100 protein-coding genes (1 of these 100 only partly in view) are annotated in these 107,812 nt (G+C 55.9%); 35 read left to right on the top strand and 65 right to left on the bottom strand.

Annotated features, from left to right (window positions below):
- From CDH48_RS10035 to CDH48_RS10025, 3 genes are all read right to left on the bottom strand, one after another.
- Positions 1-581 (bottom strand): type VI secretion system Vgr family protein (locus CDH48_RS10035; protein WP_157807816.1); only part of this gene is annotated, 581 nt, incomplete at its 3' end.
- An 87-nt stretch (positions 582-668) separates the two neighbouring features.
- Positions 669-971 (bottom strand): YkgJ family cysteine cluster protein, encoded by a 303-nt coding sequence (locus tag CDH48_RS10030; protein ID WP_100688586.1) that lies wholly within the window; start codon positions 969-971, stop codon positions 669-671.
- A 34-nt stretch (positions 972-1,005) separates the two neighbouring features.
- Positions 1,006-1,992, bottom strand: a complete 987-nt coding sequence (locus CDH48_RS10025) for a diaminopimelate dehydrogenase (RefSeq protein WP_100688585.1) — start codon at positions 1,990-1,992, stop codon at positions 1,006-1,008.
- A gap of 198 nt (positions 1,993-2,190) precedes the next feature.
- Between CDH48_RS10025 and CDH48_RS10020 the strand changes: the two genes are divergently transcribed.
- The 4 genes from CDH48_RS10020 to CDH48_RS10005 all read left to right on the top strand — a co-directional run bounded on the left by CDH48_RS10020 (position 2,191) and on the right by CDH48_RS10005 (position 6,789).
- Positions 2,191-2,646, top strand: a complete 456-nt coding sequence (locus CDH48_RS10020; protein WP_100688584.1) for a CopD family protein — start codon at positions 2,191-2,193, stop codon at positions 2,644-2,646.
- A 346-nt stretch (positions 2,647-2,992) separates the two neighbouring features.
- Positions 2,993-4,354, top strand: a complete 1,362-nt coding sequence (locus CDH48_RS10015; RefSeq protein ID WP_188437716.1) for an ethanolamine ammonia-lyase subunit EutB — start codon at positions 2,993-2,995, stop codon at positions 4,352-4,354.
- An 18-nt stretch (positions 4,355-4,372) separates the two neighbouring features.
- Positions 4,373-5,260 (top strand): ethanolamine ammonia-lyase subunit EutC, encoded by an 888-nt coding sequence (gene eutC / locus CDH48_RS10010; RefSeq protein WP_100688582.1) that lies wholly within the window; start codon positions 4,373-4,375, stop codon positions 5,258-5,260.
- Between the two features lie 62 nt (positions 5,261-5,322).
- The gene (locus CDH48_RS10005) at positions 5,323-6,789 is read left to right on the top strand and encodes an ethanolamine ammonia-lyase reactivating factor EutA (protein ID WP_157807815.1); all 1,467 of its coding nucleotides are present in this window, start codon (positions 5,323-5,325) and stop codon (positions 6,787-6,789) included.
- On the opposite strand, the gene CDH48_RS10000 is transcribed toward CDH48_RS10005, so the two are convergent.
- The 7 genes from CDH48_RS10000 to CDH48_RS09970 form a co-directional block, all read right to left on the bottom strand.
- Positions 6,749-8,974, bottom strand: a complete 2,226-nt coding sequence (locus tag CDH48_RS10000) for an OsmC domain/YcaO domain-containing protein (RefSeq protein WP_100688580.1) — start codon at positions 8,972-8,974, stop codon at positions 6,749-6,751. The two genes, CDH48_RS10005 and CDH48_RS10000, sit on opposite strands and share 41 nt — an antisense overlap.
- Before the next feature lie 113 nt (positions 8,975-9,087).
- Positions 9,088-10,020, bottom strand: coding sequence for a DMT family transporter (locus tag CDH48_RS09995; protein ID WP_100688579.1), 933 nt, complete (start codon positions 10,018-10,020; stop codon positions 9,088-9,090).
- Positions 10,021-10,217: 197 nt separating this feature from the next.
- Positions 10,218-11,105 (bottom strand): 3-hydroxyisobutyrate dehydrogenase, encoded by an 888-nt coding sequence (gene mmsB / locus CDH48_RS09990; RefSeq protein WP_100688578.1) that lies wholly within the window; start codon positions 11,103-11,105, stop codon positions 10,218-10,220.
- A 63-nt stretch (positions 11,106-11,168) separates the two neighbouring features.
- The gene (locus CDH48_RS09985; RefSeq protein WP_100688577.1) at positions 11,169-12,269 is read right to left on the bottom strand and encodes an enoyl-CoA hydratase/isomerase family protein; all 1,101 of its coding nucleotides are present in this window, start codon (positions 12,267-12,269) and stop codon (positions 11,169-11,171) included.
- A 42-nt stretch (positions 12,270-12,311) separates the two neighbouring features.
- Positions 12,312-13,091 carry an enoyl-CoA hydratase gene (locus CDH48_RS09980; RefSeq protein ID WP_100688576.1) on the bottom strand — a complete coding sequence of 260 codons (780 nt, stop codon included), beginning with the start codon at positions 13,089-13,091 and terminating at the stop codon, positions 12,312-12,314.
- Between the two features lie 28 nt (positions 13,092-13,119).
- Positions 13,120-14,286, bottom strand: a complete 1,167-nt coding sequence (locus tag CDH48_RS09975; RefSeq protein WP_100688575.1) for an acyl-CoA dehydrogenase family protein — start codon at positions 14,284-14,286, stop codon at positions 13,120-13,122.
- A gap of 131 nt (positions 14,287-14,417) precedes the next feature.
- Positions 14,418-15,908: a CoA-acylating methylmalonate-semialdehyde dehydrogenase gene (locus tag CDH48_RS09970; RefSeq protein ID WP_100688574.1), complete on the bottom strand. Its 1,491-nt coding sequence runs from the start codon at positions 15,906-15,908 to the stop codon at positions 14,418-14,420.
- A gap of 164 nt (positions 15,909-16,072) precedes the next feature.
- Between CDH48_RS09970 and CDH48_RS09965 the strand changes: the two genes are divergently transcribed.
- The 7 genes from CDH48_RS09965 (at position 16,073) to CDH48_RS09935 (ending at position 22,925) form a co-directional block, all read left to right on the top strand.
- The gene (locus tag CDH48_RS09965; RefSeq protein WP_100688573.1) at positions 16,073-16,948 is read left to right on the top strand and encodes an AraC family transcriptional regulator; all 876 of its coding nucleotides are present in this window, start codon (positions 16,073-16,075) and stop codon (positions 16,946-16,948) included.
- Between the two features lie 123 nt (positions 16,949-17,071).
- Entirely contained in the window at positions 17,072-17,500 is a 429-nt protein-coding gene (locus CDH48_RS09960; RefSeq protein WP_100688572.1) for an SRPBCC family protein, read from the top strand.
- A gap of 146 nt (positions 17,501-17,646) precedes the next feature.
- The gene (locus CDH48_RS09955) at positions 17,647-18,447 is read left to right on the top strand and encodes an oxygen-binding di-iron domain-containing protein (RefSeq protein WP_100688571.1); all 801 of its coding nucleotides are present in this window, start codon (positions 17,647-17,649) and stop codon (positions 18,445-18,447) included.
- Between the two features lie 97 nt (positions 18,448-18,544).
- Positions 18,545-19,270 (top strand): YebC/PmpR family DNA-binding transcriptional regulator, encoded by a 726-nt coding sequence (locus CDH48_RS09950; protein WP_100688570.1) that lies wholly within the window; start codon positions 18,545-18,547, stop codon positions 19,268-19,270.
- Positions 19,267-20,001, top strand: coding sequence for a glutamine amidotransferase (locus CDH48_RS09945; protein WP_100688569.1), 735 nt, complete (start codon positions 19,267-19,269; stop codon positions 19,999-20,001). The genes CDH48_RS09950 and CDH48_RS09945 overlap by 4 nt, the downstream gene beginning before the upstream one ends.
- 18 nt (positions 20,002-20,019) lie before the next feature.
- Entirely contained in the window at positions 20,020-21,465 is a 1,446-nt protein-coding gene (locus tag CDH48_RS09940) for a phospholipase D family protein (protein ID WP_100688568.1), read from the top strand.
- 152 nt (positions 21,466-21,617) lie between these two features.
- On the top strand, positions 21,618-22,925 hold the full coding sequence (locus tag CDH48_RS09935) for a short-chain fatty acid transporter (protein ID WP_100688567.1): 1,308 nt from the start codon (positions 21,618-21,620) through the stop codon (positions 22,923-22,925).
- A 46-nt stretch (positions 22,926-22,971) separates the two neighbouring features.
- On the opposite strand, the gene CDH48_RS09930 is transcribed toward CDH48_RS09935, so the two are convergent.
- Positions 22,972-23,664 (bottom strand): class I SAM-dependent methyltransferase, encoded by a 693-nt coding sequence (locus tag CDH48_RS09930; RefSeq protein WP_227521038.1) that lies wholly within the window; start codon positions 23,662-23,664, stop codon positions 22,972-22,974.
- 65 nt (positions 23,665-23,729) lie between these two features.
- On the opposite strand from CDH48_RS09930, the gene rluF reads away from it, so the two are divergent.
- Positions 23,730-24,647 carry a 23S rRNA pseudouridine(2604) synthase RluF gene (rluF, locus tag CDH48_RS09925; protein ID WP_100688566.1) on the top strand — a complete coding sequence of 306 codons (918 nt, stop codon included), beginning with the start codon at positions 23,730-23,732 and terminating at the stop codon, positions 24,645-24,647.
- 31 nt (positions 24,648-24,678) lie between these two features.
- On the opposite strand, the gene CDH48_RS09920 is transcribed toward rluF, so the two are convergent.
- On the bottom strand, positions 24,679-25,404 hold the full coding sequence (locus CDH48_RS09920; protein WP_227521032.1) for an SDR family oxidoreductase: 726 nt from the start codon (positions 25,402-25,404) through the stop codon (positions 24,679-24,681).
- Between the two features lie 41 nt (positions 25,405-25,445).
- A complete protein-coding gene (locus tag CDH48_RS09915) occupies positions 25,446-25,760 on the bottom strand; it encodes a putative signal transducing protein (protein ID WP_100688564.1) in 315 nt (104 codons plus the stop codon).
- Between the two features lie 116 nt (positions 25,761-25,876).
- On the opposite strand from CDH48_RS09915, the gene CDH48_RS09910 reads away from it, so the two are divergent.
- Positions 25,877-26,953, top strand: a complete 1,077-nt coding sequence (locus CDH48_RS09910) for an alpha/beta hydrolase (RefSeq protein ID WP_100688563.1) — start codon at positions 25,877-25,879, stop codon at positions 26,951-26,953.
- Here CDH48_RS09910 and arfB read toward each other — a convergent pair.
- Positions 26,944-27,357, bottom strand: coding sequence for an alternative ribosome rescue aminoacyl-tRNA hydrolase ArfB (arfB, locus tag CDH48_RS09905; RefSeq protein WP_100688562.1), 414 nt, complete (start codon positions 27,355-27,357; stop codon positions 26,944-26,946). The genes CDH48_RS09910 and arfB overlap by 10 nt on opposite strands.
- 93 nt (positions 27,358-27,450) lie before the next feature.
- Between arfB and CDH48_RS09900 the strand changes: the two genes are divergently transcribed.
- Positions 27,451-27,951, top strand: a complete 501-nt coding sequence (locus CDH48_RS09900) for a C40 family peptidase (protein ID WP_227521031.1) — start codon at positions 27,451-27,453, stop codon at positions 27,949-27,951.
- Positions 27,952-27,966: 15 nt separating this feature from the next.
- Here CDH48_RS09900 and CDH48_RS09895 read toward each other — a convergent pair whose 3' ends face one another.
- Complete coding sequence (locus tag CDH48_RS09895; RefSeq protein WP_264754767.1) at positions 27,967-28,599, bottom strand: LysE/ArgO family amino acid transporter; 633 nt, start codon at positions 28,597-28,599, stop codon at positions 27,967-27,969.
- An 89-nt stretch (positions 28,600-28,688) separates the two neighbouring features.
- Between CDH48_RS09895 and CDH48_RS09890 the strand changes: the two genes are divergently transcribed.
- On the top strand, positions 28,689-29,555 hold the full coding sequence (locus CDH48_RS09890; RefSeq protein ID WP_100688560.1) for a LysR family transcriptional regulator ArgP: 867 nt from the start codon (positions 28,689-28,691) through the stop codon (positions 29,553-29,555).
- Here CDH48_RS09890 and CDH48_RS09885 read toward each other — a convergent pair.
- Both CDH48_RS09885 and CDH48_RS09880 read right to left on the bottom strand, forming a co-directional pair.
- Positions 29,552-30,160: a CPBP family intramembrane glutamic endopeptidase gene (locus CDH48_RS09885; RefSeq protein ID WP_100688559.1), complete on the bottom strand. Its 609-nt coding sequence runs from the start codon at positions 30,158-30,160 to the stop codon at positions 29,552-29,554. The two genes, CDH48_RS09890 and CDH48_RS09885, sit on opposite strands and share 4 nt — an antisense overlap.
- Complete coding sequence (locus CDH48_RS09880) at positions 30,161-31,015, bottom strand: crotonase/enoyl-CoA hydratase family protein (protein ID WP_100688558.1); 855 nt, start codon at positions 31,013-31,015, stop codon at positions 30,161-30,163.
- A gap of 294 nt (positions 31,016-31,309) precedes the next feature.
- Here CDH48_RS09880 and CDH48_RS09875 point away from each other — a divergent pair, with 294 nt between their 5' ends.
- Positions 31,310-31,516, top strand: coding sequence for a cold-shock protein (locus CDH48_RS09875; protein ID WP_071266268.1), 207 nt, complete (start codon positions 31,310-31,312; stop codon positions 31,514-31,516).
- Between the two features lie 66 nt (positions 31,517-31,582).
- On the opposite strand, the gene CDH48_RS09870 is transcribed toward CDH48_RS09875, so the two are convergent.
- Positions 31,583-32,650, bottom strand: a complete 1,068-nt coding sequence (locus tag CDH48_RS09870) for a GGDEF domain-containing protein (RefSeq protein WP_100688557.1) — start codon at positions 32,648-32,650, stop codon at positions 31,583-31,585.
- A gap of 257 nt (positions 32,651-32,907) precedes the next feature.
- Here CDH48_RS09870 and CDH48_RS09865 point away from each other — a divergent pair, with 257 nt between their 5' ends.
- Positions 32,908-33,087, top strand: a complete 180-nt coding sequence (locus tag CDH48_RS09865) for a CCGSCS motif protein (protein ID WP_100688556.1) — start codon at positions 32,908-32,910, stop codon at positions 33,085-33,087.
- 84 nt (positions 33,088-33,171) lie between these two features.
- Here the strand turns inward: CDH48_RS09865 and CDH48_RS09860 are convergent, their stop codons facing one another.
- Both CDH48_RS09860 and CDH48_RS09855 read right to left on the bottom strand, forming a co-directional pair.
- Positions 33,172-33,672: a copper chaperone PCu(A)C gene (locus CDH48_RS09860; protein WP_100688555.1), complete on the bottom strand. Its 501-nt coding sequence runs from the start codon at positions 33,670-33,672 to the stop codon at positions 33,172-33,174.
- 142 nt (positions 33,673-33,814) lie between these two features.
- On the bottom strand, positions 33,815-34,153 hold the full coding sequence (locus CDH48_RS09855; RefSeq protein WP_100688554.1) for a zinc ribbon domain-containing protein YjdM: 339 nt from the start codon (positions 34,151-34,153) through the stop codon (positions 33,815-33,817).
- 228 nt (positions 34,154-34,381) lie between these two features.
- On the opposite strand from CDH48_RS09855, the gene CDH48_RS09850 reads away from it, so the two are divergent.
- Together CDH48_RS09850 and CDH48_RS09845 are read left to right on the top strand one after the other, a co-directional pair.
- Positions 34,382-34,855 (top strand): YaiI/YqxD family protein, encoded by a 474-nt coding sequence (locus tag CDH48_RS09850; RefSeq protein ID WP_100688553.1) that lies wholly within the window; start codon positions 34,382-34,384, stop codon positions 34,853-34,855.
- A gap of 177 nt (positions 34,856-35,032) precedes the next feature.
- Positions 35,033-36,157, top strand: a complete 1,125-nt coding sequence (locus CDH48_RS09845; protein ID WP_100688552.1) for a PQQ-dependent sugar dehydrogenase — start codon at positions 35,033-35,035, stop codon at positions 36,155-36,157.
- On the opposite strand, the gene CDH48_RS09840 is transcribed toward CDH48_RS09845, so the two are convergent.
- Together CDH48_RS09840 and CDH48_RS09835 are read right to left on the bottom strand one after the other, a co-directional pair.
- Positions 36,151-36,564, bottom strand: coding sequence for a GFA family protein (locus CDH48_RS09840; RefSeq protein ID WP_100688551.1), 414 nt, complete (start codon positions 36,562-36,564; stop codon positions 36,151-36,153). The genes CDH48_RS09845 and CDH48_RS09840 overlap by 7 nt on opposite strands.
- A 101-nt stretch (positions 36,565-36,665) precedes the next feature.
- Entirely contained in the window at positions 36,666-37,433 is a 768-nt protein-coding gene (locus CDH48_RS09835) for a glutathione S-transferase N-terminal domain-containing protein (protein WP_100688550.1), read from the bottom strand.
- A 305-nt stretch (positions 37,434-37,738) separates the two neighbouring features.
- On the opposite strand from CDH48_RS09835, the gene dacB reads away from it, so the two are divergent.
- Entirely contained in the window at positions 37,739-39,307 is a 1,569-nt protein-coding gene (dacB, locus tag CDH48_RS09830; RefSeq protein ID WP_100688549.1) for a D-alanyl-D-alanine carboxypeptidase/D-alanyl-D-alanine endopeptidase, read from the top strand.
- A gap of 54 nt (positions 39,308-39,361) precedes the next feature.
- On the opposite strand, the gene CDH48_RS09825 is transcribed toward dacB, so the two are convergent.
- Positions 39,362-39,772: a DUF4397 domain-containing protein gene (locus CDH48_RS09825; protein WP_157807814.1), complete on the bottom strand. Its 411-nt coding sequence runs from the start codon at positions 39,770-39,772 to the stop codon at positions 39,362-39,364.
- Positions 39,773-40,141: 369 nt separating this feature from the next.
- Between CDH48_RS09825 and CDH48_RS09820 the strand changes: the two genes are divergently transcribed.
- Positions 40,142-41,014: a DUF6279 family lipoprotein gene (locus CDH48_RS09820; protein WP_100688547.1), complete on the top strand. Its 873-nt coding sequence runs from the start codon at positions 40,142-40,144 to the stop codon at positions 41,012-41,014.
- Here the strand turns inward: CDH48_RS09820 and CDH48_RS09815 are convergent, their stop codons facing one another.
- The 5 genes from CDH48_RS09815 to CDH48_RS09795 form a co-directional block, all read right to left on the bottom strand.
- Complete coding sequence (locus CDH48_RS09815; RefSeq protein ID WP_100688546.1) at positions 41,015-41,785, bottom strand: SDR family oxidoreductase; 771 nt, start codon at positions 41,783-41,785, stop codon at positions 41,015-41,017.
- Between the two features lie 17 nt (positions 41,786-41,802).
- Positions 41,803-42,492: a histidine phosphatase family protein gene (locus tag CDH48_RS09810; RefSeq protein ID WP_100688545.1), complete on the bottom strand. Its 690-nt coding sequence runs from the start codon at positions 42,490-42,492 to the stop codon at positions 41,803-41,805.
- Positions 42,492-43,556 (bottom strand): phosphotransferase family protein, encoded by a 1,065-nt coding sequence (locus CDH48_RS09805; RefSeq protein WP_100688544.1) that lies wholly within the window; start codon positions 43,554-43,556, stop codon positions 42,492-42,494. Before CDH48_RS09805 ends, CDH48_RS09810 begins: the two co-directional genes overlap by 1 nt.
- Before the next feature lie 31 nt (positions 43,557-43,587).
- Positions 43,588-44,409: an SDR family oxidoreductase gene (locus tag CDH48_RS09800; RefSeq protein ID WP_100688543.1), complete on the bottom strand. Its 822-nt coding sequence runs from the start codon at positions 44,407-44,409 to the stop codon at positions 43,588-43,590.
- A 183-nt stretch (positions 44,410-44,592) separates the two neighbouring features.
- Positions 44,593-45,804, bottom strand: coding sequence for an acyl-CoA dehydrogenase family protein (locus CDH48_RS09795; protein ID WP_100688542.1), 1,212 nt, complete (start codon positions 45,802-45,804; stop codon positions 44,593-44,595).
- A 149-nt stretch (positions 45,805-45,953) separates the two neighbouring features.
- Between CDH48_RS09795 and CDH48_RS09790 the strand changes: the two genes are divergently transcribed.
- Positions 45,954-46,847 (top strand): LysR family transcriptional regulator, encoded by an 894-nt coding sequence (locus CDH48_RS09790; protein ID WP_100688541.1) that lies wholly within the window; start codon positions 45,954-45,956, stop codon positions 46,845-46,847.
- Here the strand turns inward: CDH48_RS09790 and CDH48_RS09785 are convergent.
- Both CDH48_RS09785 and CDH48_RS09780 read right to left on the bottom strand, forming a co-directional pair.
- Complete coding sequence (locus CDH48_RS09785; RefSeq protein ID WP_100688540.1) at positions 46,841-47,197, bottom strand: hypothetical protein; 357 nt, start codon at positions 47,195-47,197, stop codon at positions 46,841-46,843. The two genes, CDH48_RS09790 and CDH48_RS09785, sit on opposite strands and share 7 nt — an antisense overlap.
- Before the next feature lie 31 nt (positions 47,198-47,228).
- Positions 47,229-47,990, bottom strand: coding sequence for an EAL domain-containing protein (locus tag CDH48_RS09780; RefSeq protein ID WP_100688608.1), 762 nt, complete (start codon positions 47,988-47,990; stop codon positions 47,229-47,231).
- Between the two features lie 196 nt (positions 47,991-48,186).
- Here CDH48_RS09780 and CDH48_RS09775 point away from each other — a divergent pair, with 196 nt between their 5' ends.
- A complete protein-coding gene (locus tag CDH48_RS09775) occupies positions 48,187-49,341 on the top strand; it encodes an isocitrate/isopropylmalate dehydrogenase family protein (protein WP_100688539.1) in 1,155 nt (384 codons plus the stop codon).
- Between the two features lie 57 nt (positions 49,342-49,398).
- Here the strand turns inward: CDH48_RS09775 and CDH48_RS09770 are convergent, their stop codons facing one another.
- From CDH48_RS09770 to CDH48_RS09760, 3 genes are all read right to left on the bottom strand, one after another.
- A complete protein-coding gene (locus CDH48_RS09770; RefSeq protein ID WP_100688607.1) occupies positions 49,399-49,971 on the bottom strand; it encodes a DUF1439 domain-containing protein in 573 nt (190 codons plus the stop codon).
- A gap of 93 nt (positions 49,972-50,064) precedes the next feature.
- On the bottom strand, positions 50,065-50,256 hold the full coding sequence (locus CDH48_RS09765; RefSeq protein ID WP_100688538.1) for a CPXCG motif-containing cysteine-rich protein: 192 nt from the start codon (positions 50,254-50,256) through the stop codon (positions 50,065-50,067).
- A 9-nt stretch (positions 50,257-50,265) separates the two neighbouring features.
- Positions 50,266-51,492, bottom strand: coding sequence for a pyridoxal phosphate-dependent aminotransferase (locus CDH48_RS09760; protein ID WP_100688537.1), 1,227 nt, complete (start codon positions 51,490-51,492; stop codon positions 50,266-50,268).
- A gap of 278 nt (positions 51,493-51,770) precedes the next feature.
- On the opposite strand from CDH48_RS09760, the gene CDH48_RS09755 reads away from it, so the two are divergent.
- Entirely contained in the window at positions 51,771-52,754 is a 984-nt protein-coding gene (locus CDH48_RS09755; protein ID WP_100688536.1) for a D-2-hydroxyacid dehydrogenase, read from the top strand.
- A gap of 31 nt (positions 52,755-52,785) precedes the next feature.
- Here CDH48_RS09755 and CDH48_RS09750 read toward each other — a convergent pair whose 3' ends face one another.
- From CDH48_RS09750 to CDH48_RS09735, 4 genes are all read right to left on the bottom strand, one after another.
- Positions 52,786-53,451: a LuxR C-terminal-related transcriptional regulator gene (locus CDH48_RS09750; RefSeq protein ID WP_100688535.1), complete on the bottom strand. Its 666-nt coding sequence runs from the start codon at positions 53,449-53,451 to the stop codon at positions 52,786-52,788.
- Positions 53,452-53,491: 40 nt separating this feature from the next.
- On the bottom strand, positions 53,492-55,441 hold the full coding sequence (gene acs, locus CDH48_RS09745; RefSeq protein WP_100688534.1) for an acetate--CoA ligase: 1,950 nt from the start codon (positions 55,439-55,441) through the stop codon (positions 53,492-53,494).
- 273 nt (positions 55,442-55,714) lie between these two features.
- Positions 55,715-57,253 (bottom strand): fatty acyl-CoA reductase, encoded by a 1,539-nt coding sequence (locus CDH48_RS09740; protein WP_188437701.1) that lies wholly within the window; start codon positions 57,251-57,253, stop codon positions 55,715-55,717.
- 111 nt (positions 57,254-57,364) lie between these two features.
- On the bottom strand, positions 57,365-58,669 hold the full coding sequence (locus CDH48_RS09735) for a MinD/ParA family ATP-binding protein (protein ID WP_227521029.1): 1,305 nt from the start codon (positions 58,667-58,669) through the stop codon (positions 57,365-57,367).
- Between the two features lie 232 nt (positions 58,670-58,901).
- On the opposite strand from CDH48_RS09735, the gene CDH48_RS09730 reads away from it, so the two are divergent.
- From CDH48_RS09730 to CDH48_RS09715, 4 genes are all read left to right on the top strand, one after another.
- Positions 58,902-60,884, top strand: coding sequence for an HDOD domain-containing protein (locus CDH48_RS09730; RefSeq protein ID WP_100688532.1), 1,983 nt, complete (start codon positions 58,902-58,904; stop codon positions 60,882-60,884).
- Positions 60,885-60,905: 21 nt separating this feature from the next.
- On the top strand, positions 60,906-63,122 hold the full coding sequence (locus tag CDH48_RS09725; protein WP_100688531.1) for a putative bifunctional diguanylate cyclase/phosphodiesterase: 2,217 nt from the start codon (positions 60,906-60,908) through the stop codon (positions 63,120-63,122).
- Positions 63,123-63,329: 207 nt separating this feature from the next.
- Positions 63,330-63,983, top strand: a complete 654-nt coding sequence (locus CDH48_RS09720; RefSeq protein ID WP_100688605.1) for a class I SAM-dependent methyltransferase — start codon at positions 63,330-63,332, stop codon at positions 63,981-63,983.
- Between the two features lie 40 nt (positions 63,984-64,023).
- Positions 64,024-65,031 (top strand): DUF2156 domain-containing protein, encoded by a 1,008-nt coding sequence (locus CDH48_RS09715; protein ID WP_100688530.1) that lies wholly within the window; start codon positions 64,024-64,026, stop codon positions 65,029-65,031.
- On the opposite strand, the gene murI is transcribed toward CDH48_RS09715, so the two are convergent.
- Both murI and nudC read right to left on the bottom strand, forming a co-directional pair.
- The gene (murI, locus tag CDH48_RS09710; protein ID WP_100688529.1) at positions 65,026-65,904 is read right to left on the bottom strand and encodes a glutamate racemase; all 879 of its coding nucleotides are present in this window, start codon (positions 65,902-65,904) and stop codon (positions 65,026-65,028) included. The two genes, CDH48_RS09715 and murI, sit on opposite strands and share 6 nt — an antisense overlap.
- On the bottom strand, positions 65,901-66,728 hold the full coding sequence (gene nudC / locus CDH48_RS09705; protein ID WP_100688528.1) for an NAD(+) diphosphatase: 828 nt from the start codon (positions 66,726-66,728) through the stop codon (positions 65,901-65,903). Before nudC ends, murI begins: the two co-directional genes overlap by 4 nt.
- A 150-nt stretch (positions 66,729-66,878) precedes the next feature.
- On the opposite strand from nudC, the gene plsB reads away from it, so the two are divergent.
- Positions 66,879-69,347 carry a glycerol-3-phosphate 1-O-acyltransferase PlsB gene (plsB, locus tag CDH48_RS09700; protein WP_100688527.1) on the top strand — a complete coding sequence of 823 codons (2,469 nt, stop codon included), beginning with the start codon at positions 66,879-66,881 and terminating at the stop codon, positions 69,345-69,347.
- A 64-nt stretch (positions 69,348-69,411) separates the two neighbouring features.
- Here plsB and CDH48_RS09695 read toward each other — a convergent pair whose 3' ends face one another.
- The 9 genes from CDH48_RS09695 to cysM all read right to left on the bottom strand — a co-directional run bounded on the left by CDH48_RS09695 (position 69,412) and on the right by cysM (position 81,433).
- Positions 69,412-70,251, bottom strand: a complete 840-nt coding sequence (locus CDH48_RS09695) for a class I SAM-dependent methyltransferase (RefSeq protein WP_100688526.1) — start codon at positions 70,249-70,251, stop codon at positions 69,412-69,414.
- 12 nt (positions 70,252-70,263) lie between these two features.
- A complete protein-coding gene (tsaB, locus tag CDH48_RS09690) occupies positions 70,264-70,962 on the bottom strand; it encodes a tRNA (adenosine(37)-N6)-threonylcarbamoyltransferase complex dimerization subunit type 1 TsaB (RefSeq protein WP_100688525.1) in 699 nt (232 codons plus the stop codon).
- Positions 70,963-70,995: 33 nt separating this feature from the next.
- Positions 70,996-71,649: an adenylate kinase gene (gene adk, locus CDH48_RS09685; RefSeq protein WP_100688524.1), complete on the bottom strand. Its 654-nt coding sequence runs from the start codon at positions 71,647-71,649 to the stop codon at positions 70,996-70,998.
- A gap of 191 nt (positions 71,650-71,840) precedes the next feature.
- Complete coding sequence (locus CDH48_RS09680; RefSeq protein ID WP_100688523.1) at positions 71,841-73,214, bottom strand: HDOD domain-containing protein; 1,374 nt, start codon at positions 73,212-73,214, stop codon at positions 71,841-71,843.
- A gap of 61 nt (positions 73,215-73,275) precedes the next feature.
- Positions 73,276-75,921 carry a phosphoenolpyruvate carboxylase gene (ppc, locus tag CDH48_RS09675; RefSeq protein ID WP_100688522.1) on the bottom strand — a complete coding sequence of 882 codons (2,646 nt, stop codon included), beginning with the start codon at positions 75,919-75,921 and terminating at the stop codon, positions 73,276-73,278.
- Positions 75,922-76,015: 94 nt separating this feature from the next.
- A complete protein-coding gene (gene mazG, locus CDH48_RS09670) occupies positions 76,016-76,870 on the bottom strand; it encodes a nucleoside triphosphate pyrophosphohydrolase (RefSeq protein WP_100688521.1) in 855 nt (284 codons plus the stop codon).
- Positions 76,867-79,107, bottom strand: a complete 2,241-nt coding sequence (gene relA, locus CDH48_RS09665) for a GTP diphosphokinase (RefSeq protein ID WP_100688520.1) — start codon at positions 79,105-79,107, stop codon at positions 76,867-76,869. Before relA ends, mazG begins: the two co-directional genes overlap by 4 nt.
- Positions 79,108-79,162: 55 nt before the next feature.
- Complete coding sequence (gene rlmD / locus CDH48_RS09660; protein WP_100688519.1) at positions 79,163-80,512, bottom strand: 23S rRNA (uracil(1939)-C(5))-methyltransferase RlmD; 1,350 nt, start codon at positions 80,510-80,512, stop codon at positions 79,163-79,165.
- Positions 80,513-80,539: 27 nt separating this feature from the next.
- On the bottom strand, positions 80,540-81,433 hold the full coding sequence (cysM, locus tag CDH48_RS09655; RefSeq protein WP_100688518.1) for a cysteine synthase CysM: 894 nt from the start codon (positions 81,431-81,433) through the stop codon (positions 80,540-80,542).
- A gap of 222 nt (positions 81,434-81,655) precedes the next feature.
- Between cysM and CDH48_RS09650 the strand changes: the two genes are divergently transcribed.
- Positions 81,656-84,532 carry an ATP-binding protein gene (locus tag CDH48_RS09650; protein WP_100688517.1) on the top strand — a complete coding sequence of 959 codons (2,877 nt, stop codon included), beginning with the start codon at positions 81,656-81,658 and terminating at the stop codon, positions 84,530-84,532.
- Positions 84,533-84,562: 30 nt separating this feature from the next.
- On the opposite strand, the gene pdxJ is transcribed toward CDH48_RS09650, so the two are convergent.
- The 13 genes from pdxJ to rpoE form a co-directional block, all read right to left on the bottom strand.
- Positions 84,563-85,303, bottom strand: a complete 741-nt coding sequence (gene pdxJ / locus CDH48_RS09645; RefSeq protein ID WP_100688516.1) for a pyridoxine 5'-phosphate synthase — start codon at positions 85,301-85,303, stop codon at positions 84,563-84,565.
- On the bottom strand, positions 85,300-86,034 hold the full coding sequence (gene recO, locus CDH48_RS09640) for a DNA repair protein RecO (protein ID WP_100688604.1): 735 nt from the start codon (positions 86,032-86,034) through the stop codon (positions 85,300-85,302). Before recO ends, pdxJ begins: the two co-directional genes overlap by 4 nt.
- Before the next feature lie 25 nt (positions 86,035-86,059).
- A complete protein-coding gene (gene era, locus CDH48_RS09635) occupies positions 86,060-86,977 on the bottom strand; it encodes a GTPase Era (RefSeq protein ID WP_100688515.1) in 918 nt (305 codons plus the stop codon).
- Complete coding sequence (rnc, locus tag CDH48_RS09630; RefSeq protein ID WP_100688514.1) at positions 86,977-87,666, bottom strand: ribonuclease III; 690 nt, start codon at positions 87,664-87,666, stop codon at positions 86,977-86,979. The genes era and rnc overlap by 1 nt, the downstream gene beginning before the upstream one ends.
- Positions 87,663-88,052, bottom strand: coding sequence for a DUF4845 domain-containing protein (locus CDH48_RS09625; protein ID WP_100688513.1), 390 nt, complete (start codon positions 88,050-88,052; stop codon positions 87,663-87,665). The genes rnc and CDH48_RS09625 overlap by 4 nt, the downstream gene beginning before the upstream one ends.
- A 27-nt stretch (positions 88,053-88,079) precedes the next feature.
- Positions 88,080-88,859: a signal peptidase I gene (gene lepB, locus CDH48_RS09620; RefSeq protein WP_100688512.1), complete on the bottom strand. Its 780-nt coding sequence runs from the start codon at positions 88,857-88,859 to the stop codon at positions 88,080-88,082.
- An 11-nt stretch (positions 88,860-88,870) separates the two neighbouring features.
- Positions 88,871-90,673 (bottom strand): translation elongation factor 4, encoded by a 1,803-nt coding sequence (lepA, locus tag CDH48_RS09615; RefSeq protein ID WP_100688603.1) that lies wholly within the window; start codon positions 90,671-90,673, stop codon positions 88,871-88,873.
- Between the two features lie 105 nt (positions 90,674-90,778).
- The gene (locus tag CDH48_RS09610; RefSeq protein WP_227521027.1) at positions 90,779-93,502 is read right to left on the bottom strand and encodes a bifunctional diguanylate cyclase/phosphodiesterase; all 2,724 of its coding nucleotides are present in this window, start codon (positions 93,500-93,502) and stop codon (positions 90,779-90,781) included.
- 137 nt (positions 93,503-93,639) lie between these two features.
- Positions 93,640-95,037: a DegQ family serine endoprotease gene (locus CDH48_RS09605; protein ID WP_188437714.1), complete on the bottom strand. Its 1,398-nt coding sequence runs from the start codon at positions 95,035-95,037 to the stop codon at positions 93,640-93,642.
- A 96-nt stretch (positions 95,038-95,133) separates the two neighbouring features.
- On the bottom strand, positions 95,134-95,601 hold the full coding sequence (locus CDH48_RS09600) for a SoxR reducing system RseC family protein (protein WP_100688510.1): 468 nt from the start codon (positions 95,599-95,601) through the stop codon (positions 95,134-95,136).
- Positions 95,598-96,641, bottom strand: a complete 1,044-nt coding sequence (locus tag CDH48_RS09595; RefSeq protein WP_100688601.1) for a MucB/RseB C-terminal domain-containing protein — start codon at positions 96,639-96,641, stop codon at positions 95,598-95,600. The genes CDH48_RS09600 and CDH48_RS09595 overlap by 4 nt, the downstream gene beginning before the upstream one ends.
- Before the next feature lie 21 nt (positions 96,642-96,662).
- Positions 96,663-97,232: a sigma-E factor negative regulatory protein gene (locus CDH48_RS09590; RefSeq protein ID WP_100688509.1), complete on the bottom strand. Its 570-nt coding sequence runs from the start codon at positions 97,230-97,232 to the stop codon at positions 96,663-96,665.
- A 15-nt stretch (positions 97,233-97,247) separates the two neighbouring features.
- Positions 97,248-97,934: an RNA polymerase sigma factor RpoE gene (gene rpoE / locus CDH48_RS09585; RefSeq protein WP_318276818.1), complete on the bottom strand. Its 687-nt coding sequence runs from the start codon at positions 97,932-97,934 to the stop codon at positions 97,248-97,250.
- A 131-nt stretch (positions 97,935-98,065) separates the two neighbouring features.
- On the opposite strand from rpoE, the gene nadB reads away from it, so the two are divergent.
- The 5 genes from nadB to CDH48_RS09560 all read left to right on the top strand — a co-directional run bounded on the left by nadB (position 98,066) and on the right by CDH48_RS09560 (position 102,402).
- Entirely contained in the window at positions 98,066-99,670 is a 1,605-nt protein-coding gene (gene nadB, locus CDH48_RS09580; protein ID WP_188437699.1) for an L-aspartate oxidase, read from the top strand.
- A gap of 24 nt (positions 99,671-99,694) precedes the next feature.
- Positions 99,695-99,961, top strand: a complete 267-nt coding sequence (locus tag CDH48_RS09575) for an FAD assembly factor SdhE (protein WP_100688507.1) — start codon at positions 99,695-99,697, stop codon at positions 99,959-99,961.
- Positions 99,945-100,406 carry a hypothetical protein gene (locus CDH48_RS09570; RefSeq protein ID WP_100688506.1) on the top strand — a complete coding sequence of 154 codons (462 nt, stop codon included), beginning with the start codon at positions 99,945-99,947 and terminating at the stop codon, positions 100,404-100,406. The genes CDH48_RS09575 and CDH48_RS09570 overlap by 17 nt, the downstream gene beginning before the upstream one ends.
- Positions 100,407-100,427: 21 nt before the next feature.
- A complete protein-coding gene (ygfZ, locus tag CDH48_RS09565; protein ID WP_100688505.1) occupies positions 100,428-101,450 on the top strand; it encodes a CAF17-like 4Fe-4S cluster assembly/insertion protein YgfZ in 1,023 nt (340 codons plus the stop codon).
- A 118-nt stretch (positions 101,451-101,568) separates the two neighbouring features.
- Positions 101,569-102,402, top strand: coding sequence for an HDOD domain-containing protein (locus CDH48_RS09560; protein WP_100688504.1), 834 nt, complete (start codon positions 101,569-101,571; stop codon positions 102,400-102,402).
- 65 nt (positions 102,403-102,467) lie between these two features.
- Here the strand turns inward: CDH48_RS09560 and ung are convergent, their stop codons facing one another.
- The 4 genes from ung to recJ all read right to left on the bottom strand — a co-directional run.
- Positions 102,468-103,202: a uracil-DNA glycosylase gene (gene ung, locus CDH48_RS09555; protein WP_100688503.1), complete on the bottom strand. Its 735-nt coding sequence runs from the start codon at positions 103,200-103,202 to the stop codon at positions 102,468-102,470.
- 2 nt (positions 103,203-103,204) lie between these two features.
- Positions 103,205-104,752 (bottom strand): lysine--tRNA ligase, encoded by a 1,548-nt coding sequence (gene lysS, locus CDH48_RS09550; protein ID WP_100688502.1) that lies wholly within the window; start codon positions 104,750-104,752, stop codon positions 103,205-103,207.
- Positions 104,753-104,803: 51 nt separating this feature from the next.
- A protein-coding gene (gene prfB / locus CDH48_RS09545; RefSeq protein WP_100688501.1) for a peptide chain release factor 2 occupies positions 104,804-105,899 on the bottom strand; the annotation gives its coding sequence in 2 pieces (ribosomal slippage) (positions 104,804-105,826 and positions 105,828-105,899; 1,095 coding nt in all).
- 255 nt (positions 105,900-106,154) lie between these two features.
- Positions 106,155-107,812 carry the 3' portion of a single-stranded-DNA-specific exonuclease RecJ gene (gene recJ, locus CDH48_RS09540; protein WP_100688500.1) on the bottom strand. 76 nt of this gene lie beyond the right edge of the window, so the window shows 1,658 of its 1,734 coding nt (coding positions 77-1,734); its start codon lies off the right edge, out of view; it ends in the stop codon at positions 106,155-106,157.

The raw sequence follows: 107,812 nt of genomic DNA, 5'->3' as shown, positions 1-107,812 counted from the left end.
GGCGCGTCACCGTGGTGGTCGGCAATCATCAGGCCGGGCTGTTCGCTGCCATCCACGCTGCCGTGCTGGTAGCGGTAGTGCCAGCCTTCCTCTGCCGCCAGCCGTTCAATAAACGCCAGGTCGCTTTCCCGGTGTTGTACGCAGTATTCCCGTTCCTGGGGGGCACGCTTGAGATCAAACACGGAATCCACAATGCCCCGCTCTTCCAGCAGGGTGCGCAGGATGCTGTCTGTGGTTTGGGTCTGGAAGATGCGGCTGTTGTGCATCAACCCCAAACGCCACAGGGGCGGTTGAATCACAATCTCGTAGCGGGTGCGACGGTGGCCGGAATCGCCCCGGGCAAATTCGTTGACCACGCCGGTGAAGCGGCGAAGGGGCATGCCATCCTGCCACACAACCAGATCGACTTGCTGCTCCAGAACTTCGGATGCATCTATGTCCGGGTCGGTGCTGGCCAGTTCAAGGCAACCATGGAAAAGCCCGGATAAACGTTCGGTCAGCGTGAAGCCAACAACGGCGAATAGATCAGAGGGGAGTTCGCCAACACGGGCGGTAAACTGCAGTCCGCTTGCCTGGGGCATATCTTCAGTCCTTGAAGGTATGGTTATGTGTAAATTCGGGCAAAGATTCTGTCGCAAAATTGGTGGTAAATCAAACTCACGGGGATATCAGGGTCCTGTCTGGCTACTCCCTTGATCTGCAGGCTCATAGGCGGCACGTTCTTCCAGGCACTCATAGCCGCCCATCTCAAACTCCCGGCAAATAAACGGTCGTTTCCCGTAGATCGAACACGACATGGTGTTGCGATCCAGAGCTGCACACCAGCCATCGTCCAGTCGCGCCATGGTTCTGCCACCCCACTGATCCGTTGCAATAAAGCGCTCAGGCACGCCTGTCTCGGTGATCAGCATCACTTCCAGGCGGCAACAGCAGGCCTGGCAGTTTGTGCAGCTAATACCGGGATCAGGCATGGCAGTTATTCCCTCAGGCGTTGGCGCCACGCTGCTAAAGCAGGTCTTTGCGCAACTGGGACGGACTTTTGGGTGACAGCAAACCCGGCGCCACATCAAATACAGATTTGGCACCCACCTCGCCTGCAGCCGCCATTTTATATACAGCACGGGTATAGGCCACAAGCACACTGGCGGTGAACTCCGGGTTGCTGCCCAGAGCAAGTGAATATTCGATGGTTTGCTTGCTTTGGGTTCCGGTATCACCACTGCGAATCACGAAACCGCCATGGGGCATGGCACTGTGCTCTGCGGCAAAGGTGGCTTCATCAATGAAGTTAACCGTGGTATCGAAGGGCTCGAAATAGTCCGGCATGGTCACAATGCTGTTACGCACGGTTTCTGCATCGGCACCCTCTTCCAGAACAACAAAGCACTCACGAACATGTTTTTCCCGGGTGCTTAGCTCCGGCTGCTCGCCGTTGCGTACCCGCGCAATGGCGTCCTCTGATGGCAAGGTGTATTGCACGCCTTTCTTCACGCCCGGCACACGGCGCACAGCATCCGAATGCCCCTGGCTCAAGCCTTTGCCCCAGAAAGTGTATGTTTCACCTTCCGGCAAAATGGTTTCACCGAACAAGCGGTTCAGTGAAAACAGGCCGGGATCCCAACCCACGGACATCAGCGCGACCTTGCCGGCTTTGCGCGCCGGCTCATCCAGTGCCGCGTGGTATTCATTCACTTTGGCATGGGTATCAAAGCTGTCGACGGTGTTGAAGAACCGGGCCAGATAAGGCCCCTGTTCCGGCAGGTCGGTTTTTGAGCCGCCACAAAGAATCATTACGTCTACGTCGTTCTTGTAATGTTCGATGTCCGCCATCGCATAAACCGGCACTGTGCTGTCCAGCAGAGATACACTGGAAGGATCACGGCGGCTGAAAACGCCCACCAAACGCATGTCGGGATTCTGCGCCAGCGCCGATTCAACACCGCGCCCCAAATTACCGTAACCGGCAATGGCCACTCTTATCCGATCTGGCATGTCTTCCTACCCTGTTTCGTTTTATCAAATGTTTGTGGGACACTCTTGAAGCAACCAAGAGTACACGTCCGTTTTTTCGCAAGCGGCCAGATTCTGGCATGTGTTATCAGTCAATGCCATTGCCGGGGGGTTGTGCAGCTGGCTAAAGCAGGAAATTTGACACGATTTACCACACAATAAATAGCAAAGGAGTTTTTTATGTGGCTGGCTATTGCGCTACACGTATTATCCGCCGTTATCTGGGTTGGCGGTATGTTTTTCGCTTATATGGCGATGCGTCCTGCGGTGATCCAGGTTATCGAGGCGGGGCTGCGCGGATCGCTTTGGTATCAGACACTCACGCGGTTTTTCCGCTGGGTGTGGCTCGCCATCGCACTATTGCTGATCACCGGCTACTGGATGATTTTCAAAGGATTTGGCGGCATGGCGGGGGCCGGCTGGCACATTCACCTCATGCAGATGGTGGGTCTGATCATGATGCTGATATTTTTCCACCTGTACTTTGCCCCTTTTCGACGCCTTAAGCAGGCCGTTGCGGCAGGTGACCCGAAAGAAGGCGGTCGTCAGGTCGGAAAAATTCGCCGCCTCGTTGGCATCAACCTGATCCTGGGGCTGATAGTGGTCGTTATTGGCTCTGCCGGACGTTATTTGTAAAGACCTTGAAGCTGCCCAAATGTTTAGCGACAGCACCATCAGCATTATCAATTTCAAAGTTGACATCAAGTCAAGAACGTACAACTGACCCGAGTCGTGGGAAAATTAATTTTCCCCGGTTTTATGGGAGTGTGTCTATACTGAGATAGTGGAACATTGGTGCCGGACGAACTGATATTCGGGCCGAGGCAGTGGGTATTGCGTGATAGCGGGTGTTGCGCGATGGATGAAAGTGCAAACAATCCATTTATCGCGAGTTCAAAACCCTGGAGTCTTCTGGTACCTCCCATTATTCGGCAAGCCAATCGATCAGTATTCTTTCAACTATATTGAGGGGGCTAATCCGGTGAATTTGCGAAGCCAAATAAAGGATCAAATATTCACCTTCAAGTCACTGCGCGACCTCCTCGCCAAGGCCAATGAAGAGAAGTCCGGTGATGCACTGGTGGGTCTTGCTGCCGAAACGGCCACCGAACGTGTGGCTGCCAAGTTGTGCCTTGCCAATCTTCAGTTAAAGGATATTTACGAAAACCCGGTGATCCCGTACGAAAATGATGAAGTCACCAGGCTCATTTATGACGACATTAATACCACAATCTACAACAGCATCAGCCATTGGACCGTGTCTGAACTGAGAGAGTACATCCTTGGAAGTAAAAGCCGCCAAAACGATTTGCTGCATATTTCCCGGGGACTTACCAGTGAGATGATTGCAGCAGTTGCAAAACTGATGTCCAGTATGGATCTTGTTTACGCCTGTAAAAAAATCAAAGTCGCCGCTCACTGCAACACCACCATTGGCCTGCCCGGCACCCTGTCCTTCCGTAACCAGTCAAACCACCCCACCGACAATATAGACGGCATAATCGCAGCAACCAAGGACGGACTGTCCTTTGGCTGCGGAGATGCAGTGCTGGGTATTAATCCGGTGGAAGACAACGTTGAGAACTACGAAAGAATCATGAGAGCGCTGATCGATCTTAAGGAGCGCTATGAAATTCCGACCCAGTGCACGGTGCTGGCCCATGTGAGCACGCAGATGCAGGCACTGAAAAAGGGCATACCTGTGGATCTGGTTTTTCAGAGCGTTGCCGGTACAGAGAGCGCCCACAAAGGCTTCGGTATAGACAAGGCAATGCTCACGGAAGCGCACGAAATGGCCTTGAAGCTCGGTGCTGCGACCGGTCCCAACGTTATGTATTTTGAAACCGGACAGGGCTCCGAAGTCAGTGTTGACTGCCACCATGGCGTTGATATGGTGACGCTGGAGGCAAGAACCTACGGTGTGGCCCGCCACTTTAATCCGTTCATGGTTAACAATGTGTCGGGGTTTATCGGCCCTGAAACCATATTTACAGGAAAAGAGGTTATTCGAGCAGACCTTGAAGACCTGTTTATGGGCAAGCTGCATGGTCTTCCCATGGGTATTGCACCTTGTCACACCAACCACATGAAAGCAGATCGGGACGATCAGGAGATTGGCACCATGCTCGCTGCCATGGCGGGAGCAAACTTTTTTATGGGAATTGGGGGTGGCGACGATTGCATGCTCAGCTACCAGGACACAAGCTTCCACGACGACGCAAGCATACGGGAAATTCTGGGGCTCAGGCCTGCTCCTGAATTTGAAAAATGGCTAGAGAAGTGGGGCATCATGGAAGATGGCAAGCTGACCGATCGTGGCGGCGACGCTTCAATCTTTGATTGACAGGCAGGTTAAACGGACATGGACAAGAAAACCGAAGACCTCATTATAGAAAGCGTCATCCGACAGCTCATGGAAACACAGGCTCAGAGCGCTGAAAATAATTTCAGGGCCGGTCCGGAAAGTAACTCCCGGGATTCAGGTTCGAGTAGTGAGCCGAACACCCTGGAACCTATGGACGTTATTGGTGTTGAAAACCCACACAATCTTGAAGCATTAAAAGTGATGAGAAAAACATCGCCCGCAAGGATTTTCATGGGGCGCTGTGGTGCCAGGCAAAAGACGGCATCTTATCTCAACTACATGGCAGATCATGCCGCAGCCATTGACGCGGTTTTGATGGACGTGTCTGAGCAATTTATCGCAGATAATGATTTGTTCAAAGTCAAAACCGTCGTCAAAGACAAGGATGAATACCTGATGCGACCGGATCTTGGCAGAAAACTCAGCCAGGAGTCCAAAGATGAAATTCTGCAGAAAGGTGAAAAGGGTAAACAAGTACAGATCATTGTTGTGGATGGCTTAAGCTCCACTTCTATCGAGGCCAATGTCGCTGATGCAATGCCTGCGCTGATACAAGGGCTTGGAACTTACGGGATCACCGTCGGGCGCCCTTTTTTCATCAAGTATGGCCGCGTAGCCATTATGGATGAAGTCGCCCCATTGCTGGATTGTGACGTTGTTGTTGAGTTCATTGGCGAGCGTCCGGGCCTGATTACGGCAGAAAGTATGAGTGCTTATATGGCCTACCGCCCCGACCACAACACGAACGAGTCCAATAGAACGGTGGTCTCCAATATTCATCGGAACGGCACCCCACCGACCGAAGCAGGCGCCCACCTGGCAACACTGGTCAAAAAAATGATCGACAATAAGGCTAGCGGTATCAAGTTAGCCGCGCTGCCATAAAAGATACATCATTTGAGCAGGTAGTCAGAATCAGTGGCCTGTCAGCATAGGTATATGGAATCTTGGCAACCCAAAGCCCACAGATCTTGCAGAGCGTCGGTATCGACATTGGCACATCTACAACGCAGTTGGTGTTTAGCCGGCTGACGTTAAAGAACATAGCGCCGGGAAGCCTGGTGCCCAGATTCGCCATCACCGATAAAGATGTGTATTACAAAAGCGAAATTCACACCACTCCCATAGACACCCGAAACCGGCTGGATATCGATAAGATCTTCGATCTGATTCAGGCGGAGTTTGATGGTGCTGGCATAAGCCCGAATGACGTTGACACCGGCGCCGTGATCATCACCGGGGAGACCGCCAGAAAAGAAAATGCCAGAAGTATCTCAGCCAGAGTCGCGAAATTCTCCGGTAAATTTGTGGTGGCAACAGCCGGGGGCAAGCTGGAAGCCATTATCGCGGGCAAGGGCTCCGGAGCCGCAGACCTGTCCCGACGCGAGTTTTCCATCGTGGCCAATGCCGACATAGGCGGAGGCACGTCCAATATTGGTGTTTTTAAAAACGGCAAGGCCATTGACTCGTGCTGCGTCAATGTTGGGGGCCGCATGCTTCAGATCGACAAGGCAAGCAGTCGAATCACGGACATCAGTGAACCCATGCGCCTGGTTCTTTCTGATCTGAATCTTGAGCTTCGCAAGGGTGACAGAATCAGCCTCGACGTTTTGCGGCGCATCTGTCAGCGCATGTCCGCGGTGATTCTTGAGTGCCTGGGAATGATTGACCCCAGCGCCCTGGCAACACAACTGCTTGTTACGGCCCCTCTACGACTGAATTATAAAACGGACAGTTTCATGATGTCCGGCGGAGTTGCTGATCACGTATATTCGCCACGCCCGAACATGACATTAGAGGAGGCCACGCAATACAACGATATGGGTCCATTATTAGGTAACGAACTGGCAAATCTTTGCCGGACAGAAAAGATCCCTTTGGTTAAGCCGCTGGAAACCATCCGCGCGACGGTTATCGGCGCCGGCGCCCAGACTGTTGATGTCAGTGGTAGCACGATTCTGGTCGACGAAAAATTACTACCCTTCAAGGATATTCCGGTTGCCATCCCATTTGTCGACGGCATTCCCATGGATGAAGCAACCATTGCCCGACAGGTTGCACAGAGCATCACCAGCTTCTATGAGAGTGATGCCCTGGAAAAGATTGCTATCGGCCTGCTTGGCGAGCAACACTTTTCATTCACGGATATTCAAGTGCTTGCACGGGGGCTGCTGAAAGGCCTGGAGCCCCTTGTTCGCAAAACGCTCCCCCTGATCATTGTCCTTGAATCCGATGTCGGCAAAGTGCTGGGCCAGACTATGCGAGCGCTCGACAGCCAGCTAAATATCGTTTGCCTCGACCAGCTGGTGGTTGCGGAGGGCGATTATATCGACATCGGCAAGCCCTTAGCCGGTGGAACGGTAGTGCCGGTGGTCATAAAGTCTCTGGTGTTTGAGACGAAGCAGGTCGAGTAAATGGTGAATGCCTGGCAGCTCGCGCAGCGTGCAGCTTCTTATAGCTTTCAATGAGGCGAAGATGTTTATCCAGACCCTCCAGCTGCATATTGGTCGGGGTGAGGCCGTAAAAACGCACGCTGCCATCCACTGAGCCCACAACGGCGTCCATGGTTTCTTCCCCGAACATGCGCCTCAGGTTAAACAGGTAATCGCCCAGTTCCAGTTCATCATCCAGCGTGATTTCCAGCACTGCGCTCATTGCCTGATAGAACAGACCGCGTTCCACTGTGTTGTCGTTGAACTGCAGGAACATTTCCACCCGTTCGAGCGCGTCTTCGTATTGCTGCAACGCCAGATTGATCAGCAGCTTTAACTCCAGGATGGTGAGCTGGCCCCACACCGTGTTCTCATCAAACTCGATACCGATCAGGGTAATGATGTCTGTGTAGTCGTCAATCTGGCTTTCTTCCAGGCGCTCTACCAAAGCGGCCAGCTGTTCATCGTTCAGGGTATGCAGATTGAGTATATCCTCCCGGTAATCCAGTGCCCGGTTGGTGTTATCCCATATCAGATCTTCCACCTGGTATACCTCGGAGTAGCCGGGTACCAGCATGCGGCAAACCGGGGCGCCCAGCTCGTCATAAACCGCGGTATACACTTCGTGGCCCATGTCTTCGATCATGCTGAACAGGCAAGCCGCCTCTTCTTCATTGGTGCCCGAGAAGTCCCATTCGTGAAACTCCACATCGGCTTTGGCACTGAAAAAGCGCCAGGAAACCACGCCACTGGAATCGATAAAGTGCTCTACGTAGTTATTGGGCTCGGTAATGGCGAGACTATTGAAGGTGGGCGGAAGAAAATCGTTCAAGCCCTCAAAGCTGCGGCCCTGCATCAACTCGGTAAGGCTTCGTTCCAGCGCAACTTTCATGGTTGGATGGGCCCCAAAGGAGGCGAAGACCCCACCGGTTTTCGGGTTCATCAGTGTAACGCAGGCCACCGGGAACTGGCCGCCGAGGGAGGCATCTTTCACCAGTATGGGGAAGCCCTGGGCTTCCAGAGCCTGCACACCCTCCAGAATATCCGGGTACTTTTCCAGAATATGCATGGGTACATCCGGCAAGGCAATCTCTTCCTGGATGATCTGCTTTTTCACCGCCCGCTCAAGGATTTCCGACAAACACTGAACCTGTGCCTCCGGCAGGGTATTCCCGGCGCTCATGCCGTTGCTCAGAAACAGGTTTTCAATCAGGTTGGTCGGGAAATAGACTAACTCGCCATCGGAGTGGCGCTCGAACGGCAGAGCGCATATACCGCGCTTCACGTTACCGGAGTTTGTATCAATCAGGTTGGAGCCCTGTAATTCGCCATCCGGGTTGTAAATGGCCAGGCAGTGGGCGTCCAGAATGCCTTCCGGCAATTCATCATTTGGTCCGGGTTTGAACCAGCGCTCCCTTGGGTAGTGCACAAACTCGCTGTTGGCGATTTCCTCGCCAAAGAACTGATCATTATAGAAAAAGTTGCAGTTCAGGCGCTCGATAAACTCGCCCAGCGCCGAACAGAGGGCGCTTTCTTTGGTGGAACCTTTACCATTGGTGAAACACATGGGCGAGGCTGCGTCGCGCATGTGCAGTGACCAGACGTGGGGCACGATATTGCGCCAGGAGGCAATTTCAATCTTCATGCCCAGGTCCGCCAGTATAGCGGTCATGTTGGCAATGGTTTGTTCCAGCGGCAGGTCTTTACCCTCAATGTAGGTGTTGGCCTCGCCTTCCGGCTTGGTCATCAGCAGCGCCTGGGCATCGCCATCCAGGTTATCAACGATCTCAATCTGGAAGTCCGGCCCGGTTTGCACCACTTTCTTGACCGTACAGCGATCGATGGAACGCACAATGCCCTTGCGGTGTTTCTCGGGCAGGTCATCCGGTAACTCAACCTGGATCCTGAAAATCTGTTTGTAGCGGTTTTCCGGATCAACAATGTTGTTCTGGGACAGGCGGATGTTATCGGTTGGAATATCCCGGGCCAGGCAGTACACCTTCACAAAATAAGCAGCGCACAGGGCCGATGAAGCCAGAAAATAGTCAAAAGGACCGGGTGCCGAGCCGTCGCCTTTGTAGCGAATGGGCTGATCGGCAATCACCGAGAAGTCATCAAATTTGGCTTCAACCCGGAGATTGTCGAGATAATTGACGTTGATTTCCATTGCGAGGGTACCCGGTTCGTAGAATTCGGCGCGCTTCGGCCATGCAGGGCGGCCATTATAGACGCAACACCGCGCCACTCATACCTCGCGCCGTTCATTGCCTGGTGCCGCGTTTACTCGGCGGGGCGACTGTAAGCAGGCCGGAACATCCGCCACACCCGTTGCATTTTTTCTTTGGGCACAATCACCAGCAGGTTACCGGCAAGCACCAGCGAGACACCGGCAACCGCTTCGGCCGTCCAGTGGTAATCTTCAAACACCGTAGAAAGCGCAAGCGCCACAATCGGGAAAAGTACCATGCAGTAGGCTGCACGCTCCGGCCCTATTCGCCCGAGCAGCGTGAGGAAGCTTCCGAAACCCAGCACCGACCCTACCAGAGCCAGATAGGCCAGAGAGCCCGTATAAGTCCAGGTAGCCTCGAACGAAAACATTTCCCCCCTGCCCCAGGCAATCAGCGCCAGCGCAAGGGCACCGTAGGCCATGCCATAGGCATTGGTTTGCATAACGGGCAGCTTTGATAACTGATTGCGGGCGGAGAGCATGTTCCCGAAAGAAGTGATGAAGGTTCCTAACAGGCTCAGGATGATGGCGCGCAAGGTAGTGCCATCTGCGTCCAGAGCGCGAACTTCGGGCAGAAACACCAGGCAGATACCCACAAGTCCGAGAGCGGCTCCCCCGATAACCGCGCGCGGCACGCGATTGCCAAAAAACAGGGCGCCGTTGATGATGTTCATCACAATAATTGTGGAGAACACCACCGCAATCAATCCACTGGTGATATCGGCGGAAGCCTGATAAACCAGCATATAATTAAACCCGAACAGCATCAGGCCCTGCCCTGCCATCCAGAGATGCTGACGAAAGCCGAATCTCAAATTCCGGCGTGTGAAGCTGCACCAAAGCATCAGCACCAGCGCAGACAGGCCAAACCGGTAGGCAATGGAGACATCGCCGGGCACTTCACCCAACTGCAGAGGGATCGCAATAAATGTCGATCCCCAGATCAGCACTGTCGATAAATAAAGCACAAAGGTGTTCGTCAGCATAGGTAAAGTAGCCCGCAACCGTGACCAGAAACCGGCTACGTTATATTCGTGACCGATCCACTAATAAGGAAATTAATTGTCCTACTTATAGTTACCTTGCTCAACGGATTTTTACGCTGACGCTCAGAAATAAAAAGCCGGAAAAGGCTCTTTTCGGTAGGAATTACGGGGCACAGAAGGCTGTGCCCCGGCAGGTATCACTCAGGCTTGTAAAGACGCTGGATACTGGAGAAATCCAGAGTCCCATTGCCCTGCCCGGCGTGCAGCTCAAACAGGTTGCGGGCGAGAGAACCCATGGGAATGGCAGCATGATTCTTTACGGCATTATCGAAAGCCAGGCCAAGATCCTTGTTCATCAGGTTGACCAGAAAACCGCCTTCGTACCCCCGGGATGCGGGTACCCCTTCCATCACGCCAGGCCAGGGGTTGTATACGTTCAACGCCCAGTTGCCACCGGAACTCTGCTTCATGACTTCCGAGAGAACTGCAGGATCCAGCCCGTTTTTCACACCCAGCGCCAAGGCTTCACTGGTGCCTGCCATCAGAATGGCCAACAGCATGTTGTTGCAGATTTTGGCAACCTGGCCGGCACCGTGATCGCCGGCATGGAAGATATTCTTGCCCATGCTTTCCAGAATTGGTTTTGCTTTGTTGTAGGTGTCCTCATCACCGCCACAGATAAAGGTCAATGTGCCCGCTTTGGCACCACCCACACCACCGGAAACCGGGGCATCCAGGAATGGAATGCGCCTGGCTTCGGCCTGTTCTGCTACACCACGAGCGGTTTCCGGCGAGATGGTAGACGAATCAATCACCAGAGTGCCATCCGGCAGAGCCGCCAGCAAACCATCTTCCCCCAGATACACAGCTTCAACGTGCTTGCCTGCCGGCAGCATGGTAATCACACACTCAGCACCTTTCGCCGCTTCGTGGGCGGTGTCTGCGGTTTTTGCCCCTTCAGAAACCAGTGCTGCCACTGCGTCTTTTGACAGGTCAAACACAGTTACGTCGTGACCGGCTTTTACAAGGTTGCTGGCCATGGGGCCACCCATGTTGCCCAGGCCAATAAAGGTAATCGTTGCCATAATCATCCCCTTGTTTTTGTATTCGGTTGAGTGGGCCGCGTTCTGCTCCGGCGGCCTGTTTGGCTAGTTCTCGAAAAAACTGTCAATCCAGTCGCTGTCCATTTCTTCCAGCGAGGCGTAGCGCCAGCGTGGCTGCTTGTCCTTGTCAATCAGGAGCGCACGCACACCCTCGGCAAACTCCCCTTTGCTGAGGCAGTTTTTGGAAAGCGTAAGCTCTTTATCAAGGACTTCCCGAAGACTGTCCAGGCGGCAATTGCGCAAGTGTTGCCAGCACAATGCCAGCGACGTGGGCGATGCCGTTTCCAGAGGTGTGGTTGCCTTGGCAAGCCAGCCTTCACCAGCCGAGAGTTCTTTCATCTGGGCGACCATATCGGCCAGGGTGTCGGCGTCAGTGACACGGTTGATTTCGTCGAAATGAGCCCGTACCCGGGAGTCGGGCAAAACATCATTACTCTGGTCTTCGTGCTGCCGGAGCACACTACCTACTACAGCAAAGGCGTCCTCGCCCTGCCAGTTGTGTGCGGTCAGATCCGCAACCACGGCGGCTTTCAGTTCATGTTTGATAAACCGGTCGGCGAGGCCGACAAACATTGCGTCTGCCGCGTTCATGCGGGCGCCGGTCAAACCCAGAAACAGCCCTGTGCGCCCGGGGGTGCGGTTCAGAAACCAGCCGGCTGCCACATCCGGATAGAGGCCGATACTGCTTTCCGGCATGGCCAGCATGGATGCTTCGGTAACCACCCTGTGGGAAGCACCGGCCATAATGCCAATGCCACCACCCATAACTATGCCATGCCCCCAGCAAACAACCGGCTTCGGATACGAGTGGATCAGATAATCCAGTTCGTATTCTTCGGTAAAGAAGAGCTCGCCCAAACTGGCACCACCGCCACTTTGTGGTTCGGTCATGCTCCTGTATAGCGCCACAATATCGCCGCCGGCGCAAAAGGCTTTGTCGCCCTCAGCTTCGATCCAGACGGCACGAACGCGATCATCCTCAGCCCAGTTTCTGAGCTGTGGCGTCAGCATCCGGATCATCTCAAGCGAAAGTGAGTTGAGGGTCTTGGGCGTATTCAGCCGGGCCACGGCAATCAGCGCGCCGTCTGCGGTTTTCCATTCTTCAAAAACAATTGGCTGATTGTTTTTTGCAGATTGATTACTCATAAAAATTCCTTGAACCGGTGAGCCTCAGTGATTGAAGGGCTTTCAGCGGTTTTTCCATTCCGGCTTACGTTTTTCCAGGAAGGCGTTCACACCTTCTTTCTGGTCTTCCGTTGAGAACAGTTCAACAAACAGCTCACGCTCCATGCGCCAGCTGTCCGAGTGGCTGCGGCCATCCCGGGAACTCATCACCAGCGTCTTGCAGCGGGCGACGGAGGACGGGCTCTGTTTGCACGCCATTTCAGCCAGCTCCAGAGCCTTATCCAGGCTCTTGCCGCTTTCAACAACCTCTTCAACCAGGCCAATCTGCAGTGCTTTCTCGGCCTTGACCCGCTCGCCACACAGGATCATGCGCTTGGCCCAGCCCTCTCCCACGAGCCAGGGCAGGTTCTGGGTGCCACCAGCACAGGGCAGCAAGCCAACGGTTGCTTCCGGCAATGCCATCTGGGCATGCTCTTCGGCGATGCGGATATCACAGGCCAGCGCACACTCAAGGCCTCCACCCATGGCGTAGCCGTTCACAGCCGCAATGGATACTCCCCGGAACGCCGTCAATGCCGCGAAGGCCTCACCAAAGAGCTGAGCCATTTCATTCGCCCGGGCCTTGTCGCCATCGGCAAAGGTTTTAAGATCAGCCCCGGCGGAGAAGAATTTCTCGCCCTGCCCGGTCAGAACCAGCGCAAAAATGTTCCTGTCTTCGTTGAGTTCGCGAACGATTTTGGTCAGTGCAGGCAGGGACTCCGCCGTCCAGGTATTGGCCGGCGGGTTATTGATGGTCAGTATCGCAATGTGTCCGCGTTTTTCGAGCTGAATCAGATCGCTCATCTTCCTTCTCCTGTTATTTTTTTGCGAGTTATTGAATGGCCTCGGCCACACCGTCATCCAGCAGGCGACGGGCAACAATTAACCGCATGATTTCATTGGTACCTTCCAGAATCTGGTGCACACGCAAATCGCGCAAATAACGCTCCAGAGGGTATTCCCGGATATAACCGTAACCACCGTGCAGTTGCAGTGCATCATTCACCACATCAAAGCAGACGTCGGTTGCGAACCGTTTGGCCATGGCGCAGTGCAAAGTGGCTTCGGTATCTCCCCTGTCCAGCTTGAAGGCACCGAGGCGCACCATCTGCCGGGCCGCCACCAGATTGGTCGCCATATCTGCCAGCTTGAATTGCAGGGCCTGAAAGGCGGCCAGGGGTTTGCCGAACTGCTGCCGTTCGTGCATGTAGTTGCGGGCTCTGAGTAACGCGGCCTGCGCCCCGCCCAGTGAGCAGGTGGCAATATTGAGGCGACCGCCATCAAGCCCCTTCATGGCAATGGCGAATCCGTCGCCCTCTTCGCCCACCCGATTGGTTGCGGGAATACGGACGTTCTCGAGATTGATCATCCGGGTAGGCTGGCTGTGCCAGCCCATTTTTTCTTCGTTCTTGCCGTAGGAAATGCCTTCCGCATCTGCAGGGATTACAAAGGTGGAAATTCCCCTGGAGCCTGAATCCGGCGCGCCGGTCCGAGCCATCAACACAAGAATATCGGTATCGCCGGCGCCGGATATGAACACCTTGCTGCCATTGATCACATAACTGTCGCCGTCCCGAACCGCTTTGGTTCGCAGGCTGGCCGCATCGGAACCGGCACCGGGCTCCGTAAGACAGTAAGACGCAAGCCATTGGCCACTGGCCAGCTTGGGAACGATTTCCTGCCTGAGGTCATCGGCCGCAAAGCTCGCCACCATCCAGGTCGCCATATTATGAATGGTAATGAACGCCGCCGTTGAGGGGCAGGCAGCGGCCAGTTCTTCCACAATTACGGAAGTGTCCAGCCGGGAAAGTCCCATGCCGCCAAGCGCTTCCGGGGTGTAAATCCCCATAAAGCCCATTTCGCCGGCTTCTTTCAGTACATCAACCGGGAAGATGTGTTCGTCATCCCATTTGGCCGCATGGGGCGCCATGGTTTTTTCAGCAAAGGCACGTGCCGCTTCGCGGAACGCCAGCTGATCTTCAGTCAGGTTAAAGTCCATCGTTTCTCTCCAGTTTCAAGAGCCTCAGCCAGATTCAAGGGCCCCAGCCAGATTCAAGAGTCCCTGGTCACGCGGGATGAAAAAGGGGCCGGAAACAGGTTCCGGCCCAGGCAATCCCACCGTCAACGCAATTAACGCAACTGGATAGAGAAGTTTGCTTCCGTCGACGCCTCACTGGAGAACCAGCGTGATGTAACCGTTTTGGTCTCAGTATAGAAGCGCACCGCCTGTTTGCCGTACGCATGCTGATCACCGTAGAAGGATCCTTTCCAGCCGGTGAAGGAGAAAAACGGCAGAGGCACAGGAATGGGGATGTTAACGCCCACCTGGCCCACTTCGATTTCATGCTGGAACTTGCGGGCAGCACCGCCGGAACTGGTGAAGATGGATACACCGTTGCCATAGGGGCTCTTGTTGATCAGCGCAATGGCATCGGCCAGGCTGTCTTCTTCCATACACGCGAGCACCGGGCCGAAGATTTCTTCATTGTAGATGTCCATCTCGGTGGTTACGCCCGAGAACAGGGTGGGGCCAACCCAGTTGCCATCGGGCAAACCATCCACCGTGCAGCCACGGCCATCCAGAAGCAGGTTTGCGCCCTGGGCTTCGCCGCTGGCAATGAGTGCTTCAACACGATCCTTGGCTTTGGGCGAGATCACCGGGCCATAGCTGGCGCCGGAGTCGTTCCAGGCACCCGGGCGAACTTTTGCCATGGCTTCTTTCAGTTCCGGAATCCAGGCCTGGGCCTCACCCACAAATACGGCTACGGAAATAGCCATGCAACGCTGGCCAGCCGCACCCACAGACGCACCGACGAGGGCATTAATAACCTGCTGCTTGTCTGCATCCGGCATGATAACCATGTGGTTCTTGGCGCCGGCAAAGCTCTGAACGCGCTTCATGTGGCGGGTACCGGTTTCGTAGATATAACGGCCAACCGGCACAGACCCCACGAAAGACACAGCTTTAATCGCGGGATCGGTGAGCAGCACATCCACCTGTTCCTTACCCCCGTGCACAACCTGCAGAACACCCTTGGGCGCACCGGCTTCTTCAAACAGCTCGGCAAGGCGCATAGGAGTGAGCGGATCCTGCTCGGAGGGTTTGAGAATGAAGGTGTTACCGCAGGCAATGGCCATGGGGAACATCCACAGGGGAATCATCGCCGGGAAATTAAACGGTGTAATGCCGGCACACACGCCCAAAGGCTGAATCCAGGAGTGGGTGTCCACCTCCCGCGCAACGTTTTCGACAGTTTCACCCATCATCAGGGAGGGAATGTTGGCCGCATGTTCAACCACTTCAATGCCGCGCCAAACGTCGCCCTTGGCATCGTCAAAGGTTTTGCCGGTTTCCTGGGACAGGATTTCAGCAATTTCATCGTGGTGTTCTTTCAGCAGTGCCTGGTAACGCAGCATGACCCGCGCACGTTCGGAAACCGGAACCTCTTTCCAGGTTTTGAACATCTCACCCGCAGCCTCAATCGCTTTGCGCATCTCGGCATCGGTGGTGCACGGAGCCTTGGCAATCACTTCGTTGGTGGCCGGGTTGGTCACGTCAATCCATTCGCTGGTCTGGCTCTGAACAAATTCGCCGGCCAGGTACAGTGGAACGTTTTTCATATCAAAACCCCTGTTTGTTGTTTTGCGGGAAACGAACTAAAGCTTTGCTGCTCTAGCAAGGTATGGATAGACCTTAGCACGCCCACCCAGCCTTGATGATTGACTAAATTTCGCTCATGATGGACTATCTTTCGATTGCCGCACTCTAAACGGTAGCAACAAACATGGCACAAACCTCCCAATGGCCTGTTCCCAAAGACAGCATTCGCTACGTAGTACCAACCCCCATTGTGAGCCTTTTGTCTGAGCACCCCCTTACCCGGGATCTCTACCCACTGGCGTTTGGCCATTATCGGCGCGCGTCAGGCCACCACATGCACAGGGAACACCATCGCGACAATCTTTTGATTTACTGCACTGAAGGACGGGCATTTTTGAGCGTAAAGGGCGAGCCTCATACCATGGAAGCAGGGGATCTTCTGCTGTTGCCCGCCGGCGCCAACCATCGTTACACCGCAGACCCGGACAACCCCTGGACCATTCACTGGGTGCACTACACAGGGCCACTGGCAGAGGAGTTTCGCAAGTACATGGGGTTCGAAGATGCAGTACCCATCCGGCACCTGGGGCGACAGCCACGGTTAATTGTGGATTTTAACGGCCTGCTTTCCGTTCGCCAGACCGGTTTCCGCGCCCGCGGCCTGATTCACGCCGCCAACCGCCTGCGACAGCTGCTTGCGGCCGTTCCCATCAGTGTTGATGAAACCAGCCAGCAGCATCAGGCAGAGCTGGACACCATCAACAACTATATGCACGAACATCTCGACAAGCGCCTTTCTCTGGAACAGCTTGCCGACCTTGCAGGTCTTTCCCCCGCTCACTTTGCTACCCGCTACCGGCAGCAGACAGGCACCTCTCCCATTCAGCACTTTCTTCACCTGAAAGTAGAAAGAGCGTGCCAAATGCTGGACGCAACTAAACTGAGCTTCACAGAAATCAGCCACCGCCTGGGCTACGACGACGCCTATTATTTTTCCCGGCTTTTCAAGAAGGTTATGGGACAGTCACCGAGGGATTACCGGCACACTCCACGGCACTAGCGGACAATCCTCTGGCGGGTTTACGGCTTAACAGGCCAGTCCTCAACCTGCCGCCAACTGCGACTTTTGTTGCAGAGCCTGAACCGTTAGTCTTTGGAGAAACAACATAAAACGGGCATTCCAATGGCTACCCATACCTTTGAGATTGATGAAACCATCGAAGTACCCCGCAGCAGGGTTTTCGAGCTATTTGCCGACCATAAAACCTTCGGGAAACTTTTGGGCGCGCCAGTCAAACGAATCAAGAACAGTAACCAGGCAGACCCTAACGGCCTGGGCTCTGTGCGTAAGCTTGGCATTGGCCCTATTGGTCTGGAAGAAACGGTCACCAGTTTCGAGCCGGATGTGCTGATTGAGTACACCATCACCAGCCTCAGCCCGATCCGTAATCATCTGGGCCGGATTCGTTTTGAGGATACTCCGGAGGGCCACACACGCGTGCGCTATCGCATTACCTTTGACGATATTGTGCCCTACACGGGCAAACTGCTGAGCGCTGGCCTGGAGCACGCCATACGCCGTGGCATCCGGCAGATTCCGGAACTGGCCTGACCCACTTTATCAAACGCAACAATTCGTTACCTGATTGATATCAGAGAATTGACCTGAGGCAATTGTTGTCATTCGTCAATTTTGTACTCTCCGCGCACTTGCAATAACGGACCACGCCGGCCGGCCTTCATTCTGCGGAGATCAAAATGGCAAACGAGCCAATTGTCCTGTTTGATAATGGACACCACAAATGCCTTATGTTCGATTCCCTGGTTACCGGCGAAGGTGTCCAGTCCAACCAGTTTCTTATCGTTGACGGTAAACACGAAGCGCTGATTGATCCGGGTGGTGACCTTACCTACACGCCGCTGGCCATGGCCGCATCAAAGTACATGAGCATCAAGGATATGGACTTTGTGTTTGCATCCCATCAGGATCCCGACATTATTGGCGCCATAGACCGCTGGATTGTTCATACCGGTGCAAAAATTGTCACCTCCAGGCTGTGGGCCCGCTTCCTGCCACACCTTGTTTCAGGCTTTGTCAGCAATCAGCTGAGCGGCAGCGTTTACGACCGGATCATCAGCATTCCGGATGCAGGTGCCAATGTCAGATTCGGCGACTCTTATCTTCAGTGTCTACCGGCCCACTTCATGCACTCGGTGGGCAATCTTCAATTCTACGATCCGGTCTCGAAAATCCTGTTTTCCGGCGACCTGGGTGCATCCATGGGAGGTGGAGACGATCACCTGCCGGTACAGGATTTTGACCGTCACATCCCTCACATGACGGGGTTCCACCGGCGCTACATAGCCTCAAACAAGGTCTGCCGGCTGTGGGCCAACATGGTTCGGGAAATGGATGTTGAAATGATTGTGCCCCAGCACGGAAAACGCTTTGAGGGGGCCACAATGGTTGACCGGTTCCTTAGCTGGGTCAGCAATGTGGAGTGTGGTATCGATCTGATGGGTCAGGACAGCTATCGCGCCCCCGTTGACTATATCTGAGCAGCCACGGGGCAGGCCAACCAAATAGGCCTGTCCCAAACTGCTATTCTTGCGTAAAATCCTGCCTTTTCTACAGCAAGTATGAGGCAGCGCAAAAATGGGCAGAGCCTACCAGAACCGCAAAGAATCCATGGCCAAAACAGCGGCGGCCAAAACCAAGGTGTACAGCAAGTACGGGCGCGAAATTTATATGTCGGCCAAGTCCGGCGGCATTGACCCCCAGGCTAACCTGTCTCTGCGCGGGCTGATTGAGCGCGCGAAGAAAGACCAGGTACCTTCTCACGTTATCGAAAAAGCCATAGAGAAAGCCAAAGGTGGTGCCGGAGAAGATTATTCACCGGCTCGTTACGAAGGCTACGGCCCCGGCAACTGTATGGTGATCGTGGACTGCCTGACTGACAACCCAAACCGTACCTTTGGCGATGTTCGCCTGGCCTTCACCAAAACCAAATGCAAAATCGGCACGCCGGGCACCGTAGCGCATATGTTCGACCACTGCGCCATTTTTGTATTTAAAGGCCAGGACGAAGACGCCGTTCTTGAAGCCCTGATGGAAGCTGATGTTGACGTTACCGATATCGAAAACGAAGATGGCCAGATCACGGTATTCACACCAAATACGGAATACGCCAAAGCCCGCCAGGCGTTGACAGACGCTTTTGCGGACATTGATTTCGAGGTAGACGAGATCCAGTTCCTGCCAAAAACCACAACTGTTGTGGAAGGCGATGACATTCCCATGTTCGAAAAATTTTGCGACATGCTGAATGAACTGGACGACGTGCAGAACATCTTCCACAACGCGGAATTGCCAGAGCAGTGAGCCAGTCAAACCCAAGAGTAGTGATCCTTAAAACAGGCAGCACCTACCCAAGCATTAAAGAGCAGTTCGGCGACTTCGACGAATGGTTTGTGCAGGGGCTATCCCCCGGGCTCGACATAACCGTATTCGATGCGGAAGCCGGAGACTTGCCCCAGGACCCGGCTGACTGGGACGGCATTGTAGTAACAGGCTCCCCTGCCATGGTCAGTGATCGTGAGCCCTGGAGTGAACAGGCCGCAGCATGGCTGGCGCAGGCTGTACAAAAAGCCATCCCCCTGCTCGGCGTCTGTTACGGACACCAACTGTTGGCGCACGCCCTGGGCGGCGAGGTGGGATATCACCCGGAGGGGCGCGAGAGTGGAACAAGGTGTGTCGAGCTGCTGCATGAGGCTCAGGATGACCCGCTGTTTACCGGCATGCCTGCCAGTTTCCGCGCCCAGCTCACCCACAAGCAGTCTGTATTACGCCTGCCTGCGAATGCCATTCTGCTTGGCCGTAACGAATTCGAGCCGCATCAGGCATTCCGGGTGGGCCGGCTTGCGTGGGGCGTGCAGTTCCACCCGGAATTTTCAGAGGCTGTCATGAAAGCCTATCTGGGTGTGCAGGCGCCAGACCTGGAGCGCGAAGGCTTTGACCCACAAGCCATGCGCGATTCAGTTACCGAAGCTCCGGAAGCCGCTGGTCTTCTTGAACGTTTTTCTGCCCTGGTCAAAAAGAACACGGCAGACTGAACCGGAACCGGGCCCTCTATGACCGTGAAGGTACTGCTCGCACTCATCGCCCTGACACTGGTTGGCGTGGGCCTTTATCATACGTACAAGCCTCTGCCAGAGGGCATCAGCTATAACGGCGGGGCGCGCCCGCTCAGCGACGCGACCTTGCTGGTGGATGCGACCTATCATCACAGCGATGGCTCAGAAACCCTCGACCATGAAATATTCGATGAAATCCTGCGCCTGATCGGCCAGGCAAAATCCTTCGTGCTGGTCGATATGTTCCTGTTCAACAGCAGCAGCCCTGAAGGTGTCGTGCACCGCCCTCTGGCTGAGCAACTTAACAGGGCACTGATAAACAGGAAGGCTGAGCAACCGGAACTGGAGATTGTTGTTATCTCTGATCCGCTGAATACGCTTTACGGCGGATCGGTATCACCCTGGTTTCAGGCACTTCGCCGGGCCGGCATTCCGGTGACGGAAACCAACCTGCGGCCACTGCGTGACAGTAATCCCGCATGGTCGGCAATCTGGCGGATCTGCTGCCAGTGGTTCGGCAATAATTCCGAAGGTGGCTGGCTGCCAAACGCTCTGGGAACCCGGCCCGTCACCATCCGCAGCTACCTTGCGTTACCCAACTTCAAAGCGAACCACCGTAAAGTTCTGGTGGCCGATGACGGGGAAAAACTGCGTGCCATCATCACCTCTGCCAACCCCCACGATGGCAGCAGCCGGCACAGCAATACAGCCATCAGCTTTACCGGCCCGGCGGTGACCGATGTTCTGAAGACCGAGCAGGCGGTTCTGGCCATGTCTGGCCAGCCCAGCCCAACACTGGACAGACTGATCAGCCGGGCAAATTCGCGCCAGACAAACGATCACAATGCCGCCGGCCGTATCGCGGTAAAAACAGAATCCGCAATCCGGGAAACGGCTCTCCGGATGATCTCGGGAGCCCGGAGCGGCGACCGGCTGGACCTCGCCTTCTTCTACCTTTCACACCGCGATATCGTTACAGCCCTGCTGGGTGCCCATAAACGTGGTGTAAAGGTACGGGTACTTCTCGACGCCAACAATGAAGCTTTCGGCCACCAGAAAAGCGGCATCCCCAACCGGCAGGTCGCTCTGGAACTTCACAAAGCCGGCATTCCGGTACGCTGGTGCAATACGTCGGGTGAACAATGCCACAGCAAGCTGCTGATACTGCGTCCACTGGCGGACCAGACCCAGCTTCTTCTGGGCTCAGCGAACTTTACACGGCGCAACCTCGATGACCTTAACCTGGAAACCAATGTATGGGTGTCCGTCCCACCAGAATCAGCGCTGGCCACCAAAGCCCTGGGTTTCTTTGAACAGCAGTGGCAATCCGGCCCCGGAAGCAACCCTGTGATGAGCCTGCCTTACGAACACTGGGCCGACGACTCGACACTGCGCTACTGGCGTTATCGCCTTATGGAAGCTACCGGGCTTTCAACATTCTGACTCCGGGCCATCTTATGATTCTGGCCGCATGTGCCTGCTGTCTTTATCAAAAGCATTCCTGAGCCTCCCGCTTATTCCTTTTAGTTTGGCATTTAACCGATAACCGTCTAAGCTGCTATAAAAGAAATGTAATAAGAATAAGGAGACTCCCAATGCTTGACAGAGCTGCGCGACCGATGGTCAGTCTGGTGGATAAATATCTGCCGGATCCCTATCTTTTTGTTCTGATTCTTTCTCTCCTCACGTTTATTGCCGCCATGGTGTTTGAAGGGCATGGCCCGATGGCGGTGATCGAAATGTGGGGTGACGGCTTCTGGAACCTGCTTACATTCTCGATGCAGATGCTGCTTGTTCTGGTTACCGGGTTTATGCTGGCAAGCACGCCATTTGTCCGGGGAATACTGAACCGGGTTGCGGCACTTGCCAGCACACCCGGTCAAGCTATCGTGCTGGTAACCTTCGTCGCCCTGATTGCGAGCTGGATTAACTGGGGATTCGGGCTTGTGGTAGGCGCCCTCTTTGCGAAGGCCCTTGCCCGGCAAGTCAGGGTTCATTACCCATTACTGATTGCCAGTGCCTACTCCGGCTTTATCGTCTGGCACGGCGGCCTGGCCGGTTCAATTCCTCTGGTCATTGCAACCGACGGGCACTTTACCGCCGATGTAATCGGCGTAATTGGCACTGGCGAAACCATCTTTGCATTCTTCAACCTCGGGATTATCGTGGCATTGTTTATTGTCGTTCCCCTGGTAAATCGCATGATGCTGCCCTCTGAAGAGCACAGCACCTTTGTAGACCCTGCGGTACTTGATGACGAGCCTGACACCAGGGTTTCTATACAGCGCCCGGCCGATCACCTTGAAAACAGCCGAATTCTGGCCTGGCTGATGGGTTTCAGTGGCCTTGCGTTTATATTCCAGTATTTTATAGATGGCGGCGGCCTGAACCTGAACATCGTTAATTTCATGTTCCTGTTCCTGGCGATCATTCTTCATCAAACCCCCAAGAGACTTCTCGACAGCCTGCACGAAGCGGTCAAGGGGGGCTCAGGTATCGTTATTCAGTTTCCATTCTATGCCGGAATCATGAGCGTGATGACAGCCTCGGGCCTTGCAGCCAGCATTTCTTCCGGCTTTGTATCCATGGCAACGGCAGAGAGCCTGCCGTTCTGGAGCTTTATCAGTGCAGGGCTGGTGAATATTTTTGTACCCTCCGGTGGAGGCCAATGGGCCGTGCAGGCGCCGGTCATGCTGCCAGCGGCGCAGGAGCTGGGCGCCAGTATCCCAAGAGTGGCCATGGCAGTTGCATGGGGCGATGCCTGGACGAACCTGCTGCAACCCTTCTGGGCATTACCGGTTCTCGCGATTGCGGGGCTCAAAGCCAAAGACATTATGGGGTACTGCCTGATGCTGCTGATAATCACGGGTGTGATTATCAGCGTGGGCCTTACCTGGCTGTAATGACTTAACCGCCCGCAGGAAAACCGGGGGCATATCGCCCCCGGTCTCATAAAGACTTATGAAAAAACGCCACATCCTTTTGTGGCACCGACAACTCCCAGCCCATGCGTTTGGCAACAAGATACAGCGTCGATTCACGGTAGAACACAATGTGAGTGGGGTCCCGCCGGTAATGCCAGTTATCGAACCGCTCATCGCTGGTCTGAAAGCACGTCATAATGCCAAGCCACCCCCCGGGCTTTAACAAGCCATCCAATTGCCTGAAAACCTTTGCCGGGTGGTGCAGGTGCTCCACTACCTCCGTGCAGGTGATGAAGTCGAACCGGCGGCCCGGAGCGGGCCGGCTGGGGTAGAAAAAAGGATCGTAAAGCGTCATACCCATTCCCGCTTCACGCAGCATCCGTGCAAGGGCCGGGCCCGGGCCGCAGCCGAAATCAAGCCCGGAAGCTCCCTGCGGAACACGTTCAAGCATGGGGAAGGCAAGCTTTTCGAGAAACGCCCGATAGCCCGCGTCGTCCGGATCATTATTGTGAAGATCGTAAACCGCCCTCTCCTCATCCAGGCCAAGCCAGTTTGCCCGGGCCAGGAGCGTTGCTTCACAGCGCGGGCAACGCAGATATTCCCTGTTTTCTATCACCCAAAACCGAGCCAGCACACCTTGTTCGCAAACGGTGCACATGGAGCCTTCTCGCACGCGCTTGTCAGGCTGATGTCCAAACGCTTGTGGCCATTTCTGCATACTCAATCCAAATCCGTGCATGCCCTGTTATGATGTACCCACTCAGTGGCTCAACCGGACAATCAATGACCAGCAATACCTCCACCCGTCTAAACAAATACATCAGCGAAAGCGGAATGTGTTCCCGCCGCGAGGCCGATCGCTACATTGAACAGGGCAATGTCTATATCAATGGAAAGCGGGCCAGCGTGGGCGATCAGGTATTGCCTGATGATACTGTCCGGGTGAACGGCCAGGTAATAGAACCCAGGGCTGAAGAAGATCTCGTATTCATAGCGCTTAACAAGCCGGTGGGCATCGTCAGTACCACAGATGATTCGGAAAAATACAACATTCAGCGCTTTGTTGGCCATAGTACCCGTATTTTTCCCATCGGGCGCCTCGACAAGGATTCGCAGGGGTTGATTTTCATGACCAGCAATGGGGACCTGGTCAACAAAATCCTGCGCGCTGGCAATAATCATGAAAAAGAATATGTGGTCACAGTTGATAAGCCCATTACCAAATCGTTTATCGAGGGCATGGCGGCAGGCGTGCCCATCCTCGGCACAGTGACGAAAAAATGCAAAGTGATTCAGGAGAGCCGCTTTGTATTCCGTATCATCCTGGTGCAGGGGCTGAACCGCCAGATCCGCAGGATGAGCGAGCATTTCGGGTATGAAGTCACCCGGCTAGAGCGCGTCCGCATTATGAACGTGAACCTGAAAGGTCTGCCGGTGGGCCAATGGCGGGACCTTACAAAGAAAGAACTGGCCGGGCTGTTCGATGCAATTCGTGATTCATCTTCGGAGGGTGCCCCGGACAAACCTGCAGGCTCGGGCAAAAAACCAGCAGGCAAGTCCAGGCGCCCACCGCGCCCACCGCGCCCACCGGAATTCGGACACGGGGGCGGACAGAAGAACAGCAGGAAAGCCGGCAAAAAACCCACATCACGCAAACGCCCCAAAGCCGGAAAACCGAGACAGCGCAGCGTTAAACGATAGGCCCCGTCAAGCGGGGCGCGGGCCGCTATTTCTACTCGGCAGGCGTTGGGCGCACCAGAATTTCATTAACATCCACATGCGAGGGTTGGGAGACCGCATAAATGACCGCGCGAGCTATGTCATCCGGCTTCAGGGCGTGAGCCGGCGGCTTATCGAAAAACGGCGTATCGACCATACCCGGCTCTATCAGGGTTACCCTTACACCGGAACCGCGCAACTCTTCGCGAACGCCATACCCGATAGCGGTAACTGCCCATTTGGTAGCACTGTACATTGAGCCGGGAATGGTTACCCTGCCTGCGGCGGAGCCGGTCAGTAACAAGTGCCCTTTGCTTTCCCGAAGCGCCGGCAGGCAATGCTGAACAGTCAGGCCAACACCGTAAATGTTGGTGAGGATCATATCCTTCCAGACCTCCGGATCGGCCTCGCTGAAGCCCCCTGGTTCTCCACCCCGGCCAGCGTTTGCAAACACACTGTCCAAACGGCCAAATGCCTCAAGGGCCTGTTCGACCATCGCCTTTTGATCGTCACCGTTCTGCACATCACATTCGACAATCAACACGCTATCATCGTCTCCAAGCTCGGCCTGCAAGGCTTTCAGCTTGTTGGCTGAACGGGCTGCAAGAACAAGCCGGTAGCCCTCTTCGTAGGCCGCCCGTGCCGTTGCGGCGCCAATGCCCGACGACGCACCAGTAATCAACATAACCGGTTTTTTCGAGTGGCTGTCTACCATAATTTTTACGCTCCGTTTATCCATTGAATTTCAGGTACTGACTAATTACGGCCCCTTACTCTTGATCACAGATTCAGCCAGATCAACCCCAGCACCGCCATAACCAGTAAAAACCAGCGGGCATACGAATCCGGTTTGTCATCCCGGTTTTCCATGGTCACAGGGCTGCGACTACTCGCTTCATATTCCATAATGAGCTGTCTAGCCGTGTAGAGATCGTCGTCGTCCACATGAACATTACTGAAGCCGGCTGCGCCAATTTCGCCCATCGCACCCTGCAGGTAATGGCCACCCACAAAAGTCTCAATACCATGGGCGTTCAGTAAGCCGGCAACTATGTGTGCTTCCGTGATATCCCTGGCCCGATATGCAATTTGCAACGCCCTTCTCCTTTTGTGACATTTGAGGGCATCAACCACAAAAATCTGCGATGCTTTGTACCCAAAGCATAGTGTGCCCGAGCTATTCGGGCCAACTCTCAGGATACGGACAACTCATGTTCTGGATTATCGCTACCGTTATTTTGCTCGTCGTTGTATTGACGCTTATTCTGTTTCGCGTCGAGGACTTGTCCTACCTGGACCGGGAAAAATATTCCGTGAGCAATGCCAGCCCCAGCGCTGAGAATCGGGAGGTTCTGGAGCGTATCCGGGAAATGGGCCGGGCTGGCAGGGGGCTTCGCGGCAAAGCGCGGCTGATGGCGATGCGAAAATACATGGACAGCCTGAGTGACGGCCTTGAGCTGGCGTCCGAGTTCCGGCACTGCGACAACCCCCGCGGAGAGTGGGTTATTGCCCCCGGCGCAGATACAAAGCGCCGGATTCTCTATATTCATGGTGGCGCCTGGGTCGCCGGCAGCCCGCGCAGTCACCGTGCCATAACAGATCGTTTGTCCCACGTTGCCAACGCCGCCGTCTTTGCAGTGGATTATCGCCTTATGCCGGAACACCGGTTTATGGACGGCGTGCGTGATTGCCGGAAAGCCTACACCTGGTTGGCGGAAAATGGCCCGGACGGGCCGGGGGATGCGTCATTCATTCTGGTAGCCGGAGATTCAGCCGGTGGCAGCCACACCCTCGGGCTTTTGGCCTGGATTCGCGAAAGCGGTCTGCGCCAGGCCGATGGCGCCATCGCATTTTCCCCATCCACAGATCTGACGCTTACCGCGCCCAGCAACCGCAACAATATTGCGACCGATGCCATGCTCGGCCCTACCTTTGGCGGGCTATCAAAAATACCCCGACCGATTATCTGGTGGGCCACCCTGGCCGCATTCCGGGTATCTCCTGCCAGCCCGGTAGCCTCGCCCCTCAGAAATAACCTGGCCAACCTGCCACCCATACTGATCCAGGCAAGCGAATCCGAGATGCTTCTGGATAACGCCAGACGATACGCAGCCAAAGCAAAAGCCGAAGGCTCACCGGTGCAGCTTCATACCTGGGCAGGCATGGTGCATGTCTGGCAGATTTTCACACCCATGCTGCCCGAAGCAGAACAGGCGTTCGCGGATATAGAATCATTTATAAGGGAAATCGAATCCAGGAAATGCGGGCCGGAAGTCGGTCAGACCTGAACCTTGCCCCGCAGGGCTTTGGTTCTGCCTTTCCGGGTCTTGTGGTCAACCCGTTTGCGACGGGCGGATTTTGAGGGCCGGGTAGCGCGCCGCACCTTCTGCACTTTGACCGCCTCCTGTATCAGTTCCTTCAGGCGCTCCAGTGCATCCTCCTTGTTCAGCTCCAGCGTGCGAAACGACTGGGCCTTGATCACAATCACGCCTTCCTTGCTGATGCGCTGATCCTGCAGGGCCATCAGCCGCTCCTTGTAGAACGGCGGCAGGGCGGAATTCTGCACATCGAAGCGCAGGTGCACCGCCGAAGCTACTTTGTTGACGTTCTGGCCACCAGCGCCCTGGGCCCGGATCTGGGTGATTTCTATTTCCCAGTCGGCGATTTCAACCGTGTTGGATATTTTCAGCATGGCGCAAGGATAACAAATACGGCAAACCGTAACCTGACATCCTGGCGATTCGGTAATACAGTTGAGTCAAAGTACAACAGATCAGGAACCTGCATGGCTATGACAATCAGATATGTCATTATTCTGGCCGTTTCCTCCCTTGTGATCAGCGGCTGCGCCAGCAACCAGCAACTGCAATCCGGGGGTGCCGCTCTGCAATACTCACCTGTTGAGTCCGCACCGGGTTCCGTAAAGGCTGAAAAACTGTGGCAGGCCTTTGAGCGCTATCAGGGCACGCCGTATCAGTACGGCGGTACGACAGCCCGCGGCTTCGACTGCTCAGGATTCATTACGACGGCGTATCGTGAAAGTCTGGAGCGGCGACTGCCCCGCACAACCGCACAAATGCTGCGCTACGGAGATGTGGTGCATCCGGACGACGTTAAACCCGGCGATATCGTATTCTTCCGTATCGGGGGAAAAGACCAGCATGCCGGCATTTATATGGGTGACAACCGCTTTATCCACGCATCAACGTCCTCCGGCGTCATCATGTCGGAACTTAACGGCTACTACTGGAAAGACCGTTTTTCTGGCGCACGGCGGTTTGACTGACTCGCCTCATTACTGCTACAGGCTGCCATTAAGCGCCAGATGAAGCGCGATGGCCGCCATCATCATACCAATTACGCCATCGATAATCCGCCACGCCAACGGGCGTGACAGAACCGGTGCCAGTGCCGACCCACTCCAGGCCAGCAAACCAAACCACAGAACAGACGCGCTGCTGGCGCCCGCCACAAAAGTCGTTGCGTTCTCCTGTTGTGCTCCCACCGCCGGAATCAGCAAAAGGGTGTCGAGATACACCTGAGGGTTCAGCAGGGTCACTGCCAGGGTGGTGAAAAGAACACCTTTCAGGCTGCGGCGAGTTACCTCTCCTGCCTCAAGCGCCGCCCTGCCCCGACCGGCACGCGCAAAGGCCTGTACCGCCAGCCACGCGAGAAAAACCACTCCGAGCCAGCGCAGGATCTCCAGTGCCTGGGGCATTGCCTTCAAAGCCGCGCTCACGCCGAACATGCCAAGGGTGAAAAGGACAATATCCGCAGTCATGCACAAACCGGCGGCCCACCAGTGGTGCTCACGCCGGATTGCCTGGCCCAGTACGTAGGCATTCTGGGCTCCGATGGCAACGATGATACCGCCACAGACAACCAGACCCGTCACGTAACTCTCAAATGAACTCCCAATAGAACTCTCAAGCACTGCTCTTTGCTCCATTTTTGATGCCGCAAGAATAGCCGCTTGCCGCTATACTTGAAATTCATATTCGTAATGACGCATCAGTTTTACTTATGATTGATTATAAATTACTGGAAGCTCTCGCCACGGTTATTGAAACCGGTGGTTTCGAGCGCGCAGGCGCTGTGCTTGGTCTGAGCCAGTCCGCCGTATCACAGCGCATCCGGACGCTGGAAGTCCGTATCGGGCAGCCGGTTCTGTTTCGCAGCCCGGTTCCCAGACCCACCCCCGCGGGGCAGCAGCTGCTAAACCATGTTCAGCAGGTTCAACTGCTTGAGCGGGACCTGGCGAAATCGCTTCCCACTCTTTCGGAGCCGACCGCGCGGTTACGCATCGCCCTCAATGCCGACAGCCTTGCAACCTGGTGGGCAGGTGCTATTGGTGAATTCTGTCAGGAGGAAGCACTGTTACTGGATATGGTGGTCGAGGATCAGGACATTGCACTGAGGCGCATGCGCGAAGGTGATGTAGCCGCCTGCCTGTGCAGCAACCCACAGCCGGTTGCCGGGGCACGATGCGTTGCGCTTGGCACCATGACGTATCTGCCCCTGGCGACACCTTCGTACAAAAAGCGCTATTTCAGCGAAGGCTTTAACGAGCAAAACCTGCAAGTAGCGCCGGCAATCGTATTCGGGCCCAATGATCAGTTGCAGCACCGGTTTCTGGCCCAGAGTGGCTACCCCGGCACTTTCCCCTACCACCTGTGCCCTTCCTCCGAAGGCTTCGTAAAACTGGCCCTGGCCGGAATGGGTTATGGCATGATCCCGGAGATTCAGGCCCGGCCAGAAATTGATGCAGGACAGTTGGTCAGTATTGCCCCCGGTCAGTCGCTTGATGTTGAGCTTTACTGGCACTTCTGGCGCCACGGTGGCGGCGTTATGGAACGACTGACGGCTGCCTTAAAAGCCGCACACTGCTAATCCTGATCTTCCGGGTGCCCGCTGATACCAAACCATTCCGGAAACCGCAGCAGGCAAAACAGCGCCACCATGTCGTAAACCCCATGCCAGACCATAACCAGCAGAATGCTGTCGGATAACGCGTAAGCCAGCCCAAGAACCAACCCGAGGCCTGTGGCGATCACAAAGTAAGTAAAGGAGGCGTAGTGCACCAGGCCAAAAAGCACGGATGCCGCCAGCACAGCTGTTGTGGTATCCGTGTGCACAGCCAGCCACCCCTGCACAGCGCCCCGGAACAGGAGTTCTTCGCCCACACCGGCGAAAACCGAGAGCAGAAAAAGAACAAACCAGGAGTAACCGGAGGCAAATCTGTGCAGGCCACGCATTTGCCGGTCGAGGTTATCGGGGAACAGGGCAGGAATCTGGGTAAGCAGTAACAGCGCACCGTATGTGCACAGTGCACCCAGAGCACCATATAGCACGCTCGGCAAAAGCCCCGCGCCAAACATCTGCACGGGGATATCCGCAACCAGAATTACCAGCAGCCCGACCACCCCGATTCCACCCTGGAACACCAGGGCGGTAACCGGTGAGACTTTGGATTTACGCTGATTGTTCAAGGCCATCTATTGCTCAAAAAGACCTTTCACAGCGAACAGGTCATCGTACTCGGGCGCCTGTTTCTGCGCTTTGGCCTGGAAGGTTTTCATCATGTCCGCAGGGCGGAACATGCCCGCCTGCCAGGTTGCCATGTACTTCAGACTATCCGCCACGGTGTGATCACGGCTGTAGTTCAGCATTTCCTTACAACCGCTAACCGCCAGCGGCGAATTGGCAGCGATCCGGGCTGCAATTTCCATAACGCCGGCAATCAGCGCCTCCTGGTCGGGGTAAAGCGCATTCACAAAACCCAACCCTTTGGCTTCCTGCGCGGAGAACTTACGCCCGGTGTACGCTAGTTCGCGCACAACACCTTCGGGCATCAGCTTGGGCAACCGCTGAAGCGTACCCACATCGGCGGTCATACCAAGCTCGGTTTCCTTGATCGTGAAATACGCATCCTCCGTGCAGTAACGGCTGTCTGCCGCACATACCAGGTCCAGAGCACCGCCTATGCAACCACCATGAATAGCTGCCAGTACCGGCAGGCGAACATTTTCCAGCGAGGTCAACGTATCCTGTAGCTGCATGACAACCCGCCGCAGATTTTCTGCCATACGCCCAGGATCACCACTCATGGGTACAGCCTTCGAGTCTGTAAAGACACCAAGATCCATCCCGGCAGAAAAATGCTTACCCGTGGAGGACACCACAATCACCCGGGCATCTGTGCTTGCCTCGATTTCCTGCATGCACCTGGGCAACTCCAGCCAGAAGGCCTTGGTCATGGTGTTCAGCGCTTCGGGGCGACTGAATTGTACATGGGCGATCCGGTTTTCAACACTGACAGAAAAACTTTCGTAGGTGGATAGGTCCGACAAGGCAATACTCCTTTGATAATTTACGATAATTCCGGAATGCTGACGCAAACATACCTCATGTTGCCGTAAATGTCGGGTATATGCGTACAAGAAAGTGCTTTGCTTTTCATTGCCCAGCAGGTACAGTAGCCCTCGTTGGAAAGATTTAGCAAAGCACTTCATCAATAAGACGCATTTCAGTAGTTGTACGTCCTGTTTTTGATCACGCCCGTTGTTTGTTTCCCGCATACCGCTGACCAGCCATCATCCGGATGACCTGGCGGCACTCTAAATGATTGAATTCAGGATTATATTATGTCTACTGTTACCGGTACTGTTAAGTTCTTCAACGAAGCAAAGGGTTTTGGCTTTATCACTCGTGAAGGCGGCCCCGACGTATTTGTTCACTACAGCGCTATTCAGGGCGGCGGTTTCAAGACTCTGGCTGAAGGCCAGCAGGTCGACTTCACCGTGACCCAGGGCCAGAAAGGTCCCCAGGCTGAGAACGTTGTTGCTGTTTAATTAACAGACAACACTGAAAAAGGCAGCTTCGGCTGCCTTTTTTGTTGCTTTGAAAAACTGATCTGATCAGGCTGAAACCTCTTCCGGCTCTACCCGGTTCCTTCCCCCTGCCTTGCCACGATAAAGCGCCTGATCCGCACGACTGATCACCGATGCCATATTGTCGCTCTTACAGAGCTCGCTGACGCCAACGCTAACGGTAACCGTCATTGTGATACCGGTAGCTGCCTTCCAGTCGTGACTACTGAGTGCCTCTCTCACTCTCTCGGCGCTCACCATGGCACTGTCAATGTCTGAACCTGGCAGTATGATGAGAAACTCTTCCCCGCCCCAGCGGGCAACAAGATCCTGGGTCCGTAGCTGCGCCGGAATCAGCTTGCCGATCTCGGCAAGAATCCTGTCGCCCATTTCATGGCCATAACGATCATTGATGGTCTTGAAATGATCAACATCGAGGAGCATAAACGCCACTGGCTGCCCTGACCGCCTGAAGCGCGAAATTTCTTTTTCCGCCAGAAAACTGCCTTGACGCCGATTGAACAACCGGGTCAGGGAATCCACTGTCGCCAGCCGGCGGAGTTTGTGCTGTGCTGAAAGCACCATGCCCAGATAAAAGTATGCAAGATAGCTGAACATCCCGAAGACAACGCTGAGATTGAAAAGATGAACCCCCAGCAAAGCCCCTGACGATATGGGCTGAACGGGCTCCATAAACCACATCAGCACATCCAGCCCTATGTAATAACCCCAGAGCCCGATTAGTGAAAAGACAGCGCTTCGAAGGGGCATGGTCATAAAAAGCACAGGGATAAACATCAGCAGATAGTAGTGAAAGCCGCTGCCCCAGCCGATGATGACGGTCCCCAAAGCCGAGTGAACAATGACTTCAATCCAGATCAGCCGCACAGCGAAGCGGTTCTGTTTGCGCTTGAGGGCGTAATAGGCTGCGACATACATGGCGACGCTGACAACGTTAATCCATGCAAGAATCGGCGAGCCGAGAAAATGAAACATGAAGAAAAAAGCGATATCAACGGTACCCGCCAACTGGCAGGTAACCCGCGCAATTTTCCAGAACTGAGGGCCACGCTCACTCTTTTGCCGTGAGCCCGACATGTTGTTATTGCTGTCCATAGGCCGAAACACCTTCTGTCATCATACCGCGTGCCCAGCTCTACGGACGTTACCGGTAAACTCGAACAAATCCGGGATAATGGTCGGAATCCGCAATCATAGCTGCTTTACAGAACGGGCGCACTTGATCCTTCGGCGCAAGGCTTGGTCATACAAAAGATTAGTTGACTCCCCTGGAAAACCTCAATAACATTCATTTTACATGAACCTTAAAACCCGAAAAGCCTATCAGGCCCACAACAGCAGGACACAAACATATGACTCAATTATTCAAGGAAGTAACCAGCCCGAAAAATGCTGATGAGGCAACAGCAGAAGAGCTGAAAGCTGGTGCGACCCAGGAAAGCTCCGAGGCCCCGGTTACTGCTTCTGAAAACACGACCAGGGAGGGTGGCAAGCACGGAGATCCGGGCGTCTGCTGTGGCGGGTGTTCGTAAGCGCTCCGGACTGAACCAGGGCTCCGGTGACGTTTCCATTATGTATTCCGGAAACGCCACCGGGGTCGCCCGGGGCGGGAAGGATCAATGATCCATTTTATGTGCCGAATGGTCCATTTTCATTTCATCCATATCGGCATCCAGCGACTGCACTCTTAGCTCGATCTCAACAGCGTCTGCGCCCTCAAACTCCAGAACCACGGGAATGTTCTCGCCCTCCTTCAGCGGTGCTGCAAGTTTTTCCAGCATCAGGTGATAGCCCATAGGCCTGAGCTCCACCGTTTCCCCGGCCGGTATTTTCAGGCCGCTCACAAGCGGTTGCATGCGCATAACACCGTCTTTCATCAGCGTCTCATGGATTGAAACGTGACCTGCCCTGGGGCTGCTTGCACTCACCAGCGTGACATGTTTTTCGCTATGGTTTCTGATAACCAGATAGCCCACCCCCATGGGAGTGCCGGGCGGCGTTGGCCGGCTCCAGGGATGCTCAATTTCAATATTGCCGTGGGCGTGCTCATTGGCTGTGACAAAGCTTGATGTGATCAGTGTGCTACAGGCGAACAGCAGTGTAATCAGTTTTTTCATGATGTCTCGCGTGGTTACTGTGGAACTGGCAATGATTAATGTCAGATTTCAATGCCCACAGTGTTGCGTTCCGACCAGCTCAGCGCAAGTAATGGCATGCGGCGAATAGTCGCATGTCGGAAGCCAGCCGGAGTTACCAGCCTCAGGCTTTTTTCACAAACTCCGATTTAAGCTTCATGGCACCAATGCCATCAATCTTGCAATCGATATCATGATCGCCGTCTACCAGACGAATGCTCTTGACCTTGGTACCTACCTTTACAACCGAGCTCGACCCTTTAACCTTCAGATCCTTGATGACTGTAACTGCATCGCCATCCTTAAGCTCGTTTCCGTGGGCGTCGCGAACCACTTTGCCTTCGACCGCCGCAGCAGCCTCGGCTTCTGTCCATTCATGGGCACACTCAGGGCAAACAAACTGGATACCGTCCTCATAGGTGTATTCAGATCCACACTGGGGGCAAGGAGGAAGTTGGGACATTGGACTTTCCTGATAGTTGAATTTACACGGGATTATACCACCAACGCCCCGGCAAATCCGGCAGTGGTGGCTGAGACAACAAAGGCATAGCTCGACCCGGAGTCACAAACAGCAAGTGCCTATGAAAACCTATCGGGTAATTGTATCCTCCAGCGTCGACTACCAAGGCCACAGCAAGAGCAGGTAAACTCTCCACCAGAACCAAACCGCTTGCTCAAGGAACCTGCCATGCCAATATGGGTCGACGCTGACGCCTGCCCTGTTCCTATCCGGGAAATCCTTTGCCGCGCTGCCATGCGCTGGCAGATCCAGACGACCTTTATCGCCAACCATGTAATCAAGCTGCCCCCGAGCCCTTACATTAAGGCCCGGCAGGTTATGCAGGGTTTTGATGTGGCGGATAACGAGATTATGGATCAGCTCAGCGCCGGCGATCTTATGATCACCCAGGACATTCCGTTGGCGGCTGAAGCCATCGAGAAGGGAGCAGATGTGTTCAACCCGCGTGGTCAGGCTTTCACCAGGGAAAACATCCGCCAGCGCCTCGCTATGAGAAACTTCATGGAAGAGATGCGCAATGCCGGGCAGGTTACCGGTGGCCCGGCTCCGTTCGGCAAGACCGACCGAAAAGAGTTTGCTGACAAGCTGGACAGGTGGTTACAGCGCAACCACAAGCCCGGCAACCAGCAGGGCAACAAATAAACCGGCGCCAGCGGCAATCTTCAGACCTTCCATCATCTCCTGTTCTGCTGTCATGGCTGTATCTCCCTGAGCTTATGGTGTAAACAGATATTGTGACGAGCGATTGTGTTCATTTCGGCAGGCACACAATCATAATAATGATAGTGATTATCATTTGCAATACTTGAAGGAGGACGTATGCGCCTGATTCAATCCCTGATCATGCTCAGTGGCTTGTTGCTTCTGGGACATTCCCCTTTTACCGCAGCCCAGACCTTTACCAGTAAAGACGCTGGCTTTCGGCTGGAAACTGTTGCTGACGGTCTTGAACACCCATGGAGCCTGGCCTTTCTGCCTGATGGCTCCATGCTGGTTACCGAGAGGGCGGGCAGGCTACGCGTCATTCAGAATGGCAAGTTACTGCCCCGGGCGGTTGAGGGTCTTCCAACGTCCGCCGTATCTGGCCAGGGCGGGCTGCTGGATATTGTTCTGCATCCGGATTTTGAGGAAAACCGAACCTTGTTCCTGAGCTACGCGCACCGCTCCAGCGAAGGCATGACAACGCGTGCGGCACGCGCAATCTATGAGGAAGGAAGGCTAAAAAACGTGGAAGTGATCTTCGAGGCACTGCCGCGTTCCCGCGGCTCGCGCCACTTCGGTGGGCGAATGGTATTCGATGAATCCGGCTACCTTTATATTTCCGTTGGTGACCGGGGAGAGATGGACCGGGCCCAGGACACCCGGGACGATGCCGGCGGGGTCCATCGCATTACGGTGAATGGCGAGCCGGCACCAGGCAACCCGGGGCTTGATGATCCGGGCATTAACAACACGCTGTTCACCTGGGGCAACCGCAATATTCAGGGCATGACCGTGCATCCGGAGACCGGTGAGATCTGGACTCATGAGCACGGCCCGCGAGGGGGCGACGAAATAAACATAGTGCAAGCCGGCACCAACTACGGGTGGCCGGAAATCACCTACGGCATTGACTACTCTGGCCTCCCGATCACTCTGCACACCAAAAAGGAAGGCATGGCACAGCCCCTGCACTACTGGGACCCGTCCATTGCGCCTTCCGGCATGGCGTTTTACACCGGCTTGGAATTCCCGGAATGGCAAGGCAACTTGTTTGTGGGTGCTCTCAAACTGCGCAAACTGGTGCGCCTGGAAATCGAAAACGAAGAGGTAATCAATGAAGAGGACCTGCTCACCAGCCTGAAAGAACGAATACGCGACGTCCGAACAGCACCGGATGGCACACTGTGGTTACTGACGGATTCACCACAAGGGAAAGTCTACCGGGTTGCGCCGGCTCAGTGAGGGTCGCCGGTGCGCTCGGTTTTTTCGTACCGGGGCAGAGTGTCGGTAATTTCAAACCAGTCCGACTTTGAGCCGGTATACACATGCTGCGCCGGCCCCCTTCCCAGGGGCTCGTTGATCACACCGACACGCAGGCGAAGGATGCCGGGAATCGCATCCACACGGCTGTATAAATGGCTGCCGCAGCGGCTGCAGAAGGCGCGGTATTTACCCGGGCGGGACTCGTATTCGGTGAGCTGTTCTGCCCCGGACAGAAACCGGAAGCGCGCTGTCTGCACCGGAGAACTGGCAGAAAACGCGCTGCCATGGGCGCGGCGGCATTGACTGCAATGGCACAGCGACAGCGGGCCCAGTGGGCCCTCGTATTCAAAAGTAACATCTCCACACAAACACTGGCCGGTATACATAGACTTCCTGCTTATCAAATTCCGGGCGTCAGTAAACAGCCCCACAAACCTCTATGATACCGGTCAGCATGGCCGGAAAACACCCTGGCCACCGAATGTTGCTAGCCATAGTGTGCATTCAGATAATCCAGTATGCGGGAAGATTCAAACAACCCCTCTCCGGTGTTCGGATCCTCGAGATAAGGCACCTGAACCCGGCCATGGGCCTTGAAGAAGGCATCGCGCTTTCCTCCGGGAGCAGGTTTGTAAGGGCCGGGTTTTATGCGTTGTTTCGCGGGGCCGATTTCAGTCCAGTGTTCCTTGCCCAGATTGTGCAAGGTGTAGGGGATTTCAAGCTCACACAGTTTTTCCCTTACCAGGCGGGAGAAGGGGCTGCCCTCAAAACTCCACAAGTGCAGCGGCTGTTCCGGCTGTTTTCCTGATTTGGCACGCAGCCCTCTCATAGCGCTGGCAACAGACGCCAGCGAACCCAGAACCGGCTGCCAGACGCGCTCACGGTAGTAACCAGGCACCGGCCGCCCTGCATACTGGCGGAACAGATACTCAATGATGGCTTCCGACTCATACATCACTGTGTCTGTGTTCCGGTCCACCAGCAAAGGAAACTGCTGTTTGCCCCCCGTCGCCTCCGCCTGCTGCCGAAAAATTCGGCCACCCTTGGGGCAGGGGCGGATTTCTGCATCAAGGTTGAGGGCTGTGAGCGCTTCGCGAACCCGGCGGCAATAGGGGCAGCCCTCCATATCATAAAGTACAAGGGGCTGCTCCGGCTGTGGCACATCACTTACAACAAGGCAGCCACGCCAGGCTGTCAGCGATGATGTCGCAACGGAACCCAGCACGTTCGCATGGTGCACAAACATATTAGCCATAAACACTCCCTCTGTTGATGATCTGTCCATTATCATTAAATACAGTGTCTTTCCATTGGCTTACAATCACACCGGGCGCTGTCTCGTGTGTCTTAAGCTCCGTTCTCTATAATCCAGGCCCGCTCCTTGCGTACCAAACAGCTTACACTCGGTGACAAAACCCCAATACAAACAACCAGTCTACTGCCATTATTTAACGTCATGTAGAGGTTTTCTCCATAGTACAAAGCACAAAGATGGGCTATTGTTCATGTAAAGCGCTTATCCGCACATTCAGTCACGTAGCCACCATGGTGATTCCAGGTATGTCGCACTCCAACACCACCGGTAAAGCCCGGCTTCGGTCACCACGTTCAGCCCTTGCCTTTGCCACCGGTTTCGCCCTGATTTCTGCCCTGGCAACCCTGCAACCGGCGCTGGCTGCTGACGATGAAGGTCTGAGTTACAACGACAAGCGCCTCTGGGCAAGCCAGATGCGGGAATACGCCACGAAATCCCTTAAAAATGAAGAAGCTCTGAGCATGGCCGCTGTGCCCCTGAACGGCCCGGGGCTTGATCAGAACATCAATGGCGATGTACCCATGAGCCCGGGCTCCATCATGAAGGTGGTCACTACCTATGCCGCCCTGGAAATTCTTGGCCCCACCTTCCACTGGGATACGGATTTTCTGACCGACGGGCAAATGGTTGGTGACACCCTCAAGGGCAACCTCTATGTGCGCTTTGGTGGCGACCCGAAACTTACCTTTGAACGGATCTGGGTTACCCTGCGGGAACTCCGTGATATGGGAATTAACCGCATTGACGGCGACCTTGTTCTGGATGGCAGCTATTTCGAAATTGACGGCGGTTTTCCTGCGTTTGAAGACAACGGCGATAACCCCCATGCGCCGTTTCTGGTGGAGCCGTCTGCCTACCTGACCAACCTCAATCTCATGCACTTCCAGATTCGCGCCGATGAACGCGGCACCCAGGCCTGGAGCACACCCGCCCTGAGCGAGGTTGTTATTGACAACCGGGTAACCGCGGTGGCCGAAGGCCCTTGCCCTGCACGCCGGAATTTTGAATGGGAACCGGTAATGCAAGCGAGTGGAAAGGTTACCGTGCGGGTAACCGGAGAACTCCCACAGGGATGCCGCACCACTACTTATTTGTCACTGCTGCCGCAGGAGCAATACAGTGCTTCGTTGATCCGGTCTCTTCTTGGGGAAATGGGCATCATCGTGTCTGGTGGAAACCAGACCGGGCTGACCCCGGAAAACGCTCGCCTGGTGATGAAAACCACGTCGCCAGACCTGGTTACCATGGTGCGGGACATCAACAAGTGGAGCAGCAACGTGATGGCACGGCAGCTTTTGCTGACCATTGGCGCACAAAACCGGCTGGATAACGAAAACGATGACCGGGTTGCCGGCATACGCGTGATTTACGACTGGCTGGAGAAAAAAGGAATCGATACCGCCGGTATGGTGATCGACAACGGCGCAGGCCTGACACGCCACGGCAGAATTACCGCGCGGCAAGGCGCCAAAATCCTGCAGCATGCCTGGAACAGCCCCTACGCGTCAGACCTGATGGCCTCCATGCCGATTATTGCCATGGACGGAACCATGGCGCGACGTCTGCGCAACACCGGCATGGATGGCGAAGGCCGGATTAAAACCGGCTATCTGGAAAACGTGCGGTCTATTGCCGGTTTCACCAGAGATGAGAACAACACCACCTGGGCCGTGGTGGGGATGGTGAATAACGATCCTGCGTGGAATGGCCAGGCAGTGCTGGACCGGATTCTCTATTCGCTGCACTATCGGCCGCCTACGGGAACAGCCCTGTCAAAAGCCGGTTCAGGCAACTCAGGTACATCCATCCAGTAAACCAGAACGCCCCAATCAAGTCGGGGCGCTCTGGTTAATTTCACTTTGTTTTAACTAGGGAGCGCGACGTTCAAGCGTTAACGTCCCGCTCAGGGTGGTAACGGCATTCCCGATGCCTTGATCTGCCGGAGCAACGGCAACATTCCGATCACCTGCAGGCAACACCAGGTAACCAGTGGCAGTAGAGTAAGCAAAGTCACCAAGCGCTTCTGCGCCATCCACAAAAACATCAACATCAACGCTCTCAACAGCATGGACAATCCGTACTTCGGCGCTGTTGCTCAGGACGGCTGTTACCGCAGGATCGCTTTCCGCCCACACCAGCAGGCTCACAGGCGATGCGCCTTTCACGCTGTCGACCGCCACAACCGTCACATCAGAACCAATGGGAAGTGTGCCCGAGTCGTAGACAATATCTGTGCTGTTAGTTCCTGTAATCCGAACCTGATAACCACCAGCAGGCACCGAATCCAGAGTAGCGTTTGCACCGAAAGGTACATCTATTACAGAGTTGGCTACCGGGATTCAGTGATTCGAATCTGCACACATTCAGTTCCTGACATGTGCGTGAAAGCCATTTACGGAGAGACAATACAAACAGATTTATAGAATTTTACATTTCAGTTTACAGGTTGGTGGGTTTGATTCGGCTCAAAACGTTTCCTCCATGAGAATAGGCGGTTTCGGATGATCGCATCTGAACACCACAGAATGTCGTACACTCCTCATACACAAACGCGAAATGATAATAAGCTTGCAACCTTTTTTGATAGGCTTTTCTACCGAGTCAGGTGCAATATGGATCAACCCGGGCATTCACTCGGAGCACGCACCATGAGAGCGACTGCAGCTCTTCTTCTGATAGCAATACTGGCAACCGGATGCAGCTCTACCCGGCTGGCCTATCGCTACGCCGACTGGGGCATCGTCTGGTGGGTGGAGGATTTCGTTACCCTCACAGAATCCCAAAAACAGCAGCTGGAAGTGGATATTGAAAATCTTCGGCAATGGCACTGCAGCACGGAACTGCCGCGTTACAGAAACTGGCTGGCAAGTCTCCAGAGTGAACTGGCTTCGAGCAAGCCTGCGGAGAGCGGGATTGGCAATCTTCAAAGCGAGCTGATGACGTTCTTCCCGCCATTGCTGGAGCAGATAACGCCAAGTGCGATCAAACTGCTCTCGAGCCTCAGCGATGAACAGGTACGTGAGCTGGCCCGTAACATGGCAGACAACCACAGAAAAATGGAAGAAGAGTTCCTGTCTGGTGGCGCCGAGGCCGTCGCGCAAGCACGTGCAGAACGAACCGCAGAGCGGGCTGAGCGCTGGCTGGGGAGCCTGAACGGCACCCAGCGGCGCATTATCAACGACTGGTCAGAGAGCCGCAGCGGGCAAACAGAAATCTGGCTGGAGGGCCGCCGTAACTGGCAAATAGCATTGCTAAACGCCCTCGAGAATCGCAATGAGCCGGGTTTTGAGGAAACCGTCACCGAGCTGATCAACAACCCTCAAGCCGCCCGGGGCGAGGCCTATGCAGAAATGATGGACAAGAGCACGGCGGCCATGACATTCCTGATTCAGGATCTGTTACAGGCCAGCCAGGCCTCCCACCTTGAACACCTGGCCCGCCAGGCGGCCGAACTGCGCGGCGACTTCAAAGCCCTTAGCTGCCAACCAGGCCCGGAAGTCGCGTCTCGCACTTACGACTGATCAGATCGTAAGGTAGCCGCCATCGGCATTAATACAGGCGCCGGTGGTATAGCTGGATGCGCCGGATGCCAGATACAGTACTGTTCCCGCCATTTCGCTTGGGTCAGCCACCCGCTTCATGGGGATGTGTGCCATCGCCTGTTTCCTGATGGCTTCGTTGGTGGTCAGGGCGGAGGCGAATTTGGTATCCGTCAGCCCCGGTAACAGGGCGTTCACGCGAATATTTTGCTGGCCCAGTTCCATGGCGAAGGATTTGGTCATGGAGATAACGGCTGCTTTGGTCACCGAGTAAATCCCCTGGTAGTGGCCCGGGTTCACGCCATTTACCGACGCCACGTTAATAATGGAGCCACCGCCGTTTTTCTTCATCAGCTGCGCGCCACGGGCACACATGAAGAAGTAACCGCGAATGTTCACGTCTACAGTTTTCTGGAAGGCACCCAGGTCTGTGTTTTCAACCGGTCCGAAATACGGGTTGGCTGCGGCGTTGTTCACCAGAATATCCAGCTTGCCATGCTCTTTTTCGATATGAGCCCAGATGGCTTCGATCTGATCCATCTCGCCGATGTGGCAGGCGTATGCCTCGGCGCTGCCGCCAGCCTCACGAATGCTGCTGGCTACGGCTTCACAGCCGTCAATCTTGCGGCTGGTCACAATCACGTGAGCACCGTAATCCGCCAGGGTGCGGGCAATGCTCTCGCCGATGCCGCGGCTGGCACCGGTAATCAGGGCGGTTTTGCCGGCCAGGTCAAACAGGTCTTTCTTGCTCATTCGTTCACCTCAATTCGTTATCGGAAGGTCACCAGGGCGGGGTCTTCCGCTTCCAGGTGGCTGTAGTTATTGAAAACAGACAGGCTGCGGCGGCCAGCAGAATACAACACCCTGGTAACGCTGGTGTTGGCGATAACTTCGTTGAGCCCCAATGCCCGCTCATCGCTCAGGCCAAGTAGTTGCTGACACACAACGGCAATCGGGCCGCCGGATGTGGATACCAGCACATCACCGCCATCTGCGTAGTCGATCATTTCGTCAAAAGCTGTCAGAACCCGGGTTTTGAAATCAGCCCAGGTCTCATCGTACTCCGCGTCGTACTTACCGGAGGCCCAGCGACGTATGGCTTCAACGAAGGCTTTCTGAAACGCGGCTGCGGGTTTCGGAAAGGCCGCAAGATCCCTTGCCATAACCTGCCGGTCACTCCACTCGGGGCGGTAACGGTTAACAATATCGATGTGATCAAACTCGTTGAAGCCGGGCGCCACCTGCATATCCGGCAACCGGGCACCGTATCCTGTGGCGATGGCTTCAACGGTCTCCCGGTGGCGCTGCATATCACCACCAAAAATCGCCGCCGGTTCTGTTTTATCCATCATCCAGCGACCAAGCACCTTGCCCTGCTCCCAGCCCCTGCGGGAAAGCTGGTCGTAGTTCTCTTTACCAAAACTGGCCTGCCCGTGGCGTACCAGATGCACAATAGCCATTAAAGAGAGCTCTCCTCGATCAGCCGCTTGCACCGCTTCTCGAGATAATTGGCTGCATGGCCGAACACGGCAAAACGCTTGTCACTGGTCTGGCCATGGTAGAAGCGGTAATAGATCTGTTGCACGATCACCGCCAGGCGGAACAGCCCGTAGATCTCATAAAAATCGAAGTTATCTGCCCGAAAACCGGACTTCTCCATGTAGTACTCAACCACTTCCTTGCGGGTAAGCATGCCGGGGCGATGCGTGGGCTGGCGGCGCAGCATCTGGAACGGGCCTTCATCATCCGCCTCAATCCAGTAGGCCAGTGTGTTGCCCAGATCCATCAGCGGGTCGCCAATGGTGGCCATTTCCCAGTCCAGAACTCCGATCACTTCAAACGGGTTGTCCGGGTTCAGTACCACGTTGTCAAAACGGAAGTCGTTGTGAATAACAACCTGGGCAATATCGTTTGGCATCTTGTCATTCAGCCAGGCCATCACCGCCTCGAAATCGCCGACATCGTCAGTGCGCGCCTTGCGGAAACGGTCACTCCAGCCACCGATCTGGCGCTGCACATAACCTTCACCCTTGCCCAGGGAATCCAGGCCTGCTGCCCTGGGGTCAACGCGGTGCAGGTCCACCATCTTGTCGATGACGCTCAGGCACAGTTTGCGTGTATCGGCTTCATTCAATTCCAGATCTTCCGGGAAGTCCTGGCGCAGGATGATGCCTTTCAGCCGTTCCATCACGTAAAAATCACACCCGAGCACGTCGTGATCATCACAAATGGCAATAATATCGGGCACATAAGGATAGACTGGTTTCAGCGCCCGCATCACCCTGGCTTCACGCAGCATATCGTGGGCGGATTTTGCAATTTTGCCAAAAGGCGGGCGGCGCAGAACATAGGAGCGATCGCCGTAGTCCACCTGATAAGTCAGGTTGGAGGCGCCACCGGGATATTGGCGAATAACCGGCTCTCCGGTCAGATCGGGGATGGCACTTTTCATGAAACGGTCTACTGCCGCAACATCCAGTTCCTCACCTTCGCGAATATCTGCTGCCTGATCAATCTGGGTCATTCATCACTCTCCTTCTATTCCCGTGTGCTGGTCAGGCCTTGGCCTTACCGCCCATCTTCTTCATCCAGCGCTTGCTTTCTTCGTACATCAGCTTGTCGAAAACCACAGGCGCATAACGCTTGAGTATCCACAGGCGGCGCTCTTTCACATGGGGCAATACCCAGAAATCCTTGTTCTTCACCGAGCGCACTATGTCGTCGGCAACGTGATCTGCCGATATGCTCGAGCGCTTCATCAGCTTGTTTACATTCTGCTGAATGCCGGGAATGTCTGAACGCATGCTGCTGGCCAGATTGGTCTGGAAAAACGCCGGGCACACGCAGCTCACGTGAATGCCGTCACCCCGGAGTTCCTGCCGCAAGGTCTCGGAGAGCGCAATGACGCCCGCTTTTGATACGTTGTAGCTGTCCATCAGCGGCGCCAGCATAAGGCCTGCCATGGAAGCAATATTCACAAAGGCACCGGAACCCTGTTTCCTGAACTGCGGTGTGAATGCCTTACAGCCCCGTACCACGCCGAGTACGTTGATATCGATAATCCATTCCCAGTCCGCCATGGTGGTGTCTTCAATGGACCCGGCCGAGGCCACGCCGGCGTTATTCACCACCACGTCCACACCGCCCCATTTTTTGGTGAGATCCGAACAGACCTTTTCCAGGTCGGTCAGCCGCCGGACATCGCATTCCACAAAGTAGCCTTCACCACCGGCGTTGTTAATTTCCTGTTCAACACCAACGCCCTGCTCCGGATTAATATCTCCGATGCAGACCCTGGCGCCTTCTCTGGCATAACGCAGTGCAATGGCCCGGCCAAGGCCGCTTGCGCCGCCTGTTACGAATACTCTTTGTGTCATGGGGTTGTCCGTTGTTTGTTGTTTATAAAACGTCAGCTTTGGAGTAAGACGGAGCCGGCGGGGTGGGGCTTCCTGAAACACGCTGTGAATACGTCCTTGTACGCTTGGCTCCGCCATCCATGGCTCCGCACAGTTTCAGAAAGCCCCACCCCGCCGTCTCCTCTCAACATTGGCGCTAAACCATCAGTTTTTATATTTGCGTAATTCGAGGCGAGCAACTGTGGCGCGATGCACTTCATCAGGGCCATCTGCCAACCTGAGTACACGAGCATAAGCAAACAACTGGGTAAGCGGGAAGTCGTCATCGCTCACACCCGCACCACCGTGAATCTGAATGGCCTGATCCACAATGGTTTGCAGCATATTGGGGATCACCGCCTTAATCATGGCAACTTCCTGAATCGCGCCGGCAATGCCCTTGGTATCCAAAGCCCAGGCACATTTCAACGTTAACAGACGCGCCTGTTCGATGGACATGCGGGCGTTGGCAATGATGTCCGGGTTGCCACCGAGCTTCGCCAAAGGACGGCCGAACGCCTCACGGCTCATCGCCCGCTTAACCAGCAGTTCAAGCGTGCGCTCTGCGGCACCAATCGCACGCATACAGTGGTGTACACGGCCGGGTCCAAGGCGGCCCTGGGCAATTTCAAAACCGCGACCGGGGCCGGCAATAAAGGCACTTTTGGGTAGACGTACGTTGTCAAACAACACCTGACCGTGGCCGTATGGCTCGTCGTACTCGCCAAATACCGGGAGCATACGTTCAATCTTTACGCCTGGCGTGTCCAGAGGTACCAGAACCATGGAGTGGCGGCGGTGTTTGTGGGCGTCGGGATCAGACAGCCCCATGAAAATGGCCACCTTGCAGTCGGGGTGACCAATGCCGGTGCTCCACCATTTGCGGCCGTTGAGAACCACTTCGTCGCCCTCAACCACGGCGGTTGCTTCCATGGTGGTGGCATCGGAGGAGGCTACGGCGGGCTCGGTCATGCAGAAGGCGGAGCGGATTTCGCCACTGAGCAAACGGGGCAGCCATTCGGCCTTTTGCTCCTCGGAACCGTAGTGAATCAGCACTTCCATGTTGCCGGTGTCCGGCGCGTTGCAGTTGAAAACCTCGGGGGCGATAAAGCTGCGGCCGGTTTCTTCCGCAATCAGGGCGTAATCGGAGTTGAGCAGTCCACAGCCGTGCTTTTCATCCGGAAAAAACATGTTCCACAGCCCCTGGGCTTTGGCTTTTTCCTTCAGTTCCCTGATGATGGGGAGAACCACCCAGCGGTTTTCAAGAGACGCCAGTTCCTTGTGGTACTGAGTTTCTACCGGGAAAATTTCTTCCACCATAAACGCTTTCACACGTTTGAGATAATCCTGACCCTTCTCTGAGATACTGAAATCCATTGCCGAATCCTCGCAAAATTAGACACAACAAGCGGTACGATGAACATACGCACGATGCAGTCAGTCTAAAGCTACATCAACTATTACACGACTGAATTATTCTTATCGTTTACTATTAATAATACTTATTCAGAAAGAGCGCGCTGACAATGGCCGGAACTCGCCTCGACCTCAATCTTTTACATGTTTTTGACACCATTTACCGGGAGGGCAGCCTCACCCGCGCGGCACAGGCGTTGCACCTGACCCAGCCAGCGGTCAGCCATTCCCTCTCACGGCTGCGGGATCATTTTGACGACCCCCTGTTCAATCGCCAGGGTAACCAGATGGTGCCAACCCCGCTGGCCCGGCGCTTCCTTGAATCCATGAAGCCAGGGCTGACCCAGATACAGGGCGCAGTTAACCAGTTTCATGCGTTTGATCCCGCTACACAGCGCAAAACCTATTCGCTGGGCCTGAGGGATGTGCTGGAATCAACCTTTCTGCCCCGGCTTATGCAGCGACTGGATCCTTACCCGGAGCTGGAGATTGTCAGCAAACGCGTTCCCCGCCGGGATATGGAATCACAACTCGCGGCGGGCAAACTGGACTTTGCTGTTGATGTTCTGCTGCCGGTGAGCAGCCAGACATCCCATGAACTCCTGAGGCGGGACAGGCTTGTGGTTCTGGCGCGGGACGGCCATCCACTGGCGTCAGAAACTCTGGACATGGACGGTTATCTTGCCGCCCGCCACGTGCTGGTTTCATCACGCACTGAAGGACCGGGGATTGAGGATTTCGAACTCTCGAGACTGGGGGTTCAGCGCAGCATCCGCCTGCGTTGCCAGCATTACTACGCTGCCTGCCGGGTGGTGGAGGCAACAGACCTTCTGCTGACCATGCCGGAAACCTACGCCAGGATTATTTCGGAGCGGGCGAACATTACCATCATGAACCCGCCGGCAGATCTGCCGTCACTGAATGTGCATCTGTACTGGCACACCGCCTATGGCCAGGAGCCCGCGCTAACCTGGTTCCGTGATCAGCTCAAGGCAATTCAGTAAGCTCCTACCGCCACCAGGAAACCGAAAAAACCCAGGGCTGTAATTCCGAGTGAAGCAAGCACAATACCGAAGCCCCACCAGACAGCAGCCCCATCCGAAATCGGCACTCCGTGGCCACGCAGGGTGCGGTAAAACGCCCAGGGGCCCAGAATAAAGGCGCCCACCACAGCAAACACCAGGCCCACACTCATGCCGGCAAATGTCCAGGTTGCCAGCACAGTGGCGCGGTCGGTCACATTGTCCCTGACGCCGTGATGCTCAAGAAATTGTTTGCAAAAGAACCAGACCAGGGCAAACAGGGCGGCGACAAAAACCAGGCCGCCAATGATGGTAATAAGTCGATAGAGCAATAGTCAGGCTTCCTGTAAGTTGGAAAACTTGTCAGGCCGGGTAATACGGCTCGGGCAGGCACTCAAAACCGGGCCTTGCAAACAGATAGCCCTGGTAGAGAGTAATACCCTGGGAACGGAGCCAGAAATATTCTTCTTCTGTTTCCACTCCCTCGGCCACGATTTTTCCGCCAAGCAACTTCATCATCGTAATGATCCCTGCTACCACGGCTTGCTTGTTCGGCTCCTTATGAACATTACGAACCAGAGCCATATCCAGTTTAAGCAAATCCGGTGGGCTGGCCATCATTATATTGTAGCGGGAGTAACCTGCTCCGAAATCGTCTATTGCCGTACTGAACCCCATCTCCTGATAGGCTTCAATAATCGAGACAAGGTGGTCGACTGAGCTCAGGTCCTCACCCTCCGTCAGTTCGAAGATAATTCTGCTGGTGTCGAAGTTGTATGTTTTTGCCGCTGCCAGTGTTGTTCGAATGCAGTATTCCGCTTTATAAACAGCATTGGGCATGAAATTGATACTCAGAAGGGACTTCATGCCAAGCTTTGCCGCCAGTTTTACGGCCTTAACCCGGCAGATCTGATCAAAAGCGTAACGGTTCTTCTCGTTCACTTTGCCGAGAACGTGGATGGCGCCTTCACCTTCCGGCCCCCTTACCAGGGCTTCATAGGCGTAAACCGTTTTGTTGACCACATCCACGATAGGCTGGAATGCAAACGTCAAAGAGAAATCGAGACCTTCTCCACAAGCGCACTCTGCGCAGTGCGATTCATCAAATAGGGTTTCCGGTTTAATGGTGCAAACTCCCGAGCTACCAGTCAGACATGCCGGTTTAATTAACCAACCTGTTACCCGGGCAACTATAACTGCCAACCTCCCTCCGGTAAAACGACATTCGGTGAAAGTGTGTCAAACGCTGGCATCCGCGAGTCACCCAACTACACTGGGCTTTAGAATCCTTACGAGCCAGTCAATCAAGGGAGTCTTCTTAATGGCCCAAACTACTCGCATTGCTGTAACCCCGGGTGACGGCATTGGCCCCGAAGTCGTGGGGGAAGCCATACGCTGCCTGGAAACCCTGCGTACCAAACACAACCTGAACCTTGAGTGGGACCAGTTCCCATGGCCCTCCCACGCCTGGCATAAGGAGCATGGCGAATCCATGCCCGATGACGCTCTGGCCCAGCTCAAAGCCTACGATGCGATTCTGCTTGGCGCCCTGGGGGACCCGGGGCCGCTGGACGATCCGGACCGTTATCTTTTAACCGACAGTGTCTCACTGGCACCCTTGCTGGAAATGCGCAAGGGCTTTGACCAGTGGGTGTGCGAGCGCCCTGCCCGGCTGCTGCCCGGCGCGCGCCAGTATCTTGCGGATGAGCGGGCGAAAGATATCGACATGCTGGTAATCCGGGAAAACTCCGAAGGGGAATATGTGAGCCAGGGCGGGCGCCTGCGCAAGGGAACCGAGGATGAAGTTGCGACCCAGATGGAAGTATTTACCCGCAAGGCCACCAACCGCATTATCCGCTATGGATTCGAGCAGGCTCGCGCCCGGGCTGCAGAGCGGGTCAAGGAAAGCCGTACAAGAAGCTTCCACACTCTTGATGGCACTGCCTGTGAAAGTCAGGTATGCCTGATCACCAAACGCAATGCCCTGCGTTACTGGGGCGATATGTACTCCGAGGCGTTTGAGGAAATCAGCAAGGAATATCCGGACGTAGCCACTCACCATGAGCTGGTGGATGCGGCTTGTATGAAGTTTGTGCAAAGCCCCTGGGCGTTCGATGTAGTGGTTGCCAGCAACCTGCAGGGGGACATTCTCACAGACCTTGCTGCTGTGCTGTCCGGCGGCATGGGAGTGGCGCCCTCCTGCAACCTGAACCCCACAGATCCGGGTATGCCCTCCATGTTTGAGCCCACCCACGGCAGTGCTCCGGACATTGCCGGCCAGGGTTTGGCGGATCCCACAGCCATGCTGTTCACTACAGCTCGCATGCTTGAGTGGTTTGGCCGTAAAGACCCGGTGATGGCGGCCGCAGGTAAAGAGCTGTTCGATGCGGTGGCAGCAGACCTGGCGGAAAATGCCGGAGCCCAGCGGGGCACCCGGGAGATTGGCGAAGCTGTGTGTCAGCGGCTGTCAGCCTGAGAACCGGAATCCGCAGAGCCAGAAAAGAGTTACTGGCTCTGCCCTGCTGCTGAACGCTTACTCGTCAGCCATAACGAATTCGAGACGACCGGGCGCTACACGCACATCCATGGGAACCATTCCGAACATTCGCTGGGCCAGTCTGGTGTCATCCAGTCGATAAACCGGCATGGTTTCAAGCATCTGTGCCACAACCCGCATTACATTGTCAGTGACTGGCGCAAGATCACCCTTGAAAAAGCCGGAATCAATACTGCTTTCCAGCAATTTGATTCTTCGGATATAAACAGCCTTTTCCTTGCTGTCATAAACCGGCGCCCCCTCCACTTTAAGAGCGATATCGACCGGCAGCTTGGCCAGAAACGCGTTCAGTGCAACCTGCCCTCTAACGTCAATGACCGCTACATCGCGCCCATCCGGGCCCAGGGTAATATCCGCATCATCAAGGCGCAGGCTGATTGGGGAGCCATTCTTCAGCTGCATTCGATCATAATCCCGCACCACCTCCTGCAGATGGCTTTCCAGCTCCGCTTCGGAGATTGCATACGGCGAGATGCTGGCACAACCGCTGCTCAACAGGAGCGTCAGGCACACCAACCCCCAAAAACCATTCCGGCGCTGTCGGTTCATCATTCAGTCTCCATGAATTAAACGCCTATCGTGCTGCAGCACTGAGAGCGGAACAAGGTCGGCAGGTTAATAATTGGTCAGAACCCGGACCGCTTATTCGTTCTCGGCCCGGGCTTCGACCTGCGGAGTCAGGTTATCATCAAACACAACCCGCAACAGAATAGGCTGACAACACACCTGGCAGTCCTCAACGTACTCCTGTTCCGCCACTGAAGGGTCGACGCTGATTTCCAGCGTCTCCCAGCAGTAGGGGCACTGGATAAGCACGGAATCCAGAGCCGGCATAGGCGCACCTCAGAACTGTTGTTTAGCCATCCAGGGAATGATGCGATCAAAGGCCGCCTCAAGCTTCTCACAGGTGGTTGAGAAACTGATACGCAGGGCATTGGTGCAGCCTTCACCAAACGCATCCCCGGGAACCACGCACACGCCGGTCTCTTTGAGCATGCGCAGCGCGAGATCCGAGCCATCTACATGAGGCGGCAAATCCGGGAACGCGAAAAAAGCGCCGCCCGGCTTGTAGCCTGTCATATAGGGCGTCTGATCGATAAGTTCCACCACTTTATCCCGGCGCTCCCGGTAGATATCCACCATGTCCTTCACGCATTGCTGGTCGCCCATCAGCGCTGCAACACCCGCGAACTGGGAGGGTGTATTGGCAACCGATGTGGTAAACATATGGTAACGGCGCAGGGATTTGATCGCCGCCTGACTGGAAATAACCCAACCGACGCGCAGCCCGGCCATGCTGTAGGTTTTCGAGAAACTGCTGATGCACATGATGTTATCCAGATCCATGGAACAATTCAGGACACTGGCAAAATCATCATCATCAAAAATCAGGTGGTCGTATACCTCGTCGGCATAGACCTGTATCCCGCGGTAGGCACACTCTTCGAGAATCGTTTCCACGGTGCTGCGCGGATAGACCGCGCCTGTGGGGTTGTTCGGGTTGTTGAGTATCAAGGCAAAGGTGCGCGACCCCATGGCCCGGATCACTTCATCGGGATCAAGTTGGTGATCATTATCGGCCCGGGTCGGTACAAACTTCACTTCACCACCGTTCATGCGGATCAGAGGCGCATAAAGCAGGAAGGACGGGTCCGTTACAATAAACTGCCGCCCCGGTGCGGCCGTAGCCGAAATGGCAAGGTACATGGCCTCGGTAGCACCGCTGGTGACCAGAATATTGTCCCTGGTGAGCTTGCGGTTATAGCGCTTGCCGTAATAGTCCCTCAATGCAACCAGCAATTCCGGCAGCCCGGCATCCATGGTGTATCCGGTCTGCCCCGCATTGAGTGCATCGATATAAGCATCAATCACATGCTTGGGTGTTGGCAGATCCGGCTGGCCAATAGAAAGATGAATAACATCTTTCATGGTGGCAGCCATATTGACCATACGCCGAATGCCCGGCACAGGAACCGCCTGCATGGCAGGGTTCCAACTGGCCTTGGTTTTCCGGTACTTCACCTTCCGCGGTTTGTACTGGCCGGTGTCTCTGTTGGTGGCGTTTGCCATGGCAACCTCCTGCAAAGGAACGGGAGCAAAAAAAATATCTGCTACTGCAGGTTAGCCAGTTAAATCAGGGCATACAAGGGAGCGGGCAAAATACTGTTTGGCACCGGCGGATTCCGCGTTTGCCTGACAATTTCCCGGGAAATAGACAGAACCGGATCCGGCCAGGGTTGACCCAACGATATCTGCCTACCAGACTGTTCTGGAGGCCGCAAAATGGATAGGGCCGGCCTTGCGGTCACTCATCATGATATCTGGCCAATCAACCCGGTGGAGGTCCAATGTCTCAGCACAGCAAGCCTGTTATAACCGTTCTTACCGCACCCGGAGAGCAGGAGCCACCGGGGCTGGATTCACTCCGTGCACGCGCCGAGGTACGTTTCGCCAGTGACGAGGCAACCCTTCGCAACACCCTGCCCGGCACCGATGTAATGATGGTAACGGATTTCAGGACCGAAGCCCTCGAAGCGGCCTGGAGCTGTGCAGACAAACTGAAGTGGATACATGCGACAAGCGCAGGGGTGGATGCTTTGATGTTCCCTGCACTTACAGAAGGCGAGGTTGTGGTTACTAACGCCAGGGGCATATTTGACCGGACGATCGCCGAATACGTGCTGTGCACCATCCTGATGTTCGCCAAGGATTTCCCGGGCTCCGTCCGGCTGCAAATGAAGCATCAGTGGAAACACAGGGACACCGAAAGAGCCGAGGGCAAGCAGGTTCTGGTGGTAGGTGCTGGCTCCATAGGCCGGCAGATTGGTCGCCTGGTTGCAGCCGTTGGCATGAAGCCTCATGGCGTTGCCCGAACAGCCCGCAGGAACGACCCGGATTTCGTAGCGGTTCACAGTAATGACGATCTGTATGATCAGCTGGGCCATGCGGATTACGTGGTCATCGCTGCACCACTGACACCGCAAACAGAAGGGCTTTTTGACGAGCGGGCCTTCAAAGCCATGAAAAACACCGCGCGCCTGATAAACATTGGTCGTGGCCCCATTGTAAAAACGGGCGATTTAATGGCCGCCCTGGAAAGTGGCGAAATAGCCGGTGCCGGGCTCGACGTATTTGAGGAAGAACCGTTACCGGAGGACCACCCTCTCTGGGACATGGAAAACGTCATTATGACGGCGCACATGGCCGGCGATTTTATCGGGTGGAAGCGTGCCCTTACCGATCAGTTTCTTGAGAACTTTGACCGCTGGCACAGTGGCGAAGAGTTGTTCAACCTGGTGGATAAGAAGCTGGGGTACGCCGGGAGCAAATAACAGCGCCCCGGTATACACCGGGGCATATTCCTTAGCTGCCAGACAACGACTGATCCGAGGGATCGATCTCCATCTGCTGTATCGCAATCACTGCCTGGGTCCGGTTACGAACGCCAAGCTTGCGGAACACCGCCGTGATGTGCGCTTTGATAGTGGCCTCTGACACATCCAGATCGTAGGCTATCTGCTTGTTCAGCAGCCCTTCCGCCAGCATCCCCAGAACCCGGAACTGTTGCGGAGTCAGTGAGGCCAGTTTCTCGGAAAAGTCTGTGGTGTCTGCATGCATTCGTTCAAGCTTTTCAGCGACCCCTTCGGGCAGCCATACATCACCGGCAAGAACGTCCCCGATTGCCTCTGTGATGGTGGGCAACGGGGCCGACTTTGGAATAAAGCCAGACGCCCCATAATCAATCGAACGCCGCATTACCTGGAGCTCTTCCGAACCGGACACAACCACCACGGGCAGTCCCGGGTACTGTCCTCGCATGAACACCAACCCGGAAAAACCGTGGGCGCCCGGCATGTTGAGATCCAGCAAAACCAGATCTGCATCCGGGTGCGAATCTACCGACGCCTGCAGTGCCTTGATGCTGTCAACCTCTACGGTTTCAGCATCGGGCACTGCCTGACTGACCGCCTGTCTCAGGGCTGCCCGAAACAGCGGATGATCATCAGCGACGATAATAGTTTGTGTCATTAAACCGATTCCTCACAGGTTTGCGGCCTGCTTCCAGACCCTACTTGAACTCACGGCTGTCGATGAGATCATCCACCACACTGGGGTCGGCCAGTGTAGACGTGTCTCCCAACTGATCATGCTCGTTGGCTGCAATTTTACGCAGAATCCGACGCATAATCTTGCCTGAACGTGTTTTCGGCAGGCCCGGCGCCCACTGGATCACATCCGGCGAGGCAATTGGACCGATTTCCTTGCGCACCCACTGTACCAGCTCCTTCTTGAGCTCGTCAGAAGGTTCTATGCCCTGCATCAGGGTGACGTACACATACAGCCCCTGCCCCTTGATATCGTGCGGGAAACCGACCACCGCCGCCTCCGCCACTTTTTCATGAGCTACCAGAGCGCTCTCAACCTCAGCGGTACCCAGGCGGTGCCCGGAGACGTTGAGTACGTCATCAACGCGGCCGGTAATCCAGTAGTCGCCGTCTTCGTCACGGCGGGCACCATCCCCGGTAAAATACATGCCTTTGTAGGCGCTGAAATAAGTCTGAACGAAGCGATCGTGATCACCATAGATGGTACGCATCTGCCCTGGCCAGCTGTCCAGAATAACCAGGTTGCCGTCTGTTTTGCCTTCCAGGAGATTACCTTCGCTGTCCACCAGACCAGGCAGAACTCCAAAGAAAGGCACGGTTGCAGAACCCGGTTTCAGGTCCACCGCACCAGGCAGTGGCGAAATCAGAATGCCGCCGGTTTCAGTTTGCCACCAGGTATCCACAATCGGGCACTGGCTGTTACCGATAACACGATGGTACCACTCCCAGGCCTCCGGGTTGATCGGTTCACCTACAGAACCCAGCAGCTTCAGGCTCTTGCGGGTTGTGCCTTTCATGCAGGCCTCGCCCTCTGCCATCAGTGCGCGGATAGCGGTAGGCGCTGTATACAGAATGTTTACCTGGTGTTTATCAACAATCTGCCCCATGCGGGAGCTGTCGGGATAGCTAGGCACGCCCTCAAACAGCAAGGACACGGCACCGTTACACAGCGGCCCGTAAAGAATGTAGCTATGGCCGGTTACCCAGCCAAAGTCCGCTGTACACCAGTAAACATCACCATCGTGATAGTCAAATACATATTCATGGGTCATGGATGTGAATACCATGTACCCGCCTGTTGTGTGCAGAACGCCTTTGGGCGCGCCGGTTGAGCCGGAGGTATAAAGCATGAACAGAGGGTCTTCCGCGTTCATTGGCTCTGGCGGACAGTCTGTGGAAGCCGATGCCATCAGATCCTCATAGCGCTCATCGCGGCCGGCATTCCAGGGAACGTCCTTGTTGCCAGTGCGGCTGACAACAACAACCTTATCAACATTGGCACCGGCTTCATTCTTGAGCGCGGTGTCTACATTCTTTTTAAGCGGAATTGTCCGGCCACCGCGAAGACCTTCGTCAGCAGTGATAACGAAACGGGACTTGCCGTTGGCAATCCGGGCACCAAGCGCTTCTGGCGAAAAGCCGCCAAATACAACAGAGTGAATGGCGCCGATACGCGCGCAAGCGAGCATGGCAACCCCGGTTTCAACAATCATTGGCATGTAGATAGTAACAACATCGCCTTTTTTGACGCCCAGGCCTTTCAGAACGTTGGCGAATTTGCAGGTCTCTTCATACAGCTCACGATAGGTTACATGGCGGGATTCCGAGGGATCATCGCCCTCAAAGATAATGGCTGTCTGGTCGCCGCGGGTTTCCAGGTGGCGATCAAGACAGTTGGCGGACGCGTTTAGCTGGCCATCCTCAAACCACTTGATAGAAACATTGTTGTAGTCGAACGAGGTATTCTTCACTTTCGTGTATGGCTTGATCCATTCCAGGCGTTTGCCGTGCTCGCCCCAGAAGGCGTCCGGATCCTCAATTGACTGGCGGTACATTTCCTCATACTGTTCCCGGTTCAGCAAGGCTCGTTCGGCCACGCTCGGCTCTACCGGATAAAGGTGCTTATCAGTCATTGTGCTCCCCCTTGATCAGAGTTTGTTGTCATTGTCGATTTCGTTAATTCAGAGCAATAGGGCATACGAGCCCTTCGGACACATACCCGTAGTTCAACATGTGTGCCACTACACAATGAATTAGACTAACGTCCTAACGCCCCTGAACTTTTAGCGCATAAAAACCAATAACCTTCAGGAAATCAATGGCGATGTGCCAAGAGCACAGGTTTAACCAAAAGCATAGCTCGCTCCGGCCAGCAGGCAAAGCGTACTGCCACCGGACTGATCCGATCAGACCGCTTTGGTGACAACCCCGGTCGATTTCCGGCGCCGCGGTTTCCTGGCTTTCAGGGCGTAACGGTTAAGCCCTGCCAGATGGATCCTGCGCAGGTACAGCTCCCAGTCGATCCGGCGGGCATCAACCGGGAACAGCGCCTTGTCTGCCTCCCCCATGCGTTTGGCCAGGGCCAGAAGATCATCGTTGTGGAAGATATAATCCGGAGCCGTGTAGAAACCGAATATTGTTGCCAGTGAGCGTGTGGTATCCAGATTTTTCAACACCCTGAGGTCACTATCCTGCCGGAGCAGACGTGTCACGCTGTTGATCACGCTCAAAGGGATGCGGGCACCTCCCACCAGGGCATCGAACAGGGTACGGTTTACTGCAATAAAAGGTTTGACCGGCTGGCGGTAAAACAGGTTCTCGTAGGCACCATAATTGGCTTTCGCTTCCGCCATAAGATGATCAATGAATTCACCCAGTGACACCGGATTTGAACTGCCACTGCAACACTGGTAAATCCGTACGCGTGGAAATTCACCCAGCGCCTCCGCAACCGCGAGAATTATGGCATTCGCCACCAGATCAACGGGCACAACATCTATAATGCCGGAGCGTTTGCCAGGGAACAGGGTGACCTTTTCCCTGGCATAGGCAAGAATGATCGCATCCGCCACTTTCACGCCTTCGATCCAGCCGGGTGCCGGTTCTTCCAGGGCGCTTTCGACTATGGACGGGCGCACAATGGTGAGGGCACGACCCTGCAGGGCTTTCATCAATAATTGTTCACCCAGCCATTTGGTGAAGGTATAGGTGTCGCTCCAGCCATAGCGATTTGCTTCGCGAATTCCCAGATCCACCAGTTTGCGCTCCAGCATTTTACCAGTGTAGCGGGAGCGTACGTCAGCGATGCTGTCATTGAGAACCCGAAGCAGCTCCTCGATGTCGTAATAGCCCTCCGGGTTCCGGGGAATATCTTCACCCGCAGGTTTTATCACCGATTCCGTCACCTGACCTGCATTCATCCCGTTAACGTAGCAGGTTGAAACCTGGACAACCGCCAGAGAAGGATTCTGACGGGCCAGTTCTGCAATGTTTTCCAGGCACAGAGTATTAATGGACAACGCGGTATCCAGCTGTTCACGGAAATTAACGCTGGCCGCGGAATTAACCACAACGTCAATAGTGCCCGCCAGCTTCCGGAAAGCTTCCGGTTCCAGACCAAAGCCCGCCTGTGTCACCTCGCCGGTAATACAGTGCAGGCGGGACGACAGAAAGTTGTCAAAGGCCGCAGGATTCTCCCCCCGCAAACGGTCAAACACGGAAGAGGTGGCGATTTCAGCAAGAAAACGGCTGCGGGCATCACGGTGTTGTGCATTGCCTCGCACCAGGAGGTGTATGCCGCCGATATCCGGCACCGCACGAATCAGCTTTTCCAGAACCACCTTGCCAAGAAACCCTGTGGTACCGGTAATCAGAATCTGCTTGCCACGCAGTTGCTCAAGTACCCTGGAAGAAGACACAACAGCCCCCAATGCCTGCTTTGCCAATTTGAAAACTCCTTTTCGCGAATGCCTGTGGTAACCAATCCTTGCACACCCTGTGAATCAGGGCGGTGACAAAGTGCAAGGTTATCACCAGAGCTACACAAAAAGGCGAGTTCAACCGTTGTTATTTTCCTTGTTCACCAGCGCCCGAAGCAACTGATCCAGAGAAATATCGGACGGTTGCTCCCTCAGCGCTCTTACCAGCTTGTCCTGGTCCCCGAAACTGATGCGATCATAGGAGGGTTCAGGGAGCACTGACCGGGGGGGGCTGCTGTGATTTTCTTCGCTGGCCTCATCGGCGGAGTCGTCGGCTGCCAAGATGCCGTCAGCCAGATGCCGCAGATGTTCTGCCAGATGCTCGCGCTGCCCCGCATTCAGTCCTTCCCAGGCAATTGAGCCAAGCCCTGTCTGAATGATTTCGATGGCATCGCTATCCGGCGTGCGCCCCAGCAGCGCAAACAAACGCATAAACACGTCGTAGCGCAGTACCGGATTTTCCTGTGTCTGCCCCAGTACGTCTTCCAGTTCAGCAACAGCCTTCAGGCAGCGTTCTTTGGGAGTCATTGCAGGGGCTGCCACTTCTGGCGCGGGTATAGGCGCCGCTTCTGGCTGACGTCTGGAGACCGAGTACCAGTAGGCTGCTATGCCCGCCTTGCGCGCCGGCAGCTGTGCCAGGCGCACATCAACCATGTCGGCCAGGGTACTGAACTGTCGGCAGGATGGATCAGAAAGCGGCAGAAGCGCGACCGGTTTCTGATTCAGCACAGACTGGCGCAAGGTTTCATCACGCCATATCCCGCCCATGTAGTGAAGGGGGCACTGCAAATGGCGCCGCGCCGCCGAGTCGAGACGCTGAAATACGGAACGCGCCTGGCTGGCGCCCTGGGCCATGTTGATGATAACACTGGGCGTTCTCCGGTATCCGCGACGCTTCAACACCTTGATAAGAGAAAACGCATCCGTCAGTGAGGCCGGGTCTGGCGTCACAACAACACACGCAAGTTCCGCTGCTGCAATCATATGCAAGCCGGCAGGCTGAAGCCCCGCAGCGGTGTCTGTTATGACGTAATCGTAGCGTTTTTCCAGTAAGGAGAGCGCCCGCAGGATGCGAAAGCTGTCCTCGGGGCTCATCTCCATGCATTCCTGGACACCCGAGGCGCCCGGAACAATATGCAGGCCGTAATCTGCCCGCAGCAGAATATCTTCGAGGGAGCAGTCACCGGCAACAACATTGGCCAGTGTGCGCTCGGGATACAGCCCGAGCATGATGCTGACGTTGGCAAGATCCGTGTCACCGTCGAGCAGCAACACACGCTTCTTGTTGCGAGCCAGCATCAACGCCAGGTTCAGGGCAACAGAGGTTTTACCCACACCGCCCTTGCCGCCGGTTACCGCTATGGTTCTGGGCCTGTTCATCATGTGTTTGCGCGATTCCTGAACACTCATAGCGGGCGATCTTACATCCTTGCAAAAATGATAAATGAATCCTAGCCTGTAGAAATTGTACACATATCACGTTCCCGTGAATATGCTGACCAAAAAACCACCAACTGCTATTTAATGTTCAGATATTTTTGTTAAGCTCCAGCACTGGATAGTAGAAAATGAACTCAGTTTCACAAACTGATTCTCGCAGGCGGCAGGCCAAGCTATGAACACAGTACCCGATCTTCAGCTCCCAAGCCTTCCGGAGGTTACCCTGCGTGCACTTGAAGCCTGCCAGCAAAGCGAAAAAAATTACCGCGCGATCAGCGAAATCGTAGCATCTGACACTGCTCTTGTGGTGCGAATCCTGGCCCTGGCCAACTCGGCCCTGTACGGTCCCTCCTCCGGAATACGCTCGATAGATCAGGCATTGCTGCGCCTTGGCACCCGCCGCTTCAAAACCCTGATACTTACCGCCGCACTGCGCCAGATACTTTTCGAAATGGGTGGCGGCGCCTGGCAACAATTACGGGATTTCTGGCGCCACGCCCTGACCACGGCCCTCACAGCCCGGGCGCTGGCAACCCTGACCCGCTATCCGGAGGCAGACGAAGCCTTCATGCTGGGCCTGCTCCATAATATCGGGGAACTCATAGCCATCAAAACGCCCGATGCGAAAGTCCGGCAGGAGTATATGGACCGGCAGTCTGATATCGCGGCAGAACTGGTTACTTCCTGGGGGCTCGGTCCGATGGCAGCTGACGCCATGCGTTATCAGCAGGCACTGCCATCGGAACTTCAGGACGCCGGGCATCTGGTCAAGGTCATCAGCCTTGCCACCCGGCTGGCGCTGTCCGATTCAGCCGGAATTGCCGCCGCAGGTACCATGTTCGGGCTCAGTGAGGAACTGACCCACGAGATCAACCGGCGAATCAACCAGGACGTCTCCACGATGGCAGAGTCTCTGGGCATCCCGCTGATCAACAGTTATGACGCCGAGCCGGCATCACAGCAGCTGCGCCAGACCGTACTGCAGCAGGCAATGGCCCGGCAGGCCATGAACTTTGCCGGCCCCAGCGGCCCTGTCCTGGCGGAAACCGTCAACAGCCTGACCCTGATTACCGGGCTGCCGGCATTGTGCTTCGGGTTCGACGACGACACTCTGGTTCTGCTTTCCGGCACCACCGGCCAGCACCCGGACCTGACCGTTACCACACAGCCCGGCGGCAGCGTACTGACCCGGGCTTTTGCCTCCCGAACATATGTCAGCTTCGATGGGCGAAACCCAACCGTCCTTGATCGCCAGCTTTTGTCGCTGCTGAGAACACGTTCCCTGACCGCTTTCCCTGTGGTCACAGAAGACGCCTGCCCCGGCGTCTTCGTACTGGGCAACGACGGCAATATGCCGAAGGCGACGGTGGAACTCACACACCTGTTTATCCAGCAGCTTGCAACGGCCCTGCAGGAGAAAAGCAGCAACCAGGAAGCCGAAGAAACCGACGCGACCCAGACCCGGAGTCAGCTGGCAGCTTTCGAAAAACTGCGCCGGCAAGTCCATGAAATCAGCAACCCCCTGACCATCATCCGCCAATACATCCATCAGCTCAGAAACCGGCTTGATGACGCGGCTTTTCGGGACCAGCTTGATGTTGTGCAAGAGGAGCTGGATCGTGTCGGCAACCTTTTGCTGCAGATCAGCTACAATAATGATTTTCGCGACAGCGAGAAGGTCGCTGACCTTAACACTGAAATACGAAGCCTGGCCCAGGTACTTGAGGACAGTCTTTTCAGTGAGAGCAACCTGCATTTGAACGTGCTAGTGTGTAGAGCAGAGACCTATGCTGCCGCGAGTCCACCGGCTGTTCGTCAGATTCTCATAAACCTGATCAGGAACGCGGTCGAAAGCATGCCGGAAGAAGGCGGAACGGTTACAGTAAAAACCGCAGCCCCGGTCTGGCAGGGTGGCCGGAACTGGATTGAAACAGAAGTGACCGATACCGGAACCGGCATACCGGAAGCGGTGCGGGCAACACTGTTTTCTCCCGGGAAAACCACAAAAGCAGAAAGCCACAGTGGCTTGGGGTTAACCATTGTCAAACAGCTCGTTGATGACATGGAGGGCATCATAGCTTGTCGCACGGGGCCGGAAGGCACAACTTTCCGGATTTTGCTACCTGCGTTCGACGAGAATGAAAAGACTTCTGACTGACGAAACAACGGATCCCGACAGATGGCATCTGAAGATACCAACAGGCAGCACTTGTACAGAATAGCTGCACGCATTCTGGTTGTTGACGACGAGCCACGTCTGGCCGGGGCATTGGCTTCGCTGTTGCGCAGCTATGGTTATGATGTAACGGAAGCCCATAGCGGCAGGCATGCCTGCAAACTTGCCGACACTGTGCACTTCGACCTTGCGTTACTGGATTTGCGCATGCCGGATGTCGATGGTTTTGCTGTGATGGCGCACCTTGAGAGCCAGCAGCCGGAATGCGGAGTGGTCGTCATCAGTGGCGAGAGTTCTTTTACTGCTGTCAGCCGGGCACTCCGTCGCGGCGCTCTGGACTACATCCGGAAACCCTTTGATCCGGAAGAATTGATTGCCACGGTAAAAGGCGTGGTCGACAAACAATCACTGATCAAAGCCCACGAAAACATACAGGCGCGCCTCGAGACCTCCGAAGCCCTGCACCGTTACATTGTAAACAGCTCCCCCGATATTGTTTTCATGCTCGATGCCGATGGCCACTTCTGCTTTATTAACAGCAAGATCGAGAGTTTGCTGGGTTACACGCCGGATGAACTCTGTGGCAAGCATTTTCGACACATTCTGGACGATCGCGATGTTGCCAAAGGAATATACGCGCTCAATGCGCCGGACATCAGCGCAGACAACCCGCGAACCATGGAGATTCGTCTGAAAACACGCGGCAGCCGGAGAGCCACGCGACATTTTGAAATAACGGCGTTTCCCATTGCCCCCCAGTCATGGACACACAACAGCAGCACACGGGGCGGTGGCAGTGGTCACAGCGCCTGCTATTACGGAATTGCCCGGGACGTTACCGAACGCAAGGAAGCGGAAGCATTCATTAACTTTCAGGCTTATCATGATCTGCTGACGCGCCTTCCAAACCGTGCCCTGTTCAAGGATCGCCTGGAACTGGCCATCACCCATGGCCGCCGTCAGAAGCAGAAGCTGGCGGTCATGTTTCTCGATCTCGACCGCTTCAAGGTTATTAACGACACCCTGGGCCATGCCATGGGCGACCAGCTGTTGCAGGCCGTCACCCAGCGCCTCGAAACCTGCCTGCGCAAGGGTGACACCCTGTCGCGTTTCGGTGGTGACGAATTCACCCTGCTCCTGCCCTCGATTCACGGCAAGGAAGATGCCAGCCAGATTGCCAGAAAACTCATCAAAACACTCAAGGCGCCCTTCCTGCTGGGCGAGCACGAAGTGTTCGTGGGTGTCAGCATCGGCATAGCCATCTACCCGGAAGCAGGAAACAGCATGGACCAGTTGATCCAGAATGCCGACATCGCCATGTACCATGTAAAAGCGCGGGGCAAGGACAACTACTGTTTCTTCTCGGAAAGCATGAGTGTTGACAGCACCTATCGCCTCAATCTCGAGCGGGATCTGCGCCTGGCACTGGAGCGAGAAGAACTGCGGGTATTCTATCAGCCCCAGGTTTGCGCAAGCACCAACCGGATTGTGGGGCTCGAAGCCCTGGTGCGCTGGCAACATCCGGAGCGCGGCTTGCTCTACCCCAGGGATTTTCTCGGCCTGGCTGAAGAAACCGGGCTGATCGGGCTGGTCAGTGAGCAGGTTCTGGATCAGGCCTGCATGGAGGTCAGCCAGTGGATCCGCTCGGGCCACCCGGACCTGCGACTGGCCGTCAATCTCTCGCCTGTTGAGGTAGATCACCCACGGTTTGTGGAAACCCTGATGGACCGGGTTAAAGCCAACCGTTTCCCGGCCGGCAACCTGGAAATCGAAATTACCGAAAACGTGATCATGAATGACCTGGAACAGATCAGCCAAAAGCTCCGGGAGCTGGCAAACATAGGCATTCGTATCGCGATAGACGATTTTGGCACCGGTTATTCATCACTCAACTACCTGCACCGGCTGCCCATCCACACGCTGAAGGTGGACCAGTCCTTCGTGAAAGCCATTCGCAGCAGCGCGGATGATGCCTGCATTGTCAACGCCATCGTGGCCATGGCCCACGGCCTGAAACTGGAGATCATTGCCGAAGGTGTGGAGACAGATAAACAGCTCGAGTACTTGCGTACCCTTGGCTGCCATCAGGTTCAGGGTTTTTTCTATGGCCCGGCCCAACCTGCCACGGATATCGCTAAATTGCTAAAAAAAACAAAAGCGACGCTGCGATGCCCGATTGACCTCGAGACCACCCCCGCAAAAATTGTCAGACATTCCTAGCACAAACCTTGACTCTGTTTGCAAAGTGTTGCCTTGCGTTAACTTTTGTATCCGGAAATGCGCATTACTGCACATAATTCCCCCACCCTGTTCACTAAGCTTACACACATAAGCCATTGACCACCGAAACGCCCCGAGCCAGCCAGCAGGGCTAAAACCATAACAAGCGTGGCAATGACCCTCGAACAAGAACAGGCAGCAGTTACCATGCGCGACAAGTACCGTTATATCGGCCCGGTATACGATTTTCTCAGCAATCTTTACAGCGGCAAAAACATCCATCGCTGCAAGACCGCCATGCTGGATGTGGAAACGGTGAAGCCAGGAGACCGTATTCTGTTTGCCGGTGTCGGTCATGGCCGGGATGCCATACGTGCGGCAGAACTGGGTGCCGACGTGACCGTTGTTGACCTTTCTGAAACCATGTTACGCAAATTTGGCGAAGCCCAGGAAAGCGAAGCTCCGCACCTGACCATTCGCCGCATTCATAACGACATCATGAAAGTGGACGAGTTCGGCCAGTACGACATGGTCGTGGCCAACTTCTTCCTGAATGTTTTTGACGAAACCATGATGGTGCGGGTGCTGGAACATCTGATTCAGCTGGGCAACGCAGAGGCGAGCGTTGTTGTAGGCGACTTCTGCTATCCCACCGGCAACGTCCTGTCACGCACGTTCAAAAAGCTTTACTGGTACATGGCCGTTTTTATCTTCTGGCTGTTTGCCAACAACGCCTTCCATAAAATCTACAACTACCCGGAACACATGCGGCGCCTGGGCCTTGAGGTGACAGAGAAAAAGCACTTCAAGCTGCTGAACATGGATTGCTACTGGTCAATTCTCGGCCGCAAGCAGGCGTAACAGACCGCCTGCCAGACAATAACAATCGGGGAGAATCATCATGTCAGACCAGATCCTTGCGCTCGACCAGGCCGGAAAGCTTGAAAGCACGGCATTCACCTTCAGTGAAAGGGTTGGTTACCTGAAAAAGTTTGGCGCCCACTCCCAGTCCTTTTCTACGCTGCAGCCCGGCATGCAGTATTACGATGTGCCGGGCATGGGCTATGTCGCCTATATGCGCAAGTGGGGCGGTACATTTGTTCTGTCCGACCCGGTATGTGCACCCGAGAACTTCGGAGCAATGCTCGAGCGTTTTCACAACCGCTTCCCCAATGCTTCCTACATTCAGGTTTCCAAACCGGTTGTCGACTTCATGCACTTGCGTTTTGGCCTGTATGGAACCCAGTTCGGCAGTGAATCCCGAATTGATCTGGCCAAATGGTCCCTCAGCGGCAAGAAAAAGCAGATTCTGCGCACGGCACTGAACCAGGCTGAGAAGAATGGTATTACAGTGCAGGAACGCTTCAGTGACGACCATACCCGGGAAATCTCGGAAGCCTGGATTCGTACACGCAAATGCAAAAGCAACGAGATCCGGTTCCTGATTCGCCCCATGGAGATGGATTACCGTGAAAACGAACGCCATTTCTATGCCTACCAGGATGGCAAGGCTGTCGGCTTTATCTACTTTGACCCGATTTACCGCAACAACGATATCATCAGCTATGTGCCCAACATCTCCCGCGCCAATGCGGACTTCCGGCAGGGCATCTTCTACACCCTGATGGCGCATGCCATGGAGGCGTTCAAAGCGGAGGGGGTTCCCTATCTGGACCTGGGTCTTATTCCGCTGTCCCTTGACGCCGCCACAGAGCATCAGGAAAGCCGGCTTCTGAAGCGGCTGCTGCACGTTCTCTATAACCGGGGAAATTTCCTTTATAATTTCAAGGGCCTGGAATTTACCAAATCACGTTTCAGGGGCGACAACTTCAAGACCTACTGCTGCCACAAGAGGAGCATTCCGGCTCTGGAGTTCCTTGCCATGTTCAAACTGACACGCCTGCTATAAGGCGCCGGGCCAGTTTTCTTTTACTGCTTGCGGTCGCAGACACAGGCCCGCCATAAAGTCCGCAATGCCGTCCGGAGCACTGCCGGTAAAAAGCGCAACGGCCACGGGTGAGCAGCAAGTATCATGGACAGTGCCATAGCCACGGGGAGCGTCATAATGGGCGCCATGATACCACCCGCTTGCCTCAACAGGCTTGCCGGCTTGCGCCAGCAGCCAGACCACGCGGCGGGCAATGGCATCACTTGAATCCACCCAGAATTTCACATCCGGAAGGCTCTTTCTGAGGCTGTCCAGCAAAAGCGGATAATGGGTACACCCGAGTACCACTGTATCAACACCGGTCTCGTCGAGGCGCGCGACGGCGTTATCCAGTTCATCCTGGGGCACCGGCTTCCCCCGAACCAGGTCCTCTGCCCACTGCACAAGCCCGGGATGTCCCACCCGCTCAACCTGGCAATCAGCCGCAAATTCCCGTATCAGCGCGTCAAGATACGGCCGGTTCACCGTTGCCGGAGTAGCCAGCACGCCTATACGGCGGTTCAGCGTTTGCGCCGCGGCAGGTTTTACTGCCGGCACCACTCCGACCACAGGCACGTCTGTTATGGCTCGCAAATGCGGCAGGGCGACGGTACTGGCGGTGTTACATGCAACAACAACCGCATCACAGGGATAGTGTTCAAGCGCCCTGGCAACAAGCCCGCAGCAGCGTTCGATAACGACAGATTCCGGCTGATTGCCGTAAGGGAAGGCTGCGTTGTCGGCAAGGTATATAATAGAAGCGTGGGGCAGTTTGTCATGCACCCGACCAGCAACGCTCAAACCGCCAACACCCGAATCGAAAACCAGAATCCGGGGAATACCACACTCGCTCAAGTTCCGGCACCTCCGGAGGTGATCATTTTTTCCATATCGCGTATCAGGCGCCCCGAAATGGTGGTTTCCGGAGGCACAGGCGGCCGGCTACGGGGCGAGAACCAGCCCGCGTCTGCAATCTCATCTTCCTGAAGAACCAGCTCGCCGCCGGCGTAATCGGCAAAAAAACCTGCCATCAACTGGTGCGGAAAGGGCCAGGGCTCGGACGCCTGGTACTGAATGTTGGTGACATCCAGGCCCGTTTCCTCTTTCACCTCACGGGCTACTGCAGCCTCCAGGCTTTCACCCGGCTCAACAAAACCGGCAATCAGGCTGTAGAAGTGCCGCCTGACCCGGGACGACTTTGCCAGAAGATAGCGATCCTGCCGGCGTATCACCACAATGACGCAGGGAGCGAGCCGCGGGTACCAGGGTATGTTGCACCTGCTGCACCACCTTGCCCTCTCTCTTGCGTGAAAGCCTGTACGCCCCCCGCAACGCCCACAGTATTGATGGTCCCGAAACCACTGCCACACCTGAAAGCCGGTACTGAGCATGGCTGCGGGCGCATCACTGATCATCATCAGGGCATCCCGCAACGGCACAACATCCTGTTCAGCTACCTGAGACCCGGGCAATTCGGTAACAAAAACCCGGTGCCCGTCTGCACTTCCCAGGGATACAAAACCTGCATCCCCGGCATTGCCAGGCAGTTTCTCCAGCGGTTGTAACCAGCCATTATCCGGTTTAAAAATACCCGACCCCGACAACGCCAGTACAAGGTCATCCTTGCCAGGCGTGTCAATGGTCCAGCCTGGACGCCACTGAATTGTTGATGTTGCCATGTGCCCTCGCACCTGCTTTATAAAAGACAGTCAAACGCTCAAGAGAGAAATGTATCACAGAGCCGGGATCAGCAAGAATGCGCCGCCGGCTTTCCGGCTTCTGCGCAACCAAGTAAACTTGGCGACTGTTTTTCATCGGAGCGACATTTTATGCGTCTTTACCAGGGTATTCGAAGCCTGATTCTGACCTTTTTCCGGAAAATACTGTTTTTATGGGTCCGGACAGATGTCAGCGGTAACAGCGTGGAAGCGCTGGGACTGTCGCCCGACACACCGGTGTGTTACGTGCTGCAGTACAGTTCGCTGTCGAGCCGCCTGGTGCTGGAGGAGGAAGTGATACGCGCTCAGTTACCCGGTGCCTCCACCTCGCTTCCGGTCAAGAATGGCCCTTCGCACTCGTTCTTTTTCCTGTATCGCCGCATTGGCGGGTCGCTCCGTAAACGCCAAACCCCGGTTCCCACCTCTGAGTTCCAGGCACTGGTGCGCTTTGGACTGGACAATCCTGATCAAGATGTGCAGATCGTTCCGGTATCACTGTTCTGGGGCCGCTCTCCGGACAAGGAAAAATCCCTGGTGAAACTGCTGCTGTCAGACACCTGGTCCGTCGCGGGGCGGCTGCAGAAGTTTCTGATTATTCTGGTGCACGGTCGCAATACGTATGTTCAGTTCAACAAACCGTTTTCCCTGAAGCAGGTTATTGAAGAGTATCGCGAAAGCGAGGAGCGTGCTAACCGCAAACTTGCCCGCATTCTTCGAACCCATTTTCGCAAGGTGCGGCAGGCGGTTCTGGGCCCGGATCTGTCCCACCGCAGAACCCTTGTGGAAGGTTTGCTGCGAACCCAGGCAGTCAAAGAAGCCATACGGGAAACCGCCGCCAAGGAAGATATTGCGCCCGATAAAGTACGCCTCCGTGCGTACAAATACGCCGATGAAATTGCGGCCAGCATGTCGATTGTGACGATCCGGTTTCTGGAAGTGGTGCTCGCCTGGTTGTGGAACCGCATCTACAAAGGTATCGCGGTCAATAACATCAGGGTGGTGAAAGAAACGGCACAGAACAATGCGGTGGTTTATGTGCCCTGCCATCGTTCTCACATCGACTATCTGCTGCTGTCTTACGTGCTCTACAAGAACGGCCTTATGCCTCCGCACATTGCGGCAGGCATTAACCTGAACATGCCGGTTGTTGGGCCGATTCTCCGCCGGGGCGGGGCTTTTTTCATGCGCCGCAGCTTTCGTGACAACCCGCTTTATGCCACGGTGTTCAACGAATACATGCACGTTATGTTCACCCGGGGTTACTCGGTGGAGTATTTCGTGGAGGGCGGCCGCAGCCGCACCGGCCGGATGCTGCAACCGAGACCTGGCATGCTTGCCATGACGGTGCGCAGCTTTCTGCGCGATCACCGCAAGCCCATCGTTTTTATTCCGGTATACATCGGGTATGAGAAAGTCATGGAGGGGCGCTCTTACCTTGGCGAACTCAGGGGCAAGAAAAAACAGAAAGAGAGCGTATTGGGGCTTGCCAAAACCGCTCGCAAGCTCAGCAATTCCTTCGGGCAGGTTGCCGTGAACTTTGGTGACGCCATCCATCTTTCCGATGTTCTGGATGATGTTCGCAGCAGCTGGCATCAGGAAGCCTACGATTCAGCGTATCGTCCTTCCTGGCTTAGCGAGGCGGTGGCGGAACTGTCGTTTCGGGTTGCCTCCAACATCAACGCGTCGGTTGCGGTCAATCCCATCGGCATAACGGCTACCGTACTGCTTGGCGCCGAGCGACTGGCCATGGATGAGGGCCAGCTTATTCGCCTGGCAGACCAGTATGCCGATCTCCTGAGGGCCTTCCCTTACGCCGAAACCGTGACCCTGCCGGAAGGCAGTGGCAAAGACTGGGTGGCTTATTGCGAGTCCATGGGGCTGGTTTCGCGGCAACCCCAGAAGCTGGGGGACATCATAGGGCTGGAAGGCAGCAACGCCATTCTGATGACTTACTACCGCAACAACATCCAGCATCTTTTTGCACTGCCGGCATTGGTGGCCAGTCTGTTCGAGAACAAAAGCTCCCTGGCTCGGGACCGGATCGTGTATCTTGCCGGCGTGGCCTATCCCTACCTTCAGTCGGAACTGTTCCTGAAGTACCAGCCGGACGAGGCGGAGGCCGTCATCAACCGGTGGATTGATGTTCTGGTGGACCAGGGCCTGCTGGTTACCCAGGACAACGAACGAATCGCGCGCCCGGAAGAAGGCACTGAAGCCATGCTGCGCCTGCGGGTACTGTCCCGGTTCATTATCCAGACCGTCGAGCGATACCATATTGTCCTGGGCATACTGCGTAAAAATGGTTCGGCCCGGATCACCGCAGAGGAACTGGAAGAACAAAGCACATTACTGGCCGAGCGCATGTCCATACTGTTCGGGCTGAATGCGCCTGAATTTTTCGACAAGAGCCTGTTCCGGAATTTCATTGCCAACATGCAGAAAAACGGTGTTATTACCACCGATGACAACGGTCTGCTCTGTTATGGCGAAGGGCTGGATGAGGTGGCCGATGATGCCAGGCTGGTGCTGAGCGTAGAAAAGCGCCAGGCCATTCAGCAAGTGACCATGCTGGGTGTCTGATGCTCACAACCCCGGGGCCGGCAAGGCTCCTGCCACTGATTCCCGTGTGGATCAAGGCCCTGGTTCAGCGCGGTGGCAGTGCACGAATGGGGTAAATATCGTAACGGCTGCTCTTGCCCTCTAACTGAGTGCCTGGCTGCGGCCCACTGATAGCCGGGGCCTTGCGAGGGCGCTTTACCACAACCCGGTATCTGGCCACCGCAAGTGCGGCGTTCAGCAGAACTTCCGAGTCATCATCGTCTCCAACAAGAGTCCGGAACACCTGCATTTCCTTCTTTACCAGTGCTGACTTGTCCCGATGGGGGAACATGGGGTCGAGATAAATCACATCCGCGACATCCGGGCCTTCAGCGGCAGCCGACATCCACTCGATACTGCTCCCGGCCCGAAGTGTCATCCGACCGACAACAGGGGCGCAATCAACATTCAGGGCGGCCCGGGCCAGGCCATCCGCCAGCAGTGCATGAATAACAGGATGACGCTCGAACAGGGTGACCCTGCAACCAAGGCTGGCCAGCACAAAGGCATCCTGCCCGAGACCTGCGGTGGCGTCGAGAACATGCAGGCTGGCTCTGATTTTCTGCAGGCCCACTGCCCGCGCCACAAGCTGCCCTGCTCCGCCGCCGTGCTCCCGACGGTACCCCATCTTACCGGACACAAACTCCGCCCTGACCGGCCCCGGAGCCCCCTTTCCGGCTAACTGAAGACACAGGCCCTTTTCATCCAGAAACAGCAAAATACGGGCTTGTCGCACGTCTTTAGGGCGAACAGTGCCGAGGTATGGCAAAGAAAGTTCGGAACTGAGTGACCTGGCCTGGTGCTCATCACCAAGTGCACTTCGGGCAACAGCCAAAGGAATGATCCGGTTTGCAGAAGGGGCATCCGGAGTGTCTGAGGGTGCCATAGGGTACAAGCCTCAGGCGCGTCCCGGAAGTTTCTTCCAGGAAACCTCATCCCGGATATAAACCGGTTGCGCCTGCTCCGCCGGAACCGCCAGGCCCTGGCCGAACCTGACTGCAGCCAGCCGCGCAACCCAGCTGGCACGGGGTATGAGGGTTTCATCCACGGAATACATCCGGCCTGAAACCGCGGCAGGCATGCTGTCGCGAAATGCCCACCCCTGGCCTGCGCCAGCCCATTGCTCAACACCTGGCTCCAGAACAACCTTCGAAGGCGAGCATACCCGCTCCTCACCCATCAGCTGCGGCAACCCTGAACGATTTCGGAAGCAGCCCCAGTAGAGTTCGCTCATGCGGGCATCAAACGCGACCGCAATGCCTTCGCCCTCAGGTACCTGCATGGTTTCAATGGCCCCCAGAGCAACCGCCTCCAGAGACGACACGGGAACAACCGGGAGGTTAAGCCCCCACGCCAGTCCCTGAACCACGCCTGTGGCTATGCGCACACCGGTGAACGATCCGGGGCCACGGGCAAAAGCCAGTGCATCAAGATCCGCAGGCTCAAGCCCCTGTTCCGCCAACAATTCACGGACCATTGGCATCAGAAGCCGCGTGTGTCCTCTGGGGGCAACCTCGAACTTCTCTGTAACCTTACCGTCAACAAAGAGGGCTGCAGAGCAGCCCTCAGAGGAGGTGTCCAGCGCCAAAAGTTTCACGGCAGAGCATGGCCTCGGTTGAGCATCATTAATTTACTTCAGGCTGGCGAGGATCTTATCGCGAATACTCTCCAGACTACCAACACCCTCCACACGCACGTACTCGGGCGCTACGTCCGGCTCGTTTTTAGCCAGTTCCTGATAGTAACCAATCAGGGGTGCGGTCTGGTCATGGTAGATTTTGAGGCGCTTGCGAACGGTCTCTTCCTTGTCGTCTGCGCGCTGCACCAGGGGCTCACCGGTTTCGTCGTCCTTGCCTTCCACCTTGGGTGGATCGTATTTGACGTGATAGATACGGCCACTGCCCTCGTGCACGCGGCGACCGGACAGGCGGCTGACAATCTCTTCGTCATCCACTGCGATTTCGACAACATAATCGATAACAATACCCTGATCTTTCAGGGCTTCAGCCTGGGGAATCGTGCGGGGGAAGCCGTCGAGCAGGAATCCGTTCTTGCAGTCCGGCTGCTGAATTCGCTCTTCAATCAGCGCAATAATGATGTCGTCAGAGACCAGACCACCGGTCGCCATCACTTCCTTGACCTGCTTGCCAAGCTCGGATTCGGCCTTGACGGCTGCACGCAGCATGTCGCCCGTGGAAATCTGGGGAATTCCAAAACGCTCAGTTATAAACTGGGCCTGGGTTCCTTTTCCCGCGCCTGGTGCGCCTAACATGATGATTCGCATAACGCTGTGCTCCCGTTTTCGTCATTATCGTTTGAAAAGTTGCGGCAAAAACCTCTGCCTTTGCGACAACCTCTCCCGCCGGAACAGGTGTCAGCCGGGTTCGACGGTGGCGCATTATACGAAGTCAGGCACTTCAGAGAAAGTCGACCTCCGTATCATCTTCCGGCCCACACGGACCGGAAAGATCAATCTCAGGTGGTCAGTGACAATGCCAGAGCATCCAGTTCGGGCGCAACCTGTTCGGTTTCAGAGATCAGCTCATCAATCATGGCAGACTCCAGGTTCAGTCCATGCAGCAGCCCGGGAATATCATCGGGGTTGAACTCATCTCCTATGTTCTTCTGTTTCAGCAACGCATTAGCCAGCTGAACCATCATCACGTAGTTTTCATGTTCACCATGATAACCAGGCTGCTGGTGCACGCCTGCCGCCTTGACAACGGGGTCGGGCAACTCCCAGAGCCGATGCAGGATTCCGCCAATAGCGCCATGCCCCACGGCGATAATTTCCTGCTCGTTGCCTTGCCCGAAGACTTGCTGTTCCAGAGCCTGCATGCTGGTTTCGGGATTGGCTTCCCGCAGCCTGTTGAGCTCTTTGAATTCTGCCGGGAACAAATGGCCCACCAGCAGCAAGCCAAAGTTGTGCAACAGCCCACACAGATACGCCAGGCCTTTATCTGCACCACAATAGGGAGCAAGGCGCTGGCACAGAAATGCGCAGTAGAGTGAGTGGCGCCAGAAGTTATCCATACCCAGCATACCGGCCCTGGGCACATCGAAGGCGCGCACCGAAGCGATACCCAGTGCAATATGAGCGACACGATCAAACCCCAATACGCGGGTTACCGCTTCCTGTACGGAGTTGATCTGGCCCGGGTAGTTAAACAGGGCAGATCGTGCGTAGCGCATCACCTGCGCGGTCAGGCTGGGGTCAAACTCGATGAGCTCCGCCAATTCGCGGGCGGTTGCTTCTGTATTGGACGTCAACCGGAGAATGCGCAGAGCCAGCGCCGGCATGGGCGGCAGCCGGTACAGCTTTTTCAGCTTGTTTGCCACCTCGGCAAGGGTTAGTGCCTCCCGGGTTCCATCATTACCCGGCCCGCGAATAGCCAGCTTGCCCTCCCGGCTACCGGCCATTGCAAGGCGCAGGGAGCGTGCGTCCATTTCTACCAGCGAGTGATCCGTGCCACTGGAAAACACAACCTGCTCAGCCTGGGCAATGCCCTCGTCCAGCAAAACCGGTAACTCATAGGCATTACCAATCGGCGGCGTAAAACCCGGATCGCAATCACTGAACAACCGCATGGTTTGCCCGGCCGTCAGGGGCTGCAGATGCCGCCCCGTCAACTGCCGCAGGGCTTCTGCGTCAAGCGTACTGTCGTATCTGTGAACGACCATCACAATACCACTGATATCAATCAGCAGCGTTGCCCTGATAACGTCCTGACGGGACTGCCCCAACTGGGATATCGCCGCATCCAGACTGGACGCCCGATGAATTGGCAACTCTTTGTAGGCAATACCCTGCTGATTGAGAAACCGCTCCAGTCGCGCTGCGAGAGCCAAAAGAATACTCCTGTTATCGATGGCGGAAGCGCCCCGCGCTCCCTGTCCGTTCCCGGTATTTTTAACCGGTGTTACGCATACCCGCGGAAATCCCCGCCATTGTAACCTTTAGCGCCCGCTCTACCAGCTCTGGCACTTCCCGCTTGCCTTCGCTTTCACGATCACGTTTCAGCAGTTCTGCCTGGAGATAATGCAAAGGATCTGTGTAAGGGTTACGCACGCGCATGGAGTGGGCGAACACAGGTTCGTCTTCCAGCAATTCTTCCTGTTCCTTGAGCTCCAGAAGGCGTTGAACGCAACCTTCAAGACGCTTGCCAAGACTGGCTCCCAGAGCTATGAGCCTGTCGTCATCCAGCAGGGTCTTCTCATAATACCCTGCAATGCGCAGATCGGCTTTGGCCAGCACCATTTCAAGCATGTCCACGTAGGTACGGAAAAATGGCCACCCCTGCATCATCTCTCGCAAGACGGGCAAACGCCCCTCTCTGGCAGCATCTTCCAGCGCCACATCACTGCCCAGCCAGCTGGGCAGCATCAGCCGCATTTGGGTCCAGGCAAAAATCCATGGGATAGCCCGCAAACTCTCCACGCCACCAGTCGATTTGCGCCTTGCCGGACGACTTCCCAGTGCCAGTTTCCCCAGTGCCTGCTCGGGAGTCACCTGGCGGAAATAGGGCACAAAGTCAGGGTTTTCCCGAACCACTTCCCGGTAGGCCTTGAGTGAACGCTCCGTCAGCCAGTCCATGGTGTCGCGCCAGGCATCTTCAGGCGCAGGCGGTGGCGCAAGCGTAGCCTCAACAATCGCACTGGTATAAAGGGTTAGACTTTGCACCGCCAAACGCGGCAAACCAAACTTGAACCGGATCATCTCACCCTGCTCGGTAATGCGGAAACTGCCATTCACAGAGCCGGGAGGCTGGGACAGGATCGCCCGGTTTGCCGGGCCGCCACCGCGACCAACGGTGCCGCCACGACCGTGAAACAGGGTCAGGTGAATACCGTACCGGGTTGCCACCCGGGTCAGTTGCTCCTGCGCCTGATACTGGGCCCAGGCTGCCATAAGCTGACCGGCATCCTTGGACGAATCCGAATAGCCAATCATCACTTCCTGCCTGCCCTGGCAATAATCCCGATACCACTCCACCTCATACAGGGCGGCCATGCTGTCGGGTGCACCACGCAGGTCATCCAGGGTTTCAAACAGCGGAACCACCCGCATGGGAAATTTCATGCCGGACTCACGGAGGAGCAGAATAACACTCAGCACATCGGACGGTTTGCTGGCCATGGATATAACATAGGAGCCCAACGCTTCCGGCGTTTGTTTGGCAACCACCGCACAGGTATCCAGCACCTCCTGTACCGGTTCAGATGGCTCCCAGTTCCGGGGAACCAGCGGCCGGCGCCCCTGAAGTTCCTGCACCAGAAAACCCTGGCGCTCTTCTTCCGGCCAGGAGCGGTAGTCGCCCAGGCCCAGGTATTCCACTATCTCGGCAACTGCCTCGGCGTGACGCGTTGCCTCCTGGCGGATATCCAGGCGAATAAGGGGAAGGCCGAAGGTGTGGGCACGGCGAATGGTATCCAGCAATGCGCCTTTGGCTATGTGTTCAAGCCCGCATTCGACCATTGAGCGGTAACAGAGCTCAAGGGGTGCGGTCAGGTCCTCATTTTCAAAAAGAATGTCTTTGGTATCGGCAGGTTCACCATTAATACGGGCCTCGGCCCAGTCCCGCGTTCTGATCAGCCGGTCCCGCAACTGCGCCAGCACATGACGATAGGGCTCCCGGGATTCGCCTGTAAACTCGCGAAGCTCATCACTGGCCTGCCACATGGAAAGCTCTGCCCTCAGCGACCGGATATCACGGAGGAACAGATCTGCGGCCATCCAGCGCCCGAGCAGAAATACTTTTTGTGTAACCTGATGAGTGACATTCGGGTTGCCGTCGCGGTCACCCCCCATCCAGGAAGCAATGCGCACCGGTGATGCCTGCAACGGCAGGCCTTTTCCGGTCGCCTCCTGAAGCGACGTATCCAGATCGCCAAGAAAACGCGGCAAGGCCTGCCACAGGCTGTTCTCGATAACCGCAAATCCCCATTTCGCTTCATCAACCGCGGTGGGGCGCTCGTGGCGAATTTCATCGGTATGCCAGGCCTCGGCCACAAGCCGGGACAGGCGCTCGATGATCGAGTCCCGCTCATCCGGCAAGAGGTCGTCGTGATCCAGGCTGGCAAGGCAATCTGACATTTCATCGTATTTCATGATCAGCGTGCGGCGCGCCACTTCCGTAGGGTGCGCTGTCAGCACAAACTCCGCACGCATGCCGGCCACGCACTGATGCAGGGCTTCGGCACTGATACCGCTGGTTTTCAGGCGCTCGAACACACTGGAAAGCGGCTCAACCATAAGGTCGGAGTGATGATCACGCTTGCGGCGGATTCCGTGATATTGCTCCGCCAGGTTGGCAAGGTTAAGGAACTGGTTGAACGCTCTGGTAACCGGCAGTAATTCGTCGTCGCTGAGTTTTCCAAGCAGATTCACCAGCCTCTGGCCCGAGCCGCTTTCCTGGCGGCGATCAGACTTGGCGGCGGCCCGGACCTCCTCGATAAGCTCGAAACACTCCATCCCGGGGTGGCGCTGGATACTTTGCCCCAACAGTTCGCCCAGCATACGGACATTTTCACGGAGATCAGGGTGTAGCTCGGTCACATCGGCATCCTTATGAATAGCAGGAAACACAGTCAACTAACGATACTAAGGAATTGCCGGAAAAGTCTATTGGCGTTTGCGGCAGTGGACAGCGTCAGCTTTTCTTTTCCACGCCCTTTACCGATTGCCAGATCGCATCCAGCGCTTCCAGCGATTCGTCATCAAACGAACGGCCTTCCCGCTCCAGAGTCTGCTCTATGGCCCGGAATCGCGCCTCAAACTTGTAGTTGGTGCGCCGGATCGCCTGCTCGGGATTTACCTTCATAAAGCGCGCCAGGTTCACGCATACGAACAGCAGGTCGCCAAGCTCATCTTCCACGGCATCATGGTCGCCCTGCCCGGCCTCTGCAGCCTGCCAGGCCACTTTAAGCTCATCGATTTCTTCGTGCAGCTTGTCGAATACCGGTTCAATGTCGGGCCAGTCGAATCCATGCCGGGCGGCGCGTCTTTGCAACTTTTCCGCGCGCAGCATTCCCGGCAGCGTCCTTGCGATACCATCAAGCCGGCCAGGTGGTGCCGTCTCCGATGCATCCTCTGCTTGCCGTAACGCCCGCTCTTCCGCCTTGATGCGCTCCCAGCTCTCCCTGATCCACGTCTCATCCGGCCGGTTATCCGGGTCAATCCGGCTTTCCAGTGTTCCTTCAGGAAATACATGGGGATGCCGTCGCACCAGCTTGGACACCAGGTTGTCAACCACGGAATCGAAATCGAACCGGCCCTCTTCCGCACCTATCTGCGAGTAGAAAATCACCTGAAACAGGAGATCGCCCAGTTCGTCTTTCAGGTTGCCGTAGTCCTCCCGCTCAATGGCATCCGCCACCTCGTGGGCCTCTTCAAGAGTATGCGGAACGATGCTTCTGAACGTCTGCTTTGCATCCCAGGGACAACCGGTATCCGGATCCCGCAGCCTGGCCATCAGAATTTTCAGGTCATCAATGGAATAGGTCATGAACGCTTGCGCCTGACATCAATAACATTGGAAAGGTTACGAATCTGCGCCAGCAGTCGTGCCAGTTGCTCCAGGCTGGAAATCTCCACGGTAACAACCATGGTCGCGATATTGTCATCGCGGTTTGTCATGGTGTGGAGTGCCAGCACATCACTCTTGGACGACGACAGCACCTGAGTGATGTCCCGCAGCAGACCGGACCTGTCGTAAGCCTCGATTTCGATATCCACAGGGTAAACAGACGCCGGTTGCCCGCCCCAGCTCACTTCGATAATCCGGTTGGGCTCGAATTCCTGCAGATTGAGGAATGTAATGCAATCCTGGCGGTGGACAGTCACGCCACGCCCGACTGTGATATAACCACCTATGGCGTCCCCCGGTAAAGGCTTGCAGCATTTCGCCACCTGGGTTTTGAGCTTGCCGACGCCGCGGATGTGAATATCCGATTCTGTGTCGTAAGGCGTCTGGCGCTGGGTGGTCAGCTTCAGATCCAGCTGTTCGGATTTCGGCTCCAGCATCTGCTGGGCCAAATTGGCAACGTGGGCCGGCCGGAGATCACCCGCACCCACAGCGGCAAACATATCCTCAACGCTATGATAGTTCACCTTCTGCGCCAGTTCCCCCAGATCCACATCGTGCAAAGACAAACGCCGGAATTCGTCTTCAATGATGGCCCGGCCGTCGGTTACGTTGCGCTCACGATTCTGTTGCTTGAACCAGTGCGTCAGTTTGGCACGCGCCCGGGAAGTCTTGATGTAACCAAGGCTCGGGTTTAACCAGTCCCGGCTGGGAGAGGGGTTGTTTTTCGAGGTAAGAACGGATACCTGGTCTCCGGTCTTCAGGGGATAGGTAAGCGGCACAATCCGGCCGTTTACCCTGGCGCCGCGGCAGGCATGGCCGACTTCAGTATGCACCCGGTAGGCAAAATCCACCGGTGTAGCGCCCTGGGGCAGATCCACAACATGGCCATCGGGGGTAAACACATAGACCCGGTCCGAGACAATATCGGTCTTGAGATGATCGGCCAGCCCGGAAAGATCACCCAGTTCTTCCTGCCACTCCAGCACCTGCCGCAGCCAGTTGATCTTGGCATCATAACCGGAAGATTTATTGCTTTTGTCGGTGCCTTTGTAAAGCCAGTGGGCGCACACACCCAGCTCCGCATCCTCATGCATCTTGTGGGTGCGGATCTGCACTTCCATGACCTTGCCGTCCGGCCCGATTACAGCGGTATGCAAGGACTGGTAGCCGTTCTCTTTGGGGTTGGCAATGTAATCGTCAAATTCATTGGGTATGTGGCGCCACAGGGCATGCACAATACCCAGAACGGCATAACAGTCCCGGACTTCCGGCACCAGTATGCGCACGGCCCTTATATCGTACACCTGGGAAAAGTCGATGCCTTTCAGGCGCATTTTCCGCCAGATGCTGTAGATATGCTTGGCGCGACCGGAAAGATTGGCTTTGATACCCGAGGCTTTCAGTTCCCCTTGCAGCGTGGCAATAACGCGGCGAATATAACCTTCACGGTCCAGGCGCTTTTCGTCCAGGAGTTTGGCAATTTTCTTGTACGCCGTTTCGTGCAGGTAGCGGAAAGAGAGATCCTCCAGCTCCCATTTGATATGGCCAATGCCCAGGCGATGGGCCAGCGGCGCATAGATATCGAAAACCTCCCGGGCCACCCGCATGCGCTTTTCTTCCGGGGCATCCTTGACACCCCGGATCGCGCAGGTGCGCTCGGCAAGTTTGATCAGCGGCACCCGGACATCATCCACCATGGTAACCAGCATTTTGCGGACGTTATCCAACTGGCCTTCGCTCTGCCCGAGCACATTGCCCTTGAGGGGGTGATGTATGGACGAGATGGCTGCCATCTGCTGCACCCCGTCAATCAGCCCGGCAATCTCGTCACCGAATTCCTTGCGGATCACCTCGAGTGCAACCCGCTCCTCCCGTACTGCCCGGTAGAGAATGGCGGCAACGAGGCTGGACTGGTCCAGGCGCAGCTCCGCCAGCACCTGAGCCATTTCAATACCGGTGCGGAAACTGCTGGCCCCGGACGACCATAAGCGGTCCTCCCGGAAGGCCTGCAAATCGATTTCGGCGGATTTTTCACAAGCCTGGCGGAACTGATCCACATCATCCAGAGGGGTCTGCGCGGCGATCTGCTGCACCCAACCTTCAATGTCAACCTGACCATCTCCGGTCATTGCGTAGTTTTCGCGAACTTTTACCATATCAGTCTTGTTATTCCCGGTAGATCACACAGCAATCCCTTGCTATAAACAACATTCAATGTGGGTCACGCTCAAAAAGCGCGATCGATTCCACATGCGTGGTATGAGGAAACATGTCCATCACACCGGCGCGCACCAAGCGATACCCGTTCCGCGCCATGATACCCGCATCCCGGGCCAGGGTGGCCGGATTACAGGAAACATAAACAATACGCCCGGCTTTGAAGGCGGTGAGGTATTTACAGATATCCTCAGCGCCCGAGCGCGGGGGGTCGATAAGAATTTTATCAAAACCCTCCTTTGCCCAGCTCTGCCCGGTAAAATCGCCATGCAGATCGGCGCCGTGGAACGACACGTTTTCCAGGCCATTCAACCGGGCGTTCTCTCGGCCCCGCACAACCATGGCGTCATCGCCTTCCACGCCAACAACCTCACCACCCCGGCGAGCAAGCGGCAGGGTAAAGTTACCAAGCCCGCAGAACAGATCCAGAACCCGCTCGCCCGGCTGCACATCCAGCCATTCCACGGCCCTGTTTACCATGGCCCTGTTGAGGCCTGCATTGACTTGAGTAAAGTCCATGGGATGAAATTTCAGGGTGAGGTCAAAGTCATCCAGGCGATAATCCAGACGCTCATCATCCCGGCCAGCTGATTCCGGCCAGATACGATAAACGGTATCCGGGCCCTTGGGCTGCAAATAAATATGCAGTTCATGAGCCTGCCCGAAAGCAATCAGCTTTTCCCGGTCGCCGCTGCCCAGGTCATCCATATTGCGAAAAACCATGGCTGCCGTATCGTCACCGCAGGCAACCTCCACCTGGGGAATGCGGGCGTAGGCATCCATACTGTGCAGCAGTTCGCGAAGCGGAAGAATGCGCTCACCAATACGTGGGTCCAGCACCACGCAACGATCGATATCGGTCAGAAAACTGTTACGCTTTTCACGGAAACCGACCAGCACTGATTCACGCGCCTTGACGTAGCGCACACCCAGGCGCGCTTTGCGGCGGTAGCCCAGGGTGTTATCGGGGCGCAGCGGTGCCACCCATTGCTCAGGCTCTATGCCGCCAAAATGGGCAAACTGCTCCCACAGCGTGTTTTCCTTGAAGCGGATCTGCGCATCGTTACTCATGTGCTGGAGGCTACAGCCTCCACACAAATCTGCGAACTCGCAGGGGGGCGTCTGGCGGTCGGGCGCTGTCTCCAGCACCTCAAGTGTACGCAGCTCATCAAAATTGCGGCGCGTGGAGACCACCTTGGCCATGACTGTTTCACCTGGCAAAGCGCCATCCACAAACAGGATTTTGCCCTCCTGGCGAGCGATACCGCGGCCATCGTGGCTCAGGCTTTCCACATCACAGCGCACGGGTTCCGTAGGAAGCACTTTCCTGCGTCGTCTGCTCATAGTCTGTTCTCTTTGCTGTCGTGTGGTTCAGGCGCCGGGGAATACACCGGTGGACAAATAACGGTCGCCGCGATCACAGATAATGGCCACGATAATGGCGTTTTCAACCTGCTTTGACAGCTGGAGAGCGGCTGCAATGGCACCGCCGGAGGATACACCACAGAAAATACCTTCCTGCTCTGCCAGGGCACGCATGGTGTCTTCGGCTTCCTGCTGGCCGATATCGACTACCTGATCCACTCGGGTCGCGTCGTAGATACTGGGAAGGTATGCTTCCGGCCAGCGGCGGATACCCGGTATGGAAGCACCCTCTTTCGGCTGCAGGCCAATGATATTGATATCCGGATTGCGCTCTTTCAGATACCGGGAAACGCCCATAATGGTGCCTGTTGTGCCCATGGAGCTGACGAAGTGAGTAACCCGCCCTTCTGTCTGTTCCCAGATCTCGGGCCCTGTGGTGCGGTAATGGGACAGAGGGTTGTCCTGGTTGCCAAACTGGTCAAGAACCCTGCCCCTGCCTTCAGCCTGCATTTGCAGAGCCCTGTCCCGGGCCACCTCCATGCCTTCTTCCTGGCTGACAGTGATAATCTCGGCACCGTAGGCTCGCATGGAGGCCCGGCGCTCTTCACTCATGTTTGCGGGCATGATCAGAACCATACGATAACCCTTGATGGCCGCTGCCATGGCCAGAGCGATACCGGTATTCCCACTGGTGGCCTCAATCAGCGTATCGCCGGGTTTGATTTCACCACGACGCTCAGCCTCCTGAATCATTCCCAGGGCAGGCCGGTCTTTCACAGAGCCAGCCGGGTTATTACCCTCAAGTTTTGCCAGAATAAGGTTACTGGTATTGCCAGGCAGACGCTGCAACCGAACCAGAGGCGTATGCCCGACATAATCTTCAATGGTGGGAAAATGCATATGAGAACCCTGTGGTACACTTTTGGGATGGCATGATACGCCTTATAGCCCCGGGGGCCCAATACGGCTTCTCGCTAAAACCATGACTGGACGCTATATGAATAGTGCTTTTTTGGGCCCAGTCGGCATTGGTATCAAGGAATCTGTGCCAGAATGGCTTATCATTACAAGGACGTAACCCGCACATGCAGGCGGAGTTGAGTTATTTTTCAGGAATCTGATATGCGGCGCTGGGGCATTCGCAAAAAAGTACTGGTGGTAACTCTGGTTCCCACCCTCATCACCACCCTGATGCTGGGGCTTTTCTTTACCTACAGCTGGGTTACCAATATCGAAAGCCTGCTAAAGGATCGCGGCGAGTCGCTTTCCCGCCAGCTTGCGGCCGGCTCGGAATACGGCCTGTTCACCGCTAACCGCAGCCTGTTAAGCAGCCTTTCCAATGCCCTTCTGGAAGAACAGGATGTTCGCTCTATCACCTTCTTCGACAGCGACCGTCGCCGCTTGCTGCACACCGGCCCCGGCAGTTCCGACAACCTTGACAGCAAGCAACTGGCCAGCGAGCAGGCGAGCCGCATCCCCCGAAACGCCAGCACGCGTTTTGTGACTCCGGTTTTTCTTCAGGACCTGATGATCCAGTCCATGCTTGAAACCGACCCCCGGCAGCCGGACTTGCAGCAACGGGAGCCCCTTGGCTGGGTTGCCGTGGAGATGTCCCATATACGCACAGAAAAAGAAACGTACAAAGCCCTCCTGATATCCCTTTTACTGGTGCTTGCGGGCGTTGTTTTCAGCCTGCTGATCGCCCTGCGCCTGAGCCGCGCCTTTACCGGCCCGGTCTTTGAACTGAATGAAGCCGTGGCAAAGCTGAAGGAAGGCAAGCTCGACACCCGTATTCATACCGGCGCAGGACCGGAGTTTGAACAACTGGAATCCGGCCTCAACGCCATGGCGGAGGAACTGAGCAAAGCCCAGGCTGAAATGCAGCAGAACATTGACCAGGCAACAGAAGATCTGCGGGAAACCCTGGAAACCATCGAAATCCAGAACATTGAACTGGACCTTGCGCGCAAGGAAGCCCTGGAAGCCAGCCGCATAAAATCCGAATTTCTGGCCAACATGTCCCACGAGATCCGCACTCCACTGAACGGCATCATCGGGTTTACGGAGCTGTTGCTGAAAAGCCCGCTACCCCGTCAGCAGCGGGACCACCTGAGCACCATCCGCAAATCCTCGGAAATCCTGCTCACCATCATTAACGACATTCTCGACTTTTCCAAGATTGAAGCCGGCAAGCTGATACTGGATCGCGTTCCGTTCCAGCTCAGGGATATCGTGGAAGAAGTGATGGTGATGCTGGCACCGGCTGCCCACAGTAAAAATCTGGACCTGGTCCCCCTGGTGTACAGCGACGTTCCGGACAACATCATGGGCGACCCCTTGCGGGTCAAGCAGGTGCTTACCAACCTGGTTAACAATGCCATCAAGTTTACCCAGACCGGTGAAGTGGTGCTGCGTGTAAGTCTTGAAGACGAAGACAAGGAAACGAACCGCGTTACCCTGCGCCTGAGCATTACCGATTCCGGGGTAGGACTGTCCCGCGCCCAGCAACAGTCATTATTCAATGCCTTCAGCCAGGCGGATGCCTCCACAGCCCGGCAGTATGGCGGCACAGGTCTCGGGCTGGCCATCTCCAAGCGCCTGGTAGAGGAAATGGGCGGCCAGATCGGCCTGCAGAGTGAGCTCGGAAAAGGCTCCACCTTCTGGTTTACCCTGACTCCCGAACTCTCATCGAGCGGAGAAGCGGTTGCGCCACGGGATGCCCTGAAAGGCGAGCGCGTTATTTATCTCGAACACCAGAAAACCTGCGGCCTGGCGGTAGAGCACCTGCTGCGGGACTGGGGCGTGACCGTTGACCGTGTTGCATCTCCGGGCGCCATGCAGGAACAGATTGAAGAAGCGCAGAAAAGCCAGTCCGGCTATGCGGCGGCCATTATCGGCATTACCCGGCACCTGTTTAACTCAAGCCAGTACTGCGGGCTGGTGCGGACACTGGAAATAGAGCGTGACTGCCGCACGCTGCTGCTGACGCCAACACTGGATGTTCACGACATGCCCCTGTCGGGACTGGCCAGCGGCCACCTCACCAAACCGGTATGCCGTGACGCCCTTTACGATGAACTGCTGCTTCTGGTACATGGCATCAATACCTCTGGCCAGGGCATCCGGCACCCGGAGCAGAGGCCCCTTCTGCCTACCGCGGGGAACATACCCCGGGTATTGGCCGTGGACGATAACGAAGCCAATCTCAAACTGGTCATGACCCTGTTGCAGGACTATCACATAGACGCTGAAGGCGCATCAAGCGGCTTTGAAGCCCTGAGCAAGGCGCGGCAGAAGTCTTTTGACCTGGTATTCATGGATCTGCAGATGCCTGGCATGGACGGTGTGGAAACCACTGCTCGCCTGCGCGAATTGGATAGCAACAACCGCCGAACCGCCATCATTGCCCTGACCGCCCACGCGCTGGCCGATGAACAGGAACGTCTTAGCCGACAGGGGTTTGATGGCTACCTGCCCAAGCCCATCAGCAGCGGACAACTTGCCGAAACCATACTTGAATGCACAGGTTACCGGTGCATCAGCGCCGGCCACCCTGACCGGATTCCGGTACCCGAAATCCGCGATACGAGGCGGGCGCTGAGGCCTTCCACCCGTAAAATGCAGCGGGATTGTGTGAGCGTTAAAGAAAGCATCCAGCTGGCAGCCGGCAAGACCGACCTGGCTGAGGAATTGTTCAGTATGTTGCTGGAGCAGCTTCCCACCGACCTCATCGCTATTGACCGGTTCTGGCGCGCAGACGATACAGACAGCCTGCTGGACTGCGTGCACAAACTGCACGGCGCTGCGCGTTACTGCGGGGTACCGGAGCTTCGCACCGCCGCCAACCGCCTGGAAACGGCGCTCAAATGCTCGGCGCCGGACACTGAGCTACAAAAGGATCAGCTGATCTCGGCCATTGAGCGGTTGCAAATCTGGAGTGAGGAGACAGACTGGCAGCAGATGTTCCGGGAGCACCATCAGCGCGCCGAATCCGGCTGATGGTGAACACCATTTCCGCGCGTAAAGCCATCAGGCTCTTGTGCTGGCCCGGTCAACAATGGCCTTCATGTCCCGAACGGCCTCTTTCAGGCCACAAAACACCGCCCTGGCAATGATCGCGTGGCCAATGTTGAGCTCATTGATGCCGGGAATGGCCGCAATTCGCTCCGTGTTGTGGTAATGCAGACCGTGGCCTGCATTCACGATCAGTCCTTTTTTGCGACCGTAGGCAACCGCATCTGCCAACACCTTGAAGGCAGCATCTTCAGCTTCAGGGCCCGCAGCCTCTGCATACTCACCCGTATGCAGTTCAATCACCGGCGCTCCACAGCGCACGGCGGCATCAATCTGGGCAGGGTCCGGGTCAATAAACAGGGAGACTTCTGCCCCCAGCCGGGCGAGGCGTTCACACGCCCTGGCTACCCGCTCTTCCTGCCCTTCAACATCAAGCCCACCCTCGGTTGTCAGCTCTTCGCGTTTTTCCGGAACCAGGCACACACACTCGGGCCGGACTTGTTCGGCAAACTCAATCATGGCATCGGTAACCGCCATCTCGAGATTCATTTTGGTCTGCAAGACTTCCTTGAGCAGTAAAACATCCCGGTCCTGAATATGGCGCCGGTCTTCCCTGGGGTGAATCGTAATGCCGTCCGCACCTGCCTCCTCAGCCATCAGGGCAGCCTGAACCGGGTCGGGATAACGCGTTCCCCGGGCCTCACGTAAGGTGGCAATATGGTCGATATTGACGCCAAGCAATACTCTGGGACTCATGTCGTTCTCTCCTGTGGTGAGCGGACGCAATGGTGCGCAAAAAGACTGCGACTGTTGAGCGGGCGCCCCTGCAGCAGATAATCTGTCAGTACACGCATAACCCGCTTTGATACACGGCGGCTTGCAGGCGTTTGAAGATCGCCTTCGGCAAGCGCCAGCAATGTTTCCCCTGGCAGGTTCTGCAGGCGCACGCCGACAGAGGCGGCGGCCACAATCCCCTGTTCAGGGTCGTAGCAATAGGTTTGCCCGGCAATCACCCGATCCCCCGTATCCATTGCCTTGTCCCAGCAAAAGTCGTAGCCCAGAGCGGCTGCAAACGCCTGCTCAAATCGGCGCAAAACCGGCTCCACATCGCTCGCTTGCGCAAGTTCGGCAAGCGTTTCGATATAGGCAGCAAAGAGGGTCGGGTGCGGGTCAGCCTGGGGCAGAACCCGCTGCATCAATTCGTTCAGATACAATCCGCTGTACAGGGACGCCGTGTAGTGCAGCACAGGGCCTTCGCGTACATCTACCTCGGTCAGAGTCTTCAGATCACCACGCCCTGTCCAGCCAAGCAACAGTGGCTGAAAAGGCTGAAGCTGGGCCTTTAGCGGGCTCTTGCTGCCACTGGCTCCGCGGGCTATCACACTCACTCGCCCGTGATTCAGGGTAAAGAGGTCAACTATAAAGCTGGTTTCCCGCCAGGGCCGGCGGTGAAGCACATAAGCGGGCTCCTGTTGCACCCTTCTCATTGAGGCCTGAGAGGGCATGGCAGCCTCAGAGGTCGTTCATGCCCAGGCTCTTCAAAGCCCGGTCACTGTCAGCCCAGCCCCGCTTTACCTTCACCCACAGCCGAAGCATGACCTTACTGTCGAACATACGCTCCATATCGATCCGGGCTTCCTGACCAATACTACGCAGCCTGTCGCCTTTATCGCCGATCATGATCTTTTTCTGGCCTTCGCGCTCCACAAGAATCAGTGCGGAAATGTGCAGGGTCTTGCCATCGCGCCTGAACTCTTCAATCTCCACTGCAACGGAGTAAGGCAACTCGGCTCCCAACTGGCGGGTGATTTTTTCACGCACCATTTCCGAAGCCAGAAACCGCTCACTGCGATCGGTTATCTGATCATCGGGATAGAAATGAACACTCTGTGGCAGGAAGCGACCCACCGCTTCTTCCAGTGGCTGCAGGTTGGTTTCCTTTAATGCGGAAACAGGAATAATCTCGGCAAAGTCCCGTTTTCTGGAAAGCATATCCAGGTGCGGCAGCAGGGTTTCCCGTTTCTCTATCCGGTCCACCTTGTTCACGGCCAGAATCACCGGGCAGGTCAGCTTGCTCAGCTTTTCCAGCACCATTTCATCGGCTGTGGTCCAGGTAAGCTGATCCACAACAAACACCACCACATCCACGTCAATCAGAGCAGACGTAGCCGCTTTATTCATATAGCGATTCAGAGCTTTCGGCTCCTCCGCGTGCATACCCGGTGTATCCACGTAAATCGCTTGCACAGGGCCCAGGGTTTTGATACCCAGGACCTGGTGGCGGGTAGTTTGCGGCTTGCGGGACGTAATACTCAGTTTCTGCCCGAGAATATGGTTCAGCAAGGTTGATTTGCCTACGTTGGGACGACCAACAATGGCAACAAAACCGCAACGACTGTCGGGGTTTTCAGGGCGGGTAATATCGTTCATCAGGGTGTCTCCACGCCGAGTTGTTTCAGCGCGCTGCGAGCCGCTTCCTGCTCCGCCACGCGGCGGCTGTTGCCCACTCCGCTGGTTTTTCGGTCAAGCGATGGCAGTACACAGGACACATGAAACGTCTGGCTATGGGCCTCGCCATCTACGGAAACAACCTCGTATCTGGGCAGCGGGAATTGTCGCGATTGCAAATACTCCTGCAAACGGGTCTTCGAATCTTTCTGGGTATCCTGAAGGTCAAGCTGTTTCAGGCGGGGCTCAAACCAGCGTAATACCTGTTCCTGACAGGTGTAAAAGTCACTGTCGAGGTAAATGGCGCCGATAACCGATTCCACCGCATCCGCAAGGATGGATTCGCGGCGAAAACCTCCGCTTTTCAACTCGCCAGAGCCCAGCCGCAAATAGCTGCCAAGCTGGAATTCACGAGCAATCTCGGCCAGGGTCACACCCTTCACCATCCTGGCTCTCAGGCGACTCAAATGCCCTTCCCGGGCTTTATCAAAGTTCCGGAACAGATACTCGGCTATAACCATGTTGACAATGGAATCACCAAGAAATTCAAGCCGCTCGTTATTCTGGTTGCTGTAGCTTCGATGCGTAAGCGCCAGCATCAGGCGATCCGGCGACTTGAACTGGTAGCCAATCCGTCGCTGTAACTGATCCAGATCCGGTTGTGAACTCACTTGCCCTTCATCTCGTATCTGTGCTGAAAGTGCACGACGGTATCGACATTGCGGAATATGTTGTTCCGGACTTCATAGTCGACATTGATCACAACCAGATCGCCGTCTTTCTCAACCGAAATATCCTTGGCGTCAAAGCCCCGGATGCTGTTAACGCTCAGACGCTTGTTGATCAGTGTCCGAACCTGGGCGGGGCCCATCTGTGACAGTCCCTCTGTGCCATCCAGACTTTCAAGTGCTTCCTGAATGGTAAAATCGTCCATATAGGCTGGCCCGATCTTGATAACAAGAGTAAGCAGGCTACCAAAAAACAGCACCATAATCAGCACAACCAGCGCTGAGGCACCGCCCTGGCGGCCCATAGCGGAGAGTTTGTTTTTCTTCATTTCAACTGAACTCCAGAATAATCAGATTTACTCAATACCGCCAACACGCTTGAAGGACGGCAGGCTGGTGAGAGATTTCCAGTGCATCCAGATCGCAAAGGCCTTGCCCACAATCAGCTCATCCGGAACCGTGCCCCAGTACCGGCTATCGTTACTGTTGTCCCGGTTATCACCCATCACAAAGTACTCGCCTTCCGGTATCTGCCACTCGCCTTCGCCGGCCTCACCCGAGCGCCCCATGGTCAGGAAGATGTCGTGCTCAACTGTGCCAAGATCTTCCCGGCGCACTTCTACCGGCGGCAGGCGCACAACAAATTCGCTTTCAATTTTCTGACCATTGATAAACAGTTGCTTGTTGCTATAGCGCACAGTATCCCCCGGCAGACCAATCACACGTTTGATGTAGTTGGTTTCGCCATCCTTGGGGTAGCGGAACACCATAACGTCGCCCCGCTCCGGATCTCCGACATCCAGGATCTTGGTTCCTGCAACCGGCAAACGCAGGCCATAGGCGTATTTGTTAACCAGTATAAAATCACCCACTTCCAGTGTTGGCAGCATGGAGCCGGACGGGATCTGGAAAGGTTCTACCAGAAACGATCTGAGTAGCAGCACGATTGCCAGCACCGGGAAAAACGAGCGGCTCAGATCAACAAGGTAGGGCTCTTTGGGCTCATCTTCTTCACCGGCTGCAGCCGCCGGGGCTGCTGCAAGGCGACGTTTTCGCAAAAACAGTATGTCTGCCAGCCATATCAACCCCGAAGCCAGGGTAAGAACCACCAGAACCAGTGGAAAATCAATATCCATCAAGGCGCCTTCTAATTATCGACTTTCAATACGGCAAGGAACGCTTCCTGAGGCACCTCAACATTACCCAGCTGCTTCATGCGTTTTTTGCCTTCCTTCTGCTTCTGGAGCAGTTTTTTCTTACGGCTCACATCGCCGCCATAACATTTTGCGGTTACGTTCTTGCGCAACGCTTTTACCGTGACCCGAGACACCACCTGGTTACCGATGGCCGCCTGGATGGCAATATCAAACATTTGCCTGGGAATCAGCTCCTTCATTTTCTCAATGAGCTGGCGCCCCTTGTAGTGCGACTGGTCTTTATGAACGATCAGCGCCAGAGCATCCACCCGCTCGCCGTTTATCAACACGTCCAGGCGCACGAGGTTGGCCTGCTGAAAACGCACAAAATGATAATCCAGCGATGCAAATCCGCGGCTGGCGGATTTGATGCGGTCAAAGAAATCCAGTACCACTTCCGCCATGGGCAACTCATAGGTTAGCTGCACCTGGCTGGTCATGAAGTGCATGTTCTTCTGAACACCGCGCTTTTCCTCACACAGCGCAATCACGTTACCGAGATGTTCCTGTGGCACCAGAATACTGGCTTCAACTATGGGCTCGCGCATTTCCTCAATCGAGCCAATATCCGGCAACTTTGAGGGGCTGTCTACCGACAGGGTCTCACCCTGCTTGGTCAACACCTCATAAATGACCGTAGGCGCGGTGGTGATCAGATCAATATCGTATTCACGCTCCAGCCGCTCCTGGATGATTTCCATGTGCAGCATGCCGAGGAAACCACAGCGGAAACCAAAACCCAGAGCATCGGAGCTTTCAGGCTCGTAGAACAGGGAGGCATCGTTGAGGGTGAGTTTTTCAAGCGCGTCACGGAAATCGTTGTAATCGTCTGCGCTCACCGGGAACAGGCCGGCGTACACCTGCGGCTGAACTTTCTTGAACCCCGGCAGCATGGGAGTCTCTTCGGCAAACTTGTGGTGCACGATGGTGTCACCCACCGGCGCGCCGTGAATATCCTTGATTCCGGCAACCACAAAGCCAACGTCACCGGCTTCCAGTATGTTGGTATCGTGGGGCTTGGGGTTAAAAATGCCCACCTTGTCGGCGTTCCAGGCCTTGCCGGTAGACTTGATAACAATCTTGTCGCCCTTTTTCAGAATGCCCTGGGTTACCCGGACAAGAGAAACAACCCCCAGATAGTTATCGAACCAGGAATCAATGATCAGGGCCTGCAGAGGTGCCGAACGATCCCCCTGGGGAGGCGGTATTTTCTTTATAAGGTCTTCCAGAACATCTTCAACACCCATACCGGTCTTGGCGGAGCAGCGCACCGCGTCCGAGGCATCAATGCCGATGATGTCCTCTATTTCAGCCGCAACCCGCTCCGGCTCGGCCTGGGGCAGATCCATCTTGTTCAGAACCGGCACGACCTCCAGGCCCTGTTCAATGGCGGTATAGCAGTTGGCCACCGACTGGGCCTCGACACCCTGGCCGGCATCCACAACCAGCAGCGCTCCTTCACAGGCGTAAAGCGAACGCGACACCTCATAGGAGAAATCCACGTGGCCCGGGGTATCGATCAGGTTCAGCTTGTAGACCTCGCCATCCCGTGCCTTGTAGTTAAGCGTGACGCTCTGGGCCTTGATAGTGATGCCCCGCTCCCGCTCGAGATCCATGGAATCCAGCACCTGTTCGGCCATCTCCCTGTTGGTCAGGCCGCCGCAAATCTGGATAAAACGGTCTGCAAGGGTGGATTTGCCATGGTCAATGTGGGCAATAATGGAGAAGTTACGGATTCGGCTCAGTTCAGTCACAGACAATGAATACTCATAAAAAGACGAAGGATTGAGCCCGGAGAGGCCACTACCGGGATCCGGGGACGGCGTGATTTTACCGGTTACCGGCTGCCATTGCCATGATCAGGAAATAAGCGGCCGTTCATATTGCCGGATCAGGAAACCGATCAGCGCATCCTCGTCCAGTGGATAACTGAACAGGTTGCCCTGACACTGGGTGCAGCCGGCGGATTTCAGGAAACTCAACTGCTGCGGCGTTTCCACACCTTCGGCTACAACAGTAAGGTGGAGTTTTTGCGCCAGGGCAATAACCGCCGAAGCCACATCGGTTGCACTGACATTGTACGGAATATCGCGAATAAAGCGGTGATCAATTTTAATGACATCAAGTGGAAGCTGCTGCAACGCGACCAGGGAACAGGAACCGGCCCCGAAATCGTCCAGAATCAGGCAAACCCCCAGATCATTGAGCGATACCAAAAGCTCGCGCAACATGCGCGGATCTTCGTTAAGCAGTTCCACCGGCATTTCAAGCTCCAGCTTTTCGGGAGAAACACCGGTTTCTGTAATGACCTGCCGCACCATATCAAGGAAACGGGAATCCGTTATCTGCCTGACTGACAGGTTGACCGCCATTTTCAGTGCCTCAAAACCGGCTCGCTCCAGAGCCTGCACCTGAATACAGGCCTGTCGCAGCGCCATTTCCCCCAGCCGCACTATCAGGCCGGTTTCCTCGGCCAGGCTTATGAACTGCTGCGCCGAGACCAGGCCTTTTTCTGGGTGGTGCCAGCGCAGGAAGGCTTCAACTCCGATCACTCGCTCACTGGCCAGATCCACCTTGGGCTGGTAGTGCAGAACAAAGCGCTCATCCTCGAGGGCACCGGCCAGCTCTTCCTGCTGCAGCAACCTCCTGGCCGCCTTGATATTCATGGCAGGGGTGAAAAACTGATAGGTGTTCCGGCCCATTTCCTTGGCGCGATACATTGCCAGGTCGGCAAACTTCATCAGGGCAACCGGGTCTTCACTGTCGTGGGGGATCATGGTGATGCCGATACTGACCGTAACACTCACTTCATGATCACTCAGCCGGATTCGCTGGCATAACCGGCTCAGGATGGTTTCGGCAACCTTTGCAGCCGCAGATGTACCGCTGACCTGAGACAGCAACACAACAAATTCGTCACCACCAAGCCGCGCCACAGAGTCCTCTTCGCGCACGCAGCCCTCAAGCCATTGCGCAACCTGGCGCAACAGCTCGTCACCTGCGTCATGGCCCAGGGTATCGTTAATCCGCTTGAAACCATCAAGATCCAGAAACATCAGGGCGGCAGATTCCCCGCTCCTGCGGCTCCGGCGCACCACATTGTTCAGGCGGTCGCGGAACAGCTGGCGGTTGGCCAACCCGGTTAGCGGGTCATAGAAGGCCAGCCGGTGCAATTCAGACTGAGCCGCTTTCAGCTGGGTCAGATCGCGCAGACTGAGTACGACACCGTTAACCCCGGGCACCTTCAGCATTGCGGTAAACGTGCCTTCCATATCCCGCCAGTTATTACCCGCATCGCGGATGCGCGCCCGAATGGCCGGCATCTGCTTGCCCGGTGCCTGGATAGCATCGTCAAATCCCTGCGCCAACTGCGGCCAGTCGTCTTCGTGGACCAGGCTCTCCAGGGCAAGAGTCTGCACTTCCCCTGGGTTGAACCCGAGAATATCAAAGCTTGAAGGGCTGGCATGCAGGGGCGCCCCTGTTTCATCCATCACCAGGGTTACGTTGGCCGCGCCCTCTGTAATGGCACGATAGCGGCCGGCGCTTATCTGCGCCATAAGACGGGAACGGATCAGTACCAGTGCAACCATGAACAGTAGGACGCTTATAACCGCGCCGCTGCCAAGCACAATCAACGGTCGCGGGTCGGAAGCCAGATAATCGAAGGCAGGGGTAGACCGGGTCTGGAGCAGCCAGTCCCGGCCACCGTGGCTTACGGTCTGGCTCATTTCGAAGCTGAACTGGTTGTCCAGCGAGCCCAGATTGGAGCCGTACATCAGGTTGTCACGGTCTACCACCCCGTTATCGTAGATACGGACATCAAGAAACGGCGAAATCAGCCCGACAATACCGTCCAGAAGGTTGTTCATACGGAACGCACTGAAAACAAAACCCGCCAGCATCATGCGGCGTTCTGCCCGTATTTCCGGCACCTCACCACCCTGATACACCGGGTAATACATAAGAAAACTGGCCTGCCCTTCCTCCAGCTCTTCCTGCACCAGAACAACCTTCGCGGTTACAGTCGGAATTGCGGAATCACGGGAGCGCTCCATGGCTTTCCGGTGTACGGGGTCGCTGAAGGCGTCGTAGCCCAGTGCTTTGCGATTGCTTACAGTACCCGGTTCCAGATAGACCATCGGATAATAGTAAGGCCCGACCCCCAGGGGTTTGACCAGATACTTGTGAACCCCCTCGGCGCGCACCGAAGCGATGTGGTCCGCCATCTCGCGCACTTCTATGCGTTTGACATAGCCGATGCCCTGGATACCCGGGTAATAACGGTTTATATCAACGTTGCGAACGTATTCTCCCCATTGTTCACGGGACACTTCCCCGGCAACAGCAAAAAGGCCGGCGCTGCCGGCCAGCACCTGCTCATAGTTGAGCAAACGCTCTTCAATAGCTGTTTTCAGTTGCAGTGACTGGGTGCGAAACCGGGCTTCAGTGCGGTCTTCCACCAGGCGGATGGAAAACTGCCAGGATGCAATCGTTACAACAATCGCCACGATCAGAAGCAGCCACGCAAGCCAGGCGTTACGGGGATGCAGAAGTTGCAGGAGGGGGAGGTCCTTTCGGTTCATAATCTGCCCTGGTCCATTCCGTGGCCGTTGTTGTTATTTGTGCCAGCCAGTATAGCAAAAGCCCCCGGGACTGTCTTTTAACCTCAGACCCGGGGGCATTCCGCACTGCTACTATAATGGCTGCCCGCCCGGCAGTATCAGGGTTTCATCACAAGATATATTGCCCTGCCCTGACGCACTACCCGAACGGACACTGCACGCCCTTCCGGTAAACCTCTGACCACCTTCCGGAACTCCTCAACAGACGAAACAGATTTCCTGTTGATTTCGGTGATCACATCCCGGGCCCGGATGCCTGCATTGTACGCCGGCCCTCTGCCCACCTCTGTAACCAGAACGCCACCGGATACACCAACAGAGTCAGCCAGATCTGCCGGCAAGGTTTCCACCGTCAGTCCCAGGGGTGAGGTCGAGGAACTGCCCACGGACGGCGCTGCTTGCTGTGCAGTGCGCTCATCCGGTAGCTGGCCAATCTCCACATCCAGTGTTATTTCCTTTCCGCCACGCAGCACCGTAAGCCGAGCCGTCTCACCTACCGGCGTCCGGCCTACCATGGGCGGCAGATCCGAAGACAGCTGAATATCATCGCCGTCGTATTCAAGCACTATGTCGCCCGCTTGCAAGCCACCTTCTTCGGCAGGCGAGCCATCCATTACTTCAGCAATCAACGCACCTCTTGGACGCTTGAGCCCGAACGACTCGGCGAGATCCCGGTTGACCTCCTGGATCAGCACTCCCAACCAGCCACGGGAAACCGTACCCTTGTCGCGGATCTGGCGAAATACGCTCATGGCATCGTCAATGGGAATTGCAAAAGAAACACCCATGAAACCACCGGAACGGGTATAGATCTGTGAGTTTATACCGATCACCTCACCATCCAGATTGAACAGGGGACCTCCCGAGTTGCCGGGGTTAATAGCCACATCTGTCTGGATAAAAGGCACGTAGTTTTCGGAAGGGAGCGAGCGACCGAGTGCACTGACGATGCCGGCAGTCACTGTGTAGTCGAACCCGAAAGGCGAGCCGATGGCAAATACCCACTCACCCACCTTGAGATCTTTGGAGCGGCCCGTCTTCACAACCGGCAGGTCGTCTCCGTTCTCGATTTTCAGAACCGCCATGTCCGAGCGCGGATCCGTTCCGATCAGTTTTGCGGGCAGTTCACGACGATCATTGAGCCGCACGATGATCTCGTCAGCACCCTCGACGACGTGATTATTGGTTAACACGTAACCATCTTTCGACACTATGAACCCGGAGCCCATGGACCGGCGCGGCTGGGCGTTGCCCGGCGCACCACCGAATGGGGACTGGGGGCCGCGAAAGAACTCCTGAAAGAACTCCGGCAACTGTTCAAGTTGCCGTTCATCAAAAGGCAACCCCTGAAACCGCCTGTTGCCAGATGCAGGAGCACTGGTGGTGCTTATGTTGACAACCGCACCTGCGTTTTCTTCAACCAGGTCGGTAAAATCCGGCAGGCTTCGTGCGAAACCTGCCTGACTCCAGGCGGCAAGCACTAATGCAAACAGCATTATCAGCAGAGAACCCGGCACCCTCTGAGTGAGTGATACCGGGGAAAACCGGGTAACAGCTGTGGTCGTTTTCAGCATATCAGTATCCCCTGTAAGTCATGTTAGTGAGTCTGGACGGGCAACTACTCCGACCGGAATTCGGTTTACCCGTAGCAGCCTGGGTTCATAGCGACCGGCATTCCGGCACTGTAATTTTCGGCTCAGAAGAAAGCCTGATGCAAGACCGCCCGCAGCACCTGCCATCGCCATCAGATCACTGCCGCCAGACAGATGATGCCCAGCCATGCTGGCCATCACCATGAGTACCAGCGGCAGTGCATAGACCTGTAACGAGGCACCCAGCAGTGCACTTTCATCAATACCGAGCGTGACATCTTCTCCCACCCGGGCGTTAACGGAATTAAACACACGAACCTGATTGGCCCTGCCACCGGTGGCCGTGGCCAGAACCTTCTGCCCACAGCCATTACGGGCAGAGCAACTCTGGCAAGCACTGGCACGGATCGTCTGGACCCAGGCATGCTCACCTGTAACGGCAACCACTTTTCCGGTTTCAGTAATCACTGTTTCATCGCACCTAACGCAAATGCTTCGTCTATCCGCACGGATTCAGCCACTCTGCGCGCCGAGGCGGGGGGCAGCTCACCCACAACCGTCACCATAAACGTCTTGTCCGCACTCTTTAACTGACTCATGTAGATGGTTGTTGCCCCAATGCGCGAGGCCCCCGTGGGCATGCTTACCCGGCCCGCAGGCTCTACAAACACAGAAAATGCCGCAAGGCCATCAGAAAAGGCCACGGCCTGACCTTTTCCGGAGCGGGGTGCAGCGGCGGGTTCAAAACCCTCCGGGCGCCAACCGAGATGCCAGCCATGCATTCTGGGTGTTCGTGAAAACTCATCCGGCGAGCCTGGCCGTTTGCCGGCATCGTTCAGGGTTCGGGTAATTTCCCGCCCTTCTGAACGGATTTCAAACTCACTGTCAGCAATATCGTCAGTTATCTCGAGGCTGGTGAACTGGAAGTGTTCGAGCACTTCACCGTCGGCTGTCCGCACATGGCTTTTTACCAGAAGTCCCGTGGATTTTTCCAGCCACAAACGATGGCTGTAGCGATGCTGATCTTTGGCAGCCAGGGCCACCGTAACCACATCGTAACCGGCAATCCGGTCCTCACCCTTCAGTTCGGCGCGGTACCAGCGGCTTACCGGTATCAGCTGGCGGGTAAAGGCCTCGGCAAACGGCCCCGAGGGAATCACCTGATCAAGTTTTACCCTGCCCTGCTCGGGAAGCACGCAGACCACGTTCATACCCCGGCGAACAATTTCCCCGCTGCCTCCATCCTGCAGAACCAGGCGTTCTTCCACAATGCCATTGTGATAACGGTGGGCAATCTGCATGGAGTGAACGCTGGAGCCGCGGGCATACACAAACACGCCGCGATAAGACGTCATATTCAGGGCCGGCCCAAGCCGCTGCAACCAGTATGCCGCTGTCTTCTCACCGGCAACCGCAGGGGCCGGCGCAGCCAGGGCCAGAAAAAACAGGACAGGCCCCAGCAACAACAGATCAGTCAGTCTCAGGCCAAAATAACGGGCTTTATTCATGAACACCTTCATTGCTGGATATCAGTAGCCGCCATTGGCACTGACAAGCCGCGCATACCCCACCGAACCCTGTCCGGCACCTACGCTGTTATGCTGGGCGTGTTCAAGCAGGTAACGGCTCATATGCTCCCACTGTTGTTCATCCAGCCCCTGCAGCGCCACTTCCTGCACTGGCGCGATCTCGCCGCGGGAGCCGGTTCCGGAATTTGTGTCCGAAGCTGCAGATGCCATGGCCCCGGGAGAGGCTTCTCCAAAATCCCAGCCTGTGCCTGCACCAAAGCCCACCACCAAGGCTGCAACAACCATTGCTGCAGCCGGCCACTGCCAGCGCCCGGGCGCTTCCGGGCCAGAAGGCACGGCAGGCTTGGGCGTTCTGGTGCGACCGTCCAGCGCCGCACGCACGCCGACACTGACATCCACGCCCTCGGCCGGTGAATATCCCCTGTGCATAAGGTCATGAATACTCTGCCATCGCTGCCACTGGGTACGCACGTCATCCTGTTCTTCATGGGACAGTAGCCGTCGAACCGAAAGTTCGTCGGCTTCATCGTCCATCATGGCAGATAGTGTTTCTCTGAGACGATCATCCATAGGATGCACCCTCAATTACGTCACTGAATGATTGAGCAGGGGCCCAAGATGCCGGTCTACAGCATCCCTGGCCCGGAAAATACGCGAGCGCACGGTGCCAATCGGGCATTCCAGAATCCGCGCAATGTCTTCATAACTGAGGCCGTCATATTCACGTAGCAAAAAGGCCGAACGCAGTTCCTCGGGCAGATTTGCTATGGCACGGCTCAGCTCTTTCTGTAACTGCTCGCGCTGGAGCAAACGTTCCGGCGATGCGATATCCCGCAAACGCCTGCCATCATCAAAATTTTCGGCTTCGGCGGAATCAGCGCTGCTCTGAGGCCGCCGGCTGCGTGACTCCAGATGGTTTTTCGCGGTGTTCACAGCAATGCGATAAAGCCACGTGTAAAAAGCACTGTCGCCCCGAAAACGGTCGATGGCACGGTAGGCCTTGATAAACGTCTCCTGGGCGAGGTCCATGACTTCCTGGCTGTCATATACATACCGGCTGATAATTGAGGCTACCCTTGACTGGTACTTGACAACCAGCAGGTCAAATGCCGCGCGGTCCCCATTCCGGACTTTTCGCACGAGCTGCAAATCGGTCTGACTGTCTGGCTGCTCAGCCTGTTTCTGATCTTTATCGGGTGCCATGGACGCGGTGCCGGTGTACTCTGGTTTTATGGCCAGATCACCGGCCGATACGAGTTTATAAGGATTCATGCTCACTGTCCGGCGCCCGTTCAGGAAAACGATATCCGGCCCCTGGGCCGGTCATGTATCAGGCCAAATAGACAGCAAGCGTAAAGTTTAGTTCAATACACCTCCACATTATGGCCCGCGATAACGACCCGATGCCACAGTCCCATGAATACGATGTTCTTATTATCGGCAGCGGCGCTGCCGGCCTGACCGTTGCGCTCAACCTGCCGGAACACCTGAAGGTATGCGTGATAAGCAAGGCTGCGATCAGCAGTGGCGCCACGCTCTGGGCCCAGGGCGGCATAGCTGCCGTGCTGGATGACGAAGATTCCAGCGAAAACCACGTGCAAGATACCCTGATCGCCGGTGGAGGCCTGTGCAGTGAAGAGGCTGTGCGATTTACTGTCGAGCACAGTAAAGAGAGCATTGAGTGGCTTATTGGCACTGGCGTTGATTTTACCCGTGATACAGACGCGCAGTTCCACCTTACCCGTGAAGGCGGCCACAGCCACCGGCGTATCATTCACGCCGCTGACGCCACCGGGCATGCGGTCTCTACAACATTAACCACCCAGGCCCAGGCCAGGCCCAATATCGAGCTCATGTCCGGCCGTGTTGCGGTGGATCTGATTACCAACCGCAAACTGGCGTTACCGGGCAACCGCTGTGTGGGTGCCTACGTACTGAACCTGGAAGACAATCATGTTGAGCTTTTCCGCGCACGCTTTACGGTTATTGCAACCGGGGGCGCCTCCAAGGCTTACCGCTACACCACCAACCCTGATGGTGCGTCCGGAGATGGCATCGCCATGGCATGGCGTGCGGGCTGCCGCGTCGCCAATATGGAATTCAACCAGTTCCACCCGACCTGCCTGTATCACCCGCACGCCAAGTCTTTCCTGATTACCGAGGCGGTTCGCGGCGAAGGTGGGTTGCTGAAACTGCCGGACGGTTCCCGCTTCATGGATCGTTTTGACAAGCGCGGCGAACTGGCCCCGCGGGACATAGTAGCCCGGGCCATCGACCATGAGATGAAGCGGCTGGGTGCAGACCACGTGTATCTGGATATCAGCCACAAACCGGCGGATTTCATCCGGCAGCACTTCCCGACCATTTACGAAAAATGTCTGGAATTCGGTATCGACATTACCCGCGAACCGATTCCGGTGGTGCCGGCCGCCCACTATACCTGTGGCGGCATAGTCAGCGACAACCGGGCCCGAACAGACATCAACCAGCTTTATGTAGTTGGCGAAGCCGGCTTTACCGGGCTCCATGGCGCCAACCGCATGGCCAGCAACTCATTGCTTGAGTGCCTGGTGTACGGGCGGGCAGCGGCCGCCGATATCACGCGCCGGGAGGCAGACATTCCGGCACCGCCCGAGGCGCCCGCCTGGGATGAAAGCCAGGTACGGGATTCCGATGAAGACGTTGTGATTTCCCACAACTGGGACGAACTGCGGCACTTCATGTGGGACTATGTAGGTATAGTTCGCACAACCAAACGCCTGCAACGGGCGAAGCACCGGGTGGATCTGCTATCACAGGAGATCAGTGAGTTTTACAGTAATTACCGGGTAACCAACGACTTGCTGGAACTGCGGAACCTGGTCACAGTTTCCGATCTCATAATCTGCTCGGCGCTGCAACGCAAAGAAAGCCGTGGACTGCACTACACGCTGGATTACCCGGGACTGGTGCACGAGGCCCGTGATACGGTGCTGGTACCCACCACTTACAGAATACCATCACCCTGAAGGCAACCCTTGAAGAGAGCAACCATGCAAGACACCCAAGCGGACAACTCGGATTTCAATCGCCTCTGGTGGCACAGCCGCCGTGGCATGCTGGAGCTGGATGTTCTGCTGATCCCGTTTCTGGAACAGGCCTACCGGGATCTGGATGCGGAAGACCAGGAACGTTACAAAAAACTCCTGAGCTGCGAAGACACGGATATGTTCGAGTGGTTCATGCAGCGCAGCCGCCCTGATGATGCCGACCTGCAGCGCATCGTTGACATCATTCTCGCCCGTGTCCAGCCGGATTGACCTGGCGCTGTCGCCGTCTGTTGTGACCGGTTTCGTGGCTGCGCTACCCTGGCTGGCTGCCAGCGCTTTTATTCTCATCGCAGCCATGGCCGGCAAGCCCTGGATGCTCGCGCTGGCGCCGGTGACCCTGGCGGGCGCTGTGTTCCAGTTCCGGCGCAACGGGTTGCTGGCAGGCCATGGCGCAGTTCTGGGGCTGTATCTGGAGCAGAACAGACTCTATGCCCGCCTCGGAAGCGGGCAAAGCCGGGCTGTGTATGCCTGTCCTTCAAGCCGGTTGAGCTCAAGGGTCGCGCTCTTGAATCTCAGGCCTGTTGCCTCCAGATCCGGTTCATACCCGGTTGTGTTACTCTGCAGCAACCGCATTGCCGGTAACGTATCCGAAGATCAGTTTCGCCGCCTGAGAATGTGGCTCCGACTGGGCCGCTCTCAGCAATCATTTGACTAGCACCATGCCCGGAGTTATCCCATGACTGGTACAGAAACACCTGTTTCAGCCACACCTGTATACGCATCAGCCGAGTTCCCGCCGCCGGTTTCGGGCCGCATCAAGCTGACCAACCGTATTCTGGTTCGCATCTCCGGCCCAGGTACCGACACCTTCCTGCAAGGCCAGTTGAGTCAGAACCTTGATGACGTGAAAGCAGGCTCCTCGCCCCGTGCCGCAGCTGCAACACCCAAAGGCAGGGCCTACTGCCTGACCCGCCTGGTTCGCGATGGCGACGACATTCTTATGGACCTGCCTTCAGAACTGGCAGAGGCGGTCATGGCCCAGTTGCGCAAATACATGATGCTGTTCCGCGGCACTTCCATGACAGTGCAGGCCGAGGGGCAGATTATCGGGTTACTGGGTACGGAAGCAGCAAAAAATCTTGCGGGCGACGACCTGAACAGCCTGGCATCACCGGGAGACTCCCTTGCGCTGGGCACCGGGTTTCTGATCCGGACAGAGAACACAGCGGAAGGGCTGGCCCGCTTCGAACTGTGGCAAACCAAGGCGCAAGACCTGAAGCTGGAAAGCATTCCGGAGAAAACAATTGCCGACTGGCAGGCCTCCGAAATTGCAGCGGGCGTTCCCATGCTAACCACCGCTACCAGCGAATCCTATGTGCCACAAATGCTGAACTGGCAACATCTGGGCGGCGTGCACTTCAAAAAAGGCTGCTACACCGGCCAGGAAGTGATTGCCCGGATGCATTTTCTCGGGCAACTCAAGAAAAGCCTGTTTCGTTTTCGGGTTGCCCAGAGTAAATCCACACCCGCGCCGGGAACATCAATCATGGCCGGCGAGCGCTCGGTGGGCGAGATCGTCAACGCCGTCGGCTTTGACAACCATTCCTGTGAGTTGCTCGCCGTCGTCCGCCATGACGCTGCTGCTGGCAAGCTGACCATTGATGGTACGCCAGGGTCGGTGCTGGAACCGCAACCCCTGCCCTACAGGGTTACTGAACGTGAAGACAACGCACCGGATGACGCACCAAAGGATACATAAGTTGACAGGCAAGCCTGCCGGAATTTGTTATAAATAGAGCTCACAAAACCGAACCACCGGTACGCCCGTGCGATCACTACACGGGCCCCCTAACTGACAAGCGGACCCCTGCGAAACCATGTCGAATATTGCCGAAACCATCAAAGCGGACCTTATCGCTGCCATCGAAAACGACAAACTGGTACTGCCCACCCTGCCGGAAGCCGCGCTCCAGGTGCGGGATATTGCCGAATCCGAGGACTCGGCCATTGGTGACCTGGTAAAGGTTATCAGCAATGACACCGCGCTTTCTGCACGCATCATCCGCGTGTGCAACAGCCCGCTGTTCCGGGGCAATCGGGCAATAGAAAACCTGAACATGGCGGTTAGCCGGCTTGGCATGGCCTACACAAGCAGCCTGGCCATGGGCCTGGCCATGCAGCAGATGTTTCAGGCAACCTCCGACATGATCGACAAGCGCCTGCGCGCAACCTGGCAGACCAGCACCGAAGTGGCCGGCGTTTGCCATGTGCTCGCTCACAACTACACGAAGCTGAAACCGGACCAGGCCACGCTGGCGGGCCTGGTTCACCTGATCGGCGTGCTGCCCATTTTACGTTACGTAGAAGACGAAGACCTGCAGATCAGCAGCATCATGCTGGACAAGGTTATCGAGGAACTGCACCCGAGAATCGGCGCAACCATTCTTCGAAAGTGGGATTTCCCGAAAGACCTTCAGAATGTTCCTCTGGAATACGCCAACTTCCACAGGGAACTACCTTCAGCCGACTATGCCGACCTGGTTATGGTGGCCAACCTGCAACTGGTTGCCGGCTCCGACCACCGCTGGACGGAGATGGACTGGACGGCCATCCCGGCTTTCGACCGCCTGGGTCTTGACCCGAATATCGACATGAACGAAGAAGAGGACCTGAACGCCCAGATGGAAGCTGCAATGGCGCTGTTGCAGTAATTTAACAGAGGTTACGGACGGGTAGCCTTGGGAAGGCCCTCCCCAAGGCTGCTCTCGCAGGCATCTCAGTTATTTTTATAACGGGCGATAAGTTCCGCTTTACTCGGCAACTCCCAGTTCACTGGCCCTTGCCCTTGCTCCCGAAGCCACTCATTGGCCCGGGAGAAATGCCTGCAGCCAAAGAACCCGCGGTAGGCGCTGAGGGGTGATGGGTGCGGTCCCTCAAGAACAAAATGGCGGTTACGGTCAATATGCCGCCCTTTCTTTTTGGCATAGCTGCCCCAGAGTAAAAACACCACACCCTCGCGTTCACGATTCACCGTTTCGATTACGCGGTCGGTAAACGTCTCCCAGCCTTTCCCCTGGTGGGCGCCGGCCTGGCCCTGAACCACGGTAAGTACGCTATTGAGCAATAAAATGCCCTGTTCTGCCCAAGGTTGCAGGCAGCCGTGATCCGGTGGCGCAATACCCAGGTCACTCTGGATTTCCTTGAACATGTTAACGAGCGATGGTGGCGGGGGAACGTGCGGCCTTACTGAAAAGCACAGGCCATGGGCCTGTCCCGGGCCGTGGTAGGGATCCTGCCCGAGTATGACCACACGCACCCTGTCCAGCGGCGTGCTGTTCAGGGCGTTGAAACAGTGGGTACTGGCCGGAAAGAGAACCTTCCCGGCGTTTTCTTCCGCAGCGAGAAACTCTGCCAGTGCCTGCATATAGGGCTGGCGAAATTCGCCTTCAAGGTGTTCCTTCCAGCCCCGGCCGGGCTTGAGATGACTTGCCAGCGCCTCGACCGGGTGCATGCTTACTCCTTATCTTCGGCTTTTTCGCTCTGGGCACCTTCGCCTTTGTGTTCCGGGCGCATGGCCGGGAACAGGATGACGTCCCGAATGGACGGCGAGTTCGTCAGCAGCATGGCCAGACGATCAATACCTATACCCTCACCCGCCGTTGGGGGCAGCCCGTACTCCAGGGCCATCACATAGTCTTCATCGTAGAACATGGCCTCGTCGTCGCCGGCGTCTTTCTCGGCGACCTGCGCCCGGAAGCGCTCGGCCTGCTCTTCCGCATCGTTGAGCTCGGAAAAACCATTGGCAATCTCACGGCCACCCACAAAGAGCTCAAAGCGCTCGGTTACAAACGGGTTGCTGTCTTTGCTACGTGCCAGTGGCGAGACTTCTTTCGGGTATTCGGTGATAAACGTGGGTTGCATCAGACGGTGCTCAGCCGTTGCCTCAAAGATTTCGATCTGAATCTTGCCCAGGCCCCAGCCGTTTTTAACGTGAATACCCAGATCCTTTGCCACCTGGCGCGCAGACGCCTCATCCGCCAGCTGCTCCGCGGTCACATCCGGACAGTAGCGCAGGATGGCGTCTACAACCGTCAAACGCTCGAAAGGCTTGCCGAAATCGTACTCGATAGACTCTTCCGTGCCATCAGCCAGAATGCGTGTATTCACCACGGTTGTAGTGCCCAGCACCTGCTCGGTGATGGTCCGCAGCATGTCTTCGGTAAGATCCATCAGGTCATTGTAATCGGCATAGGCCTGATAGAATTCCACCATGGTGAATTCCGGGTTGTGACGGGTAGAAAGCCCCTCGTTCCGGAAGTTACGGTTAATCTCGAACACCCGCTCAAAACCGCCAACCACCAGGCGCTTCAGGTACAGCTCCGGCGCGATGCGCAGGTACATATCAATGCCCAGAGCGTTATGGTGGGTCATAAACGGTCGCGCGGTGGCGCCGCCGGGAATCACCTGCAGCATGGGGGTTTCCACCTCCATGAAATCGCGTTCCGCGAAAAACTGACGCATGGCGGTAATGATTTTCGAGCGCGTGAGGAATACCCGTCGGCTGTCCTCGTTAACCATCAGATCCACATACCGGTGGCGGTAACGGGATTCGGTATCGGTCAGCCCCTTGTGCTTCTCTGGCAGCGGGCGCAGAGACTTGGTGAGCAAAACATACTCATCCATGGTCACGTACAAATCACCTTTACCGGACTTGCACAAAGTGCCCCGCACTCCAATAATGTCGCCCAGATCCCAGTGCCTGGTATCTTTCTGCACATCTTTGGACGCATAAACCTGGATGCGGCCAGTCATATCCTGAACTACTTTGAATGCTTTGCGGTCGAGCATCATACGGCCAGCAATGGCCGCTTTAATGCCCATGGACTCCAGCTCTTCCTTACTGTAGTCACCGTATCTGGCCTGCAATTCTGCGGCAGTGGCATCGCGGCGGAAATCGTTAGGAAAAGGATTACCGCTCTCGCGCAACTCGGCCAGCTTGGCGCGGCGTTCCGCAATCAGCTTGTTATCCTCTTGCGATGCATTCTTGGCGTGTTCAGTCATGTTGGCTCACTAGAAAATCGGGGGTCCGGGTTGGCTTTGTTGTGGCGCTGCTTACAGCGCCATCTTCAGGCTGGCTTCAATAAACCTATCGATATCACCATCCAACACAGCCTGGGTGTTGCTGGTTTCAACCTTGGTGCGCAAATCCTTGATACGGCCATCGTCCAGCACATAGGAACGAATCTGGCTGCCCCAGCCTATATCGGATTTTGCATCTTCGGCTTTCTGCTTCTCGGCGTTGCGCTCCTGCATCTCACGCTCATAAAGCTTGGCCTTGAGCTGCTTCATGGCCTGGTCCTTGTTCTGGTGCTGGCTCCGGCCAGCCTGGCAGGCCACAACAATCCCTGTCGGGTTATGGGTCAGGCGCACCGCGGATTCCGTCCGGTTAACGTGCTGACCACCCGCGCCGGAGGCACGGTAAACATCCACTCGCAGATCGGCCGGGTTGATCTCAATCTCAAAACTGTCGTCCACTTCCGGTGACACAAACACCGAAGAGAACGATGTGTGGCGACGATTGCCGGAATCAAACGGTGACTTGCGGACCAGACGGTGAACACCGGTTTCCGTGCGCGCCCAGCCGAACGCATACTCACCCTGAATGTGAACGGTGGCACTCTTAATGCCGGCCACATCACCTTCCTGCAATTCTACAATCTCTGTCCTGAACCCCCGGCTCTCAGCCCAGCGCAGGTACATGCGCAGAAGCATGTTGGCCCAGTCCTGGGCCTCGGTACCGCCAGACCCTGCCTGGATCTCCAGATAGGCATTATTGGCGTCCATCTCACCGGAAAACATGCGGCGGAATTCGAGTTTTTCAAGCTCGGCATCCAGGGCTTCAAGATCCGATTCAATCTCGGTCACCGTGTCGGCATCATCTTCTTCAACCGCCAGTTCCAGGAGGCTCTCGGCGTCAGTCAGGCCGGTAGTCAGGTTGTCGATGGTACTGACAATCAAATCAAGATCAGAACGCTCCTTGCCCAGTGCCTGCGCCCGCTCGGGGTCATCCCACACAGTGGGCATTTCCAGTTCGCGTTCTACTTCAACCAGCCGTTCGCTACGCTGATCGTAGTCAAAGATACCCCCTGAGCGCTTCAGTACGCTCACGAAGCTCTTTAATCTTCGTCACAATGGGATTAACTTCCATAAGGACATTACTCGATGTTGGAAAATGGTGCGTAAAAACAGTGGCGGGATTCTACCGGAATTCCAGCTGTAAATCAGCAGCCGCATTCGTGCAAGCACTGGTCAGGAATGACCAGGCTTGGTAGCAAGCCGGCGGCAGGTGAGGTAGTTCCGGGAGACGCTGTGAATACCTCCCTGTACGCTTGACGAAAACATCCATGTTTTCGACACTCCCGGAACTACCTCACCCGCCCCCGGGCCAGCCCCAGAAGCCTGATTAAGAAAGCGGCTCCAGATAATCCACTAAAAGCTGCAAATTAGTGCGCCCCCGAAAGGTATTGGCATCCGGCTTATAAACCACCCGCGCGCCCGTGCGCGTGAAATCAGGAACCTCCGGCCCGGTATTGAACGCAATACCGTCAATGATGCCGCTGCCATCCACCGGCTGCAAAACCAGCTTCAGGTGGTTTTCGCCAACAATACGCTGGCTCACCACCCGGAACTCACCATCAAACAAAGGCTCCGGGAAGTGCTGCCCCCAGGGTCCCGCACGTTTCAGCAACGCCGCCGTTTCCAGCGACAACTCTTCCGAGCTCAAGGGCCCATCGGTGATGATCGCTGCTTCAAGATCTGCCGCCGTCAGGGTGTCCCGCACAGCCCGGTCAAAGGCCTCAGAAAAAGCATCAAAATCGCTGCGCGCCAACGTCATACCTGCTGCCATGGCATGGCCACCGTATTTTTTCATTACGCCCGGATGCCGGGAATCCACAACCGCCAGCACATCGCGGATATGCAACCCGGGAATTGAACGGGCAGAGCCCTTGATATCCACGCCATTTTCATCCGGCGCAAAGGCAATGGTGGGCCGGTGGGTCTGCTCGCGGATCCGGGCCGCCAGGATGCCGATCACACCCTGGTGCCAATCCTGATCGAACAGCGCCAATCCCCAGGGCAGGCCTTCCAGATCCAGCGACATGGAGGCCAGCAGAGCCTGGGCCTGCGCCTTCATGTCTTTCTCAATGGTCCGGCGCTCCCGGTTGAACGTGTCCAGCTCCCGGGCAAGGCGCCGGGCTTCATCGGGACTGTCTGACAGCAGGCAGGCGATACCAACACTCATATCATCCAGCCGGCCCGCCGCATTCAGGCGAGGGCCAACCACAAAGCCGAGGTCCGTGGAGCTGATTGCCGAATGATCACGTCCGGCAACTTCCAGCAACGCAAGAATGCCCGGCCGGGCCTCGCCCTGGCGGATGCGCCGCAGCCCCTGCTCAACGAAAATGCGGTTGTTGTGATCCAGAGGCACAACATCGGCCACGGTGCCCAGCGCCACCAGATCCAGCAGATTACCCAGGTTGGGCTCGGGCTGTGGCAAACGGCCGTCCTCCCTGAGTTTTTTGCGCAAGGCGGTGAGCACGTAGAACATCACACCCACGCCAGCGGCGTTCTTGCTCAGGAAAGCACAACCGGGCTGATTGGGGTTAACGATGGCATCGGCATCCGGCAGTACCTCTCCTGCCAGGTGGTGGTCTGTAACCACCACTTTGATACCGAGGTCCCGGGCTGCCCTGACTCCTTCAATCGCAGAAATCCCGTTATCCACCGTCACCAGGAGATCCGGCAATTCACCTTCCTCCCGCAGGCGTTCGATAATCCCGGGGGTCAGCCCGTAACCATCGGCAAAACGACTGGGCACCCGAAAATCAATGCTCTGCAGGCCCAGCATGGAAAGCCCGAGCATGGCTACCGCAGTGCTGGTGGCGCCGTCCGCATCGAAATCCCCGAGGACAAGCACCCGCCGGTTCCGGGCAATGGCGTCTGCCAGCAACTCCACCGCACGATCGATACCGCGCAATTCAAAGGGTGAGGCGAGATGTCTGAGGGTATAACGTAACTGGTCATCGGAGGTAACCCCGCGGGCAGCGTATAGCCGGCGGA

Source organism: Marinobacter aromaticivorans, assembly GCF_002806975.1.
GTDB lineage: Bacteria > Pseudomonadota > Gammaproteobacteria > Pseudomonadales > Oleiphilaceae > Marinobacter > Marinobacter aromaticivorans.
This window is presented reverse-complemented; position numbering and strand designations above follow the sequence as displayed.

Coding starts and splice junctions, on each gene's coding strand:
- CDH48_RS10025 (WP_100688585.1), bottom strand. CDS start 1,992: ATGCCAGATCGGATAAGAGTGGCCATTGCCGGTTACGGTAATTTGGGG.
- CDH48_RS09610 (WP_227521027.1), bottom strand. CDS start 93,502: ATGAACCGAAAGGACCTCCCCCTCCTGCAACTTCTGCATCCCCGTAAC.
- CDH48_RS09890 (WP_100688560.1), top strand. CDS start 28,689: ATGATTGATTATAAATTACTGGAAGCTCTCGCCACGGTTATTGAAACC.
- CDH48_RS09950 (WP_100688570.1), top strand. CDS start 18,545: ATGGGCAGAGCCTACCAGAACCGCAAAGAATCCATGGCCAAAACAGCG.
- CDH48_RS09850 (WP_100688553.1), top strand. CDS start 34,382: ATGCCAATATGGGTCGACGCTGACGCCTGCCCTGTTCCTATCCGGGAA.
- CDH48_RS09975 (WP_100688575.1), bottom strand. CDS start 14,286: ATGGACTTTAACCTGACTGAAGATCAGCTGGCGTTCCGCGAAGCGGCA.
- CDH48_RS09805 (WP_100688544.1), bottom strand. CDS start 43,556: ATGACCCAGATTGATCAGGCAGCAGATATTCGCGAAGGTGAGGAACTG.
- CDH48_RS09810 (WP_100688545.1), bottom strand. CDS start 42,492: ATGGCTATTGTGCATCTGGTACGCCACGGGCAGGCCAGTTTTGGTAAA.
- rpoE (WP_318276818.1), bottom strand. CDS start 97,934: ATGAATCCTTATAAACTCGTATCGGCCGGTGATCTGGCCATAAAACCA.
- nadB (WP_188437699.1), top strand. CDS start 98,066: ATGCCACAGTCCCATGAATACGATGTTCTTATTATCGGCAGCGGCGCT.
- CDH48_RS09755 (WP_100688536.1), top strand. CDS start 51,771: ATGTCTCAGCACAGCAAGCCTGTTATAACCGTTCTTACCGCACCCGGA.
- CDH48_RS09920 (WP_227521032.1), bottom strand. CDS start 25,404: ATGGATAAACGGAGCGTAAAAATTATGGTAGACAGCCACTCGAAAAAA.
- recO (WP_100688604.1), bottom strand. CDS start 86,034: ATGAGAAGGGTGCAACAGGAGCCCGCTTATGTGCTTCACCGCCGGCCC.
- CDH48_RS09875 (WP_071266268.1), top strand. CDS start 31,310: ATGTCTACTGTTACCGGTACTGTTAAGTTCTTCAACGAAGCAAAGGGT.
- arfB (WP_100688562.1), bottom strand. CDS start 27,357: ATGCTGAAAATATCCAACACGGTTGAAATCGCCGACTGGGAAATAGAA.
- rluF (WP_100688566.1), top strand. CDS start 23,730: ATGACCAGCAATACCTCCACCCGTCTAAACAAATACATCAGCGAAAGC.
- acs (WP_100688534.1), bottom strand. CDS start 55,441: ATGACTGATAAGCACCTTTATCCGGTAGAGCCGAGCGTGGCCGAACGA.
- CDH48_RS09930 (WP_227521038.1), bottom strand. CDS start 23,664: ATGCAGAAATGGCCACAAGCGTTTGGACATCAGCCTGACAAGCGCGTG.
- CDH48_RS09865 (WP_100688556.1), top strand. CDS start 32,908: ATGACTCAATTATTCAAGGAAGTAACCAGCCCGAAAAATGCTGATGAG.
- CDH48_RS09885 (WP_100688559.1), bottom strand. CDS start 30,160: ATGGCCTTGAACAATCAGCGTAAATCCAAAGTCTCACCGGTTACCGCC.
- CDH48_RS09795 (WP_100688542.1), bottom strand. CDS start 45,804: ATGGATTTCAGTATCTCAGAGAAGGGTCAGGATTATCTCAAACGTGTG.
- CDH48_RS09735 (WP_227521029.1), bottom strand. CDS start 58,669: ATGATGAACAGGCCCAGAACCATAGCGGTAACCGGCGGCAAGGGCGGT.
- CDH48_RS09800 (WP_100688543.1), bottom strand. CDS start 44,409: ATGACACAAAGAGTATTCGTAACAGGCGGCGCAAGCGGCCTTGGCCGG.
- adk (WP_100688524.1), bottom strand. CDS start 71,649: ATGCGAATCATCATGTTAGGCGCACCAGGCGCGGGAAAAGGAACCCAG.
- CDH48_RS09870 (WP_100688557.1), bottom strand. CDS start 32,650: ATGGACAGCAATAACAACATGTCGGGCTCACGGCAAAAGAGTGAGCGT.
- CDH48_RS10000 (WP_100688580.1), bottom strand. CDS start 8,974: ATGGAAATCAACGTCAATTATCTCGACAATCTCCGGGTTGAAGCCAAA.
- lepB (WP_100688512.1), bottom strand. CDS start 88,859: ATGGATATTGATTTTCCACTGGTTCTGGTGGTTCTTACCCTGGCTTCG.
- CDH48_RS09815 (WP_100688546.1), bottom strand. CDS start 41,785: ATGAGCAAGAAAGACCTGTTTGACCTGGCCGGCAAAACCGCCCTGATT.
- CDH48_RS09770 (WP_100688607.1), bottom strand. CDS start 49,971: ATGAACCGACAGCGCCGGAATGGTTTTTGGGGGTTGGTGTGCCTGACG.
- CDH48_RS09960 (WP_100688572.1), top strand. CDS start 17,072: ATGGCTACCCATACCTTTGAGATTGATGAAACCATCGAAGTACCCCGC.
- CDH48_RS09765 (WP_100688538.1), bottom strand. CDS start 50,256: ATGCCGGCTCTGGATTCCGTGCTTATCCAGTGCCCCTACTGCTGGGAG.
- dacB (WP_100688549.1), top strand. CDS start 37,739: ATGTCGCACTCCAACACCACCGGTAAAGCCCGGCTTCGGTCACCACGT.
- CDH48_RS09720 (WP_100688605.1), top strand. CDS start 63,330: ATGCGCGACAAGTACCGTTATATCGGCCCGGTATACGATTTTCTCAGC.
- CDH48_RS09965 (WP_100688573.1), top strand. CDS start 16,073: ATGGCACAAACCTCCCAATGGCCTGTTCCCAAAGACAGCATTCGCTAC.
- CDH48_RS09605 (WP_188437714.1), bottom strand. CDS start 95,037: ATGCTGTTTGCATTAGTGCTTGCCGCCTGGAGTCAGGCAGGTTTCGCA.
- CDH48_RS09820 (WP_100688547.1), top strand. CDS start 40,142: ATGAGAGCGACTGCAGCTCTTCTTCTGATAGCAATACTGGCAACCGGA.
- CDH48_RS09715 (WP_100688530.1), top strand. CDS start 64,024: ATGTCAGACCAGATCCTTGCGCTCGACCAGGCCGGAAAGCTTGAAAGC.
- CDH48_RS09695 (WP_100688526.1), bottom strand. CDS start 70,251: ATGGCACCCTCAGACACTCCGGATGCCCCTTCTGCAAACCGGATCATT.
- ygfZ (WP_100688505.1), top strand. CDS start 100,428: ATGACTGGTACAGAAACACCTGTTTCAGCCACACCTGTATACGCATCA.
- CDH48_RS10030 (WP_100688586.1), bottom strand. CDS start 971: ATGCCTGATCCCGGTATTAGCTGCACAAACTGCCAGGCCTGCTGTTGC.
- CDH48_RS09955 (WP_100688571.1), top strand. CDS start 17,647: ATGGCAAACGAGCCAATTGTCCTGTTTGATAATGGACACCACAAATGC.
- CDH48_RS09560 (WP_100688504.1), top strand. CDS start 101,569: ATGTCGAATATTGCCGAAACCATCAAAGCGGACCTTATCGCTGCCATC.
- CDH48_RS09750 (WP_100688535.1), bottom strand. CDS start 53,451: ATGACACAAACTATTATCGTCGCTGATGATCATCCGCTGTTTCGGGCA.
- eutC (WP_100688582.1), top strand. CDS start 4,373: ATGGACAAGAAAACCGAAGACCTCATTATAGAAAGCGTCATCCGACAG.
- CDH48_RS09845 (WP_100688552.1), top strand. CDS start 35,033: ATGCGCCTGATTCAATCCCTGATCATGCTCAGTGGCTTGTTGCTTCTG.
- CDH48_RS09860 (WP_100688555.1), bottom strand. CDS start 33,672: ATGAAAAAACTGATTACACTGCTGTTCGCCTGTAGCACACTGATCACA.
- CDH48_RS09595 (WP_100688601.1), bottom strand. CDS start 96,641: ATGAATAAAGCCCGTTATTTTGGCCTGAGACTGACTGATCTGTTGTTG.
- mmsB (WP_100688578.1), bottom strand. CDS start 11,105: ATGGCAACGATTACCTTTATTGGCCTGGGCAACATGGGTGGCCCCATG.
- plsB (WP_100688527.1), top strand. CDS start 66,879: ATGCGTCTTTACCAGGGTATTCGAAGCCTGATTCTGACCTTTTTCCGG.
- CDH48_RS09995 (WP_100688579.1), bottom strand. CDS start 10,020: ATGCTGACGAACACCTTTGTGCTTTATTTATCGACAGTGCTGATCTGG.
- lysS (WP_100688502.1), bottom strand. CDS start 104,752: ATGACTGAACACGCCAAGAATGCATCGCAAGAGGATAACAAGCTGATT.
- CDH48_RS09840 (WP_100688551.1), bottom strand. CDS start 36,564: ATGTATACCGGCCAGTGTTTGTGTGGAGATGTTACTTTTGAATACGAG.
- CDH48_RS09910 (WP_100688563.1), top strand. CDS start 25,877: ATGTTCTGGATTATCGCTACCGTTATTTTGCTCGTCGTTGTATTGACG.
- relA (WP_100688520.1), bottom strand. CDS start 79,107: ATGGTAAAAGTTCGCGAAAACTACGCAATGACCGGAGATGGTCAGGTT.
- era (WP_100688515.1), bottom strand. CDS start 86,977: ATGAACGATATTACCCGCCCTGAAAACCCCGACAGTCGTTGCGGTTTT.
- CDH48_RS09980 (WP_100688576.1), bottom strand. CDS start 13,091: ATGAGCGATCTGATTCAGCTCGAAAAACGCGGACACATTGCGATACTG.
- CDH48_RS09625 (WP_100688513.1), bottom strand. CDS start 88,052: ATGAAGAAAAACAAACTCTCCGCTATGGGCCGCCAGGGCGGTGCCTCA.
- CDH48_RS09940 (WP_100688568.1), top strand. CDS start 20,020: ATGACCGTGAAGGTACTGCTCGCACTCATCGCCCTGACACTGGTTGGC.
- CDH48_RS09900 (WP_227521031.1), top strand. CDS start 27,451: ATGGCTATGACAATCAGATATGTCATTATTCTGGCCGTTTCCTCCCTT.
- CDH48_RS09790 (WP_100688541.1), top strand. CDS start 45,954: ATGGCCGGAACTCGCCTCGACCTCAATCTTTTACATGTTTTTGACACC.
- ung (WP_100688503.1), bottom strand. CDS start 103,202: ATGCACCCGGTCGAGGCGCTGGCAAGTCATCTCAAGCCCGGCCGGGGC.
- CDH48_RS09725 (WP_100688531.1), top strand. CDS start 60,906: ATGGCATCTGAAGATACCAACAGGCAGCACTTGTACAGAATAGCTGCA.
- CDH48_RS09575 (WP_100688507.1), top strand. CDS start 99,695: ATGCAAGACACCCAAGCGGACAACTCGGATTTCAATCGCCTCTGGTGG.
- CDH48_RS09935 (WP_100688567.1), top strand. CDS start 21,618: ATGCTTGACAGAGCTGCGCGACCGATGGTCAGTCTGGTGGATAAATAT.
- pdxJ (WP_100688516.1), bottom strand. CDS start 85,303: ATGAGTCCCAGAGTATTGCTTGGCGTCAATATCGACCATATTGCCACC.
- CDH48_RS09730 (WP_100688532.1), top strand. CDS start 58,902: ATGAACACAGTACCCGATCTTCAGCTCCCAAGCCTTCCGGAGGTTACC.
- nudC (WP_100688528.1), bottom strand. CDS start 66,728: ATGGCAACATCAACAATTCAGTGGCGTCCAGGCTGGACCATTGACACG.
- CDH48_RS10020 (WP_100688584.1), top strand. CDS start 2,191: ATGTGGCTGGCTATTGCGCTACACGTATTATCCGCCGTTATCTGGGTT.
- mazG (WP_100688521.1), bottom strand. CDS start 76,870: ATGACCTATTCCATTGATGACCTGAAAATTCTGATGGCCAGGCTGCGG.
- CDH48_RS09650 (WP_100688517.1), top strand. CDS start 81,656: ATGCGGCGCTGGGGCATTCGCAAAAAAGTACTGGTGGTAACTCTGGTT.
- cysM (WP_100688518.1), bottom strand. CDS start 81,433: ATGCATTTTCCCACCATTGAAGATTATGTCGGGCATACGCCTCTGGTT.
- CDH48_RS09775 (WP_100688539.1), top strand. CDS start 48,187: ATGGCCCAAACTACTCGCATTGCTGTAACCCCGGGTGACGGCATTGGC.
- CDH48_RS09970 (WP_100688574.1), bottom strand. CDS start 15,908: ATGAAAAACGTTCCACTGTACCTGGCCGGCGAATTTGTTCAGAGCCAG.
- CDH48_RS09590 (WP_100688509.1), bottom strand. CDS start 97,232: ATGGATGATCGTCTCAGAGAAACACTATCTGCCATGATGGACGATGAA.
- CDH48_RS09985 (WP_100688577.1), bottom strand. CDS start 12,269: ATGAGTAATCAATCTGCAAAAAACAATCAGCCAATTGTTTTTGAAGAA.
- CDH48_RS09760 (WP_100688537.1), bottom strand. CDS start 51,492: ATGGCAAACGCCACCAACAGAGACACCGGCCAGTACAAACCGCGGAAG.
- CDH48_RS09855 (WP_100688554.1), bottom strand. CDS start 34,153: ATGTCCCAACTTCCTCCTTGCCCCCAGTGTGGATCTGAATACACCTAT.
- rlmD (WP_100688519.1), bottom strand. CDS start 80,512: ATGAGCAGACGACGCAGGAAAGTGCTTCCTACGGAACCCGTGCGCTGT.
- CDH48_RS09835 (WP_100688550.1), bottom strand. CDS start 37,433: ATGGCTAATATGTTTGTGCACCATGCGAACGTGCTGGGTTCCGTTGCG.